The 115343-nt window shown below is 69.0% G+C and carries 102 protein-coding genes and 5 pseudogenes (2 of these 107 running past the window's edge); 66 read left to right on the forward strand and 41 right to left on the reverse strand.

What is annotated here, in order from left to right; translation table 11 throughout:
- The 3 genes from RM423_RS02350 to RM423_RS02360 form a co-directional block, all read left to right on the forward strand.
- Window positions 1-626, forward strand: partial view of a GuaB3 family IMP dehydrogenase-related protein gene (locus RM423_RS02350; RefSeq protein ID WP_311421380.1) — the 3' portion only. The gene continues 511 nt to the left of window position 1, outside the view; 626 of the gene's 1137 nt are visible here — the last part of the coding sequence; its start codon lies off the left edge, out of view; its stop codon occupies window positions 624-626.
- Between the two features lie 104 nt (window positions 627-730).
- Window positions 731-1135 (forward strand): hypothetical protein, encoded by a 405-nt coding sequence (locus RM423_RS02355; RefSeq protein ID WP_311421381.1) that lies wholly within the window; start codon window positions 731-733, stop codon window positions 1133-1135.
- 127 nt (window positions 1136-1262) lie between these two features.
- Window positions 1263-1820 (forward strand): hypothetical protein, encoded by a 558-nt coding sequence (locus tag RM423_RS02360; protein ID WP_311421382.1) that lies wholly within the window; start codon window positions 1263-1265, stop codon window positions 1818-1820.
- Window positions 1821-1828: 8 nt separating this feature from the next.
- Here RM423_RS02360 and RM423_RS02365 read toward each other — a convergent pair whose 3' ends face one another.
- Together RM423_RS02365 and RM423_RS02370 are read right to left on the reverse strand one after the other, a co-directional pair.
- Window positions 1829-2806 (reverse strand): magnesium transporter CorA family protein, encoded by a 978-nt coding sequence (locus RM423_RS02365; RefSeq protein WP_311421383.1) that lies wholly within the window; start codon window positions 2804-2806, stop codon window positions 1829-1831.
- Window positions 2803-3429, reverse strand: a complete 627-nt coding sequence (locus RM423_RS02370; protein WP_396327570.1) for an NADPH-dependent FMN reductase — start codon at window positions 3427-3429, stop codon at window positions 2803-2805. Before RM423_RS02370 ends, RM423_RS02365 begins: the two co-directional genes overlap by 4 nt.
- A 33-nt stretch (window positions 3430-3462) precedes the next feature.
- Here RM423_RS02370 and RM423_RS02375 point away from each other — a divergent pair, with 33 nt between their 5' ends.
- Genes RM423_RS02375 through RM423_RS02390 form a run of 4 tightly spaced genes read left to right on the forward strand, consistent with a single transcriptional unit; the run spans window position 3463 to window position 8170 of the window.
- Window positions 3463-4377, forward strand: coding sequence for an oxidoreductase (locus RM423_RS02375; RefSeq protein WP_311421385.1), 915 nt, complete (start codon window positions 3463-3465; stop codon window positions 4375-4377).
- Between the two features lie 45 nt (window positions 4378-4422).
- Window positions 4423-5991, forward strand: a complete 1569-nt coding sequence (guaA, locus tag RM423_RS02380; RefSeq protein WP_311421386.1) for a glutamine-hydrolyzing GMP synthase — start codon at window positions 4423-4425, stop codon at window positions 5989-5991.
- A gap of 50 nt (window positions 5992-6041) precedes the next feature.
- Entirely contained in the window at window positions 6042-6482 is a 441-nt protein-coding gene (locus tag RM423_RS02385) for a hypothetical protein (protein ID WP_311421387.1), read from the forward strand.
- A gap of 47 nt (window positions 6483-6529) precedes the next feature.
- Entirely contained in the window at window positions 6530-8170 is a 1641-nt protein-coding gene (locus RM423_RS02390) for an HNH endonuclease signature motif containing protein (RefSeq protein WP_311421388.1), read from the forward strand.
- 55 nt (window positions 8171-8225) lie between these two features.
- Here the strand turns inward: RM423_RS02390 and RM423_RS02395 are convergent, their stop codons facing one another.
- Window positions 8226-9581: a PspC domain-containing protein gene (locus RM423_RS02395; RefSeq protein ID WP_311421389.1), complete on the reverse strand. Its 1356-nt coding sequence runs from the start codon at window positions 9579-9581 to the stop codon at window positions 8226-8228.
- A 137-nt stretch (window positions 9582-9718) separates the two neighbouring features.
- Here RM423_RS02395 and RM423_RS02400 point away from each other — a divergent pair, with 137 nt between their 5' ends.
- The 3 genes from RM423_RS02400 to RM423_RS02410 are packed head-to-tail and all read left to right on the forward strand — an operon-like array spanning window position 9719 to window position 11609.
- Window positions 9719-10432: a PspC domain-containing protein gene (locus tag RM423_RS02400; protein ID WP_311421390.1), complete on the forward strand. Its 714-nt coding sequence runs from the start codon at window positions 9719-9721 to the stop codon at window positions 10430-10432.
- Window positions 10411-10914 carry a sensor histidine kinase gene (locus tag RM423_RS02405; RefSeq protein WP_311421391.1) on the forward strand — a complete coding sequence of 168 codons (504 nt, stop codon included), beginning with the start codon at window positions 10411-10413 and terminating at the stop codon, window positions 10912-10914. Before RM423_RS02400 ends, RM423_RS02405 begins: the two co-directional genes overlap by 22 nt.
- Window positions 10914-11609 (forward strand): response regulator transcription factor, encoded by a 696-nt coding sequence (locus RM423_RS02410; protein WP_311421392.1) that lies wholly within the window; start codon window positions 10914-10916, stop codon window positions 11607-11609. The genes RM423_RS02405 and RM423_RS02410 overlap by 1 nt, the downstream gene beginning before the upstream one ends.
- Before the next feature lie 9 nt (window positions 11610-11618).
- Here RM423_RS02410 and RM423_RS02415 read toward each other — a convergent pair whose 3' ends face one another.
- Entirely contained in the window at window positions 11619-11981 is a 363-nt protein-coding gene (locus RM423_RS02415; protein WP_311421393.1) for a chorismate mutase, read from the reverse strand.
- Window positions 11982-12270: 289 nt separating this feature from the next.
- Between RM423_RS02415 and pcrA the strand changes: the two genes are divergently transcribed.
- Window positions 12271-14661 (forward strand): DNA helicase PcrA, encoded by a 2391-nt coding sequence (gene pcrA, locus RM423_RS02420; RefSeq protein ID WP_311421394.1) that lies wholly within the window; start codon window positions 12271-12273, stop codon window positions 14659-14661.
- A gap of 16 nt (window positions 14662-14677) precedes the next feature.
- Here pcrA and RM423_RS02425 read toward each other — a convergent pair whose 3' ends face one another.
- From RM423_RS02425 to RM423_RS02435, 3 genes are all read right to left on the reverse strand, one after another.
- A complete protein-coding gene (locus RM423_RS02425; RefSeq protein ID WP_311421395.1) occupies window positions 14678-16138 on the reverse strand; it encodes a DUF2079 domain-containing protein in 1461 nt (486 codons plus the stop codon).
- A gap of 7 nt (window positions 16139-16145) precedes the next feature.
- Window positions 16146-17411, reverse strand: a complete 1266-nt coding sequence (locus RM423_RS02430) for a glycosyltransferase family 87 protein (protein WP_311421396.1) — start codon at window positions 17409-17411, stop codon at window positions 16146-16148.
- A gap of 81 nt (window positions 17412-17492) precedes the next feature.
- Window positions 17493-18374 (reverse strand): alpha/beta fold hydrolase, encoded by an 882-nt coding sequence (locus RM423_RS02435; RefSeq protein ID WP_311421397.1) that lies wholly within the window; start codon window positions 18372-18374, stop codon window positions 17493-17495.
- A gap of 223 nt (window positions 18375-18597) precedes the next feature.
- Between RM423_RS02435 and sucC the strand changes: the two genes are divergently transcribed.
- The 13 genes and pseudogenes from sucC to RM423_RS02500 all read left to right on the forward strand — a co-directional run bounded on the left by sucC (window position 18598) and on the right by RM423_RS02500 (window position 29275).
- On the forward strand, window positions 18598-19785 hold the full coding sequence (gene sucC, locus RM423_RS02440; protein WP_311421398.1) for an ADP-forming succinate--CoA ligase subunit beta: 1188 nt from the start codon (window positions 18598-18600) through the stop codon (window positions 19783-19785).
- A gap of 3 nt (window positions 19786-19788) precedes the next feature.
- A complete protein-coding gene (gene sucD, locus RM423_RS02445) occupies window positions 19789-20673 on the forward strand; it encodes a succinate--CoA ligase subunit alpha (RefSeq protein WP_311421399.1) in 885 nt (294 codons plus the stop codon).
- 9 nt (window positions 20674-20682) lie between these two features.
- The gene (locus RM423_RS02450) at window positions 20683-21324 is read left to right on the forward strand and encodes a hypothetical protein (RefSeq protein WP_311421400.1); all 642 of its coding nucleotides are present in this window, start codon (window positions 20683-20685) and stop codon (window positions 21322-21324) included.
- Window positions 21325-21382: 58 nt separating this feature from the next.
- Window positions 21383-22615 carry a cell division protein PerM gene (locus tag RM423_RS02455; protein ID WP_311421401.1) on the forward strand — a complete coding sequence of 411 codons (1233 nt, stop codon included), beginning with the start codon at window positions 21383-21385 and terminating at the stop codon, window positions 22613-22615.
- A gap of 32 nt (window positions 22616-22647) precedes the next feature.
- A complete protein-coding gene (gene purN, locus RM423_RS02460) occupies window positions 22648-23214 on the forward strand; it encodes a phosphoribosylglycinamide formyltransferase (RefSeq protein WP_311421402.1) in 567 nt (188 codons plus the stop codon).
- 43 nt (window positions 23215-23257) lie between these two features.
- Window positions 23258-24850, forward strand: a complete 1593-nt coding sequence (gene purH, locus RM423_RS02465; RefSeq protein ID WP_311421403.1) for a bifunctional phosphoribosylaminoimidazolecarboxamide formyltransferase/IMP cyclohydrolase — start codon at window positions 23258-23260, stop codon at window positions 24848-24850.
- 8 nt (window positions 24851-24858) lie between these two features.
- The gene (locus RM423_RS02470) at window positions 24859-25497 is read left to right on the forward strand and encodes a pentapeptide repeat-containing protein (RefSeq protein ID WP_311421404.1); all 639 of its coding nucleotides are present in this window, start codon (window positions 24859-24861) and stop codon (window positions 25495-25497) included.
- Window position 25498: 1 nt separating this feature from the next.
- Complete coding sequence (locus RM423_RS02475; protein WP_311421405.1) at window positions 25499-25870, forward strand: DUF1622 domain-containing protein; 372 nt, start codon at window positions 25499-25501, stop codon at window positions 25868-25870.
- Between the two features lie 28 nt (window positions 25871-25898).
- The gene (locus tag RM423_RS02480) at window positions 25899-26744 is read left to right on the forward strand and encodes a bifunctional methylenetetrahydrofolate dehydrogenase/methenyltetrahydrofolate cyclohydrolase (RefSeq protein WP_311421406.1); all 846 of its coding nucleotides are present in this window, start codon (window positions 25899-25901) and stop codon (window positions 26742-26744) included.
- 10 nt (window positions 26745-26754) lie between these two features.
- Complete coding sequence (locus RM423_RS02485; RefSeq protein WP_311421407.1) at window positions 26755-27039, forward strand: DUF3017 domain-containing protein; 285 nt, start codon at window positions 26755-26757, stop codon at window positions 27037-27039.
- A 29-nt stretch (window positions 27040-27068) separates the two neighbouring features.
- A complete protein-coding gene (locus RM423_RS02490) occupies window positions 27069-28058 on the forward strand; it encodes a malate dehydrogenase (protein ID WP_311421408.1) in 990 nt (329 codons plus the stop codon).
- A 145-nt stretch (window positions 28059-28203) separates the two neighbouring features.
- Window positions 28204-28930, forward strand: a pseudogene (locus tag RM423_RS02495) (Rv2018 family toxin-antitoxin system antitoxin).
- A 108-nt stretch (window positions 28931-29038) separates the two neighbouring features.
- Window positions 29039-29275, forward strand: a complete 237-nt coding sequence (locus RM423_RS02500; RefSeq protein ID WP_396327562.1) for a PIN-like domain-containing protein — start codon at window positions 29039-29041, stop codon at window positions 29273-29275.
- A gap of 209 nt (window positions 29276-29484) precedes the next feature.
- Here RM423_RS02500 and RM423_RS02505 read toward each other — a convergent pair whose 3' ends face one another.
- Window positions 29485-31203 (reverse strand): DUF885 domain-containing protein, encoded by a 1719-nt coding sequence (locus RM423_RS02505; protein WP_311421410.1) that lies wholly within the window; start codon window positions 31201-31203, stop codon window positions 29485-29487.
- 173 nt (window positions 31204-31376) lie between these two features.
- On the opposite strand from RM423_RS02505, the gene RM423_RS02510 reads away from it, so the two are divergent.
- A complete protein-coding gene (locus tag RM423_RS02510; RefSeq protein WP_311421411.1) occupies window positions 31377-32603 on the forward strand; it encodes an NADP-dependent isocitrate dehydrogenase in 1227 nt (408 codons plus the stop codon).
- 154 nt (window positions 32604-32757) lie between these two features.
- Window positions 32758-33570, forward strand: coding sequence for an enoyl-CoA hydratase/isomerase family protein (locus tag RM423_RS02515; protein WP_311421412.1), 813 nt, complete (start codon window positions 32758-32760; stop codon window positions 33568-33570).
- 53 nt (window positions 33571-33623) lie between these two features.
- On the opposite strand, the gene RM423_RS02520 is transcribed toward RM423_RS02515, so the two are convergent.
- The 9 genes and pseudogenes from RM423_RS02520 to galE form a co-directional block, all read right to left on the reverse strand.
- On the reverse strand, window positions 33624-36620 hold the full coding sequence (locus tag RM423_RS02520; RefSeq protein WP_311421413.1) for an SMC family ATPase: 2997 nt from the start codon (window positions 36618-36620) through the stop codon (window positions 33624-33626).
- Window positions 36620-37810 carry an exonuclease SbcCD subunit D gene (locus RM423_RS02525; RefSeq protein WP_311421414.1) on the reverse strand — a complete coding sequence of 397 codons (1191 nt, stop codon included), beginning with the start codon at window positions 37808-37810 and terminating at the stop codon, window positions 36620-36622. The genes RM423_RS02520 and RM423_RS02525 overlap by 1 nt, the downstream gene beginning before the upstream one ends.
- Window positions 37811-37864: 54 nt before the next feature.
- On the reverse strand, window positions 37865-39898 hold the full coding sequence (locus RM423_RS02530) for a beta-galactosidase (RefSeq protein ID WP_311421415.1): 2034 nt from the start codon (window positions 39896-39898) through the stop codon (window positions 37865-37867).
- Between the two features lie 28 nt (window positions 39899-39926).
- A complete protein-coding gene (locus tag RM423_RS02535) occupies window positions 39927-41267 on the reverse strand; it encodes a glycoside hydrolase family 36 protein (protein WP_311421416.1) in 1341 nt (446 codons plus the stop codon).
- Between the two features lie 33 nt (window positions 41268-41300).
- The gene (locus tag RM423_RS02540) at window positions 41301-42245 is read right to left on the reverse strand and encodes a carbohydrate ABC transporter permease (RefSeq protein ID WP_311421417.1); all 945 of its coding nucleotides are present in this window, start codon (window positions 42243-42245) and stop codon (window positions 41301-41303) included.
- A pseudogene (locus tag RM423_RS02545) lies at window positions 42242-43216 on the reverse strand (carbohydrate ABC transporter permease). Before RM423_RS02545 ends, RM423_RS02540 begins: the two are co-directional and overlap by 4 nt.
- 38 nt (window positions 43217-43254) lie before the next feature.
- A complete protein-coding gene (locus RM423_RS02555; RefSeq protein ID WP_311421420.1) occupies window positions 43255-44580 on the reverse strand; it encodes an ABC transporter substrate-binding protein in 1326 nt (441 codons plus the stop codon).
- A gap of 189 nt (window positions 44581-44769) precedes the next feature.
- Window positions 44770-45879 carry a galactokinase gene (gene galK / locus RM423_RS02560; RefSeq protein ID WP_311421421.1) on the reverse strand — a complete coding sequence of 370 codons (1110 nt, stop codon included), beginning with the start codon at window positions 45877-45879 and terminating at the stop codon, window positions 44770-44772.
- Complete coding sequence (gene galE / locus RM423_RS02565) at window positions 45876-46865, reverse strand: UDP-glucose 4-epimerase GalE (RefSeq protein WP_311421422.1); 990 nt, start codon at window positions 46863-46865, stop codon at window positions 45876-45878. The genes galK and galE overlap by 4 nt, the downstream gene beginning before the upstream one ends.
- Before the next feature lie 87 nt (window positions 46866-46952).
- Between galE and RM423_RS02570 the strand changes: the two genes are divergently transcribed.
- From RM423_RS02570 to RM423_RS02595, 6 genes are all read left to right on the forward strand, one after another.
- Window positions 46953-48290, forward strand: a complete 1338-nt coding sequence (locus tag RM423_RS02570) for a hemolysin family protein (protein ID WP_311421423.1) — start codon at window positions 46953-46955, stop codon at window positions 48288-48290.
- A gap of 491 nt (window positions 48291-48781) precedes the next feature.
- Window positions 48782-49108 (forward strand): CopG family transcriptional regulator, encoded by a 327-nt coding sequence (locus RM423_RS02575; RefSeq protein ID WP_311421424.1) that lies wholly within the window; start codon window positions 48782-48784, stop codon window positions 49106-49108.
- 233 nt (window positions 49109-49341) lie between these two features.
- Window positions 49342-50823, forward strand: a complete 1482-nt coding sequence (locus tag RM423_RS02580; RefSeq protein ID WP_311421425.1) for a lytic transglycosylase domain-containing protein — start codon at window positions 49342-49344, stop codon at window positions 50821-50823.
- Between the two features lie 63 nt (window positions 50824-50886).
- Window positions 50887-51918, forward strand: a complete 1032-nt coding sequence (trpS, locus tag RM423_RS02585) for a tryptophan--tRNA ligase (protein ID WP_396327563.1) — start codon at window positions 50887-50889, stop codon at window positions 51916-51918.
- A 5-nt stretch (window positions 51919-51923) separates the two neighbouring features.
- Window positions 51924-52508, forward strand: a complete 585-nt coding sequence (locus RM423_RS02590) for a 2'-5' RNA ligase family protein (RefSeq protein ID WP_311421427.1) — start codon at window positions 51924-51926, stop codon at window positions 52506-52508.
- Window positions 52509-52510: 2 nt separating this feature from the next.
- Window positions 52511-53599 (forward strand): YhjD/YihY/BrkB family envelope integrity protein, encoded by a 1089-nt coding sequence (locus tag RM423_RS02595; protein WP_311421428.1) that lies wholly within the window; start codon window positions 52511-52513, stop codon window positions 53597-53599.
- On the opposite strand, the gene RM423_RS02600 is transcribed toward RM423_RS02595, so the two are convergent.
- Window positions 53514-54881 (reverse strand): D-alanyl-D-alanine carboxypeptidase family protein, encoded by a 1368-nt coding sequence (locus RM423_RS02600; RefSeq protein ID WP_311421429.1) that lies wholly within the window; start codon window positions 54879-54881, stop codon window positions 53514-53516. The two genes, RM423_RS02595 and RM423_RS02600, sit on opposite strands and share 86 nt — an antisense overlap.
- Before the next feature lie 147 nt (window positions 54882-55028).
- Between RM423_RS02600 and RM423_RS02605 the strand changes: the two genes are divergently transcribed.
- Together RM423_RS02605 and RM423_RS02610 are read left to right on the forward strand one after the other, a co-directional pair.
- On the forward strand, window positions 55029-55610 hold the full coding sequence (locus tag RM423_RS02605; protein ID WP_311421430.1) for an FAD-dependent oxidoreductase: 582 nt from the start codon (window positions 55029-55031) through the stop codon (window positions 55608-55610).
- Entirely contained in the window at window positions 55568-56677 is a 1110-nt protein-coding gene (locus RM423_RS02610; RefSeq protein ID WP_311421431.1) for a GMC oxidoreductase, read from the forward strand. The genes RM423_RS02605 and RM423_RS02610 overlap by 43 nt, the downstream gene beginning before the upstream one ends.
- Here RM423_RS02610 and RM423_RS02615 read toward each other — a convergent pair.
- Entirely contained in the window at window positions 56667-57578 is a 912-nt protein-coding gene (locus tag RM423_RS02615; protein WP_311421432.1) for an aldo/keto reductase, read from the reverse strand. The two genes, RM423_RS02610 and RM423_RS02615, sit on opposite strands and share 11 nt — an antisense overlap.
- A gap of 105 nt (window positions 57579-57683) precedes the next feature.
- On the opposite strand from RM423_RS02615, the gene RM423_RS02620 reads away from it, so the two are divergent.
- Window positions 57684-59396, forward strand: coding sequence for a malectin domain-containing carbohydrate-binding protein (locus RM423_RS02620; protein ID WP_311421433.1), 1713 nt, complete (start codon window positions 57684-57686; stop codon window positions 59394-59396).
- Window positions 59397-59459: 63 nt separating this feature from the next.
- On the forward strand, window positions 59460-60482 hold the full coding sequence (locus RM423_RS02625; protein ID WP_311421434.1) for a glycosyltransferase family 2 protein: 1023 nt from the start codon (window positions 59460-59462) through the stop codon (window positions 60480-60482).
- Window positions 60483-60511: 29 nt separating this feature from the next.
- Here RM423_RS02625 and RM423_RS02630 read toward each other — a convergent pair whose 3' ends face one another.
- Genes RM423_RS02630 through RM423_RS02655 form a run of 6 tightly spaced genes read right to left on the reverse strand, consistent with a single transcriptional unit; the run spans window position 60512 to window position 68509 of the window.
- Window positions 60512-61747 carry a glycosyltransferase gene (locus RM423_RS02630; protein WP_311421435.1) on the reverse strand — a complete coding sequence of 412 codons (1236 nt, stop codon included), beginning with the start codon at window positions 61745-61747 and terminating at the stop codon, window positions 60512-60514.
- Window positions 61740-63431 carry a lipopolysaccharide biosynthesis protein gene (locus tag RM423_RS02635; RefSeq protein WP_311421436.1) on the reverse strand — a complete coding sequence of 564 codons (1692 nt, stop codon included), beginning with the start codon at window positions 63429-63431 and terminating at the stop codon, window positions 61740-61742. The genes RM423_RS02630 and RM423_RS02635 overlap by 8 nt, the downstream gene beginning before the upstream one ends.
- Window positions 63428-64579 (reverse strand): glycosyltransferase family 4 protein, encoded by a 1152-nt coding sequence (locus tag RM423_RS02640; protein ID WP_311421437.1) that lies wholly within the window; start codon window positions 64577-64579, stop codon window positions 63428-63430. Before RM423_RS02640 ends, RM423_RS02635 begins: the two co-directional genes overlap by 4 nt.
- The gene (locus tag RM423_RS02645) at window positions 64576-65874 is read right to left on the reverse strand and encodes an O-antigen polymerase (RefSeq protein WP_311421438.1); all 1299 of its coding nucleotides are present in this window, start codon (window positions 65872-65874) and stop codon (window positions 64576-64578) included. The genes RM423_RS02640 and RM423_RS02645 overlap by 4 nt, the downstream gene beginning before the upstream one ends.
- Window positions 65875-65924: 50 nt before the next feature.
- Window positions 65925-66827, reverse strand: coding sequence for a glycosyltransferase family 2 protein (locus RM423_RS02650; RefSeq protein WP_311421439.1), 903 nt, complete (start codon window positions 66825-66827; stop codon window positions 65925-65927).
- Entirely contained in the window at window positions 66824-68509 is a 1686-nt protein-coding gene (locus RM423_RS02655) for a hypothetical protein (RefSeq protein WP_311421440.1), read from the reverse strand. The genes RM423_RS02650 and RM423_RS02655 overlap by 4 nt, the downstream gene beginning before the upstream one ends.
- 314 nt (window positions 68510-68823) lie before the next feature.
- On the opposite strand from RM423_RS02655, the gene RM423_RS02660 reads away from it, so the two are divergent.
- The 6 genes from RM423_RS02660 to RM423_RS02685 all read left to right on the forward strand — a co-directional run bounded on the left by RM423_RS02660 (window position 68824) and on the right by RM423_RS02685 (window position 74738).
- Window positions 68824-70068 carry a glycosyl hydrolase family 28-related protein gene (locus tag RM423_RS02660; RefSeq protein WP_311421441.1) on the forward strand — a complete coding sequence of 415 codons (1245 nt, stop codon included), beginning with the start codon at window positions 68824-68826 and terminating at the stop codon, window positions 70066-70068.
- Window positions 70065-71171, forward strand: coding sequence for a glycosyltransferase (locus RM423_RS02665; RefSeq protein ID WP_311421442.1), 1107 nt, complete (start codon window positions 70065-70067; stop codon window positions 71169-71171). Before RM423_RS02660 ends, RM423_RS02665 begins: the two co-directional genes overlap by 4 nt.
- A gap of 188 nt (window positions 71172-71359) precedes the next feature.
- Complete coding sequence (locus RM423_RS02670; RefSeq protein WP_311421443.1) at window positions 71360-72868, forward strand: sugar transferase; 1509 nt, start codon at window positions 71360-71362, stop codon at window positions 72866-72868.
- A gap of 57 nt (window positions 72869-72925) precedes the next feature.
- Entirely contained in the window at window positions 72926-73972 is a 1047-nt protein-coding gene (locus RM423_RS02675) for a glycosyltransferase family 2 protein (protein WP_311421444.1), read from the forward strand.
- Complete coding sequence (locus RM423_RS02680) at window positions 73939-74268, forward strand: SCO4848 family membrane protein (RefSeq protein WP_311421445.1); 330 nt, start codon at window positions 73939-73941, stop codon at window positions 74266-74268. Before RM423_RS02675 ends, RM423_RS02680 begins: the two co-directional genes overlap by 34 nt.
- Window positions 74265-74738, forward strand: a complete 474-nt coding sequence (locus tag RM423_RS02685; protein WP_311421446.1) for a DUF2510 domain-containing protein — start codon at window positions 74265-74267, stop codon at window positions 74736-74738. The genes RM423_RS02680 and RM423_RS02685 overlap by 4 nt, the downstream gene beginning before the upstream one ends.
- A gap of 52 nt (window positions 74739-74790) precedes the next feature.
- On the opposite strand, the gene glpK (RM423_RS02690) is transcribed toward RM423_RS02685, so the two are convergent.
- Window positions 74791-76353, reverse strand: a complete 1563-nt coding sequence (glpK, locus tag RM423_RS02690; protein ID WP_311421447.1) for a glycerol kinase GlpK — start codon at window positions 76351-76353, stop codon at window positions 74791-74793.
- Complete coding sequence (locus RM423_RS02695) at window positions 76350-77123, reverse strand: IclR family transcriptional regulator (protein WP_311421448.1); 774 nt, start codon at window positions 77121-77123, stop codon at window positions 76350-76352. Before RM423_RS02695 ends, glpK (RM423_RS02690) begins: the two co-directional genes overlap by 4 nt.
- A gap of 142 nt (window positions 77124-77265) precedes the next feature.
- On the opposite strand from RM423_RS02695, the gene RM423_RS02700 reads away from it, so the two are divergent.
- The 4 genes from RM423_RS02700 (at window position 77266) to RM423_RS02715 (ending at window position 82596) form a co-directional block, all read left to right on the forward strand.
- The gene (locus RM423_RS02700) at window positions 77266-78126 is read left to right on the forward strand and encodes an MIP/aquaporin family protein (RefSeq protein WP_311421449.1); all 861 of its coding nucleotides are present in this window, start codon (window positions 77266-77268) and stop codon (window positions 78124-78126) included.
- 77 nt (window positions 78127-78203) lie between these two features.
- Window positions 78204-79718, forward strand: coding sequence for a glycerol kinase GlpK (gene glpK, locus RM423_RS02705; RefSeq protein WP_311421450.1), 1515 nt, complete (start codon window positions 78204-78206; stop codon window positions 79716-79718).
- Window positions 79719-79784: 66 nt separating this feature from the next.
- On the forward strand, window positions 79785-81512 hold the full coding sequence (locus RM423_RS02710; RefSeq protein ID WP_311421451.1) for a glycerol-3-phosphate dehydrogenase/oxidase: 1728 nt from the start codon (window positions 79785-79787) through the stop codon (window positions 81510-81512).
- Window positions 81513-81900: 388 nt separating this feature from the next.
- Entirely contained in the window at window positions 81901-82596 is a 696-nt protein-coding gene (locus RM423_RS02715; RefSeq protein WP_311421452.1) for a hypothetical protein, read from the forward strand.
- 72 nt (window positions 82597-82668) lie between these two features.
- On the opposite strand, the gene RM423_RS02720 is transcribed toward RM423_RS02715, so the two are convergent.
- The 4 genes from RM423_RS02720 to sdhC all read right to left on the reverse strand — a co-directional run bounded on the left by RM423_RS02720 (window position 82669) and on the right by sdhC (window position 86154).
- Window positions 82669-83418: a succinate dehydrogenase iron-sulfur subunit gene (locus RM423_RS02720; protein WP_311421453.1), complete on the reverse strand. Its 750-nt coding sequence runs from the start codon at window positions 83416-83418 to the stop codon at window positions 82669-82671.
- Window positions 83419-83469: 51 nt separating this feature from the next.
- A complete protein-coding gene (gene sdhA, locus RM423_RS02725; protein WP_311421454.1) occupies window positions 83470-85215 on the reverse strand; it encodes a succinate dehydrogenase flavoprotein subunit in 1746 nt (581 codons plus the stop codon).
- Window positions 85216-85309: 94 nt separating this feature from the next.
- Window positions 85310-85729 carry a succinate dehydrogenase hydrophobic membrane anchor subunit gene (locus RM423_RS02730; RefSeq protein ID WP_311421455.1) on the reverse strand — a complete coding sequence of 140 codons (420 nt, stop codon included), beginning with the start codon at window positions 85727-85729 and terminating at the stop codon, window positions 85310-85312.
- On the reverse strand, window positions 85726-86154 hold the full coding sequence (sdhC, locus tag RM423_RS02735; RefSeq protein ID WP_396327564.1) for a succinate dehydrogenase, cytochrome b556 subunit: 429 nt from the start codon (window positions 86152-86154) through the stop codon (window positions 85726-85728). Before sdhC ends, RM423_RS02730 begins: the two co-directional genes overlap by 4 nt.
- Before the next feature lie 304 nt (window positions 86155-86458).
- Between sdhC and RM423_RS02740 the strand changes: the two genes are divergently transcribed.
- The 12 genes and pseudogenes from RM423_RS02740 to RM423_RS02790 all read left to right on the forward strand — a co-directional run bounded on the left by RM423_RS02740 (window position 86459) and on the right by RM423_RS02790 (window position 96225).
- A complete protein-coding gene (locus RM423_RS02740; protein ID WP_311421456.1) occupies window positions 86459-87556 on the forward strand; it encodes a BMP family lipoprotein in 1098 nt (365 codons plus the stop codon).
- Window positions 87557-87679: 123 nt separating this feature from the next.
- Window positions 87680-89302 (forward strand): ABC transporter ATP-binding protein, encoded by a 1623-nt coding sequence (locus RM423_RS02745; protein WP_311421457.1) that lies wholly within the window; start codon window positions 87680-87682, stop codon window positions 89300-89302.
- Complete coding sequence (locus RM423_RS02750) at window positions 89299-91812, forward strand: ABC transporter permease subunit (RefSeq protein ID WP_311421458.1); 2514 nt, start codon at window positions 89299-89301, stop codon at window positions 91810-91812. The genes RM423_RS02745 and RM423_RS02750 overlap by 4 nt, the downstream gene beginning before the upstream one ends.
- A gap of 11 nt (window positions 91813-91823) precedes the next feature.
- Window positions 91824-92240: a cytidine deaminase gene (locus tag RM423_RS02755; protein ID WP_311421459.1), complete on the forward strand. Its 417-nt coding sequence runs from the start codon at window positions 91824-91826 to the stop codon at window positions 92238-92240.
- A 47-nt stretch (window positions 92241-92287) separates the two neighbouring features.
- Window positions 92288-92551, forward strand: a complete 264-nt coding sequence (locus RM423_RS02760) for a hypothetical protein (protein ID WP_311421460.1) — start codon at window positions 92288-92290, stop codon at window positions 92549-92551.
- On the forward strand, window positions 92548-92979 hold the full coding sequence (locus RM423_RS02765; protein WP_311421461.1) for a type II toxin-antitoxin system VapC family toxin: 432 nt from the start codon (window positions 92548-92550) through the stop codon (window positions 92977-92979). The genes RM423_RS02760 and RM423_RS02765 overlap by 4 nt, the downstream gene beginning before the upstream one ends.
- 12 nt (window positions 92980-92991) lie before the next feature.
- Window positions 92992-94317, forward strand: coding sequence for a thymidine phosphorylase (locus tag RM423_RS02770; RefSeq protein ID WP_311421462.1), 1326 nt, complete (start codon window positions 92992-92994; stop codon window positions 94315-94317).
- 1 nt (window position 94318) lies between these two features.
- Window positions 94319-94969 carry an acVLRF1 family peptidyl-tRNA hydrolase gene (locus tag RM423_RS02775; RefSeq protein WP_311421463.1) on the forward strand — a complete coding sequence of 217 codons (651 nt, stop codon included), beginning with the start codon at window positions 94319-94321 and terminating at the stop codon, window positions 94967-94969.
- A gap of 103 nt (window positions 94970-95072) precedes the next feature.
- Window positions 95073-95528 (forward strand): hypothetical protein, encoded by a 456-nt coding sequence (locus tag RM423_RS02780; protein WP_311421464.1) that lies wholly within the window; start codon window positions 95073-95075, stop codon window positions 95526-95528.
- Between the two features lie 99 nt (window positions 95529-95627).
- Window positions 95628-95744: pseudogene (locus tag RM423_RS25370) on the forward strand (type II toxin-antitoxin system VapC family toxin); the annotation flags it as partial.
- 149 nt (window positions 95745-95893) lie between these two features.
- Window positions 95894-96064 (forward strand): hypothetical protein, encoded by a 171-nt coding sequence (locus tag RM423_RS02785; protein ID WP_311421465.1) that lies wholly within the window; start codon window positions 95894-95896, stop codon window positions 96062-96064.
- Entirely contained in the window at window positions 96061-96225 is a 165-nt protein-coding gene (locus RM423_RS02790) for a hypothetical protein (RefSeq protein WP_311421466.1), read from the forward strand. The genes RM423_RS02785 and RM423_RS02790 overlap by 4 nt, the downstream gene beginning before the upstream one ends.
- A gap of 161 nt (window positions 96226-96386) precedes the next feature.
- Here RM423_RS02790 and RM423_RS02795 read toward each other — a convergent pair whose 3' ends face one another.
- Window positions 96387-97145: an SDR family NAD(P)-dependent oxidoreductase gene (locus RM423_RS02795; protein ID WP_311421467.1), complete on the reverse strand. Its 759-nt coding sequence runs from the start codon at window positions 97143-97145 to the stop codon at window positions 96387-96389.
- Between the two features lie 129 nt (window positions 97146-97274).
- Here RM423_RS02795 and RM423_RS02800 point away from each other — a divergent pair, with 129 nt between their 5' ends.
- The gene (locus RM423_RS02800; protein WP_311421468.1) at window positions 97275-98138 is read left to right on the forward strand and encodes a helix-turn-helix transcriptional regulator; all 864 of its coding nucleotides are present in this window, start codon (window positions 97275-97277) and stop codon (window positions 98136-98138) included.
- A 98-nt stretch (window positions 98139-98236) separates the two neighbouring features.
- On the opposite strand, the gene RM423_RS02805 is transcribed toward RM423_RS02800, so the two are convergent.
- Window positions 98237-98716: an MmyB family transcriptional regulator gene (locus RM423_RS02805; RefSeq protein WP_311421469.1), complete on the reverse strand. Its 480-nt coding sequence runs from the start codon at window positions 98714-98716 to the stop codon at window positions 98237-98239.
- A gap of 3 nt (window positions 98717-98719) precedes the next feature.
- Between RM423_RS02805 and RM423_RS02810 the strand changes: the two genes are divergently transcribed.
- The gene (locus RM423_RS02810) at window positions 98720-99064 is read left to right on the forward strand and encodes an SDR family oxidoreductase (RefSeq protein ID WP_311421470.1); all 345 of its coding nucleotides are present in this window, start codon (window positions 98720-98722) and stop codon (window positions 99062-99064) included.
- Window positions 99065-99190: 126 nt separating this feature from the next.
- On the opposite strand, the gene RM423_RS02815 is transcribed toward RM423_RS02810, so the two are convergent.
- Window positions 99191-100033 carry an LLM class flavin-dependent oxidoreductase gene (locus RM423_RS02815; protein ID WP_311421471.1) on the reverse strand — a complete coding sequence of 281 codons (843 nt, stop codon included), beginning with the start codon at window positions 100031-100033 and terminating at the stop codon, window positions 99191-99193.
- 29 nt (window positions 100034-100062) lie between these two features.
- Window positions 100063-101094, reverse strand: a complete 1032-nt coding sequence (locus RM423_RS02820) for an aldo/keto reductase (protein ID WP_311421472.1) — start codon at window positions 101092-101094, stop codon at window positions 100063-100065.
- A gap of 59 nt (window positions 101095-101153) precedes the next feature.
- Between RM423_RS02820 and RM423_RS25375 the strand changes: the two are divergent.
- Together RM423_RS25375 and RM423_RS02825 are read left to right on the forward strand one after the other, a co-directional pair.
- A pseudogene (locus RM423_RS25375) lies at window positions 101154-101333 on the forward strand (TetR/AcrR family transcriptional regulator); the annotation flags it as partial.
- A gap of 181 nt (window positions 101334-101514) precedes the next feature.
- Window positions 101515-102132, forward strand: coding sequence for a TetR/AcrR family transcriptional regulator (locus RM423_RS02825; protein WP_311421473.1), 618 nt, complete (start codon window positions 101515-101517; stop codon window positions 102130-102132).
- Window positions 102133-102205: 73 nt separating this feature from the next.
- Here RM423_RS02825 and RM423_RS02830 read toward each other — a convergent pair.
- Window positions 102206-102343 (reverse strand): annotated as a pseudogene (locus RM423_RS02830) (IS982 family transposase); the annotation flags it as partial.
- 691 nt (window positions 102344-103034) lie between these two features.
- Between RM423_RS02830 and RM423_RS02835 the strand changes: the two are divergent.
- A complete protein-coding gene (locus RM423_RS02835) occupies window positions 103035-104363 on the forward strand; it encodes an alpha-amylase (RefSeq protein ID WP_311421474.1) in 1329 nt (442 codons plus the stop codon).
- Window positions 104364-104674: 311 nt separating this feature from the next.
- Here the strand turns inward: RM423_RS02835 and RM423_RS02840 are convergent, their stop codons facing one another.
- Window positions 104675-107878, reverse strand: a complete 3204-nt coding sequence (locus RM423_RS02840) for a glycoside hydrolase family 3 N-terminal domain-containing protein (protein ID WP_311421475.1) — start codon at window positions 107876-107878, stop codon at window positions 104675-104677.
- 301 nt (window positions 107879-108179) lie between these two features.
- On the opposite strand from RM423_RS02840, the gene RM423_RS02845 reads away from it, so the two are divergent.
- Window positions 108180-109364 carry an ROK family protein gene (locus RM423_RS02845; RefSeq protein ID WP_311421476.1) on the forward strand — a complete coding sequence of 395 codons (1185 nt, stop codon included), beginning with the start codon at window positions 108180-108182 and terminating at the stop codon, window positions 109362-109364.
- Between the two features lie 42 nt (window positions 109365-109406).
- Here RM423_RS02845 and RM423_RS02850 read toward each other — a convergent pair whose 3' ends face one another.
- The 4 genes from RM423_RS02850 to RM423_RS02865 form a co-directional block, all read right to left on the reverse strand.
- Complete coding sequence (locus RM423_RS02850) at window positions 109407-109703, reverse strand: DUF3817 domain-containing protein (RefSeq protein ID WP_311421477.1); 297 nt, start codon at window positions 109701-109703, stop codon at window positions 109407-109409.
- A 29-nt stretch (window positions 109704-109732) separates the two neighbouring features.
- Window positions 109733-111523: a DNA polymerase gene (locus tag RM423_RS02855; protein WP_311421478.1), complete on the reverse strand. Its 1791-nt coding sequence runs from the start codon at window positions 111521-111523 to the stop codon at window positions 109733-109735.
- A complete protein-coding gene (locus RM423_RS02860) occupies window positions 111523-112350 on the reverse strand; it encodes a DUF2510 domain-containing protein (protein ID WP_311421479.1) in 828 nt (275 codons plus the stop codon). The genes RM423_RS02855 and RM423_RS02860 overlap by 1 nt, the downstream gene beginning before the upstream one ends.
- Before the next feature lie 156 nt (window positions 112351-112506).
- Window positions 112507-113736 (reverse strand): ROK family protein, encoded by a 1230-nt coding sequence (locus tag RM423_RS02865; protein ID WP_396327571.1) that lies wholly within the window; start codon window positions 113734-113736, stop codon window positions 112507-112509.
- A gap of 195 nt (window positions 113737-113931) precedes the next feature.
- Here RM423_RS02865 and RM423_RS02870 point away from each other — a divergent pair, with 195 nt between their 5' ends.
- Both RM423_RS02870 and RM423_RS02875 read left to right on the forward strand, forming a co-directional pair.
- Window positions 113932-115020, forward strand: coding sequence for a Gfo/Idh/MocA family protein (locus tag RM423_RS02870; RefSeq protein ID WP_311421481.1), 1089 nt, complete (start codon window positions 113932-113934; stop codon window positions 115018-115020).
- Window positions 115020-115343 carry the start of a sugar phosphate isomerase/epimerase family protein gene (locus RM423_RS02875; protein WP_311421482.1) on the forward strand. Its footprint extends 597 nt past the window's final position, so only the first 324 of its 921 coding nucleotides appear in the window; its start codon is at window positions 115020-115022; its stop codon lies off the right edge, out of view. The genes RM423_RS02870 and RM423_RS02875 overlap by 1 nt, the downstream gene beginning before the upstream one ends.

Consider the following 115343-nt stretch of genomic DNA (forward strand, 5'->3'; position numbering starts at 1 on the left):
CCTCAGAGCACGCCGCCGACGACGCGCTGAACCTCAAGACCTTCATTGCCGACCTGGACATCCCGGTGATCGTCGGTGGCGTGACGAACTACCAGACCGCACTGCACCTGATGCGCACCGGCGCGGCCGGCGTGATCGTGGGCTACGGCGCGCACTCCGGTTCGACGACCCATTCGGCGCTGGGCATCGACGTGCCGATGGCGACCGCCATCGCCGACGCCGCCGCGGCACGGCGCGCCTACCTCGACGAGACCGGCGGCCGGTACGTGCACCTGATCGCCTACGGCGACATCACCACCGGCGGCGACGTGGCCAAGGCGCTGGTCTGCGGCGCGGATGCCGTGATGCTCGGCGAGGCGCTGGCCGGCGCGTCCGGGGCACCCGGTGGCGGACGGTACTGGGACCCGACCGCCTCGCACCCTCGGGTGCCGCGGTCGGCGCTGATCGACCTGGGACTGGAGCCGGAGGACCGGCCGTCCCTGGAAGAGGTGCTGACCGGCCCGACGGCGGACCCGAGCGGTGAGCGCAACCTGTTCGGCTCGTTGCGCCGGGTGATGGCCAAGTGCGGTTACTCGTCGGTGAAGGAATTCCAGAAGGCCGAGCTGATCGTCACCGGCCTGCGCTGACTACCCAGTCTTTACCGACCGTAACTTGTGATCAGGGTGTTCGTGCTGGCCCGGGAAGCCTCGCTCGACTTGATGAGCCCGCGGACGGCGCGCACACTGGTTGCGTGGACAGCGCGCTGCTGGTGGTCGTCGGCGTTCCGGCGGTCCTCTTCGCTGCGCGCCAGGGGACCCGAGCGGTCCGGCACGAGTGGCACCGGATCACCGAGCAGCGCCGTCCCCTCGCTCCCGCCACCGTTCCGATCGAGCGAGTGACCGCGACGCTTCGACGGTTGCGCAGTGAGCTCGAAACCCGTGAGAACCGGCCGGGACTGTCCGGTAAGGGAATGCGGATGGGTGCCGTCCGGCTGGCGTATGTCGACGTGCTCGCGGTGGCCTGCCACCAGCTCGACGTGCCACCGCCGCGGACGTTCCGCGACTGCCAGACACCGCTCGCGGAGATCTACCGCGTGGAGGCACAACTGCGCGAGCGCGGCCTGGACGTGCGCGAGCCCGCGCGCCACGCGGCTTGATTGCTCGGCTCAACTCACCCAACTCGGTTCGCACCGGCGCAAGGACTGCAACGTTCTGGACCGCTGGCCGCATCTGCTTAGGTAGCGGGTGAGTCCATACTTGGTGGTCCGTCCCGAAGGAGTTGATATGCGGTTGTACGCGGCAGGACTCATAGTCGCCCTCGCGGTGACGGGCTGCGCGTCGAGCGGCCAGCGTCACGCGGCCGGCGGGGGGGCGAGCGAGGGCACGACCAGCGGTCCCGTCATGGGTGGCACGGCCAGCCCCAGCGCACCCAGCGGTACGCCCAGCAGCCCGCCGAGCTCATCGGTGAGCTGCCCGACCGACCTGAACTTCGATCAGCCGAACGGTCCCTCGGCGCAGGCGCTGCCGTCCAAGATCACGGTGTCCTGGGTGCTGCGGTGCTCGATCGTCAGCAAGGGCGCCAAGCGGGTACTGAACGTGGAGCGTTCCGACAGCGACGCCACGAACCTGGTGGACGCGCTGCGGGTTCCGTCCGGGCACAAGATCAAGGGGGTCTGCCCGATGTACCGGGCGGCGGTGCCTTACTTCGCGCTGGTGCAGCCCGACGGCAGTGCGCTCGCGCCGAAGGTGCCGGTGACGAACTGCGGGCAGGCGCAGCCCGAGGTCCTGCAGGCGCTCAACGCCCTGACGTTCAAGGTGATCAGCACCAAGCCGCTGCCGTAACCGGTGCCTTACAGCCAGCCTTTACGTTTGAAGATCAGGTAGAGCGTGCCGGCGAGGCCCACGATGACCAGCACGCTGGTGATGAAGCCGCCGTGCTTTCCGAAGCCCGGGTAGGGCACGTTCTGGCCGTAGAACCCAGTGACGGCGGTAGGAATGGCGATCAGCGCGGTGTAGGACGTCAGCTTCTTCATGATCGTGTTGAGCCGGGCGTCCTGCAGCGACAGGTTCGTCTCGAACACCGAGCTGATCATGTCCCGCAGTGACTCGGTCCACTCCGCGGCGCGCAGCACGTGGTCGTAGAGGTCGTCATAGTACGGCCGCAGCTCCTCGGTGATGTCGAAGTCCCGCCGCATCAGGGTGTTCACCACCTCGCGCATCGGCAGTACCGCGCGGCGAACGTGCACCAGTGCCTTGCGCAGCGCGAAGGTCCGGCGCTGGGTCTCGTGGTTGGTGCTGGCCTGGTCGAAGAGCAGGTCCTCCAGGTCCTCGATCTCGTCGTCGAGTTGCTGCACCACGTCGAAGTGCCCGTCGACCAGAACGTCGAGCATCCCCCAGGCAAGCGCCTTCACGCCGTACTTGATCAGGTCGCTGTTCTCGTCCCAGCGCTCGACGATCCGGTCCACGTCGAACTCGTCGGCGTGCACGGTGACGAAGGCGTGCTTGAGGACGAACGCCGAGACCTGGGTGTACGCGAGCTCGCCACTGTCGCTGTCCAGCCGCAGTGAGTAGGCCGTGAGAAAGGTGTGGGTGGAGTACCGCGAGGCCTTGGGACGCTCATGGTGTGCCGTCACGTCCTCGACGGCGAGCGCGTTCAGGGCCAGCTCGGTGCCCAGCTCGGCGAGCCGGTCGGCGTCCGGCGCCTGCAGGTCCGCCCATACCAGGCAGTCCTCTTCGCAGATGTACTGCGACAGGTCCTCGAAGGGGAAGTTCTCCTTCTCCAGGACGCCGTTGCGCCACAGCCTGGTGCGGACGGCAGCTTCGGTCATGGCGACAGTGTGCATTCCGTCGCTGTGGACTCCGCCGGCCGGTGCCCCAGCAGGGCGCGAACGGCGGACGCGAGCTTCTCGCGCAGCCCCTGCTCTGACACCAGACCGTCGGTGCCCACGAGGTCGCGGCTCATCGGCAGCCGCAAGCACGCCGGCTCGATCACATCCGCGCCGACATATCCGAGCACGGTCGCCAGCGACGTGTGGGCGCCGGCGCCACCGGTCGGCGCGGCCACCGACGAGGCGTTGATCCAGGCGACCGGCTTGCGGTAGATCTCACCGCCCCCGACCGTCCAGTCCAGCAGGTTCTTGAAGCTGCCCGGCAGCGCTCCGGCGTACTCGGGCGTGCAGAACAAGATCACGTCCGCCTCGGCGATCTGCCGGCGCAGCTCGTTCACCGGCGCCGGCAGCGGCTCGTGGTCGTCGTCCGGGTTGAACGCCGGCAGCTCGGCCAGCCCGTCGAACAGCTCGGAATGGGTGCCGGGCGGTGCCACGGCCGCGGCCGTCCGGAGCACCGCGGTATTGGTCGAGCCGTGCCGGGTACTGCCCGACACCAGCAGCAAGCGAGTCTTGTTCACGGCACTGGATTGGATCACTTCGTTCACGGCACTGGATTGGATCACTTCGTTCACGGAAGAACCGTATCGTCTCGAGCTATGTCATGGGATGTGTCGCAACTGCCCTCGTACGCCGGAAAGGCAGCCATCGTCACGGGAGGCAATTCGGGCATCGGTTTCTACACCGCGCTGGAGCTCGCCCGGCACGGCGCGCGGGTGTATCTGGCCTGCCGCAATGCCGAGGCTGCTGACCACGCCGTGCAGCGGATCCGGGCCGTCGCGCCGGACAGTGACGTCGACGTGCTGGTGCTGGACCTGGCGTCGCTGGAGTCGGTGGCCGCGCTGGCGGCCGGCTGGGACGGCCCGCTGGACCTGCTGGTGAACAACGCCGGCGTGATGGCACCGCCGTCCTGGCGTGCCACCGCGGACGGCTTCGAGCTGCAGTTCGGCACGAACCACCTCGGCCACTTCGCGCTGACCGGACGGCTGCTGCCCGCGCTGCTCGCCGCCACCGCCCCGCGCGTCGTCACGGTCGCCTCGATCGCACACCGCAACGGCAGTGCCGAGGTGCTGTTCGGCAATCCGGCGCGGGGTTACCGGCCACCGCGGGCATACTCGAACTCGAAGTTGGCGAACCTGCTGTTCGGCCTGCAGTTGCAGCGTCGCGCGAGCGCCGCCGACTCGGCGCTGACCTCCACCGTGGCGCATCCCGGGGTGTCGGCGACGAACCTGTTCCGTAGCACCGACGGGATGGGAGCCAACCCGGTCCTACGTGGGGTCTGCGGCGTGCTCGGGCAGGTGCTGCTGCAATCGGCGGCGGCCGGGGCGGTGCCGACCCTGTACGCGGCGGCGGTCGCGGCACCCGGCTCGTACAGTGGGCCGAGCTGGCCGGGGGAGTTCCGCGGCGGCGTGGGATCGGCGCGGATCAGCCCGGCGGGGCAGGACCCGGGCTTGGCCGCTCAACTGTGGGACCTGAGCGAGGAGCTGACGGGTGTGTCCTATAACTGGGCGTGAGCTGGGCTGGTGCTCTGAGCCGCTGCGCTCTGAGACAATGGCTCGGTGCAGACCGACACCGTTCTCGTCGTTGACTATGGGGCGCAGTACGCGCAGTTGATCGCCCGGCGGGTGCGGGAGGCCAAGGTCTACTCCGAGATCGTGCCGTCCTCGATGCCCGTCGCGGAGATCCTGGCGAAGCGGCCCTGCGCGATCATCCTGTCCGGTGGCCCGGCGTCGGTGTACGCGCCCGGTGCGCCGGCCACCGATCCGGAGCTCTTCACGCAGGGGGTGCCGGTCTTCGGCATCTGTTACGGCTTCCAGGCCATGACCAAGGCGCTCGGCGGCGACGTCGCCAACACCGGTGGCTCGGAGTTCGGCCGGACGCACCTGAACGTGCTGGCGCCGGGCGCACTGTTCGCCGGCGATACCGAGCTGATCGAGTCCCGCCAGGTGTGGATGTCGCACGGCGACGAGGTGACCCGGGCACCGGACGGCTTCGTGGTGACCGCCTCGTCCGCGGGCGCTCCGGTGGCTGCCTTCGAGGACACCGCACGTGGTTTGGCCGGCGTGCAGTTCCACCCAGAGGTGCTGCATACCGAGCAGGGCCAGCAGCTCCTCGAGAATTTCCTGTACGACATCGCCGGCCTGAAACCGGACTGGACCGACGCGAACATCATCGACGAGCAGGTCGCGTTGATTCGCGAACAGGTCGGCGACAACAGGGTGATCTGTGGTCTGTCCGGCGGCGTGGACTCCGCCGTCGCGGCTGCGCTGGTGCAGAAGGCAGTGGGCGACCAGCTCACCTGTGTCTTCGTCGACCACGGTTTGCTGAGGGCCGGCGAGGCGGAGCAGGTCGAGACCGATTTCGTCGCGGCCACCGGGGTATCGCTGAAGATCGTCGATGCCCGGCTGCAGTTTCTCGATGCACTGGCGGGCGTGACCGATCCCGAGCAGAAGCGCAAGATCATCGGACGGGAGTTCATCCGCTCCTTCGAGCAGGCCGAGCGTGAGCTGATCGCCTCGACCGAATCCGGGCCCCCGTTCTCGTTTCTCGTCCAGGGCACGCTCTATCCGGACGTGGTCGAGTCCGGTGGCGGAACCGGGACGGCGAACATCAAGAGCCACCACAACGTGGGTGGCCTGCCGGGCGATCTGCAGTTCTCGCTGGTGGAACCGCTGCGCACGCTGTTCAAGGACGAGGTCCGCCGGGTCGGCCTGGAACTGGGCCTGCCCGAAGAGATCGTGTGGCGGCAGCCTTTCCCCGGTCCCGGGCTGGGCATTCGCATCGTGGGGGCGGTGGACGCGTCCCGGTTGGAGATCCTGCGCCGGGCCGACGCGATCGCGCGCTTCGAGCTGTCCGCGGCGGGGCTGGACCGCGACATCTGGCAGTGTCCGGTGGTGCTACTCGCGGACGTCCGCTCGGTCGGGGTGCAGGGCGACGGGCGCACCTATGGCCACCCGATCGTGCTGCGGCCGGTGTCGTCGGAGGACGCGATGACCGCCGACTGGACGAGGGTTCCGTACGAGGTGCTCGAGAAGATCTCCACCCGCATCACCAATGAGGTCCGCGAGGTGAACCGGGTGGTGCTGGACGTGACCAGCAAGCCGCCGGGCACCATCGAGTGGGAGTAGGACAGCGGACGAGATACCGACCAGTGGTCATCGCCGCCTAGGTTGAGTAGGTGGTCACTGCCGGGCGTGCGCAGGAAGTTGAGGCGGTCCTCGGGCGTCTGGCCAGGTGGGCTGGGCTGCGCGGTGATATCCGCGCCCTTGCACTCGTCGGCTCGTGGGCTTACGGGAGGCCGCGCTGCGACTCGGACGTTGATGTCGTCCTGCTCACCGAGTTCCCGTCGAGCTATATCGACAGCGAGGACTGGCTGGCCGGCGTAGGCGGCGTGCGCCTGGTGAGAACGGCCAAATGGGGCGTCATCACGGAGCGACGGTTCGCTCTGCAGAGTGGCCTCGAGGTCGAACTCGGCGTTGGCGTGCCCACGTGGGCGCGGACCAACCCTGTCGACGAGGGCACCCGGCATGTCGTGTCAGACGGCATGCGGGTTCTCTATGACCCGGACGGGATGTTGGAAGCGCTCGCCGCTTACTGCGGGGGTCCGCCCGTCCGGTAGTGGGCTGGCCCGGCGGAATTGTCAGTACGTTCGATTATCCTGAATCTATGCCGATCAGGGATTTCGACCCGAGTGAGTGGGACCTTCCGCCCCTCGATGTCGCCGCCCTGCTCACTGAGCCGCCGCCGGAGCGCGATGAATTCTGCGGCGTGGTGCTCGGTTCTGAGCTGGGTGAGTTCTCCTCTGTCGGCTCGGGCATTCCGGTCGATCTCGGCGCTCAGGTGCACGACGACCTTGCCGCTGTCCGCCCCGGCCTGGCCGAGCTGGCGCGTGTGGGATCGACCGACTTCGGCGTGCTTGACGAGGTCGAGCGGGTGGACGCGTTGCTGGCCATCGAGAAGCAGCGCGCCTGGCTGGATTCCCTGCAACAGCAACTGCTGGCGCTCATCTCGGTGCGGGATTCCTCCGCCGAGCACTGGTGTGTCGAAGAGATCGGTGCCGCCCTGCGACTGTCCGGGCAGGTGGCCCAAGCGAAGCTGAAGAACGCCGAGCAGTTGTGCGACCGGCTACCTGCCACCTTCGGTGCGCTGGCCGATGGTCAGATCGCGGTGCTGCAGGCCACGGCGATCACCGAAGCCTCCTTCGAGCTGGACGACGCGCTGCTGCCACGCTACGAGGCCCGGGTGCTCACGCGGGCTCCCGAGCAATCGCTGAGTCAACTGAAGCAATCCGCCAAGCGCGCCGTCACCAGCCTCAACCCCACGACGGCCGAGGCCAAGCGTCAGAAGGCCCTGCACGACCGGCATGTTCGCCTCACCCCTGCCGAGAACGGCATGGCCTGGCTGACGTCGCTGCTTCCCGCCGCCGACGCCAAGGCAATCTATGCCCGCATCGACGGCGCTGCTCGGATGGCTCCCGGCACCGATCCGCGCTCGGCCGACGAGCTCCGTGCCGATGCGCTCGTCAACGGAATCCTCAACGGCATTCAGGGTGAACTGCCCACCGCGCACGGACGCCAGCCGCGAGTCAGCGTCATCATCGGCTTGGACAGCCTCGTCGGCAAGGACAACGAGCCTGGTTGGCTGGACGGTTACGGAGCTATCACCGCGGCCTACGCCCGCGAGATCGCGCACGACCCGACCGGGACGTGGCGGCGGCTGGTAACCGATCCGGTGTCCGGCCAACTGCTCGACTATGGGACGACGAGATACCGGCCACCGCAGCATCTGGCCGACCACGTGATCGCGCGCGATGGCGAATGCGCCTTCCCGTTCTGCGCCCACAGTGCCGCGCATGCCGACCTGGACCACATCGACGAGTTCCCGCAAGGCCCTACCTCGGCAGATAACCTGCAACCGCTGCATCGCAGACACCACAACAGCAAGACCCACGGCGGATGGAAAGCTGACCGTGACCCCGCCACCGGAAATACAGTCTGGACGAGCCCACAAGGCAGGACGTATCCGAGCCGGTCACCCGACCGCTGGACGAATCCCGGCTACTGGTCCACACCGGAGTCGCCACCCGCGGCTGAGCCGGATGGCGCTGATCGGCAGTCCCATGATTCTTACGACGCCCTGCCGTACGACGACGCCCTGCCGTACGACGACGCCCTGCCGTACGACGACGTCCTGCCGTACGACGACGCTCTGCCGTACCGCGAGGTGCGGTCTGTCGATAACCCGTATGACGACGTGCCGTTTGTCAATGAGTGGTATGACGATGACGGTCATCCCGATAAGGACTAGGCGTCTAGCGGTCGCCGCCGGATGCCGTGCTTTTCGGCGGGCAGTGGGCGCCGGCTCAGCTGATCCGGTCGACCTGCACGTGGCCGGCAGTGAGGTCGACATAGATGGTGATCGGCTGACCGGTGACCGCCGTGGCGGCCGGCAGTTCGAGGTGCACGTTGGCTCCGCTGACGTAATCGCCGATGGAGTGGGACGTGCCGTTCTGGATCTCGCCCATGTGCACGTCCGCGATCACGGTGGCGTTCAATTTGACAGGCAAGACCACCCGCACCTCGCCGGCAGCCTGGGTCAGGTGCACTGCTACTGGGGCAGCGGTTCTCTCCGAGCCCGTCGAGCCGACGTTCAGCTTCGTCAGATCCAGCGTCGATTGCCCGGCGAACTGCCGATGATCACCTAGTTGGCTCACCGACGTGGGCAGCCAGCCGATCTGCCCGGAGCCGTCACTCAGACTCGCCCGGGTACCACCGAACACCAGTGCCAGCGCAGCCAGCATCGCGATCGGCAGCAGCAGCAGCAGCGTGATCCGCCGTGTGACCAGACTGAGCAGCAGCCCCGCTCCCAGCACAGCCAGCCCGGTCCACAGGTACGCCGGGAACGGCACTCGGGTGAACGCGTCCAGCATGGCAACCAAGGCCCACGCCATGGCGAGCGCCAGGGCGACCCCGACCTTGATCGGCCGGCGGCGCCGGATCCGCTCGGCATGTGCAACCTTGGTCTCGGCCAACCACGCTTGCATCGACTGCCGGGTGTCGCTCAACGGCGGAATCAGCGGCGGACCCACCGGCGGTGCGCTCGTAGCCGGAACGTACTCAGTGGTGTCGGTGGTGGCTTGCGGCGGGGTCCAGGCAGGCGGCGGCTGCACGGCGCCTGTCGGCCCGAGAGGTGCAGCACCCGACTCAGGTACAGCGCCCGACTCAGATGCAGCGCCCGACTCAGGTGCGGCACCCGAATCGACACTGCCCGAACCCATGGGGATTGGCGGCGTGCCGCGGCCCAGTCGGTTCAGCAACACCAGCGTCAGGATCGCGATCAGCATCAGAGCAGGAAATGTCGGACCCGGGGCCCACCATGAGAACCATGCAATCCACAGCACGATGGCGCCCCCGATGATGACGAGCCACGGCGGAACCCGCCGACGACGCAGTTGTGCGATCGTCCGGTCGAGCGCCGAATCGGCTTCCTGCGGTTCGGGGATCAGCAACCACGCCATTCCGTACAGCAGCAACCCGACGCCGCCGAAGAAGGACAGCACCGCGAACAGCACTCGGAAGATGACTGCGTCGACTATGAAGTACTCGCCCAGGCCGCCGGCCACACCGGAGATCATGCGGTCCCCGCGGCTCCGGCGTAGCGGGCGAACGCCCGGCACCCGGCCAGAGCTCGCCGGGTCAGAATCGGTCATCGTCGTCATGCCATCCAGCCTGGGGACTCGCGCTCCGCAACGGTATCGGGGAGCACCCGGAACCGTCCCTGATTCGCCGACGGCATCGAAGGCCAGGGTCTCACCTGATACCGCGATCGCCATGCGCCAGCCATGATAGGTGCGACATGAGCACCCAGACCGCACCGCCACCAACCGAGCTCGCACCACGGCTGTACCGCAATGCCCGCACCCGGGTACTGGGCGGCGTCGCCGGCGCCATCGCCGATCACCTGGGTGTGCAGCGGTCCTACGTGCGCGCCGCCTTCGTCGTGCTGTCCTTCAGCGCGGGCCTGGGCATCCTGCTCTACGGCGCGTTCTGGATCGTGCTGCGCACACCGCCGGAAACCGAGTCCGAGAACCGGTTCCGCTCCGGTGCTGAGTACGTGCTGGCCGCCGTCGCGGGTGCCACGGTGCTGCTGCTCAACCTGCACGCGCTGCCGCTCGGCGGCTGGTTCGTTCCGTCCGTGCTCGCGTGTTTCGGCGGAGCGCTGCTGTGGCGGCAGGCCTCGGAAACGGAGCGTGAGCGCTGGCGGCGGCTGTCCCGGTCCTCCCTCTCGGCCGGTGCCGCGGACCGGATCGGATGGCTTCGGATCATCGCCGGCATCGGCCTGGTGCTGGCCGGCGCGATCTTCATCCTGGCCCGAGCCGGGCTGAGCGCGGCCGGTGTGGGACTGGCGGCGGTGCTCGTGACCGCCATCGGCATCGCGCTGATCACCGGTCCCTGGTGGCTGAAGCTGGCTCGCGAGCTGTCCGAGGAGCGGCGGGAGCGTATCCGCAACGAGGACGGGCCGACCTCGCCGCCCACCTGCACGACTCGGTGCTGCAGACGCTCGCCCTGATCCAGCGCTACGCCGACCAGCCCCGCGAGGTGACCCGGCTGGCCCGCAGCCAGGAGCGGGAACTGCGGACCACCCTGTACGCCAGCGCGGTTCCGGAAGGACAGCTGAGCCAGGCGCTGCGCAATGCGGCGGCCGAAGTCGAGGACACCTACGCCATCACGATCGATGTCGTCGTCGTCGGAGACCGGGCGCTGGACGCCCAACTGGACGCGCTCACCGCGGCGAGCCGGGAAGCCCTGGTCAACGCCGCCAAGCACGCCGGCGTCACCACGGTGTCGATGTATGCGGAGGTGGACGACCGCGGCGCCGAGGTGTTCGTGCGGGACCGGGGCGTCGGCTTCGATCCCGCTGCCAGTTGCGACCCGTCCCGGCAAGGCATTCGAGGATCGATCATCGGACGGCTGGAGCGCCACCGCGGCGTTGCCACCATCCGCTCCACGCCAGGCGGGGGAACCGAAGTGCAGATGCGAGTGGAGTTCTGATGAGCGAGCGCGAATCCGGAGTGCCGCCGAGAGTGGTTCTGGTCGATGACCACGGCATGTTCCGCGCCGGCGTCCGCGCCGAGCTCGGAGGGTCGGTCGACATCGTGGGAGAGGCCGCCACCGTCGCCGAGGCCATCGCCACCATCGTGCACACCCGGCCCGACGTGGTGCTGCTCGACGTGCACCTGCCCGACGGCGGTGGTCCCGCGGTGGTCGCGGCGAGCCTGCCGGTCGCGCCCGGAACCCGGTTCCTGGCGCTGTCGGTATCCGACGCCGCGGAGGACGTCATCTCGGTGATCCGGGCCGGCGCCCGTGGCTACGTCACCAAGACGATCTCGGGCACCGACCTCAGCGATGCGATCCGTCGAGTGGCGGACGGGGACGTGGTCTTCTCACCGCGGCTGGCAGGTTTCGTGCTGGACGCCTTCCGTGACGGCGGAGCCGGTCGGGATGACGCGTCCGGTGTGGCAACCGGATCGGAAGAACTCGACAGCTCCGACCTGGACCAGCTGACGCCGCGTGAGCAGGAGGTGCTGCGGCTGCTCGCCCGGGGCTATTCCTACCGTGAGATCGGCTCGGAGCTGTTCATCTCGGTCAAGACGGTAGAGACGCATGCCTCCAATGTGCTGCGCAAGCTGCAGCTGTCCTCGCGGCATCAGCTCACCCGGTGGGCCGCGGACCGTCGAATCGTCTGAGAGTTCTGCCTAGTGAGCGCCGCGGCAGACCCGCAGGACGGCGTCGGCCAGGGCCGGCCCGCCGGTGCCGAGGCTGGCACGGTAGTGGTCGTGGATGGCGCGCTCGCGGCCGAGTTCGACGCGGGTGCCGCCGGCGTTCATGCGAGCGGCCTGAATGCGGCGGGAGAGAGCCGCCCGCTCGTTGACCAGCCGGCTGATCGCCTCGTCGAGGGCGTCGATCTGACCGCGCAGGGTGTCGACGGCGCCTGGATCGTCCACGATCGTGGTGGTGGGATCGACGCTTGGCGCGCTGGCTGCGCTGGCTGCGCTGGTGGGGGTGAGTGGGTTGCTTGCGGTGACTGGGCTGCTTGCGGTGACTGGGCTGTTCGTCATGAGGGGCTTCCTGTCCGGTCGAGCGTGCTGGTGGCGGGCCGCTCGAGCTCGGGAACGCAAAACGCCCCGGGCTCATGCGGCCCAGGGCGTTATCGGCTGTATTGGCTGTGTCAGCTCAACCGAACGCTATGGGCACCGCATAGCGGTACCCATAGAAAAAGGAACGTCCGGTGATCTGCACCGGCCTACCTTGGCACGACTGTCCCGGATCGGGCAACCGCCGTCCCGGTAGGTGGTACGGCAAGCGGTGCGGCGGAACTGTCGGAGTGTGGTCGTAGGCTGTTCTTCGATGAGTGCCGAACCCGCCCCATGGTCCGCGACCAGCCTTGACGATCGTCGCGCCCCTGCTGTGCCCGCTGAAGATCCCCAATCGCGTACCGAGGCGCTGCTGGCGGGGCTGAACCCCCAGCAGCGTGCCGCTGTCGCGCACCGCGGGTCGCCGCTGCTGATCGTGGCGGGCGCCGGTTCCGGCAAGACCCGGGTGCTCACCCAGCGGATCGGGTACCTGCTGGCGGCCCGGGGTGCCAAGCCGTCCGACATTCTCGCTATCACCTTCACCAACAAGGCCGCCGGTGAGATGAAGCAGCGGGTCGCCGACCTGATCGGCCCGCGCGCGAACGTCATGTGGGTGTCGACGTTCCACTCGATGTGCGTCCGGATCCTACGGGCGCAGGCCAAGCACATCGGCATGCGGCAGTCCTTCACGATCTATGACGCCGACGATGCCCGCCGGCTGGTCACAATGGTGGTGCGTGAGCTCAATCTCGACCCGAAGCGCTATCCACCGCGGTCGCTGTCCGTGCAGATCTCCAACCTGAAGAACGAGCTGGTCGGACCGGCCGAGTTCGCCGAGCGGGCGACCGGCGCGCAAGAGAAGGTGATCAGCGAGGTGTACGAGCGTTACCAGCACCGGCTCACCGAGTCCCAAGCGCTCGACTTCGACGACCTGATCATGACCACGGTGCGGTTGCTGCAGACGCAGCCGGACGTCGCCGAGCACTACCGCCGGCGATTCCGCCACGTGCTGGTCGACGAATACCAGGACACCAACCACGCTCAGTACGTCCTGGTCGCAGAGCTGTCCAAAGGCATCGAGCGGGGAGCTGGCGACACAGCGGGTACCGGCGCTCTGCCGCCCGCTGAACTGTGCGTGGTCGGTGACGCGGACCAGTCGATCTATGCCTTCCGTGGCGCGACCATCCGCAACATCGACGAGTTCGAGCGCGACTATCCCGACGCCACCACGATCCTGCTGGAGCAGAACTACCGGTCCACCCAGACGATCCTGGGCGCCGCCAATGCGGTCATCGCCCGCAACCCGGACCGGCGCCCGAAGAACCTCTGGTCCGAAGCCGGCGACGGTGAGCGGATCGAGGGTTTCGTCGCTGAGAACGAGCACGACGAGGCCCGGTGGGTGGCCGAGCGCATCGACGAACTCACCGACGCGGGCCTGGCCACACCGTCGGACGTCGCCGTGTTCTACCGCACCAACGCGCAATCGCGAGTGTTCGAGGACATCTTCATCCGGCTCGGCCTGCCGTACAAGGTCGTCGGCGGCGTCCGGTTCTACGAGCGCAGAGAGGTTCGGGACCTGCTCGCGTACCTGCGGGTCATCGCCAACCCGTCCGACCTGGTCAGCTTGCGGCGGATCCTCAACACTCCCCGTCGCGGCATCGGGGACCGAGCCGAGATGTTCGTCGAGACCTATGCCGAGCGTGAGCGAATCCCGTTCGCCGAGGCGCTGATCCGAGCCGACAACATCATCGGCCTGGCGCCCCGGTCGGCCAATGCCATCGCCGGATTCGTCAAGCTGCTGGGGGAGTTGCGCGAGATCGCCGCCAGCCCCGAGCACGGGTCGCCGAGCAACATCCTGGACGAAACCCTCAGCCGGACGGGCTACCTCAAGGAGCTCGAGGCGAGCGCCGACCCCCAGGACGAGGGCCGGGTGGACAACCTGCGCGAGCTCGTCAGCGTCGCGGCGGAGTTCGAGGAACAGCGGGCGCAGCTTGACGAGCCGGCCGACCTCAATGCCTTTCTGGAGCACGTGTCCCTGGTCGCCGACGCCGACTCGATTCCGGACCGGAGCGGTGGCGTGGTCACCCTGATGACACTGCACACCGCCAAGGGACTGGAGTTTCCGGTGGTGTTCCTGACCGGCATGGAAGACGGCATCTTTCCGCACCAGCGCACCTTCGGCGAGCCGTCCGAGCTGGCCGAGGAGCGCCGGCTGGCCTACGTCGGCATCACCCGCGCCCGGCAACGGCTGTACCTCAGCCGGGCGGTGGCCCGGTCGGCGTGGGGCCAGCCGGCGTTCAATCCCCCGTCCCGGTTCCTCGACGAGGTGCCCGTCGAGCACACCCACTGGAGCGGCGCGATCAACCGGCAGCCGTTCGTCGGCTATCCCGAGGACGCCTCGTCCGGGCAATACTCCGACCACGGCTACCGGGCGAAGCCGCGGCCGGGCAAGAGCGGCAGCCCCTCGCTGTCCTTCGGATCCGGCAAGAACGTGAAACCGGGGATCAGCCTCGAAGTCGGCGACCGGGTGAACCACGACGGGTTCGGCATGGGGACCGTGGTGGCGACGCGCGGCGCCGCCGAGAAGGCTCAGGCCGAGGTGGACTTCGGAGCACTGGGCAGCAAGTGGCTGGTGCTGCGGTTCGCGCCGCTGGAAAAACTCTGACCCGCGGCCTACCCGGTTACGGATTGCATCCCGGAGTGGGACCCGCGTAGTCGGGAGAGCGCAGCACGATGAGGTCGCCCTGGGTGAAGACCGGCACGTAGCCCTTCGCCCGGACGTCGGCGAGCACCGCCTGCGGAGTCGGCAGCTGGAAGCCCACGTCCGCCTGCGACATGTCCAGCGCCACGAAGTCCGTCCGGGGCGTCGACACATCCGGCAGCGTCACCCGGTCGCGGTTGGTCAGGTGTGCCGCCAACCGGTCGTCCACCGAGACGCACACCCCGCTGGGCAGCTGCGCCACGGCAGCGCGCTGGTCGCGCAGGTGCTGGCTGACGCGCCAGGCCTCGCCGGTGGCCATTCGCCGGAACACCATCGGCGTCGGGTTCGGCACCACGCTGATCAGCACCGCGACGGCGACCAGGTAGCCGATCAGCACCCGTCTCGGCACCGGCCGCGACCAGATCCGGAGCCTGCCGCCGCCGTCGATCATGGCCAGCACCAGGACGACCCAGGGCAGCGCGTTGTAGTGGAAGTGCGTCGTCCACACGTGGTCGCGCGAGTTGAAGAAGCGTTCGGCGAGCAGTGGAAACGCGATCAGGGCATAGCGCGACCGCAGCGGGAGCAGCGCCAGCGGCACGAGGAAGAACCCGAGCGTTTCTGCCTTGATCGACGGCGTGACGAACAGCCGGACGGTGCGGAGTGGGTGCGCCACGATGTTGACCAGCGCGTGCGGCAGGTCCTGGCCCAGGGCGTCGAAGGTCCAGTACGCGAACTGCCCGTTCGGCGCGAAGGCGGGAATGACCAGCGCGGTGACGAGGAAGTAGCCGACCGCCCCAGTGCCGACCAACCAGAGCGCGGTGCGCCGGGGCCGATGCAGCAACCGCAGCAGGCCGATCACCACCACGATCACGCCCATGTCCTCGCGCACCAGCATCAGCAGGCCGGCCGAGATCAGCAGCGCTCGGTCGTCCCGGCGATCCAGTGCGTCGATGGTCGCGGCGAGAATCGGCACGCCCCACGCCACCTCGTGAAAGTCGAAGTCCACCATCGCCTGGAGTGCCCAGCCGGTTCCGTAGACCGCGGCCACCGCCAGGGCAGCGCCCAAACCCATCCGGCGGCGGGCGAAGGCATACACGAACGGCACCGAGGCGGCGATCAGTCCCGACTGCACGACGAGCAACGTCGCCGGGCTGTCGAACACCCAGTACAGCGGCGCGGCGAGGGCGATGATGGGGTGAAAGTGGTCGGCGAAGATGTTGTAGCCCGCGCCCTTGAGCGTCACGATCGGCGCGTGGAAGTGCGCGTACTCCCGCACCGCCTGGTCGAAGATGCCCAGGTCGTAGCCCGCCGTCAGGTACGTGACCTGGCGGGCGAGCGCGTACACCGAGTAGACCGCGAACAGCGCCAGGCTGAGCAGCGTGATCGGCCGGTTCGCCGCAACCCGAGCGGCCCGGAGCGCGGCCCCGAGCTGGGCGATCACAGCACTGTCACGCGCGGGCCGTCTGCTTCCAGACCTGCCGGACGGCGAACCAGGTCAGCCATACCAACAGCGCGTTGCGCGCGGCGAGATCCAGCGTCACCAGCGGCATCAGCGAATGCGTCTTGAGCAGGGCGTTGTAGCCGACCGGAAACACCAGCTGGGTGGCGATGGCGGTGACCAGCAGCACCCGGCCGAAGGTCCGCACCGACCGGTTGGCGGGGGCCCGCACCGCCAGCGCGGCGACCGGGCCGCCGAGCCACAGCAGGTACTGCGGGCTGAGCGTCTTGTTCGTCACCGTGACGACCAGCGCGGTTGCCAGAAACAGCCAACCGAGGGTCTCGGCACTGGGAGACACCTTGAGCGCGCGCCACCAGAGGGTGACCAGCAGCACGCCGCCGAGCACGGTGAGCACGGTCGTCAGCTGGCTCATCAGGTGCACCCCGGCGCCGAAGATCTCGAACGCCTTGAACTGGGAGATGTGGACGTCCCAGGTGCCGACCGGATGCACCATGCGGGCCAGCATCAACGGCGTCGCGGCCACCGACTCGATCTGCAATCCCCGGGCGGACTGCCAGTGCAGCGGCGACAGCGTGCGGCTCACCCCACCGATGATCAGGGCCAGAACGCCGATGACGATGCCGGTACTGAGGAATCCCGTCAGCACCTGCCGCCGTTCACTGCGCCGGATCAGGAACGTCGGCAGCATGACCGCCGGCCACAGCTTCAGCGCCGCGCCGAAGGCGGTCAGCGCGCCGGCCAGGGCCGGTCTGCGTACCGCGACCAGCACGGCGCCACCGGCAAGCACGGCGGGCACCAGGTCGAAGCGGAAGTACGCCAGCGGTCCCATTGCCGGAACGAACCACAGCCACAGGTTGGTGGAGTCACCGCGGTGGCGGCCATCGGCGCGCCAGAGGACGGCGGTGAACGCCGCGTCGACGATCAGCATGGACAGTGCGAACAGGATGGTGAACGCGACCTGGTTCAGAAAACCCAGCAGGAATTGCGGCAGGATCACCAGGAACACGGGCAACGGGTACTCCTGCAGGGTGTTGCGCAGGGTTCCGCCCTGCAGGAGCTGGTGCATGCTGCGCGCGTAGTAGGTGACGTCCCCGGTAACCTCGCTCTCGTGCGCGAACACCATGATCGACAGGGTCAGCGCCCGGGAGAGCAGCCATCGCAGGGCGATCGCGGAACGGCCCTCGGCAATGATCGCGTCCGGCAGGTCGAGGGACACGAGCGCCCGCCGCTGCTTCGGCGCGATCGCGGTCGTCATGGTCCGGTTCCCCCTCCGATCGGCTCATCCGGCGATGACCCGCGCGGTCCAGTATCGCTGATCGGGTTGGCGGGTCGGGTGTTACGGGTTGCACGCGCCGATGTCGGCGTGAAGAGCGGTCGCGTCCCGTACCACCGAGGCGCTCAGGGCACCCGCCACGGTGTGCATGACGGTGCTGTTCACCAGCAGGGCCAGGTGCCCGACGCCGTGCACCCGCAGCCGGGTGACGGTGAGGTCGGGATGATCCAGCCTGGCGCTGCGGTTGGGCACCACCACCTCGTCCCGGTCGGAGTAGATCGCCACGAAGCGGGTGCCGCAGTCGGCCGGTCCCGCCAGCTCGCGCATCAGCTCCGAGCCCGGGCGCAACTGCCGGGCCACCGGCAGCGGTGCTATCCGGGCCAGCTGGGTGCCGGCGTGCGGAGAGCCGAGGGTCACCAGGGTGTTCACCCGGGCGTCGCCGCCCAGGCACTGCACGTAATACCGGGCGATCAAGCCGCCAAGCGAGTGACCGACGAGGAACAGCTGCTCGTACCCGGTCTGCGCGCAGAGCCGCTCCACGTGCCGGGCAAGGTCGGCGGCCGCCTTGCGGACGTCCGAGGTGAGCGGCGAGTAGTTGACGGTGGTGATCCGGCCGTAGCCCCGGCGACGCAGGGTGCGGCGCAGGATCGCGAAGGCCGACCGGTTGTCGCCGATGCCGTGCACCAGCACAACCGGGGTGCCGGCAGCCGCGATGTCGCCCAGGAGAAGGCCGCGGGTCAGCGGTGAGAGCGTGTCGGTGCGGTAGCGCGGGTCCTCCATCTCGCCTTGCTCGGCGAGCAGCCCGACCGGATAGGTGATCGCGTGCGCCGCGAGCCAGGTGAGCTCCTGCCCCGCGGAGAGCGCACCTTCCAGCAACGCCGCGGGGGCCCGCCGGAGCAGCCCGGGAGCGGAGCCGATCCAGGCCCGCGAAGGGGCTGTGCTCACAGCTGCGGGGCCTCCTCGCGGCCGTCCGATGTTGGCCGTTCGATCTTGAGGCGTTCACTGTGTCACAGAGCTTGTCGCCTCGCCTTGGCGGACTTGTCACACATCACGTCTGAGGTGTCTAGGGCGCCGGATGACCACGGGCTAGCCTGGGTCGGGCCGCTGAGAACCGGTGGCCACTGCCGCGAGGCAGGATCACAGGCACGTCAACAGGACGGAAGAACTCGTGGATCTGTTCGAGTACCAGGCGAAGCAACTTTTCGCCGCTCACGGCGTACCGGTCGGTCTGGGCGAGGTAGCGGACACTCCCGAGCAGGCCCGAGAGATCGCCGAGCGCATCGGTGGCGTCGTGGTGGTGAAGGCCCAGGTCAAGACCGGCGGGCGTGGCAAGGCCGGCGGAGTGAAGGTCGCCAAGACGCCCGCCGAGGCCGCCGAGGCCGCCCGCGCGATCCTGGGCATGGACATCAAGGGCCACACCGTGCACCGCGTGCTCGTCGATCCGGGCGCCCAGATCGAAGAGGAGTACTACTTCTCCTTCCTGCTCGACCGGTCCAACCGCACTTTCCTCGCGATGGCCTCCGCCGAGGGCGGCATGGAGATCGAGCAGCTGGCGGTCGAGCGTCCCGACGCTCTCGCCAAGGTGCCGGTCGATGCCACCGAGGGCGTCGATGTCGCCAAGGCCCGCGAGATCCTGACCCAGGCCAACTTCCCCGCCGACGTCCTGGACGAGAGCGCCGAACTGGTCGCCAAGCTCTGGGACGTCTTCGTTCAGCAGGACGCCACCCTGGTCGAGATCAACCCGCTGGCCCGGGTGTCCGGTGGATCGGGCGCCACCGTGCTCGCCCTGGACGGCAAGGTGTCCCTGGACGAGAACGCCGACTTCCGGCAGGCCGGCAACGCCGACCTCGAGGACGTCGCGGCCGCGGACCCGCTCGAGGCCAAGGCCAAGGAGAAGCACCTCAACTACGTCAAGCTCGACGGTGAGGTCGGAATCATCGGCAACGGCGCGGGCCTGGTGATGTCCACCCTGGACGTCGTCGCCTACGCCGGTGAGTCGCGTGGCGGCGTGAAGCCGGCCAACTTCCTCGACATCGGTGGTGGCGCCTCGGCCGAGGTGATGGCCAACGGGCTCGACATCATCCTCGGCGATCCTGCCGTGAAGTCGGTCTTCGTCAACGTCTTCGGCGGCATCACCTCGTGTGACGCCGTCGCCAACGGCATCGTGACCGCCCTCGGCATGCTCGGCGCGGCAGCCACCAAGCCGCTGGTCGTCCGCCTCGACGGCAACAACGTCGAGGAGGGACGCCGGATCCTCACCGAGGCGGCCCACCCGCTGGTCACCCTCGCCGACACCATGGACGACGGCGCCGCGAAGGCCGCCCAGCTCGCATCCGACGCCATCCAGGGAGCCTGACACATGGCAATCTTCCTCACCGCCGACTCCAAGGTCATCGTGCAGGGCATGACCGGGTCCGAGGGCATGAAGCACACCCGGCGAATGCTCGCCTCGGGAACCGCCATCGTCGGCGGCGTGAACCCGCGCAAGGCCGGCGAGTCGGTCGACGTGGACGGCACCGAGGTCCCGGTGTTCGGATCGGTGGCCGAGGCGATGGACAAGACCGGTGCGGACGTGTCGGTGCTGTTCGTCCCGCCGCCGTTCACCAAGGCCGCGATGGTCGAGGCGATCGACGCCGGGATCGGGCTGGCCGTGGTCATCACCGAGGGTGTGCCGGTGCACGACGCCACCGAGGCCTGGGCGTACAACGTCGCCAAGGGCGGGAAGACCCGGATCATCGGCCCGAACTGTCCCGGCCTGATCAGCCCCGGAAAGTCCAACGCGGGCATCATCCCGGCCAACATCACCGGTCCCGGCAAGATCGGGCTGGTGTCGAAGTCGGGCACCCTGACGTATCAGATGATGTTCGAGCTGCGCGATATCGGCTTCTCCACCGCCGTCGGCATCGGCGGTGACCCCGTCATCGGCACCACGCATATCGACTGCCTGCAGGCGTTCGAGGACGACCCCGACACCGCCGCGATCGTGATGATCGGTGAGATCGGCGGCGACGCCGAGGAGCGCGCGGCAGCCTACATCGCCGAGCACATCACCAAGCCGGTCGTCGGCTACGTCGCCGGGTTCACCGCGCCGGAGGGCAAGACGATGGGCCACGCCGGTGCGATCGTGTCCGGCTCGTCCGGCACCGCGGCGGCGAAGCAGGAGGCACTGGAAGCGGCGGGCGTCAAGGTCGGCAAGACTCCGAGCGAGGCGGCCCGGCTGATGCGCGAGGTATTGAGCGCCTAGATTCAGGGCATGAGTCAGCTCGGTCAGCTTCCCGCCGGTGATGTGGTTCGCGCTCGACCGTGGGACGTGGTCGGTGCCGCCCTCGGCGTGCCGATGGTGCTCTGGGGCTTTCTGGCCTGGTTCGGCACCGTGGGGGACTCCGGTGGCGGCACACCCGGCTTCTTCTCGGGAACCGGCGCCACCGGGATCGCCCTGGTGCTCGCCGCGTCGGCGCTCACCCTGCACCAGATCCTCGAGGGACGCCCGCACAGCGCGGCGAGCCCGTCGGTAGCCGCATTCCTGGCCGCCTCCGCCTCGATCCTGATCCTCGGCGGCATGATCGCCAAGCCTGAGAGCTCCACCCTGGCAGCCGGCGCGGTGGCCGGCCTGCTGACCGCGCTCAGCCAGGGCGTGGTGCTGGTGCTCGGCTGGCTGCGAGGTAGCGGAAAGATCGTCAAGGCATCGAACATCCGGGCATTGGAGGCGCAACAGGCCGCCGCCGACCGGGCCGCGGCGCTGGCGGCGAATCGCCAGCAGTACGGGCAGCTGCCGTACGGCCAGCAGATCCCCGGCCAGCAGATCCCCGGCCAGCCGTTCGGGCAGCCGCCTTATGGCCAACCGTCTTATGGCCAACCGCCTTACCAGCAGGGGCAGTGGCCGCCGCCTCGATAACACCGGGTACGCGGCGCGCCTCGGAGCGGATGCGGCGGCGCTTTGCGAGCCTGAGGCGGTGAGCGACTCCGACGACTACCCGGCTGGCTGGCTGACCCAGTTCCGCCGCGGCGTGGGCTGGGGGATCGGCGTGCTCCTCATGGCGGTCGGGCTGTGCGCGCTCCCGTCGTTCGCGGTGTGGTTCACCCCCGGCACCGAAACCGCGCCGGCCCTGTCCGCGGTGCGGGCCGCGGCCCTGATCGCGCTGTCGGGCCTGCACGGTGGGATGGTTCTCAACGGCAGTCACACCACGTTGTCCCCGTTGCTGGTCACCCTGCTGCTCGGCTGGTTGGTCGCCACGTATGGCCGCCGGACGGAAAGCTGGTCCGCCTTCGCCGGGATGGTCACCGGCTTCACCGTCGCGGCCGGCCTGATCGCGCGCTGGTCCGGCATCGGATCGACCCATGCCCCGGCGCTGGCGAGCATGGTCGCCGCCCTGCTGTTCGCGCTCCTGATCGGCGGGGCCGCGCGGACGGCTGGGCAAACCTGGCAGCGGCTGTCCGGACGCTGGCACCGGGTGCTGCGGGCGACGGGTGGGGTGCTGGCGTGCTACGTCCTGGCGGGCGCTCTGCTCGCCGCGGCCGCGGTCGGCTCGCACCTGCCCGACGCGATCGCCCTGCAGCGCCACGCGGCCCCCGGCGCGGCCGGCCTGCCGGTGGCCCTGCTCGGCGTGGGCGCCGCCCCGAACGCGGTGCTCGCCGCCATCGGGTACCTGCTCGGCCCCGGATTCCAGGTCGGGTCCCACACCTCCGTGTCGGTGGTGTCGGTCAGCCACGGCACGCTGCCATTCTTCCCGCTCCTGGCCGGCCTGCCTTCCGGTGCCCCGGCCACAGCGCTCGGCGTGGTCCTCGTCCTGGCGCTCGCGCTGCTCGCGGGATGGGTGACCCTTCGGTTCGTGGGCTCCGGTGGGTCCTTGGTGCGCCGGCTGACGGACTGTGCCGCAGTGGCGGCGCTGAGTGCGGTGGTTCTCGCGGTGCTGTCCGTGCTGGCCGGGGGCGGCCTGGGTGACGGTTCGCTGCGTGCCGTCGGCCCGGTCTGGTGGGCCGTCGGGCTGTCGTGCCTGCTGGCTGTACTGTTCGGCTCCGGCAGCTGGCTGGCGGTCGACGTGGCGCGGGGCGAGTCCGTCCTGACGCCGCTGGCCGCGGTGCACTCCTTCGCCCGTGCCGGCACCCGGCGCGCCCGCGAGGAGTCTGGCGCCAGCTCCGGCAGCGAGAGCGGCAGTGCGTCCGGCAGTGCGCGCAACGTCAGTTAGCCGGCCGCGGCAGCACCAGTAGGGTTAGCGCCGTGACCGCACGGCTACTCGTCCTCGCTTCAGGCTTGGGGAGCACGCTGCAGGCGGTCCTCGACGCGGCTGCCGAACCGGGTTTCGGCGGCAGTGTGGTGGCGGCCGGAACCGACCGTCCGGGCTCGCCGGCGATGCGTCGGGCGGAGTCGGCGGGCGTCCCCACCTTCGCGGTGGCGCTGGCGGACCACCCGGACCGCGCCGCCTGGGATGCCGCCCTCGCCGACGCCCTCGCCGGCTACCGGCCGGATCTGGTCGTCCTGGCGGGATTCATGCGGGTGCTCGCCGCAGGCACGGTCACCCGTTTCGACATGGTCAACACCCATCCCTCGCTGCTGCCATCGTTTCCCGGCGCACACGCCATCGAAGACGCCCTGGCGCACGGCGTGAAGGTCACCGGCGTGACGGTGCACCGGGTCGACGCCGGTCTCGACTCCGGGCCGATCCTCGCCCAGGCCGCGGTGCCCGTCCTCGACGGCGACACCGCCGACACCCTTCGCGAGCGCATCCAGGCCATGGAGAAACCGCTGTTCATCGACACGATCCGCCAGCTGTGCGGCTCGATGTGATTCCGTTCGATGTGATCCCGTTCGATCTCGAGGAGTGCCAGAGATGACCCGTATCCCCGTCCGCCGCGCGCTGGTCAGCGTGTACGACAAGACCGGCCTGGAGGAACTGGCCCGGGGCCTGCACGAGTCCGGCGTCGAGATCGTCTCCACCGGCTCGACGGCCGGCTCCATTGCCGCGCTCGGCGTTCCGGTGACGCCGGTGGCCGAGGTGACGGGCTTTCCGGAGATCCTCGGTGGCCGGGTGAAGACGCTGCACCCGCACGTGCACGCGGGCCTGCTGGCCGACCAGGGCAACCCCGAACACGTCTCGACGGTGGACGAGCTCGGCATCGCGACGTTCCAGCTGGTGGTGGTCAACCTGTACCCGTTCCGTGAGACGGTCGCCTCGGGTGCGACGCCGGCCGAGATCGTGGAGCAGATCGACATCGGCGGCCCGGCCATGGTGCGGTCCTCGGCCAAGAACCACAACTCCGTGGCCATCGTGGTCGATCCGGGCAGCTATATCGAGGTGTTGCAGGCGGTGGCCGCCGGCGGTTTCGACCTGATCACGCGGCAGCGGCTGGCCGGACAGGCCTACGCGCACACCGCCGCCTACGACGCCGCGGTGGCGAACTGGTTCGGCCAGCAGGCCGTGCTCGCCGACGCCCAGGCCGCGGTGGGGATCGAAGGTGGCGAAAACACCACCTCGAACTGGCCGCCGTACGTCGGTGTCGCGCTGGAGCGCGCGGAGGTGCTGCGCTACGGCGAGAACCCGCACCAACGCGCGGCGCTGTACGTCCAGCAGGGCGCCGAGCCCGGTATCGCCCAGGCCGAGCAGGTGCACGGCAAGGCGATGAGCTTCAACAACTACGTGGACGGCGACGCCGCGTACCGGGCCGCGTTCGACTTCGACGAGCCCTGCGTGGCGATCATCAAGCATGCCAACCCGTGCGGGATCGCCACCGGGGCAGACGTCGCGCAGGCGCACGCCAAGGCACACGCCTGCGACCCGATCTCCGCCTTCGGCGGCGTCATCGCGGTGAACCGCCCGGTTACCCCGGCGATGGCCGAGCAGGTCGCCGACGTCTTCACCGAGGTGATCCTGGCCCCGGCCTTCGAACCCGCGGCGCTGGAGCTGCTCAGCACCAAGAAGAACCTGCGGCTGATGGTGGTGCGCGGCCCCCGTCCGCACGGGGCCGAGCAGCGGCCGATCTCGGGCGGGGTGCTGATGCAGGACGCCGACGCCCTGGATGCCCCCGGCGATGACCCGGGAAACTGGACGCTGGCCTGCGGCCAGGCCCTGCACGCCGGCGAGCTGGCCGAGCTGCGGTTCGCGTGGCGGGCGGTGCGGACGGTGAAATCCAACGCCATCCTGCTGGCCAAGGACTGCGCGTCCGTGGGTGTCGGCATGGGGCAGGTCAACCGGGTGGACTCCGCCAAGTTGGCGGTGGCGCGGGCCGGTGAGCGGGCGGCGGGCGCGTTCGCAGCCTCGGACGCGTTCTTCCCGTTCGCCGACGGGTTGCAGGTGCTGCTGGACGCCGGCGTCCGGGCGGTCGCGCAGCCCGGTGGCTCCATCCGCGATGCCGAGGTGGTGGCCGCCGCGGAAGCCGCGGGCGTGACCATGTACTTCACCGGCACCCGGCACTTCGCGCACTGACCGCCGTCGTGGTGATATCGGAACCACCGGAGTGGTTCGCGCGGCTGCTGGCCAGTGCGGACGAGATCGTCGGCGAGGACTTCGTCGACACGGATCTGCGGCAGCTCCGGATCGAACGCGCCTCCTTCACGAGCTGCCGGTTCGACGAGGCCTCGATGGACGAGGTGCAGACCGAGGCCTGCTCGTTCACCGACTGCAGTTTCGACCGCGCTGAGCTCGTCGGGTCAGCGCACCTGCGTACCGCGTTCGTGGCGTGCTCGTTCGACCGGGCGCGGCTGACCGGCGCCAGCCTGGTGGACTGCAAGCTGACCGGCTCGGTCTTCAACGACACGCCCCTGCGCTCGACGGTCATCGACGGCGGCGACTTCACCGCGGTGTCGCTGGGCGGAGCGGACCTGCGGGACCTGGACTTCTCCGACGTCAAGCTGGTGGACGCCAACGTGGTGGGCGCCAAGCTCGATCGCAGCGTGTTCAACCGGGCCGATCTGCGGGGGCTGCGATGCAACTCCGCGTCCTTCCGGGACGCCGACCTGCGCGGTGCCGTGATCGAGGGTCTGGACCCCCGGCAGGTCGACCTGACCGGTGCCCGGGTCGAGGTCGAGCAGGCTCTCGGCTTCGCGCAGTACTTCGGCCTGCGGATCGGCTGACATGACGTTTCTCGAGGTGGTCGAGACCGTCGGCAAGTGCATCGACGGAGCCGGGGTCGGGGTGATGGTCGTCGGCGCGCTCGCGGCGACGGTGGCCGCCGCGAACGGGGCGCGCCAGCACGGTCCGGACGTCTACCGCCGCTACCGCCAGCAACTGGGTCGATCGATCCTGCTGGGGCTGGAGCTGCTGGTGGCGGCCGACATCATCCGGACGGTCGCGGTGACCCCGACGGCCACCAGCGTCGCCGTGCTGGCGGGAATCGTGCTGATCAGGACGTTCCTGAGCTTCTCGCTGGAGCTGGAGATCACCGGACGCTGGCCGTGGCAGAAGCAGAAGCCGGATTCGCCGGGCGGTGCGTCCCCGGCGGATTAGCGCAGGCCCGGCTGGCAAGATGGCAGGGGTGACGGCGACGATTCTCGATGGCAAGGCCACCCTGGCGACGATCAAGGCCGAGTTGAAGCAGCGGGTCGCGGCGCTGGCCGACCGGGGCGTCGTGCCGGGGCTGGGCACCGTCCTGGTCGGGGACGATCCCGGCAGCAAGTGGTACGTCGCGGCCAAGCACAAGGACTGCGCCGAGATCGGTATCGCCAGCATCCAGCGCGAGCTTCCCGCCACCAGCACCCTGGACGAGGTCCAAGCCGTGGTGGCAGAGCTGAACTCCGACCCCGCGTGCACCGCCTTCCTGGTGCAGCAGCCGACCGGGCTGGACGAGTTCGAGATCCTGAGCCGGGTCCGCCCCGACAAGGACGTCGACGGCCTGCACCCGATCAACCTCGGCTCCCTGGTGCTCGGACGGCAGGCGCCGCTGCCCTGCACGCCGCTGGGCATCATCGAACTGCTGCGCCGCTATGACGTGCCGATCGCCGGAGCCCATGCCGTGGTCGTCGGCCGGGGCCTGACGGTGGGACGGCCGCTCGGACTGCTGCTGACCCGCCGCAGCGAGAACGCGACCGTCACCCTGTGCCACACCGGCACCCGCGACCTCGCCGCCCTGGTGCGCCAGGCCGACATCGTCGTTGCGGCGGCCGGCGTGCCGGATCTCATCACCGCCGACATGGTCAAGCCCGGCGCGGCCGTCCTGGATGTGGGTGTCAGCCGGGTCGAGGGCAAGATCGCCGGGGACGTCGCCAAGGACGTGGCCGAGGTGGCGGGGCACGTCGCGCCCAACCCGGGCGGCGTCGGGCCGATGACCCGGGCGATGCTGCTGAGCAATGTGGTCGCCGCCGCCGAGCGCCTGGCCGGTTAGGGCCGGAGGCATGGCGGCGTGGGTGCACAGCCGGGACCTGAAAGAGGCCCCGTTCGGCCTGGTGCTGCTCATCGAGCTCGGTGCGATGTTCTCGGTCATGGTGGCGCCGCAGCACTGGTTGCGCGCGGTGGGCGCGGTCACGGTCGGGATGGCGGCGGCCGGCTGCCTGCGGCTGGTGCTGAGCGACGAGCAGGCCGGCCTGCTGCGGGTCCGCCGCCGGCCCTTCGACGTCGCCTGTTACTGGAGTTTCGGCCTGCTGGCGATGGTGTTCGCGCTCTTACTGCCCCAGCGCTGAGATAACCGCCGCGCTGTAATCTGGCCGTTATGACGACTACCCCAGTTAATGTCACCGTGACCGGTGCTGCCGGTCAGATCGGCTACGGGCTCCTGTTCCGTATCGCGTCAGGCCAGCTGCTCGGCCCGGACGTCCCGCTGCGGCTCCGGCTGCTCGAGATTCCGCCGGCGCTGAAGGCGGCCGAGGGCACCGCGATGGAGCTCGACGACTGCGCGTTTGGCCTGCTGCGCGGCATCGACATCACCGATGACCCGCGCGTCGCCTTCGACGGCACGAACATCGCCCTGCTGGTCGGCGCCCGGCCGCGCACCGCCGGCATGGAGCGGGGCGACCTGCTCTCGGCCAACGGCGGTATCTTCAAGCCCCAGGGCGAGGCCATCAACGCCGTGGCGGCCGACGACGTGCGGGTGCTGGTCGTCGGAAACCCGGCGAACACCAACGCTCTGATCGCGGCCTCGCATGCCCCGGACGTTCCCCGGGACCGGTTCACCGCCATGATGCGGCTGGACCACAACCGGGCGATCAGCCAGCTGGCCAAGAAGACCGGTGCCGCGGTCGGCGACATCCGCCGGATGACGGTGTGGGGCAACCACTCCGCGAGCCAGTACCCCGACCTGGTGCACGCCGAGGTCGGTGGCGAGAACGCCGCTGAGCTGGTCGGCGACCAGGCCTGGATCGAGAACGAGTTCATCCCCACGGTCGCCAAGCGCGGCGCCGCGATCATCGAGGCCCGGGGCGCGAGTTCGGCGGCCTCGGCCGGCAGCGCGGCCATCGACCACGTCCATGACTGGGTGAACGGCACCCCCGAGGGCGACTGGGTTTCCGTCGGCATGGTGTCCGACGGCTCGTACGGCGTCCCCGAGGGCCTGATCGCCGGCTTCCCGGCAATGTCGAAGAACGGTGCCTGGCAGATCGTCCAGGGCCTGGAGATCGACGAGTTCTCCCGCGCCCGGATCGATGCTTCGGTGGCCGAGCTGGTGGGCGAGCGTGACGCGGTCAAGGAACTGGGCCTGATCTAGCGGTCTGTCCCATGGATCTCGCCCAGCTGCGTACGGAACCGCTCGGCACAGCGGTTCCGTACGGGCTCCGACACGGCGAGGCGGGGCGCATGGGCGCTCTGGGCGCACCTTAGTGTCAGACTCAGCTCAGCGAAGGGGGTAGATCATGACTGCGACAACAACGCAAGACAGCCGCTTCACGGTGCCGCTCTACACCCTGGGCGAAGCGTCGACCTACCTCAGAGTGTCGAGGCCGACCCTCACCACCTGGGCCGATGGCTATGAGCATCACCGCCACGATCGCCAGGTGGCTCGGACCGTCAAGGGTGCTCCGATCATTACCTCGATCACCCCGAGCCAGCGCGGCCATGCCCGGCTGCCGTTCGTGGGCATTGCTGAGGCCTACGTCCTCAACGCCTTCCGGAGAGCGGGCGTCCCGATGCAATGCATTCGACCGTCCATCGACTGGCTGTTGAAGGAAGTCGGCCCGCACGCTCTGGCCTCGAAAGACCTATACACCGACGGCGCCGAGGTGCTCTGGAACTTCGCCCAGAGATCGGGGGAGGGGAGCCCGGACGACGAGCTGGTCAAGCGTCTCATCGTGCCTCGATCGGGTCAGTACGTCTTCAAAGAGCTGGTCCAGCACTATCTCAAGCAGGTCAGCTTCGGGAAGGACAACTACGCCTCTCTGATCAGATTGGCCCCAATACCAACACGCCAATGTCGTGTTGGACCCCCGGCGCAGCTACGGTCAACCTGTCTTTGGCAATAGCGGCGTCAAGGTCGCTGATGCGCTGGGGCCGCTGATGGCGGGGGAGAGCTTCGATGCAGTCTCCGAGGACTACGGCGTGCCGGTGAGTGACCTGCGTGACGCACTCGACCTCAGCGCCTAAAGCGTCCGTACTGGCGGCTTTGCCGCACATCTTTGTCGATCGCAGCCTTGGAGCGGGGGTCTGCAGCTCCCTCGGCTACTCAGAGCGGCCGGCGTTGAACTCACGACCATGCGGGAGCACTACGGCGAGAAGCTAGGCCAGGCCGTCGAAGACCCCGACTGGATCAAGCTCACCGCCGAACGTGGTTGGATTGGCTTCCACAAGGATGCCGCGATTCGGCGCAACGACCTCGAAAGACAGTCGGTCAGGACTAACGAGGCTCGACTGTTCTGTATCCCGAGGGCTGACATCACTGCCAACGAGCTGGCCGAGCGGTATCTCGGCAACTTGACTGCGATCGCGTAGGTAGCTCAGGAGCCCGGGCCGTACATCTACGGGGTGTACCCCCACGAGATCAAGCCTCTGCCGCTCGACTAGCCCTCGGCCCAGCAAAATTCGTCTTCCCAGAACTCTCGGGCCGTGACGGTTGGGGCTCACTTTGAATCGTGGTTGAGCTTTTGCTGGTGAACCTGGGTGGGCTCGGCGCGAGGCCTGGGTTCAGAGTCGTGCGCGGTTCACAGTTCGTCCAGCACCGCCTGGCTGAGGACGTCCAGGCCGACGCTGCCGATATCCAGGGCCCGGCGATGGAAGTCTTTGAGGTTGAAGTCGCTGCCGGCGCGCGCCCGGGACTCGTCGCGCAACCGCAGCCAGTGCGCCTCGCCGAGCTTGTAGGACGGGGCCTGGCCCGGCCAGCCGAGGTAGCGCTCCAGCTCGAACCGGACGATCTCCGGCGCCAGCGTGGTGTGCGAGCCGAGGAACGTCAGTGCCTTGTCATAGCTCCAGTCCCCGCCGCCCACCTCGGCGGGAGCGGGCAGCCCGCAGTGCACGCCGATGTCGAGGACCACCCGCGCCGAGCGCAGCGACTGGGCGTCCAGCAGGCCGAGCCGGTTGGCCGGGTCGTCCATGAAGCCGAGATCAGCCATCAGCCACTCCGCGTACAGCGCCCAGCCCTCGCCGTGGCCCGAGACCCAGGTCCCGAGCCGGCGCCAGCTGTTGAGCAGCTCCCGGCGGTACACCGTCTGCGCCATCTGCAGATGGTGACCCGGCGTGCCCTCGTGGTACACGGTCGTCAGCTCGCGCCAGGTGGAGAACTGGGTGACGCCCTCGGGCACCGACCACCACATCCGCCCGGGCCGCGAGAAGTCGTCGGAGGGCCCGGTGTAGTAGATGACGCCGGTGGTGGTCGGCGCGATCCGGCACTCCAGCGCCCGCACCGGCTCGGGAATGTCGAAGTGCGTTCCGTCCAGGGCTGCCAGCGCGCTGTCAGAGGCCTGCTGCATCCAGGTCTGCAGGGCCTGCGTTCCGTCCAGCTTGCGGCTCGGGTCGGCGTCGAGGAATTCGATCGCCTCCGCGATGGACGCGCCAGGCTTGATGTCCTCGGCGGTCTCGCACATCAGTCCGGTGATCCGGGCAAGCTCCTGCTGGCCCCACTCGTACGTCTCGTCCAGGTCGACCGTGGTGCCCAGGAACTGCCGCGACGCGATGGCGTACCGGTCCCGGCCGACCGGGTCGGCCGCCGGAGCCTGCGGCAGCAGCTCGTCGGCGAGGAAGTCGCGCAGCCGACGGTAACCGGCCTGGGCGGCCTGCGAGCCGCGATCGAGGTCGGCGCGCAGCGAATCCGGCAGCGGCTGGTTGCCAGCACCGGCAGCGGCACCCGCGACGAAGGCGGCGAAGAAGCCGTCGGGCCCGAGGTTGCGCTCGCACTGCTCCACGCAGGCCCGCACCTGCCGGCCGGCCGCGACATCGCCCCGGCCGGCCGCGAGCCGCAGCGAGGCCAGATAGCCCTCGACGGCGTCGGGGATCCCACCCAGCCGGGTGGCGATGGTGGACCAGTCCTCGGCGGTGGTGATCGGCATCAGGTCGAACACGTCGCGCAGGCCCTGGACCGGACTGGCGATGTTGTTCAGGTCCCGCAGCCGCTCGCCGTGCTCGTGGGCAGCCAGGGCGACGCCGATCCGCTCACCCATCGCGGCGATCGTCACCTTGTCGACGTCGTCGGTGGCCGTACTGTCCGCCAACTCGGCGCGGGTGGTCCTGAGCAGGTCGGCGTGCGCCACCAGCCCGTCCGGTGACAGGTCGGGCATCTTCTCGTCATAGCCCACGAGGCCGGCACTGGTCGCCATCAGCGGGTCCAGGGCTGCCGAGGCCAGCAGGAACCGGTCGGCGAGAGCGTCCACCGCCGTCGCCGTCCGGAAAGAGGCGGTCGGAGAATTGCTCGCGTCGCTGCGGGTCATGGCAGCGAAGATAACCCGCGGTGACCGCGTCTGTGTCAGCAGCTCCTTTCGCCGACGCCGACCGGTTCGAGGCAGCCGCGCATTAGTAGGCTCGCATCTCAGAGCGCCGCCACAGGTGGACGTGCTGGCAGCAACCGCGCAACCGCGCAATCGAGGCAACCGAGAGGCCGTAGATGTCGAAGATCAAGGTGGTAGGAACCGTCGTAGAGCTCGACGGCGATGAGATGACGCGGATCATCTGGCAGTTCATCAAGGACCGGCTGATCCATCCGTACCTGGACGTGAACCTCGACTACTACGACCTGGGCATCGAGCACCGCGATGCCACCGACGACCAGGTCACCATCGATGCGGCCGAGGCCATCAAACGCCACGGCGTCGGCGTCAAGTGCGCCACCATCACCCCGGACGAGGCGCGGGTGGAGGAGTTCGGCCTGAAGAAGATGTGGAAGTCGCCGAACGGCACCATCCGCAACATCCTCGGCGGCGTCATCTTCCGCGAGCCGATCATCATGCAGAACGTGCCGCGGCTGGTGCCGGGCTGGACCAAGCCGATCGTCGTCGGCAGGCACGCCTTCGGTGACCAGTACCGTGCCACCGACCTGAAGGTGCCGGGCGAGGGCACGTTGACGCTGACCTTCACGCCGAAGGACGGTACTGATCAGGACCAAGCGCCCACGATCCTTAATGTCTTCGAGTTCCCCGGCCCCGGTGTCGCGCTGGCGATGTACAACCTGGACGCCTCGATCCGCGACTTCGCCCGGGCCTCGCTGAACTACGGCCTGCAGCGCAACTACCCGGTGTACCTGTCCACGAAGAACACCATCCTCAAGGGCTATGACGGCCGGTTCAAGGACATCTTCGAAGAGATCTTCGAGGCTGAGTTTGCAGAGGCGTTCAAGTCAGCTGGCCTGACCTACGAGCACCGGCTGATCGACGACATGGTCGCGTCGGCGCTGAAGTGGGAGGGCGGCTACGTGTGGGCGTGCAAGAACTACGACGGTGACGTCCAGTCCGACATCGTCGCGCAGGGCTTCGGCTCGCTGGGCCTGATGACATCCGTGCTCGCGACCCCGGACGGCCAGACCGTCGAGGCCGAGGCGGCGCACGGCACGGTCACCCGGCACTACCGCCAGCACCAGAAGGGCCAGCCGACCTCGACCAACCCGATCGCCTCGATCTTCGCCTGGACCCGTGGCCTGGCCCACCGTGGCAAGCTCGACAACACCCCCGAGGTGACCGAGTTCGCCGAGACCCTGGAGCGGGTCTGCATCGAGACCGTCGAGTCCGGTCAGATGACCAAGGACCTGGCGTTGCTCATCTCGAAGGAGACTCCGTGGCTGACCACCGAGGACTTCCTCGCCGCGATCGACGCCAACCTGCAGAAGGCGATGGCGTAGCCGGCTCGTTCGATCGACTACCAGCTCAGCACGCCCGGCCTGACCCAGCGGTTGGTGAAGGCGGTGGTCGGACGGGCGGCGAGTTATGCCGAGCGGTGGAGCCATCACGCGCCCCCGTGACGGTCTGGTTCGAGTAGCGGGGAGGCAGCTTTCGGTGGCGCGTCCGTACCCGAACTTCCAGCTGACGCATGCCGGTGGCGTGGCCCGGGTGATGATCGACCGGCCCGGCAAGCGCAATGCCCTGACGGTGGAAATGTGGCGTGGGCTGACCGACATCTGCGCGGAGCTGGCCGCCGATCGGGAGCTGCGCGCTGTGGTTCTCAGCGGCGCGGGGCAGTCGTTCTGCGCCGGGGCGGACATCAGCGCGCTGTCCGAGGACGACGACACCATGAAGGCGGTGGTGGGACGGGCCGAGCAGGCGCTGCGGAACCTGGCGGTGCCGACCATCGCCCGGATCAGCGGTCATTGCATGGGTGGCGGCACCCAGCTCGCCGCCGCCTGCGATCTGCGGATCGCCGACGACACCGCCCTCTTCGCCGTGCCACCGGCCAAGCTGGGCGTAATCTACGCGGTGTCCTCGACCCGGGCGCTCGTCGATCTGATCGGCCCGGCCGCTGCCAAGCGGCTGCTGTTCACGGCCGAGGTCCTGGACGGGCCCGCGGCGCTGCGGCTCGGACTGGTTGACGAGACGGTCGCCGCGCGGGACCTGGACGCGGCCGTCGACCGGCTGGTGGCACAGCTGCTGGCACTGGCGCCGATGACCCAGCTCGCCGCCAAGGAGCTGATCAACGCGATAACGGACCGCAGCGGTGGCTCGGACGGCAGCGGTGAGCCGGACGGCAGCGGTGAGCCGGACGCGATTTACGAGCGATGGATGGGGGAATGGCGACGAAGCCCGGACGGGGCTGAGGGGCCGCGCGCATTTCTGGAGCGCCGGCCGCCCCGGTTCGGCTGGCGTGCCGACTGATCGGCCAGCTGCTCACAGTTACGGCTACGGCTGTGCGCGGCTGCGTGATCGGCTCATGCCGTGATGGTGAGGCGCGACGAGCCGTCGGGGTTGCGCCGGACTTCGATCCGGTCTGGCACCCGGGTCTTCAACTCGTCGACGTGGCTGATGATGCCCACCACCCGGCCGCCCTCGCGCAGCCCTTCGAGTACGACGAGTACCTGATCCAGCACCTCGTGGTCGAGCGTGCCGAAACCCTCGTCGATGAACAGCGTGCCCAGGTCGATGCCACCGGACTCGGCGCGCACCACGTCCGCCAGACCGAGCGCCAGCGACAGTGACACGTAGAACGTCTCACCGCCGGACAGCGTGCCGGGATCGCGTGGCCGTCCGGTGTGCAGATCGAGTACCCGCAGGCCCAGACCGGAGCGGGCGTTGCCGCTACGCGCATCGGTGTGTTCGAGCTCGTAGCGGCCGCCGGAGATCCGGCGCAGCTGGGTGTTCGCCGCACTCAGGATCTCGGTGAACCGGCGCACCAGTACGTACGTGGTGAGGTCCATCTTGAGCTGGTTGTCGCCCAATCCGGCAGCGAGGTAGCCGATCCGGATGGCGGGTGCGGTCTGGCTGAGCACCGCGGCGCTTCGCGCCAGGGCAGCATCGAGCCGGTCGGCGTGGGTGGCCGAGGAGGCCCGCCGGTCCTTCGCAGCTCCGTGCAGGGCAGCCGCGGCTTTCTCGTCGGCCTCGGCGGCGCGCAGTGACTCCGCCAGTTCGGCCAGCTCCGGCGCCGGCGCGTCCAGCTCCGGATCGGTCAGGTCGGGGTCCGACAACCGGGTGACCAGGGCGGCCCACTCGTCCTCGTAACCGCGGATGTGGGTACGCAGGCCCGCGAGCTGGGAACTGGTGCGGGTGGCGTGGCGCCAGCTCGGCTCGCCGTCGAACTCCGCGGCGCTCAGCGCCGCGGCGAACCCGGCCCCGGCCTCTTCGGCAGCCCGCACGGTGGCGTCCGCGGCGCATGCGGCTGTCGCGGCGTCATCGATGAGGCGGATCTCGTCCTGGAGCAGCCGCGCTCGGTCGGCAACCGTCGGCTGATCGGCGCGGGCCGCGGCCACCGCCCGCTCGTCCTGGTCGATGCGACTGGAAAGGCTGTCGACTCGCTCGGCCAGCCTGGTCTCGGCAAGGGCCGCCTGACGTGCCTGCTCGGCGAGCTCGGTGGCCAGCCCCGCGCACTCGGCGAGCTCAGCCTCGATTCCCGCCAGCTCGGCCGCGGTCGCCTGCGCCGTGGCGAGCGCGGCGGCGGCGCGGTCGAGCTGCACGGCGGCCACGTCGGTGCTCAGCTGGTCTGCGGCGGTCTGCAACAGTGCCAGCTCGGTCTTCTGCCGGTTGAGCTCTTCACGCCGGGTCTGCACCGTGTCGTGCAGCAGCGCCAGCCGCCGCTCGGCGCGATCGAGATCGTCGCGGGTCACCTGGTCCGGTGCGCGGCGGGCCGGCTGCGGATGCTCAACCGATCCGCACACCACGCACGGGTTCCCGCTCTTCAACGCCAGGCCGAGTTCGCTGGCGATGCTGGCCCGCCAGCTGTTGCGCAGGGACACCAACCGGACCTCGTGTTCTTCGGCAGCCCGCAGTGCCTCCTGGGTCAGCAGCTGGTTCTGCGCGGCGAGTTCGGCGGCCTCGGCCGCGCGTTCGGCTGCGACCAGTCGCTTCGCGGCCCGGTCACGCTCGGAGGTGAGCGAGGGAAGGTGCGCGGTGGCCGTCGCGGCGACGTCCCGGGCCACGCTGAGCGCTCGCTGCCGTTGCGGAAGTTCGGCCAGCGCGCTTGACGCGGTGTTGTGCAGAGCCACGTGCCGCTCACGTTCGGCCAGCGCGTCGTGCCGCTCGGCGCGCAGCGGTGCCAGCTCGCGCTCACGCCGCAGCGGCTCGGCCAGTGCGCCGACAGAGGTGCGCAGCTCGGCGTTGGCCGCCCGAAGTGCCGCTTCGTCGAGCACCCGCAGCGGCGGGCGGAGTCGTTGGCGTGCCGCGCTGTCGGCGTCCTGCGCCTCGTCCGAGCGGCCGATCGCGGTGACGAGCGCGTTGGCGGCGGGAAGCACGGCCAGCGCGCGCTCCGCCGCGGCAAGTTCGGCGCAGGCGGCGGCCTGGGCGTCGGACCCCGCTGCCAACCGCTGCTGTTCGCCTCGCAACTGGTCGCGCAGCGCGCGGCGCCGGAACACCTCCCGCGCGGTCTGCACCGTCGTCTGAGCGGTCAGCCGGCGGCTGGAGGCCGAGGCATAGGCCTCGCCGGTGGCAGCCTCGTCGGCCAGCAGGGCGGCGCGGACGGCAGCCAGTTGCTCCATCAGGCGAGTGCCGTCACCAGCCTCGATCGACTGGATCAGCTCGGCGGCGACGGACGCGTCCACGGCGGCCGCGCCGAGGAACGCGTGCGCGGCCTTGGTGACCGCCGCTGCCCCGGCTGTCCGCAACTGCTCAGCCTTGCGGCGGCCCTCGATCAGCTGGTCCTGGGTCCGGGCGAGCAGTTCGGTGCCGAACAGCTTCTGCAGCAGGGCGCGCTTGGTGGTGGTATCGGCGCGCAGGAAGTTGGCGAACTCGCCCTGCGGCAGCACCACGGTTTGGACGAACTGGGCGTGGGTCAGCCCGACGGCTCGGGTGATCTCGTCCTCGGCGTCGCCGAGATTGGTCGACAGCAGCTCACCGCGGTGCGGCTCGTCCGGTGAGGTCAGCCGCCAGAGCTTGACGGTCATGGAGGCGGTCAGGCTGCCGGTGCCGCGCTTCTTGGGGCGATCGAAGCTGGGGGTGCGGCGGACCCGGTAGACCCCGCTCTGGGTCTCGAACACCAGCTCGACCACCGGCTCGTCGGCCAGCGGGGCATGGTGGGACTTCAACCGCTCGGCGACCGCGGAGGCCTGCGCGACCTTGCCGTAGAGGGCGAAGCTGATGGCGTCCACCACGGTCGACTTACCCGCGCCGGTCGGCCCTTCGAGCAGGAACAGCCCGCTCTGCCCGAGCCGGGTGAAGTCGATCTCGACGGCGCCGAGGAACGGGCCGATCGCCGTCATGCTGAGCCGGTGCAGGCGCATCAGCTGGCCCCCGGCTCGCTCAGCGCGGCCTGGTAGGCCTCGGCGAACAGGTCCAGTTCGACCTCCGCCGCCCCCAGTCCGGTGACGTGCCGCACGAAGTCCGCCCCGAGCTCGCGCGGGCTCTGCTCACGGGCCGCGATGGCCGCACTCTCGCCGGCCGGCCCGGCCCCGGCCGGCAGGTGGAGCACCTGCAGCACGTACGGATAGTGGGACTTGACGCGGTCGAAGAGCCGGTCCGGACGGGTCCGGTCGGTGACCGTGATGCGCACCCAGTTCTGTACGTGAGCCGAATCGGCAAGCACCTCGTCCAGCGTGGCGGTCAGCTCCGCCATGTCGCGAGGCTGGCTCAGCGGAACGGCCGTAATGCCGACCTGCCCGTCGGCGGCCAGATCGACCAAGGTGACGGACTTGGCCTGGGCGAGTTCGGAGAAGGAGTAGCGCAGCGGGGAACCGGAGTAGCGCAGCACGGTGGTCGAGGCACCGGCGCCGGAGGGCTTGGGCTGCTGTGGGCCGTGCAGGTGCCCGAGCGCCACATAGTCGACGCCCTCGAAGGTGTCTGCCGCGACGCTGTGCACGCCGCCGACCACGATGGACCGCTCGCTCTCACTCGGTGCGCCACCCACCACGAACGCGTGCGCGACCACCATGGAGCGGGTGCCGACGGGTCGCCGCGCGAGATCGGCGCGGACCCGGCTCATCGCCGCGGCCATCACCGCCTGGTGCGAGCGTTCGAGCGGTTCGCCGCTGTCGGACAGGGCAGCCCGGGCCGCGTCCGGATCGAGATAGGGCAGCGGGTAGACGGCCACCGGCTCGCCAGCACCGCCCGGGTCCGAGATGAGCACCGGTTCGCCGACGGACGCCAGGTCCGTCCGCACCTGCAGGCGATCGGTGAACAGCCGGGAGCCGAAGCCGAGCCGGATCGCGGAGTCGTGGTTGCCGGCCGTGACAATGACAGTGGTGTGCTCCACCAAGGCGGCCAGGGTGTCCTGCAGCAGCGTCACGGCCTCGATCGGCGGCACCGCGCGGTCATAGACATCGCCGGCGACGATCACCGCGTCGATGGCGATTCCGTCCACCGGATCGCTGACCAACGAGCGGATCTGGGCAAGCACCGCGCGCTGGGCATCCAGCAGGTCGACACCGTGCAGGGTCCGGCCCAGATGCCAGTCGGAGGTGTGCAGAAACCGCATACCCGAAAACCTACAAGCGGCCTCCGACAGAACCCGGGAACGACTCAGCTGTGGTCAGCTCTGAACCACCCGAACCGCTCCAGCCGGAACGCTCAGACTGTCGACCACGGCCGTGCCGGTGAGCAGCTCGGCACCTGGCATAGGTAGCTCCACCGGGTCGGCGGTGTGGTTGATCACGAAGGTGAACGTCCGGCCATCCCCCGTCCGGCGGACCACCTCGACCCCAGCCGGTACGTGCGGGGTGTCCGGCAGCCCGAGCCCCTGCACGCCAGCTTCGGCCAGTACCCGAGCCAGCAGCGCAGCCAGGGCGTCGTCGCCGAGCTGGGTGCCCAGGTACCAGGCGGCACCCATTCCGATCGCGTTACGGGTGATGGCGGGCGAACCGGCGACCGGGCCGCCGGCGTAGGACGCGACCAACTCGGCCCCCGCCGTCCGGCCGAGTTCGGACCAGACCGTCCCCTCGCCGTAGGACGGGGCGCCTTCGGCTGGCCGGAGAGCGACTCTCTGGCCCGGCAGCAGCGGGAAGAACTCCTCGATCCGGACGCCGAGCAGCTCCCGCAGCGCTCCGGGATAGCCGCCGAGGTAAATGCGGTCGTTCGGGTCGGAGATGCCGGAGAAGTAGCTCACCAGCACCGTGCCGCCGGCCTCGGCGAAGCGGCTGAGGGCGGCCGCGTTCTCGGCGCTCAGCAGGTACAGCTGCGGCACCAGCACCACCCGGTACTTCTCCAGGGGCCCGCTCGGGTGGACGAAGTCGCAGCCCACGCCCGAGCGCCAGAGGGCGGAGTACAGCTGCCGGGCGCCGGCCAGCGGAGAGACGTCCACCGACGGGTGCGAGTCCAGCTCGGCCGCCCACCAGGAGTTCCAGTCGTAGGCGATCGCCACCTGTGGCGGCTCGACCACGGTGCCGGCGACCTCACCCAGCTTGCTCAGCGCGGTGCCCAGCTCGACCACCTCGCGCCAGACCTTGGTGTCCGTGCCGGCATGCGGCAGCAGGGTGGAGTGGAACTTCTCCGCCCCGGCGGCAGAGGCGCGCCACTGGAAGAACAGCGTGCCGTCGGCCCCCCGTGCCAGGTGCTGCAGGGAGTTGCGCAGCAGCTCACCGGGTGCCTTCGCGACATTGCGCGGCTGCCAGTTCACCGCCGAGGTCGAATGCTCCATCAGCAGCCATCCCTTGCCGCCCGCCAGCCCGCGCATCAGGTCCGCCGACATAGCCAGGTGCTCGGCCGGGTTTGGATCGTCGGCGATCAGGTAATGGTCGTTGGACACCACGTCCAGCTCCGGCGCCCAGGCGAAGTAGTCGACCGGCTTGAAGAACGACATGAAGTTCGTGGTGACCGGCTGCGAGGAGTTGGCGCGAAGGATCGCGGCCTCGGACCGGTAGCACTCCAGCAGCTCGTCGGAGGAGAAGCGCCAGTAGTCCAGCTGCTGCGTGGGGTTGACCCAGGTGGGCGACACCCGGGGCGGGATCACCTCGTCCCAGTCGTAGTAGCGCTGGGACCAGAATGCCGTTGCCCACGCGGAGTTCAGCTCGTCCAGGCTGCCGTACCGGTTCTGCAGCCAGCGCCGGAAGGCGGCCGCGGACACGTCACAGAAGCAGTGCGCGTTGTGGCAGCCGTACTCGTTGTGGACGTGCCAGAGCACCACCGCCGGATGTTGCCGGTAGCGCTCGACGATGGCCTGGGTCAGCGCGGCGGCGGCGCGACGGTAGTCCGGGCTGGACGGGCAGAACGCCTGGCGGGAGCCGTAGGACAGCCGGACGCCCTCGGCCGTCACCGGCAGCGACTCGGGATAGCGGGACGAGAACCAGGGCGGCGGCGAGGCGGTGGCGTTGGCCAGGTCGACCCGGATGCCGTTACGGTGCAACAGCTCCAGCACCCGGTCGAGCCAGCCGAACTCGTACACCCCCTCGGCCGGCTCGAGCAGCGCCCAGCTGAAGATGCCGACGCTGACGAGGTTCACGCCGGCCTCGCGCATCAGCCGCACGTCCTCGTCCCACACCTGCTCCGGCCACTGCTCGGGGTTGTAGTCGCCGCCGAAGGCGAGGGTCGGACGGCCGTCGTCGGACAGCCGGGAAGTGACGCGGTGCATGAAGGGCTCCTGCTCAGGCGAATCGGACTCAAGCAAACGGAGTGGCCGGCGGAACGGTCGACAGCAGCTCGTGCGTGGTTCGCAGGCCCCAGTCGTCCAGGGCGGCGATCCGATCCGACGAGCCGCGCAGGCCACCGACGCGCGAGATGTAGTTCGCCAACGCCTGGCGGTTCTCGACCTCGGGCCGGACGATCAGGCAGTCCGGGTCGTTCACCCAGAACCTGCCGTGCTGCCAGGCCCGTCCGGTGCTGGTGAGGATCGCGGCCCGGCCGCTCGGCTTGCCGAGGTCACCGTTCTCCGGCTCGAAACGAGGGCCGGTGTCCGGGCTGATCCGCATCGCGTCGACCTTGCCGACACTGGGCAGCAGCGGAGCGCCGCAGCCGAGCAGGTAGGAGTCGCCGATGCCCTGGCGGATCAGGTCCAGCCCGAGCCGGTACGCGGCGACCGGGGTCAGGCCGCCGTGCCGGTCGCCGTCCAGGGCCGCGGCGTAGACGAAGTCGGTCTTGAAGAAGTCGAAGCCGGCGTCGAGCAGGTAGCCGAACACCTCGGCAAGATAAGCCTGAACTCCGGGATGAGTGGTGTCCAGGCCGTACGTCACCTGGCCCCAGTTGTGGTGTGCCTCGACCAGCTCACCCTCGTCGCGGATCAGCCAGTCCGGGTGCTCGGCGAACAGCCGGGACTTGCTGCCGGCGAGAAACGGCGCGATCCACACGCCCGCTCGCCGTCCGGAGTCCTTGATCTGCGACACCATGCCGGCCAGCGAGCTGAACCGGTCCGACAGGGTCAGCCAGTCGCCGATCTCGCTCTGGTAGCCGTCGTCGAGCTGGACGACGTCGACGGGCAGCCCGTGCTCGGCGATGGCCGCCAGGTTCTCTTCGATGTCGGTCTGCCGGACGCCGGTGAAGTAGTGGTACCAGGAGCACCAGATGGTCGGAGCCGGTCGCAGCTCACCAACGCCGGCCTGCGCGGCGAAGTCGTCGGCGAACTGCCCGAGCGCGGCCTGCAGCCCGGCCTCGGCGGAATGCTCGGTCACCGTCACCGCAGCAGAGGCGGTCACCGTGAGTTCAGCTCCGCGCAGCTGAGCGGTGATCCGGGGGACGGACTCCGCGGCGGACTCGGTGCCCACCACCACGATCGGATCGCCGTTGCCCGGGTCGACGGCCAGCACCCCCTCGCCGCGGAAGGTGCCCGGTGCCGGCTGCGGCCGGGTACCGCCGTAGTTGCCGCGGTAGGACACCGCGCTGGGTGCCCGGTGCGGCAACCCGGTCACCGGGTAGTCCGTGGCGGGTGACCAGGACTGCCAGCCCTCCTCATGCACCCTGGCGATCGCAGGATCGAGCTTCAGAGTGACGACGTGCTGCTCTGCCAAGGCGGTACTGCCTTTCCGGATCGTGGGTTCCGCTCAGCCCTTGCTTGCTCCAAGGGTCAAGCCAGAGATGAATTGGCGCTGCAGTGCCAGGTACACGAGCAGGGTGGGGATCACCGTGATGGTGGCTCCGGCGGCGATCAGGTTGTAATTGCTGAGGAAATCCCCCTGCAGGTTCTTCACACCTGTCGTGATGGGCAGCCGGTCGCCGCTCTGGATGAACAGCAGGGGCCAGAAGAAGTCGTTGTAGATCCAGATGACTTCGAGCGTACCGAGCGCGGCGAGCGCCGGTCGGCACAGCGGCAGCACGATCGCCGCGTACTGGCGCCAGACGCCGGCTCCGTCGACCAGGGCCGCCTCGGTGAGGTCCTCGGGCAGCGCCTTCATGTAGTTGGACAGCACGAAGGTGCAGAACCCGACCTGGAAGGCGACGTCGACCGCGATCACCGAGTAGTAGGTGTTGAGCAGGTTGCCGGAGTCGCTGACCGAGTACGGAAGCGGTGTGTGCTTGAACATCGCGAACAGCGGCGCCGCGAGTACCTGCGGCGGCAGCAGGTTGCCGGCGGTGAACATGATCAGCAGCGTGACGTTGAACCTCCACCGGAACCGGCTCACGGCGAAGGCCATCATCGAGGCCAGGGCGATGGTCAGCAGCACCGACGGCACCGTGATGATCAGCGAGTTCACGAAGTACGTCTGCAGGCCGGCCTGCTTCCAGGCGGTGCTGAAGTTGCCGAAGCCGAAGCTGCCCTTGAGGCTCCAGTAGCCATGCGCGTCGACTGCTGACTTGGGCCGCAGCGCGGTGAACACCGTCCACAGCAGGGGGATCAGCCACAGCACCGCCATTGTGATGAGGAACAGGTGCGTTCCGTAGTGACGAGCACCGGGTGCCCCGCTGGGCTGGCGGCCGGACCCACTGAACCGGCGCCGTGCTGCCGGAGCGTCCTGGACCGGCGTGCTGAGGGTTGCCGACGAGCTCATCGGTCCGCCTTTCGGAACGTCCGGGCGAGGTAGAAGGTGATCGGCACCAGCGAGATGACCAGCAGCAGCACCGCCAGCGCCGATCCGACGCCGATGATCTGCCCCTCGCCGACGAGGTTCTGCACGACCAGCGCGCTGATCAGTTCGAGGCCGTTGGTGCCGCGGTTGATGACGTAGACGATGTCGAAGGCCCGCAGCGCCTCGATGATGGTGATGACGACTACCACGATGTTGATCGGGCGCATCGCGGGAAACACCACCCGGAAGAACGTCTGCCGGGCGGTCGCGCCGTCGATCGCCGCAGCCTCTTTCAGGGACGGGTCGACGCCCTTGAGGCCGGCCAGGTACAGCACCATGATGTAGCCGGTATGCCGCCAGGTCGCGGCCACCAGCGCGGCCCACAGGTTGACGCTGGAGTTTCCGAACCAGTCGATCGCGTGCGGCGTGTCCGCGGTGCCCAGGACGTGGTTGACCAGGCCGTCGTTGCGCTCGTACATCAACTGCCAGATGATGCCGACCAGCACCAGCGACAGCATCACCGGCGTGAAGAAGATGCTCTGGTAGATGCGGCTGCCCCGGATGTTCTGATCCAGCAGCACCGCTACCAGCAGCCCGAGCGGGGTCGCGACCAGCGCCAGGAACAGCAGCCAGATCACGTTGTGCTGCACGGCGGGCCAGAACGGCGGGTAGTCCTTGGTCACGTAGCTGTAGTTGCTCACCCCGGCGGAGCGGATGTCGGACAGCGCCAGCCCGTCCCACCGGGTGAAGGACAGCGCCACCGACAGCAGCATCGGAATCCAGATCAGCAGGGCCTACAACAGGGTCGGCACCCCGACCATCACCCCTAGCACCACCTTGTCCCGGCGGGACAGCCGCTGCACCCCACGGCCCCGGCCGGCCACCGGAACACCGCGCGGCGCGGTGGGTGCCAGCTCCTGTGGGGGGACGGCCGCCAGCGGCAGATCGGTCATCGCGCTACACCCGTCATTCGCACTACCCCTGCCGTCCGTTACGCCTGGTAGAGGGTCTTCGCCTGGGCCTCGAGCTGTTTGGTATCGATGCTGCCGTCCTTGAGGAAGCCCTGTAGCGCGGGCAGCATCACGTTGTTCGCCATGGTGGGCAAGGCATCCCGGTCGAAGAACTGGCTGATGTACTTGGCATGTGCGATCGCGTCGGCGCACTTCTTGTTCAGCGGCGTGAACTTCGAGGTGTCGGCGTCCTTGGCGGTCTGCAGGTTCGAGGTGTCGATCGAGGCGTAGACGTCCTGACCGGCACCGGTACCCAGGTAGGCCAGCAGATCCTTCGCGGCCTGGTTGCTACCGCCCTTCTTGGACAGCATCAGCCCGTCAATGGGCGCTTCGATGGCGTCGGTGCCCTCGACGGCCATGCTGGGGAACGGAAAGAAGTCGATGTCGTCCAGCACGGTTTTATCCGTGAACTGCTGGGTGACGAACGAGCCGAGCAGATACATGCCGGACTTCTTTCGAGCCAGCGTGGTAGCCGCCTCCTGCCAGGTTGCGCCGAGGGCGGCCTTGTCCTGATACGGCAGCAGCGCCTTCCAGTTGTCGAAGACGTCCTTGACCTTCTGCTGGTCCCAGGACTCCTTGTGCGCGCAGAGGTCGACGTGGAACTGGTAGCCGTTGGTGCGCATGTTGATGTAGTCGAAGGTGCCCATCGCGGGCCAGCCGTCCTTGTCGGCAAAGGCTATCGGCGTCAGGCCGTCCTTCTGCATCTGGGCGCACAGCGACTTCAGCGCGTCGAAGGTGGCCGGCACCTGGTAGCCCTTCGAGTTCCACAGACTCTTGCGATAGAAGAATCCCCACGGATAGTTGTAGTTGGGGACGAAGTACTTCTTGCCGTCGTCGCCGGTCGAGGCCTTCGCGAGAGCGTCGGAGAAGTTGCCACCGATCTTCTCCCAGACATCGTCGATCGGGGCGACCAGGCCCTTGGTGGCGTAGTAGCGCGCCCGGTAACCGGCGAACCAGGTGAAGGCGTCGTCCGGGCTGCCGTTGAGGTAGGAGTTGATGTTGTTCTGAAAGTCGTTGTGCGGCACGGTGTTGACCTTGACGGTGTCGCCGGACTTGGCCTTGAACGCGTCCAACACCGCCTGGTACGCACGCTTGGGGACGGCGTCGGAGCTGCCCGAGCCCACGGTGACCGACTTCGACGCGCTGCCGCTGTTGCCGCTGGAGGGCTTGCTGCCACCGGTGCACGCCGCCAGCAGGGGAGCAGCGGCAATGCCGGCCGCGCCCGCCCCGAAGCCTTTCAGGACGGCACGCCGGCTCGGCCCGGAATCGCCCACGCCGACGATGGGACCGGTGGCTTTCGATGACATGGCGCCTCCTAGAGTGGCTTTGCGAGGTAGCTCACCTCACAGAAGTAACCATCATTCAGCGGAACCGAACGCGCCTTGTCAAGAGAGAACCGGTAACTGAAGCGAAATCTGCTTGAAAAGGATGCCAGAAGCGGTCATCGCGGCGCATCGAGCAGAACGCCGGTGTTGCCTTATGTTCGGTCTGGTGGGCTAGTGCAGCTTGTGCGTACCCTGCGCCGCGGTCACCGAAAAGCTGACCGGCAGCGTGTAGTCGCGCCCGGCGAACGCCGCCTCGACGGCAATCGCACCGGCGCGGGCCCGGGCCGGCTCCATCAGCGCGATCACGCAGCCACCGAAGCCGCCACCGGTCATCCGGGCACCGAACGCACCGAACGCGAGCAGCACCTCGACGGCCAGGTCGACCTCGGGCACCGTGATCTCGAAGTCGTCGCGCATGCTCGCGTGCGAGGCGGTCAACAGCGGTCCCGTCTGGCGGAGCTGGCCGGTGCGCAGCAGGTCCGCGCACGCCAGGGTGCGGTCGTTCTCGGTGATCACGTGCCGGGCCCGCTTGCGCAGCGTTTCGTCGTCGAGGCGGCCCATCGCCTCGGCCAGGTCCTCCAGCGTCACATCGCGCAGGGCGTTCACGCCGAGCTGCCGGGCCGCCTGCTCGCACGCCGACCGGCGCTCGCCGTACAGGCCGTCGGTCAGCTGGTGGGGTGCCTTGGTGTCGATGACCAGCAGGGTCAGGCCGGCTGCCTCCAGATCGAAGCTCACCGGCTCGACCGACAGCGAGCGCATGTCGCAGAGCAGCACCCGGTCCTGCTCGCCGAGCACCGACGCCAGCTGGTCCATGCCGCCGGTCGGCGCCCCGACGAAGCCGTTCTCGGCCTCGCGGGCGACCGCGACCAGCTCGGACCGGGTGAGCCCCAGGTCCCACAGGTCGTTCAGGGCCGCGGCGACGGAGCATTCCAGCGCCGCGGACGAGGACAGCCCCGCCCCGCCGGGGACGTCTCCGTCGATGCTGATGGACAGCCCGCGGAGCTGGTGACCCCGCTCGGCCAGCGCCCACACCACGCCCGCGGCGTAACCGGCCCACGCGCCGTCCTCGCCGAGCAGGCCCGGACGAAGGTCGGCGAGCGCGATCTCGACGGGCTTGCCCCGCTGCGCCGAGGCCACCTCGAGCACCGGCTCGTCCAGCGCCGACAGCGTCGCGGTGCAGCCCTGCGGAATGGCCAGCGGCAGGCAGAATCCGTCGTTGTAGTCGGTGTGTTCACCGATCAGGTTGACCCGGCCGGGCGCGCGCCAGCTGGTACCGCTCATCCGGCGCTCTCCGACGGTTGCCGGGTCTGCAGAAAGGTCCAGGCGTCGGCGACCATCTCGTCCAAGCCCCTGGTGGGGCGCCACCCGAGTTCGGCGGCCGCCTTGGCGTTCGAGGCGATCAGGACGGCCGGGTCACCGGGGCGGTTGGGAGCGTCCACCGCGGGTGTCGGCTTGCCGGTGACCCGCCGCACCGAATCGATGACCTCACGGACGGACGATCCGCCGCCGGAGCCGAGGTTGCAGATCAGGTGCCCCTCGGAATGCTCGCGGGTCCACTCGATGGCGCGCAGGTGGGCGTCGGCCAGGTCCAGCACGTGGATGTAGTCGCGGACGCAGGAGCCGTCCGGCGTCGGGTAGTGCACGCCGTTGACCTGGAGCTGCGGCCGCAGGCCGGCCGCCACTTGAAGGGCGATGGGAATGAGGTGTGTCTCGGTGGCGTGCCGCTCGCCGAGCATTCCGTCCGGCGTGATCCGGGCACCGGCCACATTGAAGTAGCGCAGGCTGACCGCGGCCAGGCCGTGTGCCACGGCGTAGCTGGTGAGCATCTCGTCGATCGCCAGCTTTCCGGCGCCGTACGGGTTGGTCGGCCGGGTCGGGGACGACTCCGGAATCGGGGTGGTTTCGGGCTCGCCGTAGGTCGCGGCGGTCGAGGAGAACACCATCTTGCGGACGCCATGGCGGCGCATCGACTCCAGCAGCGCGAAACTGCCGACCACGTTGTTCTGCCAGTACAGCTCCGGCTTGACAACGGATTCGGCCACCAGCGACTTGGCGGCGAAGTGCAGCACGGCGTCGAACCGACCGGCGGCGAGGACATCATGCGCTTCGGTGATCGAGGTTCGCACGAATTCGGCGCCCTCGGGCACGGCGTCGGCGTGACCGGTGGACAGGTCGTCCAGCACGGTGACCTGGTGACCGGCGCCGAGCAGCTCGGCGGTCACGACACTTCCGATGTAGCCGGCGCCGCCGGTCACGAGCACTCGCATGGCAGTCGAGTTTCCGTTCTCGTTGGATCGCGAGAATCCGACCCTACACTTGGAGCCAGGCATTCGACTCGAGGAGCAAACCGCTACATGAACGGCACAGCCCTCAACGTCCTGATCGTCCTTGCCCTGATCCTGGTCGAGGGACTGTTCGTGGCTGCCGAGATCGCGCTGGTGTCGCTTCGTGAGGGCCAGGCCAAGACCATGGCGGAGTCGGGCCGGCGCGGCCAGGCGGTGGCCCGGCTGCTGGACGATCCGAACCGGTTCCTGGCCTCCGTGCAGATCGGCGTCACCTCCACGGCGCTGCTGTCCTCGGCGTTCGGCGCGGTGACGCTGTCCGAGGCGGCCAAGAACTCGCTGATCCAGCACGGCGTCGGCGAGACGCTGTCGGGTGTCGTGGGTATCGTCGGGGTCACCCTGTTGATCTCGTTCGTGACACTCGTCGTAGGCGAGCTCGCTCCCAAGCGGCTGGCGTTGCAGCGGCCCGAGGGGGCCGCGATGCTCTTCGGCCCGACCCTGGACCGGATGGCGACCGTGTTCCGGCCGCTCATCTGGTTGCTGTCCGCATGCACCGACCTGGTGGTCCGGGTGCTCGGCGGCGACCCGAACGCCGGCCGGGAGTCCATCAGTGAAGAGGAGCTCCGCGGGCTGGTGGCCGCCCACGAGTCCCTGACCAGCGACGAGCGACGGCTCATCGACGAGGTGTTCGCCGCAGGCGAGCGCTCGGTCAGCGAGGTGATGATCTCGCGGACGGACGTGACGTTCCTCGATGCCACCATGACGGTCAGCCGGGCCATCAAGCTGGCCGGCGACGCGCCGCACTCGCGGTATCCGGTGATCGGTCGCAGCAGCGACGACGTCCTCGGGTTCGTGCACATCCGCGATCTCTTCCTGGGCGCCCCGGGCACCGAGCCGTCGCTGGACCGGTCCCTGGTGATCGGTGACCTGGTGCGCGAGATCAAGGTGCTGCCCGGCTCCAAGAAGGTGCTGTCCGCGCTGAGCGAGATGCGCCGTGAGGGCCACCACGTCGCGCTGGTGGTCGATGAGTACGGCGGCACCGACGGCATCGTCAGCCTGGAAGACCTGATCGAAGAGGTCATCGGAGATATCCGGGACGAGTACGACGAGGACGAGGAGGCCAACCGGCGTCTCACCGGCGGGGTGGTCGAGATCGACGGCCGCTGCAACTTGGGGGAATTCGCCGAGTTCACCGGCTTCTCGTTGCCCGACGGGCCGTACGAGACGGCCGGTGGTTTCCTGATGGCCCGGCTCGGCAAGCTGCCCCAGGTCGGCGATCGGGTCGAGATCGAGGGACATGTCGTCCAGGTTCTCGAGATCGAAGGCCGTCGAGCCGCCAGGCTGCGGGTGGAGCCGCTGCCTGGGTCGCGACCGGAAGCGGAGCCCGTCAGCGAGCCCGTCCTGCGCTGAGCGGCGCACCTGGGGATCGTTCGGGTAAGTGATGGCACGAATCTGCCACGGACGGGACACGATGTCGCTCACCGCCTTGTGACCGGAATTTTCCGTTCCCGTGGGCCGAAGGGCATCGCATGCACAACCCGACCCTTCTCGGACTCGGATCTCCAGAACACCCTTTGTACCGTTGCAGTTGTGCACTACATAACGGGTTAGTTTTGCAGTACAGTCGGTCTATGGCGGTGACGTGGGCGGCGAGTGCTGACAAGCACGGTGTCGAGCACGCGGACGCGTTGCACGCGATCGCTAATGCTTACTTCGTGAAGGTGGAGTTCGATGAACCGCGGATCGCGGGTGGGTTGCGTCCGACGCTGTACATCGGGCCGCCTCGTCAGCTGGGCGGTCCGTTGCTGGAGGTGATCGTGGTGCTGACGCCTCCCCCGAGATCTGCACATTTTTCACGTCATGATCGCCCGTCAGAAGCACCTGGACCTCATGGAGGAGCAGTGATTAACGAGAAGGACAGCGACGCGCTCGCTGAGTGGGCCGAGCATGAGATAAGCGTGACGGCGCCCTCGCGGGCGGTGTTGCGGGGCACGGATGCCGCGGCGCACGGCAGGGAGGCGTTGGAGCGGGCTCTGGGCGGCCGCCCTTCGCTCGATCCGAATGCCCGACCCGGGCAGCATTCGCGGACCCGGCAGGTCCGGTTGCCGAGCGAGGCGAACGCCAAACTCGATGCCGTCGCGGCGGCTCAGCACCGCAAACCGAGCGAAGTCATGCGCGATGCGTTAGACGAGTACTTCCGCAACCACCCCGATCAAGCCGCCTCCTGACGAGTCAACCCCCTGCGCTGTTTGGGCTTCGGCGGTCTCGACCATGCCAACGACTGCTGCAAGTCACACGCCTGGGGATCGTTTCGGTAAGAGTTCTTGCCGTCTACGGCCAAGTCGTCATTTCCGCTAGCGAATCGGTGCCGCGCTGCCGATGATGGGAATGGACGCCGGTATCCGAGACGGCGATGTCTGAGACGGCGATACCGAAGAGAAAGTGGCACGAGGACTTAGTTGTGGCACACCCGCGTTACGCGCCATCAGGCGCTGTGAACTTCTCGCTCACCCGGATCATCACCAGCGCGGCCGTCCTGGCAGCCGCGGCGCTGGTGTGCGCGCCGGCTCTGGAGAGCGCCGGGCGCACCGCCGCCGCCGCGAGTGTGTCCGAATCGGGGCTGTCAGGCGTCGAGGCGGGAGCGGCCGGTGCCGAATCAAGTGCTGGGACGGCCGGAGCTGGGCTTGGTTCTGGGCCGCCTGGTTCTGGGCAGCCTGGTTCTGGACAGCCTGGTTCTGGGTCGCCCGCTCCGTCGTCCTCGAGTTGGCCCGGTGCCATTCCGATCCGGCCGTCGACGTTCGCGACCGTGCCGCCTGCCCCGAGCGGAACCGGCGTGTCACCGGGCCCGAGTGGAACCGGCGTGTCGGTCGTATCGGCGGTGTTCGGCCCGGCCGGTGAGGTCGGCGCGCTGGGCATTCCGGCAATGGTGCTGCGGGCCTATCACCAGGCCGCGGCCAAGCTGGCCGTCGAGGAACCGTCCTGCAAGCTGCCGTGGTGGTTGCTGGCCGGTATCGGGCACACCGAGTCGGGCCACGCCGAGGACGGCCGCCTCTCTGCCGACGGCACTACCCGCGGCAAGATTCTGGGGCCGCGGCTCAACGGCGGCATCGCCGGTGACGCGATCATCAGCGACACCGACCACGGCGCGTACGACGGCGACACCGGCTATGACCGCGCCGTCGGGCCGATGCAGTTCATCCCCTCGACCTGGCTCCGCTGGGGCGCGGACGGCAACGCCGACGGCAAGCGCGACCCGAGCAACATCTTCGACGCCACGCTGGCCGCCGGGCACTACCTGTGCGCGGACGGCCGCGACCTGTCCACCACCGCCGGTCTGCAGGCGGCCGTCCTCAGCTACAACCACTCGGCGCCGTACCTGAAGACCGTGCTCGCGTGGGGAACCGCGTACCGCAGCGGCGCCTCCTCGGTGGACGACAGCCTGCTGCCGGTGGTCGCTGACGTGACCAAGGTCCGCCCGCCGGTGTCGAGCCGGCCGCCGAAGCGGAAGCCGGCCGTGACCCGATCCAGCAAAACTCCGAGCGGCTCACACGGCCGTTCTTCGCCGAGTGGAGCTTCAGCCGGGTCCGGCTCAGGTGGTTCGGCGGCCGGCGGCAGGGGCGGTACCCGCTCCGGTTCCAGCTCTGGTGCGCCGAGTGCCAGCCCCACACCGACGGGATCGGGTTCGGGACCGGGTTCTAGTTCGGCCCAGCCCACGCCGACCGGCTCGACCAGCGGCTCACCGACGGCAAAGCCGTGCGGATCGCCCACCAGCACCACGTCGGCTCGCGCGACCGATGCCACCTCATCGGCAGCGCCGAGCCCCCGCTTGGCGAGTTCGGCGACTGTCTCGGCTTCGGCTGCTCCTGCTTCGGCTGCTTCTACTTCGGCGGTGAAGACTTCGGCGGCGAGCCCGACAGCAACGCCGACGACCTGCGCGCCCTGAATCATCCCGCTCGGTTGAGCGAACCCCGCTGACCGCAGCCGGGGGAGCGGCCGGCCTGGCGGGATGGAAGGATATTCCTCCGTGACCAATCAACCGCGGGTTCTCTCCGGCATCCAGCCGACCGGCGAGTCCATGCAGCTGGGCAACTACCTCGGCGCGGTACGCAACTGGGTCGCGATGCAGGACGGCTACGACGCCTATTACTGCGTGGTCGACCTGCATGCCATCACCCTGGAGCCGCCGGAGCCCGAAGCGCTGCGCCAGCGCACCCGGATCGTCACCGCCCAGCTGCTCGCCGCCGGCCTGGACCCGGACCGGTGCGCGCTGTTCGTCCAGTCGCACCTGCCCGAGCATCCGCAGCTGTCCTGGGTGCTCGAATGCCTCACCGGCTTCGGCGAGGCCAGCCGGATGACGCAGTTCAAGGACAAGTCCGCCAAGTCCGGGGCCGACCGGCAGGGCGTCGGGCTGTTCACGTACCCGATCCTGCAGGCGGCCGACATCCTGCTGTACCAGGCGGACCAGGTGCCGATCGGCGAGGACCAGCGCCAGCACCTGGAGCTCACCCGCAACCTCGCGCAGCGGTTCAACGCCAAGTACGGCGACACGTTCGTGGTGCCCGAGGCCTTCATCGGCAAGGCCGCGGCCAAGATCCTCGACCTGCAGGACCCGTCCGCGAAGATGTCGAAGTCCCGGGCCGAGAACGGCACCATCTTCCTCTCCGACGATCCGGGCGTGATCACCAAGAAGGTCAAGCGCGCAGTGACCGACACCGAGTCCGAGATCCGGTTCGACCCCGAGGCCAAGCCGGGGCTGTCCAACCTGCTCGCCATCCACGCCGCGTTCACCGACACCAGTGTCGAGGCGGTCGAGAAGGAGTTCGCCGGGCAGGGGTACGGCGCGCTGAAGAACGCCGTCGCCGAGGCCGTGGTGGCCTTCGCGCAGCCGTTCGCCGCCCGCACCCGTGAGCTGCTCGACGATCCGGCCGAGCTGGACCGGATCCTGGCCAGGGGTGCGGAGCGAGCCCGGGCGGTTGCCGGGCGCACGGTGGCCGACGCCTACGCCAAGGTCGGGTTCCTGCCGCCGGTGCAAGGCTGATCCCGGTGGGTGACGGCGCAGCGGACCTCGGCGGGTCCTCGGCTCAGGCGACCCAGGCCGCAAACGGCTGCGGCAAGATGACGGTGGGGGTCGCGCTGGCGATCCCCGAGCCGCACGCCTCGGTGCTGTCCGGCTGGCGTCGCCGGATCGGTGACCCCGAGGCCGACAAGATCCCGGTGCACGTCACCCTGCTGCCGCCGACCGAGTTCGACGCCGGCGAGCTGCAGCTGGTCGAGAAACACCTCGCGGACGCCGCTACCACTGTCCTGCCGTTCACCATGCGGCTGTCCGGAACCGGCACGTTCCGGCCGGTGTCGCAGGTGGTGTTCGTCCAGGTGTCGGCCGGCATCGCCGAGTGCGAGCTGCTCGAGCGGGCCGTCCGGCGGCATCCGATCGATCGCGACGTGGCCTACCCGTACCACCCGCACGTCACGGTGGGCCATGACATCGACGACGACAGACTGGACGAGGCCTTCGACGAACTGCGCGACTTCGTCGCCCAGTTCGGCATCGACCGCTTCACTCTGTACTCCCAGGACGAGAACGGCGCCTGGCATACCCACCGCGAGTTCTTGTTGACGGGGCCGTAGCGGTGCCGGCGAATCCGCTGGGGCCGGTCAAGGCCGTTCGCGCCAGCCTCAGCCGGCGGTGGCAGGCCCTGAAGAGGGATCGTCCGGGCGTCGAGCACGTGGTGGCGGCGTACCAGCACTACAAGGACCACCACGGCGATCACCTGGCCGCGGCGATCACCTACTTCAGCTTTCTGGCGCTCTTCCCGCTGGTGCTGCTGGGCGTCTCGATCACCGCGTTCGTGCTCGCCTCGGACCGGCACCTGCAGAACGAGCTGCTGACGAAGGTCGGCTCCAGCATGCCCGGCGGTTTCGGTGACACGGTGCAGAAGGCGATCGAGACCGCCATCAACCAGCGAGCCGGTGTGGGAGTGATCGGACTGGCCGGTGTCGCGCTGACCGGCCTCGGCTGGATCGACAACCTGCGCACCGCCATCGACACCGTCTGGGGCCTGTCCGAGTCGAAGCGGTCCTTCCTCGCCAAGAAGCTCTCGGACGCGCTGGTGCTGCTCGGCCTGGGTGCCGGAGTGGTGCTCTCGCTCGCCGTGACGGTCGGCGGGACGGCCGCCAGCGGGCTGTTGCTGCGCGCGTTGGGGCTGCCCGACGTGACGGGCGCCGGCACGGTCACCCGGATCGTGGGAATCGCCCTCGGCATCCTCGGCAACATGATCATCTTCGGCTGGTTGATGATCAGGCTGCCCGACCTCCGGGTCACTCGGCGCACGGCGGTGCGGGCCACCCTGCTTGCCGCGGTGGGGTTCGAGGTGCTCAAGATCGTCGGCACGTATTACATCGCCCGGGTCACCCACTCCTCGACCGGAGCCGTGATCGGTCCGGTGGTCGGCGTGCTGGTGTGGATCGATCTGGTGTCGCGCTACCAGCTCTTCTGCGTGGCGTGGGCGGCAACGTCCGAACCCGAGCGCTCGCGGCTGGCGCCGGTCGACGCGCCGGTGGCCGGTCCGCCGGTGCCGTCCACGACGGGTGCTCCCGCTCCGGTGTCACCGGTCGGGATCGCCGCCGGCATCTTCAGCGCCGGTGCCGCGGTCGGCGCCGGTTCGCTAGCCATCCTGCGGCGGCAGCGAGAGCGACCCCGGCGAACAACGCCGGAATGAGTTGCCCCGGCGCGGGCATCGCCGACGCGTTGCTGCTGGCTGCCGCTCCCAGGCCCCGCCCGGCGGCAGGATTTCCGTCGGCGGCCGGAGCTGGCGCGCGCTGGGCGTGGGTGGCTGGTTTGCCGGTCGCGGGAGCCGTCTCGACCGGGGCATCGGCAGCGATCGGTCCGGCCAGCTTTCCCACCGGGCTGACGAAGCGGTTCAGCGAGAAGCCCCAGTCGAACAGCTCCGCCGCCTGCTGGAACTGGTCCAGCGGCACCCGCTCGCCGCGCAGCATGATCAGCCCCAGCGTGCGGCCCTTGCGCCGGACGGCGGACAGGTAGGTGTGCCGGGCGGCGTCGGTGTAACCTGTCTTGGCGACGAGCGCGCCGGGCACCGCCCCGAAGAAGTTCAGGCTCTGGTTGTCGAACTCGTACGGCCCGACCTTGCCGTACCTGCTCGACCTGGCCGGGTAGCTGGCACTGGGCAGCTTGTCGTAGGCCACCAGCCGGGGTTGCCCGACGAACGCCCGCAGGACCAGTGACATGTCGTAGGCGGAGGTGAGCTGGGTCCAGCCGTCGAGGCCGGACGGGGTCTGGACCACCGTGTCGTAGGCGCCGAGTTGCCGGACCTTGGCGTTCAGCTGCCCGACCGTCTTGGCGACGCCCCCGTTCGCCTGTGCCAGTGCGGCCGCCGCGTCGTTGGCCGACACCAGCAGCAGGGCCTGGAACAGCTGGTCGACGCTGTAGCGGCCGCCGGCCAGCAGACCCACCGCCGAGCCTTCGGCATGCGCGGCGCCCGGTGACACCACGACCACCCGCTTCGACGGCAGGTTCGGCGCCACCGTCACGGCGGTCAGGGTCTTGAGGATGCTGGCGGGCTGATAGCGGCCGTGCGGGTCACGCGCCGCCAGGATCTCGCCGGTGCCCAGGTCGGCCAGTACCCAACTGCGCGCGGTGAGGCCCCGGGGCAGCGGCGGCGCGCCCGTGGGCAGCACCAGCCCGCGGCTCGCGAGCTGCGGGCCGCCGGGGACCGCGCCGTTGGGTGCCTTGGCGCCCGCCGGCGGATGCGGGCTGGGAGCTTGCGGGGACGCCGCGGTGGACGTCGGCTCGGGCGCCGTCAGGGTCGCCGCGGGCCGCGAACCGGTCGCGGCCGCCTGGAAGCTCAGTGGTTGCGCCGCGATCGCGATCGCGGTCGCTGCCGGCCCGAGGCTCGTGCCCGCGATCAGCACGGCCACGGCCGGCCCGAGCACCGAGCGCACGCACCGCACCGGCCGGCTGGTCGGATGCTGCCTGGCCGTCACCGGGTAAGGCTAGCCGGTATGGAGTGGCCGCTCGGGGACGCGGCTGCTGGGTGGGGATGCCCGCCTGCGTGCGGTTGCGCAGCCAGCGACCGTCAACTCGATACAGTCTTGGTGTGGGTTCGACGGCCGATCCGACGCTGTCAACAGATGGGCTCTGGTTCTGTGATCCAGGATTTGCGCACGACCCGGGATCTCCGGACGGCCGCTGATGCGGTGCTGGTGGTGGGTTCGGGTGCCGCCGGTCTGGCCCTGGCGCAGCGGGTCTCCGAATCTGGTCGGTCGGTGGTGGTGCTGGAATCCGGCGGTGACCTCACGGCGACGTCGGACCCAGGGACGGACACCGCAGATCTGAACGAGGGTCTGAATCTGGGCCTTGCTTACACCGGCCTGCGGGATGGCCGCTCGCGCAATCTCGGTGGCACGACCCAGCTCTGGCACGGCCAGTGCATGCGGTTGCATCCCATCGACGTGCGACCCCGGCCGTGGGTGCCGCACAGCGGCTGGCCGATAGCGCTGACCGACCTCGATGAGCACTACGCCGCGGCTGAGCGGTGGCTCGGGGTGACCGGACGTGGCTATGGCCCCGAGCGGTGGCAAGAGCATCCCGAGCTGGCCCCATTGCCTGGGATTCCACCCGGCTGCTGCACGACTTCACCGAGTACGCCCCGAAACCCATGCTCGGACGCGTGCACCGGTCGGCCCTCGTCCACAACCCGCTGGTCCAGGTGATCCTCAACGCGACGGTCGGTGCGGTGCTGACCGAGGACGGCCGCACGACCGGTGTGGTGGTGTACGGCCCGGACCGGCGACGGGTCGAGATCCGCGCCGGGAACGTGGTGCTCGCGGCCGGGGCCATCGAGAATGCCAGGCTGCTGCAGCTGAGCGACCCAGCAGCCATCGGCCTGGGGGACGGTCGCCAGCACACCGGCCGATTCCTCCAGGACCACCCGATAATCCGGACCGCCGAGGTCATCGCGGAGGACTTCCGCCTGCTGCAGGATCGCTACGTCGCCCTGCACCGGGGTAAGCGGCGGCTCTTTCCGAAGGTCCGGCTGGCTCCAGGGGTCCAGCAGGAGCGGGGGCTGCTGGATGCCACCGCTGTCTTCGTCCACGACCACAGTGAGCCCGGACTGGCCGCAGCCAGGCGCGTACTCACCGCGGCGCGAGCACGGCGGATGACCGAACGGCCGGTCGCGGACGTGCTGACCGCGCTGCATACGCCGGTTCCGGTACTTCGTGACGGCTACCGGCGCTTCGTGTTCGGGCGCTCCACCGCAGCGCGCCCGTCGGCGGTCTGGCTCCAGGTCTGGCTGGAGCAGACGCCTGATCCGGACAGCCGAATCTCGCTGAGCGCACAGACGGACAGCCTCGGCATGGCCCGTGCCCAGGTCGACTGGCGCGTCGGGGACCGCGAGATCGAGACCAGCCGCCAGCTGACCCGCTGGATCGCCGCGGACCTGCGGCGGCTCGGCCTAGCGCGGGTGCGAGAACTGCCGGCCATGCAGGACGACGATGCCTGGCGTGCCGGGGTCACCGATGCCTTTCATCCCTCGGGCACCACCCGGATGTCAGACTCCCCGGACACGGGGGTCGTCGATCCTGCCCTGCAGGTCCACGGGGTGCGCGGCTTGCACGTCGTCGGCGGCAGCGTGTTTCCGACCAGCGGCTACGCCAATCCGACGCTCACGATCGTGGCGTTGGCACTGCGGCTGGCCGACCGGCTCGCTGTCACGGCACCGCCTGGGCGCGATCCGGGGGCGACGGTGCGACCCGGGGGCGATGGTCTCAGCCGCTGATCAGGCGGTTCAGGACAGCGTGGACGGGCTCGGGCAGCGGTTCATCACCCAGCACGAGCCGCCGGAGCGGGGCGAGCCGTTCGGGTCGGCTGGTGGCCACGATGACGTCAGTCAGGCCCAGCGTCGCCGAGCGGGCAATCAGGGCGTCGGCAAGACCGGAGGGTCCTGCCCAGGCGGTGCCGGCGGTGACCTCCCGCCACTCGGCGCCCAGTTCGGAACCGGAGTCCAGCCGTGCCCGGAGCTGTGTCAGCTGCGAGGCCGACGGTCCCAGCACACCGTGCCCCACCCTGACGGTCACGGTGTCGGGCAGGAGCACCGGCGGCGACAGCGGGCCGGCCGAGAAGTGCGCGACCTGGAACATCTCGGGTGCTCGGTCCAGGCAGTCCCGGGTCAGGCCGTTCGCGGTGGCCACGCCCAGCTGACCGACGTCGCCGCGCGCGAGGAACCCGCGCAGGCAGGACAGCAACTCCTCGGTGATGTCGTCCGGCCTGACCTCGTGCAGCACGAGGCGGTCGAGTCTGCCCAGCCTGGACAGGGAGGTCTCGATCGAGGCCAGCACATCCGCGGTCTGGAACTGACCGTGCCCCGCTGGGCGAGCATCGCCGCGCAACCGCTGCTGGAGCGTTGCCGTTAGCCGCCGGGCGACCGCTTTGGCAAGGCGTACCGAGCGGGATGGCGGCGAGGCGGGCTCGATGCCCACCTTGGTAGTGATCGTCGGTGGGGGATCGAGGTCGGCGGCGTACCGGCCCAGCTCCGCCTCGCTGCGTCCATATCCGTAGGACGGCGCCGTGTCGAAATGCCGGAAGCCTTCCTGGTGCGCCCGTGCCAGCAGGGATCTCGACTCGGTGGGGGCCACCACCCCGAAGAGATGAGCCGTTCCGAATACCGGATTCGCAGCCATGAGAACACCTAATCTGAGACTACTTAACGCGGATTTGATGTAACCTTGTCACAAAACAATCACCCAGAGTATTCAAGCTGCTCTATCAGCCCCAGGGACACGCCCGTGTACGCCTTCCGCCTCACCAGCCGTTCAAACTTCATCGCCGTCACCGGATGCTTGCTGGCCACGACCGCGATACTCACTCACGCCGGCACGTCCGTCGCCGCTGTCACCGCCGTGCGGCCGACCTCGGCCCACCTCGTGGCCGCCGGTCGCGCGGTCACCGACCGCTCCGGCCAAGTGTGGTCGACCGATTCCGGGTTCGCCGTCGGTGGCACGTTGAGCACCACGTCGCAGTCGATCCTGGGCACTACGGAGCCGAAGCTGTTCCAGACTCAACGCTACGGCATGAGCGGCTTCAAGATCCCGCTCGCGGCAGGCACCTACCAGGTCACCGTGAACCTAGCTGAGCACTACTGGCCCAAGGCTCGGCAGCGCATCTTCAGCATTAGCGCCGAGGGCCACACCGTCGCGAGCGGCGTTGACGCGGTGGCCGAGGTGGGGGAGTTTCACGCCTACCAGCTGCGCTTCTCCGTTCCGGTCAGCGATGGCACTCTCGACCTGCGCTTCACCGCCCAAATCGATCACTCGATGCTGTCCAGCGTCAGTGCGGTGCTGTCGAACTCGGCTCCGGTGACCAGTGCCCCGGTGTCGCTGGCCGCCCCGGTGACCAGTGCCGCCCCCGTGAGGACTGTCCCGGTGTCGCTGCCCGCCGACGCAATGCGGCCGGAGAGCTTCGGCGCTCGCGGCGACGGCTCCACCGACGACACCGCCGCGCTGCAGAAGGCCTTCGACAGTGCGCCCGCGGGAGTGCCGGTCTATCTCACGCCGGGTCGGAGCTACCCCCATGCCACTGTGCTGCACCTGCGGGTCCCCGGCTTGCACGTCACCGGTGCCGGGGTGCTGCTGGCCACCTCCGAGTCGCGGTCCTCGGTGTGGATCGAGTCCGACAACGTGCTGCTCGACGGCGGGGTGGTGATCCGGACCGCCAGGACGACGCAGCGCTGGTCGGCATGGGAACAGATGGGTGTGCGCGTGGTCGGTCACCGAGGAGTGGTTCTGCGTGGCATCGTCGTCGATGGCTCGGCCGCGGCCGGTATCTACATCGGCAATCAGGCCAGCCAGTTCGTGCTCGATCAGGTAACCGTGCGGAACACCCGCGCCGACGGCATCCACATGACGATGGGTGCCCATGACGGCCAGGTGATCTCGCCGACGGTGGCCAACACCGGTGACGACGGAGTTGCCGTCGTGTCGTACGCCTCGGACGGCCCGGCCTGCCACGACATCACCGTCAAGGCTCCCCGAGTGCTGGGCACGACGTGGGGACGTGGACTGTCTGTTGTGGGCGGCACGCGGATCACCGAGACAGACATCGACGTCGAGCGGACGTCGGCCGCGGGCGTGTACGTAGCTTCGGAGGGCAGTCCCTGGTACACCGCCGCGCCGCAGAGCGTAAGTATCGCGGGAGGTTCGATCAGTGACGCCAACACCGATGCCGGCGTCGATCACGGCGCTGTCCTGGTCATGAGTGGCGCGGTGGGGCACGCCCCCGACGCCGTCACGATCCGGGGTCTGGCGATCTCGTCGACGCGGGCCTCTGCCAGCCGGGACATCGGTGTCGTCACCTACGGAACCGCACCGAAGTCCATTCTGTTCGCCGACCTCGCGATCACGGGAGGCCCGAAGTCGGCGTACCAGGGCAACACGCCGCAGACCAGCTACCAGGTGCGCAACCTGACACAGAACGGCATCCGGCTCGCCGACCGGGGCTGATTCAGTTCGATATCACAGCCAATCCAGATAAAATTCATGTGAGATTTTGATACGGTGCGCGGTGTGCCTGACCTGACTCGGCCCACGGTGGGCGTGGTGATCGCCGCGTACAACGCCGAGCGGTGGTTGCCCGCCACGCTGGCCAGTCTGCGAGCGCAGACCTGGGGCCGCTGGCAGTGCGTCGTCGTCGACGACGGCTCTACCGACGGCACGCCGGAGGCAGTCCGGCAGGTGATGGCGTGCGATGACCGGGTCCGACTACTCAGCCAACCGAACAGCGGCCTTTGCGCGGCTCGCAATGCCGGCATCGGCGCTCTCGACGTCGAGTGCAGATACGTCGGCTTTCTCGACAGTGACGACCTGTACGAGCCGCAGACCTTGGAGTCCCTGGTCACGGCGCTGGAGCGGCGCCCGGACGCGGTGGGAGCGTACGGCCTCGCGGACTACGTTGACGAGCACGGCGTACCGCTGCTACCAGGTCTGCACCCGAGCCGGCAGCGGCGGCGACACATCATCCGCGGCTGGCGGCTGGTCGCGGTGCCTGCCGAGGAGGACGCGACGTTCGGCCTTGTGGTGGTCTATGGCCCGATCTGGCCGCCGGCGGTCGCCCTGCAGCGGCTCGGTGACGTGATAGCGGTCGGAGGCTTCGACGAGTCCTTTCCCAGTCAGGAAGATTGGGACTTCTACCTCCGGCTCACCCGGCGCGGCCCGTACGTCGCGCTGGACCGGCGACTGGCCTGGTATCGCCGGCACGGCACCAACCTCACCTCCGACCACGCCACGAGCGTGTTCCATCAGGAGCGGGTTCGACGCAACGCCTTCGTATATCCCGACAACACCGCGGCCGAGATCCAGCTCGTCCGCCGCGCCTGGCGGCTGCTCGAAGCCAGGCAGGCCGCGGTGCTGCTACGCCACGCCGTGCGCTGCCTGGCGCAGCGGAGCTGGCACCGAGCGGCCGAGGCGGCGTTCGGCGCGCTCATCTGCCTGGCTCAGCAGCTACGCCCGGGGCCACCACCGGCCAGCACCTGGCGGGTGCGCTACACCCGTCCGGCCGAACTGCCGGGCGCGGTGCTCATCCCGCACTGAGCCGGGGCTGGGGCACCGCCGGCCGGGGCTCAGCGGCCGGCCGTGGGCCGCAGGACTTGTCCGAGCAACGCCCCGACCGCGTCCATCGTCGCCTGCGGACGGTAGCTGCGCTCGTAGAGAGCGCGCCCGGCTCCGGACAGCCGCTGCGCAAGCCCCGGCTCGTCCAGCACCCGGCACACCGAGGCGACGATCTGCTGCGGGGTGTCGCCGATCAGTAGCTGCTCGCCGTCGGTGGCATCGATTCCCTCGGCGCCGGCCACCGTGGACACCACTGGCACCCCGTAGGCCAATGCCTCCACGATCTTGAGCCGGGTGCCACCGCCGAAGCGGATCGGCACCAGCACCGCGTGGGCGCGGGACAGCTCCTCGGCGACCGAGTCGACAGGGCCCACCAGGTCGAGCCCCTCGATGTCGCCGAACTCCGCCAACCGGTCGGCCCGGCGGCCGACGAGCCGGATGCGGGCGCCCGGAACAGCCTGTCGCAGCGGACCGAGCAGCTGAGTAGCGACGAAGCGCACGGCGTCGAGATTCTGATCCGTTCCGTAGTTGGCGATGACGGCCAGGGTGCACCGACCCTGCGGCGCGTGCACGCGCACGTCGGCCGGTTCCGGATAGGTATTGGCAATGCTGTGCACCCGCGCGGCGGCGGCCGCGTCCTTCGGTGCCGCCTGAGCGATCAGGCGGCTGCGGTCCAACTCGCTGCACACCAGCACGGCATCCGCGGCGTGCACTGCCCGGCGCTGGATGTGGCCCCACATCGGGCGCTCGATCCGGCGCTGTACCCGGTCGGCCCACGGCAGCGCCGCGCTCCGCGGCAACGCCAGGAACCGGCTCAGCTTCTCGGTTTCTACATCGTCGCAGTCCACCACCACGCGCGGCGCCCGCAGCGTCGAGCGCAGCCGCGCGAAGTGATCCAGGGCCCCGAACCAGATGAGGTCGTACCCACCGTCGCGTGCGGCCAGCCGGCGTTGCACCCCCGGCCAGTCGTGAACGGCGATCTGCCACGGCGCCAGGTGGCGGATCAGATCCAGGCCCGCTCGAGCCGCAGGGCGCGGCGAGGCGGCGATCAACTGCCATCGGCCATCGACATCGGGTGGGATGGGCCGGGCTGCCGGATCGGCGTCGGCGAAGAGCACCACGACATCGACGTCACAGTGTTCGGCGACCGCTCGCACCATGGACGCGGCGCGCAGTCGCTTGCCGGCGTCCACCGGCCAGGCCACGTCCGCCAGGGTCATCAGCACGCGTGCGCGGTGTTCAGGCATGCTCTCGCTCGTCTCGCCGGTAGTCGGGCCCGCGTTTCGTCAGAGTTGCGAGTCGGGCCGCGGCGACGCGCCACGCCGCGGCGGGGCCGAGCAGTACCACGGCGAACACGACCAATCCGGGTACTGCCACCACGCCGGCTTCCAACAGGCCGAGCGGCCCCTGCGTGAACAGCGGCCACGCCGCCAGCTCCAGCAGTACGGTGACGGCCGCGGCGAGTACCGAGGCCGGCCATGGCACGTCGGCCAGGAAGCTCGGCACGGTTGCGGACAAACGGGACCGGACGATGTGCAACAGGTACAGGCTGCCGACCAGCTGGCCGGCGGCCGTGGCGCCCACCACGCCGAGCACTCCGAAGGGAACCACCAGTGCCAGCGTTAGTACCAGGTTCACCAGCACGGACACCAGTCCGTAGTGAGCCTCGAGTTCGGGATGTCCGACGGTCTGGCAGTACACGGTCATCATGCCCGCCCACAGCCGGAAGAGGTACCCCACCAGCAGGACGACGGCGACCACCCCGGCGAGCCGGAAGCCCGGCCCGAGCCACTGGGTCACCCCGAAGTAGGCCGCGCCGGCGGCCACGGCGATCCAGCCGGAGCAGGCCTGCACCCACCAGCGCTGCAGCTGCCGGAACTGCTCCAGTACGGCCTCGGAGCCGCGCTCGCCGTAGGTGCGGCCGAGCATGGACGCCGCGGGCGAGATCGCATTCCACGGCAGGGACCGCAGCTGCGAGGCGAAATTGCGCCCGGAACTGTAGAACGTCACACTCTGGACGTTGAGGAAGCCACCGATGATCATGGAGTCCGACTGGAGATTGATCAGATCGCTGAGACCCGCCACCTGGGCTCGGCTGGCATACCGCAGAAAGTCCGCCATGTCGCGCCGTGACAGGAACCGCATGAGCGAGAGCGAGAGGTAGCGGCGGGCGGCCACCGCCAGTACCAGGGTGGACAGGCCGGTCTGCACCAGCAGGGTCGCCGCGATGCCGCGCAATCCCCATCCGTTGTGCACGGCGAGGACCACCCCGACGGCGTATACGCCGTACTGCCCGACGGTGGTCAGGCTGGACACGGCGAAGCGCTGCCGGGCGTTGAGGATCGCGGCGAACACACCGCGCAGCAGCTCCAGGGCGATGACGATGCCCAGCGCGCGCAGCAGGAACTGCCCCTCGGAGCGCAGCGGGTCCGAGATCCGGAACAGCGACAGCAGCACCGGAGCCAGCACCGCCAGCACGCCGGCCATCACCGTGCCGAGCACCAGCACCGCTGCGGTGAGGCTCAGACACAGCCGACTCGTCGAACGGCGGTCCTCGGCACCGGCGTACACGGCGAAGTAACGCTGCGAGGAGGAGTACAGGCCGCCGTCGAACGTACCCAGGAAGTCGGCGATGCTGGTGGCCAGGATGTACAGCCCGAACCTGCCGATGCCGAGCCCGTGGATCACGAACGGCGTCAGGACCAGGTTGACCGCCAGCGGCGCCAGCTGCGCCCCGGTATTCCAGCCACCGCCTCTGAGCAAGGCGGCCGCCGATCTGCGCGGCGCCTCCGGCGTGGCTGAGGCGAGCGGGTCGGCCACCGGCTGAGCGTCGCCGGGTCCATCCTCCGTGACCGGTTCGCCGATGCTCTCGCTCGATTCGGTCGGATCGCCGATCGATCCGGCCGTGCCGGGGCGTTGCGCGCCGGTCACGAGCCGCTCCCCGACATCCGCCTGCTCCGAACGGCCTGGTTCACCGCGCTGACGCTGTCCTCGGCGACGTTGTGCCACGTGCGGGCGTTCCAGGTGCGGGCCTCCCAGGTCCGGCTGGTATGCGGGCGCTGAACGCGTCGGACGGCGCCGAAGGCGGCAACCGTCGACGCCACCCATCGGTCCACCGCCAGGGGCGGCAGCACTGCCAGCGCGCGGCCCGCGGCCACCTCCTGCAGCGCGGCGTCGTCGGAGACGATCACCGGTGCGCCGAAGTCCAGCGCCTCGGCCGCCGGTAGACCGAAGCCCTCGGCCAGGCTCGGGCACAGCACCACGTCGGCGTACTCGTAGGCCCACCGCAGCTCGGCATCCGCGACGTGGCCCAACGGCACCACAGCGCCGGCCGTGACCAGCTGCTCGTAGGCCTCGCCGACGTCGGTGGCGCCCCAGTTCGGCGGGCCGGCGATCGCCAGGGCCACCTCGGGCAACTGCTCGTGGATCTTGCACCACGCCGCGATGACGGTGCGCAGGTTCTTGCGTGGAGAGGAGTCTCCGACCACGAGGGCGAACCGCCGGCCGGCCAGGGCCGCTATCGGCCGGGCGGTCGCCGCCCGCAGCGACTCCGACGTCGCCAGGTGCACGACGGCCGCCCGCTGCTCCGCCCCGGGGACCTGTGCCTTCAACCGCTGCCGGGTGGCCTCGCTGACGCAGAGCAACAGGTCGGCGTCACGAATGGAGGCTCGGTATGACGGGGGCAGCAGCAGCCGCTTGGCACGTCCGAAGTCAGCGCCGCGGTCTAACAGCAGCATGTCGTGGACGGTCAGCACCCGCAACGCCGTGGAGCGAGCGGGCACCAGATGCTTGATTCCGTGCACCACGTCGGGGTCGCGGCGCAGGCCGGTCAGCGGCGCATGGCGTTCGACGACGGACAGCAGTGGCACCGGAGCGTTCGGCACCGTGCTGACCCGGGCCGAGCTACCGACCAGGTCGGCGACGGTATCGGCAGCGGCGCGCGTGGTCAGCGCGGACACGATCACGTCCTCGCGTTGGGCCAGCGCCCGGATGAGCTCCGTCGTGTACCGGACAACGCCGCCCAGACTGCCTCCGGGTGGTACCTGGGTGGCGATGACCGTCCATCTGAGTGGGGTCATGAGCCGGCCGTCCGAGCCGGCAGGGACCGCGCGCCGGCTTTTCCGGCCTGCAGCATCGCCGCCGCGGTGACCAGCAGGAAGACGTAAGCCGGAAACACCCGGCCCTGCGTCCAGTACAGGTAGCGGGGCAGCTCCAGCAGGCCGGTGAACAGTACTGGATAGACCAGCAGGCCGACCGGGCCGGCCGCCTGCCAGCTGCGGTAGGCCAGCCCGATGAGCACGCCCGCGACAAGGAAGAACACGATGCCGCCGATCGTGCCGAGGTCCACGGTCGGCACGGCCAGGCCACCGGGATTGTTGAACTCCGGATTGCCGCGCTGAGCCAGCACCCTGTTCAACAGCGCCGTTCCGTTCTGGCCACTGAGCCGGAAATAGAGCTTGAGTTGGGCCACCCCGGGAGCGGTCCAGACAGCCTCGAAGGTGTTGTAGGGCAGCCGGTTGGGATCTCTGGGCTCGGCGAGCTGCAGGGCGCCGTTGTTGTAGGACGTCGCGTAGTAGCCGGCCAGCCGGTTCACCACGAACTGCGGAAAGGACAGCGTCGTGCGTGAACGGTAGAACACCCAGCTTCGCGAGTACTCGAACGCTCCGAAGACGACCAGCAGCACGGGCAGCGCGAAGACCGGCAGCAGTGGCAGCCAGCCGCCACGGCGCGGGCGCTGGCGTAGCCGGGCCGCGCCGATCGCGATCAACGGCACCACGAGTTCGAGCAATGCCAGCCGCTCGGTGAGCAGGTACGCCCGCAGCAGCCCCAGCACGAGCACGATGGTGAGCCGCCGGACGAGGTGGGAAGACCTGCCGTGACACAGCAGCAATCCGGCCACCACGACGTAGGCGATGCCGATCTGGGTCAAGCTGGTGACCCCGGCCACCGGTGCGAAGACCGACTTGAGCGTGCCGGTGTAGTTGTTCTGGGAGGTGATCGCGTGCAGCAGCAATGCCGGCCGGGCGCCGCGAGCGACCCCGAGAGCTCCCAGCAGCAGGTAACCCAGCACGGTGAGCCGGTAGGCGATGATCTCGGCGCCCCGCAGCACCCGCAGCTGGGGGGATGGCAGCGTGGGCCAATCGCGCCGGCCACGCCGCGCATCCAGGGCCGACACCACAAGCGTTCCGATCACCAGCGCCGCGGCAGAGACCAGGAACAGCTCGGCCTGGCCCACCCCGATCACCCTGGGGACCTTGTAGAAGAGCCGGTAGTCGCTGTCGGGTATCTGCACGGCGGTCAGCAGTGACAGCGGGACGACCAGCAGCAGGCTGCCGGCCGGCGAGAGCCACCACAGCGCGCTAGGACGCGGCACCACGCGAACCGGCTGTGCCGAGGCTTCTCGTGACGGCTCGGCACTGCGCGTCAGGAGGGGGGCCATGCGGAGTCGGCAGCTCGGTGCAGCGACTTCGGTTCCACGTCGCGGAAACCGGCGATGTTGCCGCGCAGCCAGGCGAGGTCGGCTGCCGCCAAGGTCCGGTCGCCACGTGCCGCGCGTACCGAAGCGGCGGCCAGCTTGCGGGCGCAGTAGTAGGCCAGCTGCGGGCGAGACAGCCGGCGCTTGCGCCACAGGTGGCCCTGGCCGCACCCGTATTTGAGCATCTTCGTGACGAACGCCTGGTCCGGCTGGTCGCGTGGCTCGTCCTGTCGGACGAGCAGGGCGGGGTCGTAGGGAACCGAACCGCCGGCTTCGATGACCCGTAGCAGCAGGTCCGACTCCTCGCACGCGCCGTACCAGGACGGCGACCCGACGCCCATGTCCTCGTCGAACGGACCGACCTTGTCGAGCCAGGACCGGTCGAAGAACATCGTGCTCATGATGCTCGTCCGCAGGAAGTTCCGGGCGGTCACCAGACCGGGCCGATGCTGCCAGCGCAGCATCGACGGCCGGCCGTCGGCCGTGACCTGCCTGCCACAGAGGCCGGCGAATGCGTCGCCGGTGCGAAATGCCTTGATCACCCGGCCCAGGGTGTCCTCGGGATACCAGGCGTCGTCGTCGGGAAAGGCCACCAGTGGGGCCGTGGTCAGGGCAAGGCCGGTGTTGCGCCCGAGCGAGGCACCGGGTGCCGAGGTGGCGGACCGGACGGTCATCGACCAGTTCCGCTCGTCCAGTACGGCGGCGCAGCGGCCGTCATCGCTCTGGTCGACCACGACGAGCTCGACCGACCGGGCGACTGTGCTTTTCTCGACGGACTCCATCAGCCGGCGAAAGGGGTCACGGCGGCCGATCGTGCTGACGACTACCGCCAGTTCCGGAGCCACCGTCATACCCCGCCGTCCTCAGGTCGAACGCCACCGATCGAACTGGACTCGCCCGCTCGAATCGCGTGCGATCTGGTCGAGGCCGATGCATGCACGCGAGGCTCGTCCGAGTCCGACAGAAGCTGTGCGATGGAGCTCTCCGGTGCGTCCCGGTGGCGGCGCCACAGGGCCATCCCGCGCGGGGCGTCGTTGAGGACCGCACCAGCGAACCGGGTGCCCCGTGCCCGGAACAACTCGGCGGCGCTGAGCACCTCGGCCGGTCGCGAACTGCCTCTGCCCACCACCAGCGCGGTGACCGCGCCGCCGGCCGCGCAGTCGAGGGCAAGGTCGGAGTCGCTCAGCGCCGGAGCGTCGATGACCACCTGCCAACCGGCCGCGGTCGCCCGGCGCGAGACGTCGGAGAGCAGGCCCGACCGCGTCGATGGCAGCACCCCCCGCAGTCCCTCGGATTCCTGACGGCCGGGCAGCAACCACACACCGGGGACGGTGCTCGGCATCGGCTCGCCGAGCAGTCGCACCGTCTCACCCAGCAGCTCCGGGGGCCGGACGGTACCCGCGGCCGTGCCGGTTGCCGCATCGAGTCGGCGCCGCCGCGAGCCGTTGGCGATCTCGGCGGCGAGTACCAGCAACACCGGACCGCGTTCGGTCAGCCCGCCGGCGATCGTTGCCGCGACAAAACTCGCTCCGACGCCCGGGGTCGCCGCGACCACGATGATCGGCTCGGCACCTTCGGTGGAATTGCCGCTGAGCCGGGCGGCGAGCAACCTGCCCGGGCCGCCTCGCCAGGCTGCGGGGTTCCGCCGGCCGCGCGCAGACCGGCGCTCCACCACCGGCAGTAGGACCGGCACGCCGAGGCTCGCGAGATCGCCTACCGTCCGGATCCGCGACGTCGCGCGCCGCAGCCCGATCATCAGCGCAAGGCCGAGCAGCGCCCCGAGGATGGCGCCGCCGACGAGGTCCTTGACCGTCGGTGACAGCGAACTGCGCGAGAGGGACGCCGGGGACAGTACCGTCACCAGCCGGTTCACCTGCGGCAGCGCCAGCTTCAACGAGCTGTCCACCCCGAGGAGTCGTTCGTACTCGGTTTCCTGCGCGGTCTCGGAGGGGGTCAGCCCGGGCGCCAGCTGCGCGGCCGCGAGGCTGGAACGAACGTCCGAGATCTGGGTCTCCAGTGACTTCACCGAGCTGTTGAGCTCCGCGGTGAGCTGCTGGCTGCGCAGCTTGGCATACGCGGAGGCCGTTGCGGAAGCCACGGACAGGGCCTGCTGTGCACTGCCCGCCGTTGCCGTCACCTGCACGACATAGCTCTGGCCGATCTGGACCGAGGACACGTCGGGGCTCGAGGACAGCTTCAGTTGCCGCTGGACCTGGGCCGCCAGCCTGCTTCCGTTGAGGACCACCAACTGGCTCTGGATGTAGGAGGTCGCGTCCAACGTGGGGGAGTTCTGGCCCTGAGCGGAGTTCACGATGGTGTCGGGCAGCACCGAGAGCGCCGTCGTCGCCCGGTAGGACGCGGGCCTGTGGGCTCCGTAGAGACCGCCGACCAGCGCACCGAGCACCAGCCCCAGGACGAGGCCGGCGGCCAACGGGCACCAGCGCCGCCGGCCGCCGTCGATGCGGTCGCTGTCGAGCTGCAACGGCTCATATGTGTGGTTCTCGTATGTGTGATTGATGCGTGCCTCGTCCATACGAAGAAGTACCTCCTGAATTCCACGGGGCAGGCGCCGCAGCTGAACGTCCACTCTCAGGTCGAATGTAGGGTCACGCAAATCTGAACTTGGCTCGCAACCGAACTTCTTCCGGCGGGACGACGGTAGTTCTCAGCACCGGCCAGCTGCGACTTTACCAGCGGGAGCCGCGACTTCTTAACGCAAACAAAGCAAGCCTCTCCGTACCAGTCAATACTGGCTGTCCATCACCGGACCGGGACGAAACCTGGCGGACCCAGTAAATTCATCCGGACGCTCCGTCCCGACTCGGTTCGGTGCCGTACCTTCGATCCATGGTTGCCAATCCGACGCTCCAGCCTCGTTCGCGTCGGCAATTCCTCGGCGCGCTCGGCGCAGTCGCCCTCGGTGGGCTCGCGGCCTGTTCGAAATCCGGTTCCGCCGACCGCTCGCGCGCCCGGTCGTCGGCGTCCGACGAGGTGATTCCCACCGCCCGGCCGCAGGTGTCGATGCGACCGCCGACATCGGTGCGGGACGTCACCTCCTTCGGTGCTGTCGGTGACGGCAGCACCGATGACACCGCCGCGATCCAGCGAGCCATCGACTCCATGGACGCCGGCTCGGCGGTGCGCTTTCCGGCCGGGATGACGTTCTGCCACGACGATGTGCTGGTGGTTCGCACCGCCGGCACGCAACTGCTGGGCCCCGGCACCCTTCGAGCCACCAGGGAACATCGCTCGGCGCTGCAGATCCGGGCGGCCGACGTCACGGTCGACGGGTTGGTGCTGTCGATCGAGAAGACCTCCCAGCGATGGTCCACGCCCGCCCAGCACAAGCTGATGCTGGCCGCCTACGACGGCATCGTCGTCAAAAATGTTCGGGTCGAGGGCTCCGCCGCCGCCGGGGTGTTCTGCCTCGGCACGTCGAACTTCGTCCTGCAGGGACTACAGGTCAGCGACACCCGAGCTGACGGCATCCACATGACCGACGGGTGCCACGACGGCTTGGTCGAGGCCCCGATGGTCACCCGCAGCGGTGATGACGCGGTGGCGGTGGTGTCCTACCTGGACGACGCGAAGCGCTGCGAAAAGATCACCATCCTCAGCCCTCGGGTTCGCACCACCACGGGCGGCCGGGGGCTGAGCGTGGTGGGCGGGCACAACGTCATCTATCGCGACATCGACGTGGCGGACAGCTTCGCCGCCGCGGTCTACGTCGCGTGTGAGGGTGGTCCGTCGGTCACCTACCCGTCGGAGGGCGTTCGAGTGATCGGAGGAACGATCACCGGCGCGAACACCGACTCCGCAATCGATCACGGCGCCGTGCTGGTGTACTCGGGTCGCTCGGGTGGTGCCGTACGCGATGTGATCGTGTCCGGACTCACCATCAGCGGCACCCGTGCCACCGCGAGCCGGCAGGTCGGCGCCGTGGCCGACAATCACGACGCGCTGTCGGAGATCACCTTCGAGCAGTTGCGGCTGGATCGTCATCCTCAGGCATACCAAGGAAATGCCCCGCTGTCGGCGTTGTCGGTCGTCGGCGTGGTCGCAGGCGGCGATCCGGTGCAGGCGCCCCGGTGACGCCGCGGGTGACGATCGTGCACGAGCGCTTCACCGAGTTCGCCGGTTCGGAACAGGTGGTGGCACAGCTGGCTCAGCTCTGGCCGGACGCGCCGGTACGCGCGCCGATCGCGCTGCCCGATGGCCTGCCGCCCGTCCTGCGCGAGCGCGTCCGTGGCACCGGCCTCAGCCGGTTGGTCCGCCGCGGCGGTGGTTACGCACACTTGCTACCGGCACTGCCGCTTGCCATGCGCCGGCTGTCACTGGGCGATCCGGACGTGGTGGTCGCAAGTCATCACGCCTTTGCCAACCAGGTGGTTCACGCCACCACCGCTCCGGTGATCTCATATGTGCACAGCCCGGCGCGATGGGTGTGGGATCCCGCCATGCGGGCGGGCGAGGCCGGGGGTGCCGCGGGAGCGGCGATGCTCGGGGCGTTCGCCGCCGCCTACCGGCCCGCGGACCGAAAGGCGGCCGTGCGGCTGGCGGGTATCGTCGCCAACTCCCGGGCGGTCGCCGAGCGAATCGCGCAGTGGTGGGATCAGCCCTCGACGGTGGTACACCCACCGGTGGACACCGAGTACTACACGCCTGATGAAGATGTTCCGCGCGAGGAATTCCTGTTGCTGGCAGGCCGTCTGGTTCCGTACAAGCGTCCCGCTCTGGCCATCGAGGCTGCACGACGTGCGGGAATGCGGCTGGTGGTCGCCGGGGACGGTCGGATGCGTGCCGAGTGCGAGCGGGTTGCCGGACCGCACACCGAGTTCGTGGGGCGGGTGCCCGATGACCAGTTGCGATCGTTGTTCCGGCGCTGTGCCGCGCTGTTGATGCCCGGGGTCGAGGATTTCGGCATCGTTCCCGTCGAGGCGCAGGCATGTGGGGCTCCGGTGATCGCGACCGGTGCGGGTGGTGCGCTGGACACGGTGGTTCCTGGGCGCACGGGTGAACTGGTCCATTTCGGCAGCGGTGACGGCGCGGGCCTGACCCAGCGCTGGGCACTGGCGTTGCGGGAGTTGGACCCCGGTCATTACCGCGTCGGGGCGGTTCGCGAGCACGCCGAGGGATTCTCCTCTCAGCGATTCCGTTCCAGCATGAACGCTCTGATCGGGACAATCATGGACTGATTATCACACAGCGTATTCGTTCAATTACATACGGTTGCTTTCCCGTATCGAGCGCGCACCTCGCTGGGGGGTCGGTAGCAATCGGCTGGACGTCACATTATGTGTTCGTTACCGGATGCGGTCTCGTTCGATTTGATCTCGACACGACGACGAACGATATTTGGTGGGCCTGACCAGGTGCCCGTCAGGTGAATCAGTGCTTGCTCGGGGGATTGATGTATCTGCTCTCGCAGGGCGTGGCGACGGACCGTCGAAAGATGGTGCACACCGCCATGCTCGTGGCCTTCGACTCCGTCGCCATGGTGCTCTCGTTCGAGGTGGCGAGGTGGCTTCGCGGTCAGTCGGGCCGCTCATTCGCCCACAGCGTCGATTTCGTACGCTTCACTGCCCTGATGTTCGGTACGATTCCCCTGTGGATACTGGTATTCGGTGTATGCGGTTTGTACTCCACCAGAGCTGACACCGGGCAGGCCAACGAAGCGGGCCGCGTGACGGCGGCCGTTTTCGGTGGCGTGATGGTCCTGATGTCTTTGGACTACCTCAGCCTCGATGTACGCATCTTCCCCAGCCGTTCCGTGCCGCTGATCGCACTGCTGGTGGGGGTTCCGCTGGTGGTGGCGGGGCGACAGTGCGTGCGCCGGGCGATGCGCAACCTGTACGTCCGAGGACGCGGTCTGCACAACGTGATACTCATCGGCACCGGCGAGGTCGCCGGGCGCATCGCGAACCGGCTGACCGATCCGGCTCATGGTTACCGGCTGGTCGCTGCGGTCGACGCGAAGCGCGCGGGTGAGCAGTTGCTCGGTCGCATTCCCGTCTACAGGAGCGTGCAAGAGGCGATCGAGGCATATCCCGAGCATCCGATCGCCGAGGTGGTGCAAGCCGATCTGGACATCCCGCGCGAGGAAGCGGTGCGCCAGATGAGCTATGCCAACTCCCGCGGGATGAGCTACCGCTTCGTTCCGGACATGTACGGCGTGTACGCGGCGGCCTCGACCATGGCCACGATCGACGGCGTGCCGGTGATGGAGGTGCGGCTCACCTCGCTGGGGGGCTGGGGCGCGGTCGGCAAGCGGATCTTCGACGCCGTCGGCGCATTCCTGCTACTGATCGCCTTGGGGCCGGTCATGGCGGTCCTCGCTGTCGCGGTGAAGTTGAGCGAGCCGGCCGGGCCGATCCTCTACACCCAGCAGCGGTTGGGTCTGCGCGGCAAGACGATCGCCGTGAAGAAGTTCCGCAGCATGAGCTGGCGATACTCCACGGGACCTGACCGGGAGTTCAAGACCGCGGAGGCCGCGTTCCACGCGATGGGACGCTCAGACCTCATCCCGGAGTTCCGGCTCACGCACAAGGTTGCCGACGATCCTCGCGTGTCGCGACTCGGCAAGTTCATGCGCAAGACGAGTCTGGACGAGCTGCCCCAGCTCTATGACGCGTTGCGGGGCGAGTTGAGTCTGGTGGGACCGAGGCCGATCACCCAGGCCGAGCTCGACCGCTACGGCGATCAGGCCACGAGCTTTCTGGCCCTGAAGCCGGGCATAACCGGACTGTGGCAGGTCAACGGTCGAAGCTCCACGACGTATGAGGAGAGGGTGAAGTTGGATATCTTCTATGTCGAGCACTGGAGTCTTGGCATGGACCTTTCGATTCTGGCGAGAACCCTGGTGTCGGTCACGGCACGCAAGGGCGCGGTGTGAGTCAGCGCCAGTGCATCGGCTGAAGCCCCAGCCCGGAACCTGCAGGTGAAGGCTGAGATGACGAATACCTCGCTCGTCGGAGTGGTGATGACGGCTTACGACAGTGGGTCCTTCATCGCCGAGGCGCTCGCCTCCCTGGTGGCCCAATCGAACACCGACTGGCAGTGCGTGGTGGTGGACGACGGTTCGACCGATTCCACGGTTGACATCGTGCGGGGCATGGCCGCCCAGGACGACCGCATCACCCTGGTGCGGCAGGACCATGGTGGCGTCTCGCGCGCTCGCAATGCCGGCCTGGCGGCGCTGTCGCCGCAGGCGTGCTACGTGGCGTTCTTCGACAGTGACGATCGGTACCTGGGTGATGCGCTCGAGTCGCTCGTCGCAGTGCTCGACCGGCGCCCGGACGCCGTAGGAGCCTTCGGCTGGGCCGAGTACATGGACGAGCACGGCGAGCCCCTGCAGCTCGGGGCGCATCCCGCGCTGCAGCGGGCGCGGCGGGTGACGCGCGGCTGGCGACTCGGTGATGTCGATCCCGGTGCGGACAGCACCTTCGATGACGTGGCCGTGGCCGGGGCAATCTGGCCGTCCGCGGTGGCGTTGCATCGGCGGAGTGCTATCACCGCGGCCGGGGGCCTGGACGAGAGCTTCACCAGGCAGGGTGATTGGGAGCTCTACGTCCGGATGGCTCGCCTGGGCCCGTTCGCGGTGCTGGAGAAGCAGGTCGTGTGGTACCGCCGGCACGGTTCCAACCTGACCGGAGACGTCCTCGAGAGCTGCTACCAGCAGGAGCGCGTCCGGTACAAGGCGTGGCTGTCGGCCAGCAACAGCCCCACCCAACGCCGGGTGGTCGCACGGGGTGCGCGCCGGATCCAGTTGGCCGGCATCCGGCGGATGCTGCGTCGGCTGCGGGCGGACGCGTCCTCGCGCCAGCCGTGGTGCGCCCTGATCGACGCGGTCGGGCTCGCGATGATGGGCGCTGCGCTGCTGCGCCGTGGACCTGCCCGGCCGAGCCGGCGCAGGGTGTCCTGGACGGCGGCAGAAGTTCACCGCGGCAGGCGGATACTGAGGGCGTGCGACTGTCGAAGCGGGTGTCCGGGTTCCTGATCGCGTTCGGTGGATGGTCCTGGATCATCTGGCCCACCTTTCTGAAGAACATCTGGAAGGACCCGCGGTCCTGGGACAACGGCGCGACCGCGTTCTTCCTGGTGCATCTGGCGTTGACCGCGGCGTCGTTGGCCCTAGGCACGGCGATCGGGGTGCTGGGCGTGCTCGGCTGGCTGCGTGCCGGGTCCGGCCGTCCGGCACAGGTATCGGTGGTACCTGCCGATCGGATTGACGGTGCGGCCGTCAGCTGTGAGGATCGCCCGGTTCGCTCGTCCCCATCAGGAGGTTCTTCGTGACGCAACCCGCAGCCGGCTGGTATGCCGACCCCGCCGGGGGGCAGAGTGAGCGGTGGTGGGACGGCGCGCGGTGGTCGGAGTCCACCCGGCCGCTGCCACCGGTGGCAGGCGGTGCGGCAGCCTATCCGGCCGAGCCCGCGTACTCCGCGCCTCAGCCGTACGGCCAACCGTATGCCCAGCAACAGCCGAACGGCGCGCAACAGCCGTACGGCCAGCCGTTCTACCCGCAGGGGGGAGGCGCGGGGCAGCAGCCGAACGCCACGCTGTTCCGGCGCAATCGCTACACCGCCTACACCGTCCTGGTCGGCGTGGCGTACGTGCTGCTCGCCTCGGTGGCCCACTTCGTACTCATCGGCGTGCTGCCGATCCTCTTCACCGTCCGGGCCTTCCGCGGCAAGGAACCGCTGGCCCCGGTCGCGGCCGTGGTGGCCGCCCTCGCGGTGGTCTTCTCCTTCCTCCTGCTGGCATAGCGATCTGCCGGCCGGCCGCCTCAGCCCGGTCGCCTCAGCCCGGTCGGCCGCCTCAGCCCGGCCGGGTGCCGGAACCGTCGCGGACCCAGCCGAACGTGCGGGTCACGGCGAACTTCCAGTTCTCGTACTCGCGCTCGCGCAGCGCGGCGTCCATGCTCGGCGTCCACTGCGCGGCGCGGTGCCAGTTGCGCCGCAGTGACGCCAGGTCCGGCCAGAACCCGACCGACAGCCCCGCCGCGTACGCCGCTCCCAGCGAGACGGTCTCGGCCATCATCGGCCGCACCACCGGGGTGTCCAGGATGTCGGCCACGAACTGCATCAGCAGGTTGTTCGCGGTCATGCCACCGTCGACCCGGAGCGCGCGGATGGGCAGGCCGGAGTCGGCGTTCATCGCGTCGATCACCTCGCGGGTCTGCCAGCCGGTGGCCTCCAGCACCGCCCGGGCCAGATGCCCCTTGTTCACATACGAGGTCAGCCCCGCGATGACCCCGCGCGCCTCGCCGCGCCAGTGCGGCGCGAACAGTCCCGCGAACGCGGGAACCACGTAACAGCCGCCGTTGTCGGTCACCGTCCGCGCCAGCGTCTCGATCTCCGGGGCGCTGGAGATCAGGCCCAGGCCGTCGCGGAGCCACTGCACCAGCGACCCGGTCACCGCGATCGAGCCCTCCAGCGCGTACGTCGGCGGCTCGCCGGCCAGCTGGTAGGCCACCGTCGGGATCAGGCCGTGGCTGGAGTTGACCAGTTCGCTTCCGGTGTTGAGCAGCAGGAAGCTGCCGGTGCCGTACGTGCACTTGGCGTCCCCGGCGTCGAAGCAGGTCTGCCCGAACAGCGCTGCCTGCTGGTCGCCGAGGGCGGCGGCGATCGGGGCGCCGGGCACCAGTTCCCGGCAGAGTCCATATACCTCCAGGGACGGCCGGATCTCGGGCAGTACCGCCGCCGGGATGTCGAAGAAGTCCAGCAGCTGCGGATCCCATTGCAGCGTGCGGATGTTCATCAGCATGTCGCGGCTGGCATTGGTGACATCGGTGACGTGGACGCCGCCGTCCGGCCCGCCGGTGAGGTTCCAGATCAGCCAGGTCTCCATCGTTCCGAACAGCAGCTCCCCGTCCTCGGCGCGGCGGCGGGCGCCGGGGACGTTCTCCAGCAGCCAGCGCAGCCGGGAGGCGCTGAAGTACGCGGCCATCGGCAGCCCGCAGCGGCGAACCACCTCCACCGCCCGGGGGTCGGCGCCCAGGGAGTCCATCAGCGCGGCCGTCCGGGTGTCCTGCCAGACGATGGCGCGGTGGATCGGCTCGCCGGTGCGCCGGTTCCACACCACCGTGGTCTCGCGCTGGTTGGCGATGCCGACGGCGGCGACCTGCTCGGCGACGATGCCGGCATCGGCCAGCGTGGCGGGCACCAGCCGCCGCAGGTTGCGCCAGATCTCTGCCGCGTCGTGCTCGACCCAGCCCGGTTGGGGAAAGAACTGGTGGTGCTCGTGCTGCCGGACGGCGACGAGCCGGCCGGCCTGGTCGAACACGATGGACCGGGTGGAGGTGGTGCCCTGGTCGATCGCCAGCACGTAGCGCGCGCTCGGGCCGCCGCCGGTGGGGCGCGTCGTAGCGGAAGTGGTCATCGGCGTGCCGTCAGCAGGTCGCGCCACACCGACCGGGCCGCCTCGACCACCAGGGCGACGAGCTGCTCGCGCGGCCGGTCCCGGGAGTCACACACCCGCTCCAACGGGCCGGAGATGCCGATCGCGCCCACCACCCGGCCGCCCAGGCCGCGGATCGGCGCGGCGATCGAGGCCTCACCGACCGAGAACTCCTCGATCTCGGCTGCCCAGCCCTGAGTGCGGACGGCGACCAGGGCACGGGCCAGCGCCTTCGACGAGGTGATCGTCCGGGCCGTGTAGGACTCCAGCGCCGGGTCGGCCCGCAGTCGCAGGGTCGGCGTCCAGGCTGTCAGCACCTTGCCGAGCGCGGTGGCATGCGGCGGTACCTGCGCGCCCACCTCGAGCTCCTGCGCCGAGTCGTCCGGCCGGAAGACGTGGTGGATTATGAACGCCGAGCCGTCCGAGCCCTGCCGCACCGCCGCGACCCGTACCGACTCGCCGCTGCGGCTGGCCAGCGAGTCGGCCCAGTTCACCGCGTGTGAGCGCAGCTCGTTCGGGTCCAGCCCGATGTGCCCGAGCTCGGTCAGCCCCGTGCCGAGCTGGTATTTGCCGGTTCCGTCGACCTGTTCCAGAAAGCCGACGGAGTTCAGCGTCCGCAGCAGGCCGTGTGCCGTGGCCTTCGCGAGATCCAGGGCCTCGGCGATATCGCTCAGTCCCAGGTTGGCGGGGCTGTCGGCGACGAGCTGCAGGATCGCGGCGGCCCGCTCCACGGACTGGATGGAACCAGGCATTGTCAGACGCTAACCCACTTCGCCGCAGCGGTCGACATTGTCGTCCCGAAGGTCTATCGCGTCGCTCCGTGCGCTCCTAGATTTCGCACGTGTAACGCTGCCCAGCCCCGGCAGCTCCCCACATCGGAATGGACGTCGTCAGATGGTCAGAGCCAAGGACACCGCGGACCCCCCAGGCGCCATCCGGACGGATGACGCCCGCGGCGCCATCAAGCCCCGGGTCCCAGGCCTGCGGGGAGAGCTGCTCGCCGAATTCTTCGGCACCTTCGTGCTCATCCTGTTCGGCACCGGCGTGGTGGCCCAGGTGGTCGGCGGCGGCATCGGTGACCACGACAGCATCGCGTGGGCCTGGGGACTGGGCGTGACCCTCGGGATCTATGTCGCGGGCAAGATCAGCGGCGCGCACCTCAATCCGGCGGTGTCGGTCGCGCTGGCGGTGTTCCAGGGCTTCTCCTGGCGCAAGGTGCTGCCGTACTCGCTGGCCCAGACGGCCGGTGCGTTCGTCGCCGCGCTGCTCGTGCGCTGGAACTACACCGAGGTGCTGGCCAAGGTCGACCCGATGCACACCGTCAAGACTCAGGGCGTCTTCTCGACCCTGCCGGGCAACGGAACGCTGCCGGTCAGCGAACTCGGTGCGCTGCGGGACCAGATCATCGGCACCGCCATCCTGGTGTTCGTGATCTTCGCGCTCACCGACGCCCGCAACCAGTCGCCGCTGGCCAACCTCGCGCCGTTCGTGATCGGTCTGCTGGTCGTCGGCCTGGGCATGGCCTGGGGCACCGACGCCGGTTACGCCATCAACCCGGCCCGTGACTTCGGCCCGCGGCTGGCCTCGTTCGTCACCGGCTACCACAGCGCCTGGCGCGACCAGTACGGCAACCTCTTCTTCTGGGTGCCCATCCTCGGCCCGCTGATCGGCGCGGTGGTCGGCGGCGGGCTGTACCAGGCCCTGGTCACCAGGTACCTGCCCACCGCCGAGCAGGTCGCCGCCACCGAGACCTGAGCCGCGCGCTCATCTCGTACCCAGCCAGCCAGCCGAACGCCCAGCCAGCCGCACGCGCCCAGCAGAGGAGAAGTCAGATGGCCGATTTCGTCGGAGCAATCGATCAGGGAACCACTAGCAGCCGCTTCATGATCTTCGATCACGACGGCAACGAGCGCGGTAAGCACCAGCTCGAACACGAGCAGATCCTGCCGAGGGCCGGCTGGGTCGAGCACAACCCGGTGGAGATCTGGGAGCGCAGCAGCGCCGTCCTGCAGACCGCCGTGAACAGCGCGGGCCTGGCCACGTCCGACTTCGCCGCCCTCGGCATCACCAACCAGCGCGAGACGGCGGTGGTGTGGAACCGCAAGACCGGGCGGCCGTACTACAACGCCATCGTCTGGCAGGACACCCGCACCGACCGGATCGCCTCGGCGCTGGAGCGTGACGGCCGAGGCGATGTCATCCGCGCCAAGGCCGGTCTGCCGCCGGCTACCTACTTCTCCGCCGGCAAGGTGCAGTGGATCCTCGAGAACGTCGACGGCGTCCGCGCCGCGGCCGAGGCGGGCGACGCGGTGTTCGGCAACACCGACAGCTGGCTGCTCTGGAACCTGACCGGCGGGACCCGTGGCGGCGTCCACGTCACCGACGTGACCAACGCCAGCCGGACCATGCTGATGAACCTCGAGACGCTGGACTGGGACGACGAGCTGATCTCGTTCTTCGACATCCCACGCTCGATGCTGCCCGAGATCAGGCCGTCCTCTGACCCGGCCGGCTACGGCGAGGTGACGCTGCCCGGCGCGGCCGCCGGCATCCCGCTGACCGGTGACCTCGGCGACCAGCAGGCCGCCACCGTGGGCCAGGTGTGCTTCGCGCCCGGCGAGGCCAAGAACACCTACGGCACCGGCAACTTCATGCTGCTCAACACCGGTGAGGAACTCGTCCGCAGCGAGCACGGCCTGCTGTCCACGGTGTGCTACCAGTTCGGCAACGACAAGCCGATCTACGCCCTGGAAGGCTCCATCGCCGTCACCGGCTCGGCCGTGCAGTGGCTGCGCGACCAGCTCGGCATCATCTCCGGTGCCTCGGAGGTCGAGACGCTGGCCCGGCAGGTTTCCGACAACGGCGGCGTGTACTTCGTCCCCGCGTTCTCCGGCCTGTTCGCGCCGTACTGGCGCTCGGACGCGCGCGGGGCGATCGTCGGGCTGTCGCGTTACAACACCAATGCCCACCTGGCCAGAGCTACCCTGGAATCGATCTGCTACCAGAGCCGGGACGTGACCGAAGCCATGGCGCAAGACTCCGGCGTCACCCTGGAGGTCCTCAAGGTGGACGGTGGAGTCACGGCGAACAACCTCTGCATGCAGCTGCAGGCCGACATTCTCGGCGTGCCGGTCAGCCGTCCGGTGGTGGCCGAGACCACGGCGCTGGGAGCGGCGTACGCGGCCGGCCTGGCGGTGGGCTTCTGGAAGGACACCGACGAGCTGCGGGCGAACTGGAACGAGGACATCCGCTGGTCGCCGGAGTGGGACGAGCAGCAGCGGTCGGAGGGCTACGCCGACTGGAAGAAGGCGGTCACCCGCACCCTGGACTGGGTGGACGTCGACTGAGCAGGTTCGCCCGTTTGCCGCAGGTACTGAGCTGAACACCCGCACGTACAACGTGAAAGGCAGCAGATGAACAACACCGCGATGTCGCCGCAGTCCCGCAGCGAGGCGCTCGCCGCGATGGGCACCGCGCCGGAACTGGACGTGCTGATCGTCGGCGGCGGCGTGGTGGGCGCCGGGGCCGCGCTGGACGCCGTCACCCGCGGCATGTCCACGGCCATCGTCGAGGCGCGGGACTGGGCCAGCGGCACGTCCAGCCGCTCCAGCAAGCTGATCCACGGCGGCCTGCGCTACCTGGAGATGCTGGACTTCGGCCTGGTGCGCGAGGCGCTGCACGAGCGGGGCCTGCTCACCCAGCACATCGCCCCGCACCTGATCCGTCCGGTGCAGTTCCTGTACCCGCTGACGCACCGGGGCTGGGAACGTCCCTATGTCGGTGCCGGCGTGCTGCTGTACGACACCATGGGCACGGCCGGCGGCAGCTCGCGCGGGCTGCCGCACCACCGGCACCTGTCCAAGCGGCGGGCGCTGCGCGAGGCGCCGTGCATGCGGCCCGACTCGCTGACCGGGGCGGTCCAGTACTGGGACGCCCAGGTCGACGACGCGCGGCACACCATGATGGTCGTCCGCACGGCGGTGGCCTTCGGTGCGCTGGCGGCCAACCGCACCCGGGTACAGGCCTTCCTGCGCGAGGGGGAGCGGGTCACCGGCGCCCGGGTGGTGGATCTGGAGACCGGGACGGAGTTCGACGTGCGGGCAAAGCAGGTCATCAACGCCACCGGGGTGTGGACGGATGAGACCCAGCAGCTCGCTGACACCCGTGGGCAGTTCCACGTGCGGGCGTCCAAGGGCGTGCACCTGGTCGTGCCGCGGGACCGGCTGCAGTCCAACACCGGGCTGATCCTGCGCACCGCCACCAGCGTGCTGTTCGTCATTCCCTGGGGCCGGCACTGGATCATCGGCACCACCGATACCGACTGGAACCTCGACCTGGCACACCCGGCGGCCAGCGCGCGCGACATCGACTACCTGCTCGATCAGGTGAACTCGGTGCTCTCGTCGCCGCTGTCCCGTGCCGATGTCGAGGGCGTGTACGCAGGCCTGCGGCCACTGCTCTCCGGCGAGTCCGAGGTCACGTCCAAGCTGTCCCGCGAGCACATCGTCGGGCACCCGGTGCCGGGGCTGGTCGTGGTGGCCGGCGGCAAGTACACGACGTACCGGGTGATGGGCAAGGACGCCGTGGACGAGGCGGTGCGCGGGATGGACGAGCGGGTTCCGGAGTCGGTCACGGAGAAGATCCCGCTGGTCGGCGCGGAGGGCTGGGACGGCACCCGCAACCAGCGCCACCAGCTCGCCGCCCGGTCCGGGCTGCACGTCGCCCGCATCGACCACCTGCTGGGCCGGTACGGCAGCCTGATCCATGAGGTGCTGGAGCTCATCGCGAAAGACCCGTCGCTGGCCGAGCCGCTGCCCGGGGTGGACGACTACCTGCGCGTAGAGGCGGTGTACGCGGTGACCCACGAGGGTGCCCGGCACCTCGACGACGTGCTGGCCCGGCGGACCCGCGCCTCCATCGAGGCCTGGGACCGCGGTGTGTCGGCGGCTCCGGTGGTGGCCGAGCTGATGGCCGCCGAGTTGGGCTGGGACGAGGCGCACACCGCGACCGAGGTGGAGCACTACCTCGCCCGGGTCGCCGCCGAGCGCGAGTCCCAGGAGCAGCCCGACGACGCCACCGCGGACGCGGCCCGGCTCGGCGCGGCGGACATCGTCCCCATCGCCCCCCTGTCCACGAGGTAACCGCCCCGTTCCCGTCTCGTCCTGTCTCTGTTCCACCTGACTGACCTGCTGAGCGGGCGCCCGGGCGCGCTGTCGGCAGGTCGAAGGGGGTGTGGGCAAGGCCGCCGCTGTCCACAACTTCATCGTGCCGCTGCCCCGAACACCACCTGGCACCGAGGATCGCGGACATGCTTACTGGTTCAGCGGCGCGGTCGATGACGGTAATCGAGCCGGGGATGGTGCTGTCGCGCGCGGCACTGGCCGCTCGCGGACTGACCCGGAGCCAGCTTCGCGCGCAGTTGGACGCGCGGCGCTGGCGGGAGTGCGGCGGCGCGATCGTGCTGCACAACGGGGCGCTCACCGGCGGCAGTCGTGGCGCGCAGCGCTGGTCAATGCCGGCCCGAGGTCCATGCTCACCGCCTTCACCGCAGCGGAATATCACGGGATGTGTGGCTGGGAACGCGACACCATCCACGTGTTGGCCCCGCTGTCGGTGTCCGGCCGCGAGGTCGCTGAATTCACTGTGCGGCTGCACCGGACGCGGCGGTGGCAGTGGCCCAGCGACCCGTTGGTCTTCCGGTGTCAGGGGCTCGCGCCGGCAGTGGTGATCGCCGCGAGCACCTTCACGTCCCCGCGCCCGGGTTGTGGCCTGCTCGCGGCGGCGGTACAGCAACGGCTTCTCGATGTCAGCAGCCTCGAACACGCTCTGCAGCGAGCGACCCGGACTCGTCACCGGGCCGCACTGCTGGCCGCCGTACAGGACATTTCCGGTGGTTCGCAGGCGCTGAGCGAGATCGACTTCACCCGCCTCTGCCGCCGCGCCGGCCTACCCGCGCCCGTTCAGCAGCGCGTCAGGCGTGAGCCCTCAGGCCGTCGGCGCTACCTCGACGCAAGCTGGCGACGCTCTGACGGCCGGCTGGTAATCGCGGAGGTCGACGGTGCGGTGCACCTGAACCCGCGCCGCTGGTGGGAGGACCAGAGCCGGCAGAACGAACTGACCATCGCCGACGCGCTCGTGCTGCGGTTTCCCAGCGTCGTCGTGCGGCACGACGAGGCGACCGTCATCGCGCAACTCCGGCGTGCGCTCCTCGTCCGTAGCGATTGACCTGCTCACCGAGCGCCCGGGCGCGCCGTCAGCAGGTCAATCGGAACAGCAGCAGGACGGAACAGCAGCGGCTCAGACCCGGCGGAACAGCAGCGCCTGCTTGACCTCTTTGATCGCCTTGGTGATCTCGATGCCACGGGGGCAGGCCTCGGTGCAGTTGAAGGTGGTACGGCAGCGCCACACACCCTCGCGGTCGTTGAGGATCTCGAGCCGCTCCTCCGAGCCCTGGTCGCGGGAGTCGAAGATGAACCGGTGCGCGTTGACGATCGCGGCCGGCCCGAAGTACGAACCGTCCGTCCAGAACACCGGGCAGGACGTGGTGCACGCCGCGCACAGGATGCACTTGGTGGTGTCGTCGTAGCGATCGCGATCGGCCTGGGACTGCAGCCATTCCTTGGTCGGCTCGTTGCCACCGGTGATCAGGAACGGCTTCACCGCGCGGTAGGCCTCGAAGAACGGCTCCATGTCGACGACGAGATCCTTCTCCACCGGCAGCCCCTTGATGGGCTCGATGGTGAGCTTGTCGGGCATGTCCTTCATCAGCACCTTGCAGGCGAGCCGGTTCACGCCGTTGATGCGCATGGCATCCGAGCCGCACACCCCGTGCGCGCACGAGCGCCGGAAGGTGAGCGTGCCGTCCTGCTCGCCCTTGATCTTCATCAGCAGGTTCAGCACCCGGTCGGTGGGGAACGCGTCCACCGTGTACGTCACCCAGGTGACCTCTTCGGACACCTCGGGGTTGTACCGGCGGATCTTGACCTCGACGGGACGCGACTTGGGCGCCTCGATAACGGGGGCGGGACGTTCGGCGACTGCGGTCATATCAAAGCCAACTCTCTGTACAGCGCGAGATGAAAAGCAGGAAAAGCAGGATCAGTACTTGCGGGCCATCGGCTGGTAGCGGGTGACGACAACAGGCTTCCAGTCGAGTGCGATCGAGCCGTCGGCCTGCCGGTACGCCATGGTGTGCTTCATGTAGTTCTTGTCGTCCCGTTCGAGGTAATCCTCGCGCGCGTGGCCGCCGCGGGACTCCTTGCGGTTACGCGCGCTCACGACCAGCACCTGGGCCAGGTCCAGCAGAAACCCGAGCTCCACCGCTTCGAGCAGGTCGGAGTTGTAGCGCTTTCCCTTGTCAGAGATGGCGATGTTGTCGTAGCGGTCCTTGAGCTTGACGATGTCGGCCTCGACCTCGGACAGTGACTCCTCGGTGCGGAAAACCTGGGCGTTGCGGTCCATGGTGTTCTGCAGCTCGGTCCGGATGGTGTTGACCTTCTCGGTGCCGGTCGAGGTCAGCAGCCGCTCGACAAGAGCGATCACCTGCGCCTCAGCGTTGACCGGCAGGTCCGCCAGCTCGGCGGAATGGGCGTACTCGGCGGCGGCGATGCCGGCGCGGCGGCCGAACACGTTGATGTCCAGCAGCGAGTTGGTGCCCAGCCGGTTCGAGCCGTGCACCGAGACGCAGGCGACCTCACCGGCCGCGTACAGGCCCGGGACGACGTCGGTGTTGTTGCGCAGCACCTCGGCCTCGACGTTCGTGGGAACGCCGCCCATCGCGTAGTGCGCCGTCGGATAGACCGGCACCGGCTCGGTGTAGGGCTCGACACCCAGGTAGGTGCGGGCGAACTCGGTGATGTCGGGCAGCTTGGCGTCGATCTGCTCCCGCGGCAGGTGGGTCAGGTCGAGCAGTACGTAGTCCTTGTGCGGGCCGGCGCCGCGTCCCTCGCGTACCTCGTTGGCCATCGAGCGGGCCACGATGTCGCGCGGGGCGAGGTCCTTGATGGTCGGGGCATAGCGCTCCATGAACCGCTCGCCCTCGGAGTTACGCAGGATCGCGCCCTCACCGCGGGCCGCCTCGGAGAGCAGGATGCCCAGCCCGGCCAGGCCGGTCGGGTGGAACTGGAAGAACTCCATGTCCTCCAGCGGCAGGCCCTTGCGCCACACCACGCCCATGCCGTCGCCGGTGAGGGTGTGGGCATTGGATGTGGTCTTGAAGACCTTGCCGAAACCGCCGGTGGCCAGTACGACGGCCTTGGCGTTGAACACGTGGATCTCACCGGTCGCCAGCTCGTAGGCCACCACGCCGGACGCCACCTCGACGCCGTCGGCGCGGGGCGTCATCAGCAGGTCCAGGACGTAGAACTCGTTGAAGAACTCGACGCCCTGCTTCACACAGTTCTGGTAGAGCGTCTGCAGGATCATGTGGCCGGTACGGTCGGCGGCGTAGCAGGAGCGGCGGACCGGCGCCTCGCCGTGGTTGCGGGTGTGCCCGCCGAACCGGCGCTGGTCGATCCGGCCGGCCGGCGTCCGGTTGAACGGCAACCCCATCTTCTCGAGGTCCAGCACCGCGTCGATGGCCTCTTTGCACATCACCTCGGCGGCGTCCTGGTCGACGAGGTAGTCACCGCCCTTGACGGTGTCGAAGGTGTGCCACTCCCAGTTGTCGTCCTCGACGTTGGCCAGCGCGGCGCACATTCCGCCCTGTGCGGCACCGGTGTGCGAACGCGTCGGGTAGAGCTTGGTCAGCACCGCGGTGCGAGCCCGGCCCGAGGACTCCAGCGCCGCCCGCATACCAGCGCCACCAGCGCCCACGATGATCACGTCGTACTTGTGCGTCTGCATGTCTCTACTGACTCAGCTCTCTGTTCGCCAACTGCGGTGGGCAGCTGCCCGCTACCCGGAATGCCCAGCCGCCGGGGAGGACCCGGCGGCGGACCTACTTGATGTTCGGGTCGAAGGTGAAGATGACCAGCGTGCCGAGGGCGATCACCAGCGTGGTGGCGGTGTACAGGACCATCTTCAGCGTGAAGCGGGTTGCGTCGCGGCGGGTGTAGTCGTTGATCACGGTGCGCAGGCCGTTGGTGCCGTGCAGCATCGCCAGCCACAGCATCAGCAGGTCCCAGACCTGCCAGAACGGCGAGGCGTAGCGCCCGGCGACGAAACCGAAGTTGATGCGCTGAACGCCGCCGTCGAGGATGTTCATGATGAACAGGTGCCCGAGTACCAGAATGACCAGCAGGACGCCGGACACCCGCATGAACAGCCACGCGTACAACTCGGTATTGGTGTGCGCCCGGTTGCGCCGCGGGGGCGCCGAGCGCGGGGAATCGATGTGCAGCGGCTGGGCGGTGGTCACGAGTTGCCTCCGAACATCGCCTCGAACGAGTGCTTGAACATGAAGAACGCCCCGGGAATCATCACCACGACCCAGACCGCGACGATGATCCACAGCATCTGGCGCTGCAGGCGCGGGCCGCGGCTCCAGAAGTCCACCGCGATGATCCGCAGCCCGTTCAGCGCGTGGAACAGCACCGCGCCGACGAGGCCGATCTCCATCAGGTTGACGAAGGGATTCTTGTACGTGTCGATGACCGTGTCGTAGGACTCGGGGGAAACCCGCACCAGCGCCGTGTCCAGCACGTGCGCGAAGAGAAAGAAGAACGTGAGGACGCCGGTGATCCGGTGGGCGACCCATGACCACATTCCCTCGCGGCCGCGGTAGAGCGTTCCGGCCAACCGGGTCTTGGTGGTGGCGCGCGACGCTGCTGTGCCAGTCGACACCCGAACTCCTCATCTCGCTTTGTCGTACACCTGAGTCGTGCACCTGAGCAACCCGCGGCGCAGTTCGCCGCAGCGATGAAAGGCCGATGACACGGTTGAAACACGTCGAGCTTAGTCGCGCGGCAGCGGAGCTTCGACTCGGTGAGAGGTATGCGACACGCGTACAACTCGGTGGACGACTCGACCTGACAACGATGTGGTGACGAACGGCAAGCGAGTTTCTTTTCGTCATCCGCTCGGACTACGGTGACCGGCGATCAGGGGTGAGTCATCCCCGCCTATTTCCACACTTGAGGAGACAGTCTTGCGTCACCTGAACGGGACGGCCGCTATCGCCACGGCGGCGGCCGCGGCCATGCTTCTCGCCGGCTGCGGCTCGAAGAAGAGCGACACGAACACCGGCTCCGGGACCTCCGGCTCCGCCTCGGGCAGCGGGGCGGCCGCGTCCAGCTTCAAGGCGTGCATGGTGACCGACACCGGCGGTATCGATGACAAGTCGTTCAACGCCGCGGCGTGGCAGGGCATGCAGAAGGCCCAGTCGGACGGCAAGGCGACCGTCTCCTACGTTCAGTCCAAGCAGGAGACGGACTACGCCACCAACATCGCCTCGCTGGTGTCGCAGAACTGCAAGCTGATCGTCACCGTCGGTGGCCTGATGGGCGACGCCACCAACGCGGCGGCCAAGAAGAACCCGAGCCAGCACTTCGTCGAGGTCGACTCGGCGGGTAACGGCAGCAACCTGCAGGGCCTGCAGTTCAACACCGCCCAGGCCGGCTTCCTCGCCGGGTACCTGGCCGCCGGCTACTCCAAGACCGGCAAGGTTGCCACCTACGGCGGTCTGAAGATCGCTCCGGTGACCGTCTACATGGACGGCTTCCAGGAGGGCGTGGAGTACTACAACAAGCAGAAGAGCAAGAGCGTGCAGGTGCTCGGCTGGGACGAGAAGAAGCAGAACGGCAGCTTCGCGGCGTCCTTCACCGACCAGAACAAGGGCCAGCAGTTGACCACCAACTTCATCGCCCAGGGCGCGGACGTGATCTTCCCGGTGGCCGGTGGCACCGGTCTGGGGAGCGCGGCGTACGCCAAGTCCTCCGGCAAGGCGACGGTCGTCTGGGTCGACACCGACGGCTTCGTCGCCGCCCCGCAGTACGGTCCGGTATTCCTCTCCACCGCCGAGAAGAACATCGCCGATGCGGTCACCAAGTCCGTCGAGGACGCCTCGACCGGAACGTTCGTGACCAAGGACTACATCGGCACGCTGGCCAACAACGGTGTCGCCCTGGCCCCCTTCCACGACCTGGACTCGAAGGTCGATCCGGGGCTTAAGTCGGAGCTTGACCAGGTCAAGTCGGACATCACCTCGGGCAAGATCACGATCACCTCGCCGTCCCAGCCCAAGTAGGGGGCGACCCACGTACGACTGCCGACGCTGCGCTGCTTGGATGACCAGCGCAGCGTCGGTGTGGTGTCCGGAGCGTGGTGTCCGGAGCTTTGACCGTGCGGCGTTGAGAAGGGGGGAGCCGGAGTGCGGCTCGAACTGAACGGGATCACCAAGCGGTTCGGATCCCTGGTCGCCAACGACTCGATCGACCTAGTCGTCGAGTCGGGTGAGATCCACGCCCTGCTCGGCGAGAACGGCGCGGGCAAGTCCACGCTGATGAACGTCCTGTACGGGCTGTACCAGCCCGACGGCGGCGAGATCCTGCTCGACGGCCGACCCCGATCCTTCTCCGGTCCGGGTGAGGCGCTCGCCGCCGGAATCGGCATGGTGCATCAGCACTTCATGCTCGTCCCGGTGTTCACGGTCGCCGAGAACGTCATGCTCGGGCACGAGTGGACGTCCGGCCCGCTGGGCAGCCTGGACCGCAGGACGGCTCGCCGCAAGGTCACCGAGCTGAGCGAGCGCTACGGCCTGGCGGTCGATCCGGAGGCGGTCGTCGCGGATCTGCCGGTCGGTGTGCAGCAGCGGGTCGAGATCCTGAAGGCGCTACTCGGCAATGCCAAGGTGCTGATCCTGGACGAGCCGACGGCGGTGCTCACTCCGCAGGAGATCGACGACCTCATCCGGGTGATGACCGAGCTACGCGACGCCGGGACGTCCATCGTCTTCATCACCCACAAGCTTCGCGAGGTCAGGGCTATCGCGGACCGCATCACGGTCATCCGCCGCGGCAAGGTGGTGGGCAGCGCGCTGCCCAGTGCCTCCGAGGCCGAGCTCGCCACCATGATGGTCGGCCGCAGCGTCAACCTGGTCGTGGACAAGCCCGAGGCCAAGGTCGCCGAGACGGTGCTGAGCGTCCGCGACCTCACGGTGGCCGATGACCGCGGCCAGACGACTGTCGACGGCGTCAGCTTCGACGTGGCCGCCGGCGAGATCGTGGCGCTCGCCGGGGTGCAGGGCAACGGTCAGGAAGAGCTCGTGGAGTCCCTGCTCGGCCTGCGCCACCCCGTCTCCGGATCGGTGTGGATGAAGGGCACCGACACGGCCGGCGAGTCGGTGGACGACATCCTCGGTCGCGGGGTCGGTTTCATTCCCGAGGACCGCCAGCACGACGGCATCGTCAGTGGCTTCTCGGTCGCCGAGAACCTGGTGCTGGACCTGTACCACCGCGACGAGTTCTCCCGCGGCCTGTCGCTTCGGCTCGACCGAATCGCGGCCAATGCCACCAGCCGGGTCGAGGAGTTCGACATCCGGACGTCCTCGCCGGACGCGATGGCGTCCACGCTGTCCGGCGGCAACCAGCAGAAGGTCGTGGTCGCCCGTGAGATGTCGCGGCCGCTGACCCTGCTCGTCGCCTCGCAACCCACCCGCGGCGTGGACGTCGGCGCCCAGGAGTTCATTCACAGACGCATCGTGGACGAGCGTGACCGGGGCACCGCCGTCGTCATCGTCTCCACCGAACTGGACGAGGTGCTGGGCCTGGCCGATCGAATCCTGGTGATGTACCGGGGCGCCATCATCGGCGAGCTGCCCGGCGGCGCGTCCAGGGACGAGGTGGGCCTGATGATGGCCGGCGTGCCGGCCGGCCAGGCTGTCGCCGAAGCGGCCGAGCACCACAGCGTGCTGGCGGCCGCTGATAACTCGGACAGCTCAGCTAGCTCAGTCAGCTCTGGCAACCCGCGTGGCGCAGAAGCAGGGTCCGCATGAGCACCGAGCTGGCCACCGCGCAGGCTGCCTCGGGCGGAACCGGTCCCGCGGGGATGCTCGCGGCGCAGCCGGCGCGTCGGCGCAACCGGTCGTGGGTGGTCACCGTGCTCGCCGTGCTGCTGGCGCTGCTGATCGGCGGCCTGATGGTCGTCTTCTCCGACGAGCGGGTGCGTACTGACCTCGGGTACCTCTTCAGCTCACCGACGGACTTCTTCAACGACGCCTGGTACACCCTGCGCGACACCTACATCGCGCTGTTCGAGGGTGCGATCTTCGACCCGCAGCACGCCAGCACGCTCAGCCAGGCGTTCGGGCCGATCACGACGTCCATCTACACCGCAACGCCCCTGATCTGCGCCGGCCTCGCGGTGGCGCTGGCGTTCCGGGCCGGTCTGTTCAACATCGGTGGCAACGGCCAGGTCATCGCCGGCGCGTTCGCCTCGGGTTACCTCGGCCTGATCGTGGAGTTGCCGCCGGTGATCCACCTCGTCCTGGCGGTGGCCGGGGGCATCGCCGCCGGCGCGTTCTGGGGCTTCATCGCGGGCTTCCTGAAGGCTCGTACCGGGGCCCATGAGGTCATCACGACCATCATGCTGAACTACGTCGCCACGTTCGGACTGCTCTACCTGCTCGCCAAGAAGTCGATCGTCGCGCCGAACAACCCGCAGGCCAGCAAGCCCATTCACGGCACCGCGCGGCTGCCACACCTGTTCGGCAATGGCGAGCGCATCGACCTCGGCATCATCCTCGCCCTGGTCGCGGCCGCCGGCGTGGCCTGGCTGCTCACCAAGAGCACGGTCGGCTTCCGGCTGCGGGCTGTCGGGGCGAACCCGGCCGCCGCGCGCACGGCCGGCATGAGCGTGGGCTCGGTGACGATGCTGGCGATGTCGCTGTCCGGTGGCCTGGCCGGGCTGGGCGGCGCGACGCTGGCCCTGGGTGGCGGAACGTCGTACGTGGTGACGCCGAACATCGCCTCCAACGTCGGCTTCGACGCCATCACGGTGGCGCTGCTCGGGCGCAGCCGGCCCTGGGGCGTCGTCGGTGCCGGTTTGCTGTTCGGCGCCCTGCGCACCGGTGGCACGCAGATGCAGGCCGCGCAGAGCGTCCAGGCACCGGTCGACATCATCACCGTCATCCAGGCCCTGATCGTCATCTTCATCGCCGCGCCGAAGCTGATCGAGGGCTTCTTCCGGCTCAAGCGCCTCGGCCTCGCGCCGGTGGCGACCGCGACCACCAACCTCGCGGTGAGCATCACCAGCGTGCGGGCGCCCCGGGTGCCGCGCCACATCATGGCCGGTTCGGTCACCATCGTGCTGGGACTGCTGGCGACGTGGGGGTTCGGACTGGGTTCGCGGGCGGGGCAGAAGGCGGTTTTCCAGTTCGCGCTGCCGGGCGCCAAGGTGCACCTGGGCTCGGCGACGTTCGTGGCCCGGCCGCTGATCCTGCTGATGTGCCTGCTGATCCTGCTGGCGGGCGTGGCACGGCTGGCGCGGCGGGTTCCCGCGCGGTGGTGCTCGGCGGTGGCCATCCTGGCGCTGCTGGTGGCGTTCATGATCTGGTCCGTCGCGGGCACCTTCTCCGGACTCAACGTCGTGTCGCTGCTGCAGGGCGCGCTGTTCCCCGCCGCCATCCCGCTGATCCTCGGGTCCCTGGCGGGCGTCATCGGCGAGCGCTCCGGCGTCGTGAACGTGGCGATCGAGGGTCAGTTGCTGCTCGGCGCGTTCGCTACCGCCGTCATCGGCACGGTCACCGGCAGCATCTGGGCAGGCGCGCTCGGCGGCATGATCGCCGGCCTGCTGGTCGCCGCGGTGCTGGCCGCGCTCGCGATCCGGTACCTCGTGGATCAGGTGATCATCGGCGTGGTGCTCAACGTGTTCGCACTCGGCCTGACGAGCTTTCTGTTCAACAAGCTGCTCTCGCCGCACGCCACCGAGTTCAACGAACCGGGGTATTTCAGCACCCTGAAGATCCCGGTGCTGGGTGACATTCCGATTCTCGGCCCGGTGTTCTTCGACGGCACCATCTTCCTGTACCTGACCTACGTTTTGGTCGCGGCGGTGCACTTCGGCCTCTTCCACACTCGGTGGGGGCTGCGGCTCCGCTCGGTCGGCGAGCACCCCAAGGCCGCCGACACGGTGGGCATCAACGTCAACCAGACGCGGATGCGAGCCGTGCTGCTGGCCGGCCTGATCGCCGGGCTCGGCGGCGCTTTCCTGGTGATCGGGGCCGGCGCGGCGGGAACGTTCGGGCTCAACATGTCGGCCGGTCGCGGCTTCATTGCCCTGGCCGCGGTCATCTTCGGCCGCTGGCGCCCGGTCGGGGCGGTGCTGGCCGCCCTGCTGTTCGGCTTCGCCGACCAGTTGCAGTCGCTGCTGTCCCAGGCAGGCGCGCCGGTGGATTCCAACCTGCTGCTGACCCTGCCCTACGTGGTCACGCTGCTGGCGGTCGCCGGCTTCATCGGCCGGGTACAGCCGCCGGCGGCTGACGGCCAGCCATATTCAGTCGGTTGAGGAGTGGGTTCATGGACATCGAGTGGGATGTGCTGCGTCGCGAGGCGGTCACGGCGATGGGCAAGGCCTACGCGCCCTACTCGAACTATCCGGTCGGCGTGGCGGCCGTCGTGGACGACGGCCGGCTGATCACGGCCTGCAACGTCGAGAACGCCTCGTACGGGCTGGGCCTGTGCGCCGAGTGCGGGCTCGTCTCGGCCCTGGCCGCCGGCGGTGGCGGGCGGTTGGTCGCCATGGTGTGCGTCGATGGCGAGGGCGCGTACCTGATGCCCTGCGGCCGGTGTCGCCAGCTGCTGTTCGAGCACGGTGGCCCGTCGATGCGGGTCGCCACCGCCGACGATTCCTCGGTGACCGTGGCCGAGCTGCTACCCCGGGCATTCGGACCGCACGATCTGGACGAGATGGCGCAGAAGACCGCTCGGTGCTGATCGGGACGGCTGTACCGTTACCGGTATTCAGTGATACCGTAGGCGGTATGAAAACCAGCATGGACATAGCCGAGCCGCTCTGGAGCGAGGTCAAGCAGCTTGCGAGGCAACGCGGTACGACGACCAAGAGCCTGGTTGAGCAGGCGCTTTCCCGACTGCTGGCAGAGGCGGCCGGCGAAGGGTCGACCACCTTCCGCCTACGAGACGTGAGTTTCGGGACGGGCGGCGTGACGGCGGAATTCGCCGGCGCCGGCTGGGAGCAGCTCCGCGACGCGATCTACCCTTCGCCGGTTGAGCCGCAGCCCCGATGATCGCGGTTGACACGAACGTGCTGGTGTATGCCCACCGCCCGGACAGCCCCTTTCACCAGCGCGCGAAGCTCGCTCTCACGGAGCTTGCCGAGGGTGGTGCCACCTGGGCATTGCCCTGGCCGTGTATTCACGAGTTCTACGCCGTGGTCAGCAATCCGCGGGTATTCACCGTCCCCACGCCCGCAGCGACCGCTCTCGATCAGGTGCTTGCCTGGACGGAGTCCCCGTCGCTGCGACTGCTGACCGAGTCGGCCGCCCATCTGGCCACCCTGACCCGGCTGGTCGCGGCTGCCGGACTGGTCGGCGCGGCGGTGCACGACGCGAGGATCGCCGCGATCTGCCTCGACCACGGAATACGCACACTGCTCACGATGGATCGGGACTTCAGCCGCTTTCCGGGGCTGCCGACTCGCAGCCTGCTTGCATGAGAGGCTGTCGCAATGCCTGCTAGCGCCGCCGAGTCTTCACGCATCGCCGAGCCGTTCGATGCTGTCGGGGTCATCCGCGCCAAGCGGGATCGGGGCCGGATTCCGGACGCCGAGATCGACTGGGTGATCGACGCCTACACCAGGGGCGTGGTGGCCGACGAGCAGATGGCGGCGCTGGCGATGGCGATCCTGCTCAACGGCATGGAACCGGACGAGTTGGCGCGCTGGACGAACGCAATGATCGCCTCCGGTGAGCGACTCGACCTCTCGGCGGTGCGCAAGCCGACCACCGACAAGCACTCGACGGGCGGCGTGGGCGACAAGATCACCTTGCCGCTGGCTCCGCTGGTCGCCGCGCTGGGCGCCGCCGTCCCGCAGTTGTCGGGCCGCGGGCTCGGCCACACCGGCGGCACCCTGGACAAGCTGGAGTCCATCCCGGGCTGGCGGGCGTCGGTGTCCAACGCCGACTTCGTCAGCCAGCTCAACGACGTCGGAGCGGTGGTGTGCGCGGCCGGCGACGGCCTGGCGCCCGCGGACAAGAAGCTGTACGCGCTGCGCGACGTCACCGGCACCGTCGAGGCGATCCCGCTGATCGCCAGTTCGATCATGAGCAAGAAGATCGCCGAGGGGTCGTCCGCCCTGGTGCTGGACGTCAAGGTCGGCACCGGCGCCTTCATGAAGAACGTCGTGGACGCCCGGCTGCTCGCGCAGACCATGGTTGCGCTCGGCAACGCGGCCGGCACGCATACCGTCGCGCTGCTCACCGACATGAACACCCCCCTCGGACGCACCGCCGGCAACGCCCTCGAGGTGGCCGAGTCGGTCGAGGTGCTGGCCGGCGGTGGCCCAGTGGACATCATCGAGCTGACGGTGGCGTTGGCGGTCGAGATGCTCGCCGGAGTCGGCATCACCGGCGTCGACCCGGCCGTGGCCCTCGCGGACGGCCGCGCGATGGACGTCTGGCGACGGATGATCACCGCCCAGGGCGGCGACCCCGACGCAGCCCTGCCGGTCGCCGCCGAGATCCATGTCGTGAACGCACCGGCCTCGGGCGTGCTCAGCCGGCTGGACGCGTACGCGGTCGGAGTGGCGGCCTGGCGGCTGGGGGCCGGACGCGCCCGCAAAGAGGACCCGGTCTCGGCCGGGGCCGGAGTGGTCATGCTGGCCAAGCAGGGGGACCGGGTCATCGCCGGTCAGCCGCTGCTCGAACTGCGCACCGACGAGCCGGCCCGCTTCGAACGTGCCCTGCAGGCCCTGGACGGCGGGTACGACATCACTTCCGAGGCGGCAGCCGGTGTCCAGCGGAGCCCGCTCATACTCGAGCGAATCACGGGCTGAGATGCAGCCGCCGCCGGTTCCGGAGGACGCCCGCCGGGTGAGTGTCGCGTCCCGGCGGGTGTCCAGGTGGCTGGACGGTTTCGCCGACCGGCACGGGGGACTGAGCACCGCGGCCTTCGCCGACCAGGTCGTCGTGACCGCCGCCGACGGCTCAGTGGCCTGGATCAAGGTGCCCTTCCTTCCCTGGGAGTCCGACTCACCCCGCTCGCTGACATCGTTACAGCTACACCTCAACCGGCCCCGGCGCGTCGGCGTGCTGCTGGTGCGCCGCGGCGGTTACGCGGCCGGGGTGTTCGACGGGACGGAGCTGGTGTCGTCCAAGGTCGGATCGGCCTACGTCCAGGGCACCACCAAGGCCGGTGGCTGGTCGCAGCAGCGCTACGCCCGGCGGCGCTCGAACCAGGCGCGGGCGGCGTTCGACGAGGCCGCGGACGTCGCCGTGCACATCCTGGTGCCTGAGACGGCGGCCCTGGACGCCCTGATCTGCGGCGGTGACAAGGCGGCCGTCGAGGCGGCGCTGTCCGATCCGCGGCTTGCCGTGCTGCTGCCGCTGCGGACGCCGCCGTTCCTGCCGGTGCCCGATCCCCGGTTGCGGGTGCTCAAGGCCACGCCCGAGCAGTTCCTGGTGGTTGACCTGGCCATTCATCCGTGACGGCGCACCGACGATGGGACTAGCGGACATGTGGAATCTTGACCGGGTGAAGTCAGCGGCGCGACGGTCCTTCTGGCTCGCTCTGCTGATTCCGATCGGGGTCATGATCTCGCTCGCCGTCACCGTGGCGGCGATCTTCCCCGGTAGCGGATCAGGTGCCGTCGGCGGGCTTATCGGGGGCCTCGCGCCAATGTTTTACCGAGTTCGACGGGCGCTGAGACTCCGAAAAAGGGAGCGTGTTCTTTATTACGACGTACTGTGCTCCGGACTGGCCTGTGCCGAACCCCGGGTCAATGAAGCGGTCCACGAACAACTCGCCGAAGCCGTGACCCTGCGATCAGGGCGAGGCTCGAGTCAACGCGCGAATCGCATCGTCCTTGCGGTTATTGCAACGGTGCCCGTGCTTGCAGCGCTGGTGGCGGCCGTCCTGCGCTCGCCCTGGTGGTTACTCGAGGTGCTTGCCGCGCCGCTGCTGCTTCTCGTGTGGAGCAGCGTGCCCAGCGACGATCCGCTGGTGCGGCTGGAGCGGCTACTGGCCACCATGGGCCCGGCTGACTGAAACGGCGCTCGGGCGGCCCGCCGTACGGCTGATTTGCAGTCCTGACCAGGCGGCGTCACTGCCAGGGGGATCTACGTGGCCGCTCAGCACTCCCTGTGAGGCGCCGACGCGGTGCACTTGGCCAGCTTGCTCGCAGTCGGCGTTGCGGAAACGCTCTGGGCCGTTTGGGACCAGCGGCTGCGAGCGGCAGGCGTACAGCTGGCTCCAGTGCTGTAGTTCCTCGAGTTGACGTTCACGGCAGGCCCCGTCCCCCTTCGACGGTCGTCAATCGGCGTCCGGTCCGGCGTGTACGTCTGGTACCGCGGCGCGAACGGTCATCTTGGGCCCGGTGACGATTCGTCTGGGCGTCGAACAGGACATCGACCGTGGTCGGCTCTGCGCGTTGCCGGTGGGCCGGCCGCGGGATCGAGATGGACGAGGCGGCCGTCGAGCGGGCGGCCGAGATCGGCCACGACTGGCACAACCCACTGTTCAGCCGCAACGACGGCTCCTGCACCGGGTGGTGGTCGAGCCGGCTGGGTACTCTGCGGCCATGAGCAAACCCATCGACCTCGGCGAGACGGCACGGACCGACGCCACGGAGTCTGTCGAGCAGGAGTGCGACGCCGTAGGCGACCAGCCTGACACCGGCGGCCTGGTGCCGCCCGACCACGCCCAGACGGCACCGCTCCCTGACGAGGGCTCGGCGAGCGGGTAGCCGATCTCCGTCAGCTCTGTCCACCTCGTCCCGCAGGGGTGGGTCTGCGGTACGGCTCGGTCGGTGCAGGGCCCGCTCGGAGGGGGAGCCGGCTGCGGCAGTTCGCGCTGACGGCGGCCGCACTGAGTCAGGACGTACGGCAACGGCCTCGATTACGTAGGTCAGAGGCTTTGGCCGCCGGACAGTTCGATGCGGGTGCCGGTTGCCCAGTGCAGGGCGTCGGAGAGGATGGCCGGGACGGCCGCGCCGATGTCGTCTGGTTCGCCGACGCGCCCGAGTGCGATGGTGCTGGCCAGCATCTGGTTGACCTGTTCGTTGTCGCGCACCAGTCCGCCGCCGAAGTCGGTGGCGATGGCACCGGGCACGAGTGCGTTGACGCGGATGCCTCGCGCACCGAGTTCTTGTGCCTGGTAGCGGGTGAGCACCTCGACCGCGCCCTTCGCGGTGGCGTAGACGGCGTAGCCCGGTGCGGTGAAGCGGGCTAGTCCGGAGGAGACGTTGAGGATTCGGCCGCCGTCGGCGATCAAGGGAAGCAGCGTCTGTGTGAGGAAGAACGGCGCTTTGAGGTGCACCCGCACGATGTCGTCGAATTGCTCTTCGGTGGTGTCGGCGAAGGGCGCGTAGACGCCGATCCCGGCGTTGTTGATGAGGTAGTCGATGCTGTTTCTGCCGAAGCTGCGTAGCGTGTCGATGAGCGCGGCGCTGAATTGGGCGAAGCCGTCGCTGTCGCCCACGTCGAGCTGCAGCACGGCCGCCGGTACGCCGGCCTGCTCGGCTTCGGCGACCATCTGGTCGGCTTCGTCCTTGCGGCTTTTGTATGTGCCGATGATGCCGATACCGGCTGCGGCGAGGTGGTGGGCCATGCTGCGGCCCAGGCCGCGACTGGCGCCGGTGACGAGGGCGATTTTCGGTTCGGACACAAATTTCTCCAAGGGTCGAGGCTGCTGATGGGTCGACCCTGGCAGCGCGGCGCCGGTCGGTGGGCGCCCGGCTGATCCCCGCTTCGGCGGTCCGGGGTTAGCGGGCGTGAGCGGGGCGATGATAGGTGCATGCATACCGCTCACGGCTCGGGGGACCGGCACGAGCTGGGCAGCTTTCTGCGGCACCGGCGCGAGCAGTTGCAGCCGGGCGACGTGGGGATGGTCGCCGGTGGGCGCCGGCGTGCGGTTGGGTTGCGCCGCGATGAAGTCGCCGTGCTCGCCGACATGTCGAGTGATTACTACGAGCGCATCGAGCAGGGTCGCGGGCCGCGGCCGTCAGTCGCGATGCTGGGCTCGATTGCCCGCGCCTTGCGCTTGACCCTCGACGAACGCGACCATTTGTACCGGCTGGCCGGTCAGCCTCCGCCGGCGCGGCACGAGTCGCTCGGTTACGCCGACGCAGGGCTGATGTGCGTGCTCGACGCGGTGGCGCCGACGGTACCGGCGCTGATCTCCGACGATCTGCACGAGGTGGTCGCCCAGAATCCGCTGAACGTCGCGCTGCTCGGCCCGATGTCCACCGAGACGGGCCGGCGGCGGAACTTCCTGTGGCGGTGGTTCACTGATCCGGAATTGCGCTCGCGATACCGCGCAGACCAGCACGAGACCCTCGGCCGCGAATACGTCGCCGACCTGCGGGTCGTCACCGGCACGCGGCCCGCCGACCCGACGCTTTCTGACCTGGTCGCCGCGCTGAGCGAAGCAAGTGCAGAGTTCCGCGAGATTTGGTCGCGGCAGGAAGTCGCGGTACGCCGCAGCACCCGCAAGGTCCTCGACCATCCTGCCGTCGGGGTGCTGGACCTCCAGTGCGACGTCGTACTCAGCCCTCCCTCCGGGCAGCGGCTGGTGTTGTTCCGCCCGCAACCGGGCACTGGCACCGCCGAGCGGCTCGAGATGCTGCGTGTCCTCGGCACCCAGACCTTCACCGGATAAAGATGTGCGCGCCGACACCGCCCGGGGTGACGTGCGACGCCGACGGCAGCGGCCCGCGCGGCAAGTTCGACGCGGCGGCCGAGTGCGGGAGCAACTGCTCACCCGCGGCGTGCCGATCGACGCAGCCGACCAGCTACTGGGCATCTGGTCGCGCACTTCATGATCGTCCACCAGGAATCCACCAACGGATCGGCGCGTAGCTCGTCGATGAGCGCGACGAGCTGGTGATCGTGCGGGCGTCGGCCGACTTCGTGTCGGGCCGCAGCGACGGCGGCGCAGGCGAATTGGGCCCAGTTGGCGATGCGTTCTCGCGCGAGATCGTCGTGGAACATGTATCGCAGGAACGACGTCCCCACCTCCAGGCCGCGTCCCAGCACAGCGCGCAGCAACGCGTTACGCGCCAAGCCTTCGGCGCGGTGGGCCAGCAGCAGCACGGGAAGGTGGCCGAGCGCGGTCATCAGCCGCAGCAGACCGGGATCCAGAATCTGGTGGGGGTCGATGGAGCCGATCCGGCGGGGCGCTGCCGGGGGCGGCCAGATCGCGCAGGTGCGCGCGGTTTCGACGTCGTCCAGTCGCACGTCGTGATCACCATCGGCTCCTGGATGGCTTCCATCGGCAGCCCGTACGCCGCCATGTACGCAGCCACCAAAGCCGCCGACGAGCAACTGACCCGCGGATGGGCCGCGGAGTTCGGCCCACGCGGCGTGCGTGTCAACGCGGTCGCTCCCGGAGTCACCCTCACGCCGGGCAACGAGAAAGATCGCCCGATCGTCGACGCCATCACCGCAGGTAGCTCCGCCGGCGTCCCGGTCCAACCCCTCGACATCGCCTACGGCGTCGCGTTCCTCGCCTTCGACCAAGCCCGGATGAGCCACGCAACCACCCTCTACATCGACGGCGGGATCAGCGGAACGCGGCTTCGATGAATCCGCGGCCGAGTGGCTCCGCGCCTCGAGTGGCCGTCGGGTCCGCGGCCGGGGCGCGTGGGTCTGCCTCCGGTTCAGTTACCCGTTTGGGGTAGAGATTCCGCGCGCCCAGGGACGTTAAGCGAGCTAGGCCGACGGCGTGATGAGTTCGTCGGCGACCCAGCGTGCGACGTGGTCGGGATATGGCGCCGGCAGTATCAGCACGACATGCGTAAAGCCGGCGTCGATGGCTTCTGCGATCGCGCGCCGCACGTCGTCGGGCTGGTCGTAGGTGACGGGCAGGGCGATCGAGCGGGTGATCGCGGCGGGGTCGCGTCCGATCTCGGCGCAGAAGCGATCCAGCAGTGCGCTGCGGCTGATCACGTCGTCGATGTCTCCGCCCGGGATGTTCCAGACGTCGGCGTGCTCGGCGACCACGCGCAGCGTCGCGGTGGACCGGCCACCGATCACGATCGGCGGATGTGGTTGCTGGACGGGTTTCGGGTTGCAGAACGCGCCGGTGAGCTGGTGATACGTGCCGTTGAAGTCGAACGGCTCGGTGTCGGTCCACAGCCGCGTGATGATCGTGCATGCCTCGGCGAGGCTGCCCACCGCGTGTGCGGCGTCGTGGAAGGGCAGGCCATGCGCCTCGTACTCGCGCCGGGCTAATGGCACGCTGGGTCGTGAGCCTGCGCCGATGCCGAACTCGAGCCGACCGCCGGAGACGATGTCGACGGTCGCGGCGATCTTGGCGAGCATCGCCGGCGGCCGGAAGCGATTGCTGGTCACGAGCAGGCCGATGCGCAGCCGGTCGGTCTGCGCGGCCAGGGCCGACAGCAGCGTCCACCCCTCGAAGGTCGGGCCGTTCGGATCGCCGAATATCGGCATCAGGTGGTCGAACAGCCATGCGTGTTCGATCTCCTCAATGGCGTCGGCCTGCTGCCAGACCCGCAGGATGTCGCGGTAGTCGACCTGCGAGGGCGCTGTCATGATCCCGAAACTGATCCCGGTCGCCCCAGTCATGAACGTCGCCGCAGCGACGGGTCGAGCAGGGAGGGGGGTGTGTCGATCTTCTCCTCTGGAGCGAAGTCGAGGCCGGGGGCGACGATCTCGTCGATCGCATCGAGGACGTCGGGCGTGAGCACGATGTCGGCGGCGGCGAGCTGCGAGTGCAGGTGGTCGATCGTTCGCGGGCCGATGATTGCGCTGGTGACGGCCGGGTGCGCGGTCACGAAGCCGAGCGCGAGCTGGATCATCGTCAGCCCTGCCTCCGCGGCGACATTGGCAAGCTGCTCGACGGCCTCGAGCTTCGCCCGGTTGACCGGGGCGGTGGTGTCGAAGCGGTGCGGCATGAGCGTCGAGCGGCTGGTCGTGATCTCACGGCCCTCGCGGATCGCCCCTGACAGCCAGCCGGAGGCCAGCGGACTCCACACCAGCACGCCGAGCCCGTACTCCTGCGTGACGGGCAGGACGTGCGTTTCGATGCCTCGCTGCAGGATCGAGTAGCCGGGCTGCTCGGTGACGTAGCGACTCAGCTGGTGTTTGCGCGCGGCCCACTGCGCCTGCACGATGCGGTAGGCCGGGAACGTCGAGGTGCCGAAGTAGCGGATCTTGCCAGCGCGCTGCAGATCGGTCAGCGCCGACAGCGTCTCCTCGTCGCTGGTCGTCGGGTCCCACCGGTGGACCTGGTACAGGTCGACGTGGTCGACGCCCAGGCGGCGCAGGCTGTTGTCGAGCTCGGTGGCCAGCCAGCGGCGCGAGCTGCCCTTGTGGTTGCGCTCCTCGCCCATCGGCAGGCTCGCCTTGGTGGCGAGCACGAGGTCGTCGCGCCGGCCGGCGATGGCGCTGATGGCTTGGCCGACCAGCTGCTCGGATTCGCCGCGGCTGTAGAAGTCGGCGGTGTCGATCAGGTTGATGCCGCCGTCGAGCGCGGCGTCAATGATCGCGGTCGCCTCATCCTGGGTGGTGTGCCCGATGGCGCCGAAGTTCATCGCGCCGAGCACGAGTGAACTGACCTGCACACCGGTGCGGCCCAAGGTGTGGTATTGCATGGGTATTCCTCCATCGCTAGGGGCAGGGGATGTCGCATACGGCTTCATCGACTAGCATCATCGGTCAAGCGGAGCAGTGCTCCGCCTCCACTATATGGAGCATTGCTCCGTTTCGCAACGAGCAGACGCTGCTCGAGGCGCCCGCCGACGTCTTCGTCACCTCAGGCGTCGACGCGCCGGTGCGCGACATTGCGGCCAAGGCCGGCGTGGGGATGGGCACGATCTACCGCCACTTCCCCTGCACACCTACTTCCTCGACCGCCTCGTGCCCGTGTGCGCACAACTGCTCAAGGCCGCTGCGCGAGCCGACGACTGACATCCGACATGATGACCTCCATTTGTTTGACACTGTCAAGCGAGACGGGTCAAGCATGTAGCTGGTTGTTTGACACTGTCAATTGGATGGCGGAGGATTACCTTGTGACCGAACAGAATTCCTCTGCCAGCGACGTCCGAGCGGGTCTACTGGCTGCGGCTCGCGCCGAACTGATCGACCGTGGACATGCGGCGATCAGTCTGCGGGCCGTGGCCCGCCGTGCAGGGGTGTCCCACGCCGCGCCGAAGTACTACTTCGCAGACCGGGCCGCTCTGCTCACCGCGGTCGCGATCCAAGGTTTCACTGAACTCACCGCCGCCCTGGCACGGGTTTCGTCGTCGCTTGCCGCGGTCGGTCATACCTACATCGACTTCGGACTCAACAACCCCGCGCTGTTCGACCTGATGTTTCGCCCCAGCGAGCTACACCCCACCGACCCGGACTTGGAAAAAGCTCAGCATGCAGCTATCGGCATGCTCAACGCCGCGGTCGCCGTCGCCGAGTCGTCGCAGGGTGACCCCTCGGAGCCCGGCTCGCAGGCCCTCACCCTCATCAGCTGGGCACTGGCCCACGGACTGACCGTCCTGGCCCGCGACGGAGCACTCCAATCAGCCACCAATAGCGCCCCGGGCACAGGCGCTGACCTCGCGCGCGGACTAGCCGACGCCTTCACCGAACGCATCACCACCCAACCAACCAACCAGGCCACCCCGACATCATGAGCTGACGCGTGGCGCGATCAGCGGTCCGGCCGATGAAATGACGGCTCCCGACTAGATGAACGATTCCAAGGGTTCAGTGGTCGTAGGCGGTCAGGGATCGCTTGATCGGTGCGCCGATGTTGTCGTTGTGCCAGATGGCGGCGGTGAGGGCGAGGATGTGTTGCCAGACGCCGACGATGACTCCTGCGGGGGTGTGGCCGCCGTGGCGTTCGGTGACCAGGCTGGTGTCGCGGACCAGCACACCGATCAGCCAGCTGATCGTCGCGGTGAGTTTGCGCAGCCGCTTGTTGTAGCCCGGCTGCTACGGCAGATACGGCAACAGCGCCTGCAGGTGCGCGTGGGCATGGCGCAGCCAGCTTGGACACTCTCGTCGTCAAATCACCTCAGCCACACAGTCACATCGCTTGGAATTGGTCATCCAGGGCAGGATCACCTTTGACTTGCCATCACCAGCGTCGACCCCGGTACAAAATCAGTCGAAGAAGGGAGAACTGAACTCGTCATCGTTCTGATTGCCGGGCTGCGGCAGGGCTATGCGTGGAGGCGCGCTGAGGCTAACGTGTGTCGGGCATCTTTCCATTGCGCGTCGGAGCTGGCGTGCGATGGGTCCCTTCAGCCTGACGGAGGCCGTCATGACCGGAGCTAGTCCAACCCCGAGTTCGCAGCCTGGGCGGCGCCGGGCGGGGTGGCGTGCCGTCGCGGCAGCCGCTGCGCTGGTTACCGCTGGTGTGACGGGATCAGTGCTCGGGTCAGCCGAAGCGTCGCCTTCGATCCCGGCAGCCGCCGCTGACTCCCGTGGCCAGACTCGCGACGTGATAGCGAACCTGTTCGAGTGGAACTGGCCGTCTATAGCGAACGAATGTAGGACCGTTCTTGGTCCGGCTGGCTACGGCGGTGTGCAGGTGGCGCCACCGCAGGATTCCCTCAAACGGACAGCGACCGGCAATGGCAGCACTGTCTTGCACCCGTGGTGGGAGGTGTACCAGCCCGTCGACTACCACCTGACCAGCCGGATGGGCACAGAGGCCCAGTTCAAGTCGATGGTCGCCACCTGCCGGCGGGCGGGGGTGAAGGTCTACGCCGACGCCGTGATCAACCATATGACCGGCCAAGGCAATCTCTCCTACGGCGGCGCCGGCTACACCAAGTACCACTACACCGGGCTATACACCCCGGCCGACTTCCACAGTTACCCTGCCGACTGCCCGGTCCCACCGACGACGGGCAGCGCGGACCGGGAAGGCAGCATCCAGGACTTCAACGACTACACCCAGGTGTTCAACTGTGAACTGGTGGGCCTGTCCGACCTGCGCACCCAGTCCAACTACGTACGCAACACCCTGGCGGCCTACCTGAATAAGCTGCTCAGCTACGGGGTGTCCGGGTTCCGGGTCGACGCCGCCAAGCACATCGGACAGACCGACCTGGCCGCCATCGAGGCCCGGCTGCACAACACCGTCGACGGCGCCCGCCCCTATCTGGCGCTGGAGGTCGGCACCGGAAGCCCGGGTCGGATCTCGCCGTGGGCGTTCCAGGGCGTCGGCGACCTGCTCGGCTTCGACTACGCCTCGCAGATCCACGACGCGTTCAAGAGCTACAACAGCCCGCCGAATGACGGCAACATCGGCGACCTGAAAATCTTCGGCGCGCGGTCCGGTCTGCTGCCCAGCAACAAAGAGCTTGTGTTCGTCGAAAACCACGACAGCGAACGCAACGGCTCCACGCTGAACTACAAGGACCCGAACAACACCATCGCCACCGAATTCATGCTCGCCTGGCCACACGGCACCCCGCAGGTGTATGCCAGCTTCGCCTGGGCCACCCCGGACGACTCCCCACCGGCGAACGCTGACGGACTCGTCACCAACACCGTCTGCGACAACACCACGTGGGTATGCGTGGACCGCTACACCGGCGTGGCTCACATGGTCCGATGGCACAACTACGTCGCCAAGGCCCAAGTCGCGAACTGGTACGACGACGGTGCCAACCTGGTCGCGTTCAGCCGCGGCGACCGCGGCTTCTTCAGCACCAACAACGAAACCGCAGCCAAGACAGTCACCGTGCGGACCGGTCTTCACCCTGGCAGCTACTGCGACATCATCCACGGCGCCAAAGTGAACCGGTCATGCTCCGGCCCGACGGTCACCGTCCACCAGCACGGCGTCGCCACCATCACCATCGGCAGCTACGACTCAGTCGCCTTCACCCGACAGGACCGCGTCCACTGACCGCGCGCCACGCCGGCAGCACTTGATCAGACGAGATCCGTCCGCGGAGGTGAACAGGAGACTGGCAGGTGGCGCGCACGAGCTTCGCCGGGCGATGGAGCACGGAAGGGGCGACCTGCTGGCGGAGTTGGTTCGTCCTAGCCGCCTACGAGGCCGCGACCGGCAAGCACACCTGGCGGACCAACGATGCCGACATGGCGCAATCGGTAATGCACCACCCCGGCCTTCTCCCATCACCTCAGACTGAAACGGCACTCGGGCGGCCCGCTGGATGCGGACCGCCCGAGTGCCGTTGGGGCGCGTGACGACGATCAGACCGCCGGGTGCGCGGTCGCCCTCGCCGTCTTCGGTGCCTTGACGGAGTGGGCCACGGTGTAGGCCTTCGCCAGTGCCGCGATCGCCCGCGCCGGCTGACCGATCAGCAGGCTGTGCTCGGCGCCCGCGGTGAGTGCCGCGGTCGCCGTCATCGCCGCCGAGCCGTGCTTGACGATCTCGGCCTGGGCCAGGTCGCGAGCCACCGACACCAGCAGGTTCTGCTGCGCGAAGGTGTACTTGGAACCGGTCATCGCGGTGCCGACCTTCTTGAGCGAGGCAAGCATCGCCGTGGTGTTGCGCGGCGAGCCGTCGGTCTTCCAGTTCTTCGCCGAGAGCACCGAGTTCAGTGCCTTGACCGCTGCCGAGGTGCCCTTGCTGGTCTCGAGCTGGTCGCGGACGGTCTGCAACCGAGTCCGGGCGCTGTCCGTGCGCAGGCCCCAGCCGTACGGGTACAGCGGGTCGTAGTTCTTGTCGCCGACGTTGATCGGCAGCTGGCTCTCGGCCTTGGCCCAGGTCAGCGGCAACCGGCCGGTGAACGGCTTGAGGCCGAACAGCACGTCAGCGACACCCTCACCCTCCGAGCCCGGCAGGAAGGACGCGACGACACCCTTGGCCTCCGGCACGATGCCGGTGATGTCCAGCGGGCGCCCGGACACGTCGAGCACCACGCACTTCATCGCCGCGCAGACGTTGTCGACGGCGTCGCGGTCGGCCACCGACAGCTGCATCGTGTGGCCGTTGTTGCCGACGTCGCCCATGCCCTCGGCGTACGGGGTCTCACCCACGACGACCACGCCGACGTCGTAACCGGCGGTCGGTGCCGAGGCGGTCGCGGAATAGGTGATGCCGGCCCGCGGGGCGTCCTGCTTCATGCCCGCCAGGATCGAGGTGCCACCGGGGATAGGTCCGGACTGGCCCTGCCAGGTCAGCGTCCAGCCACCGGCCTGGTTGCCCACGTTGTCGGCGTTGGAGCCGGCGACGTAGACCTTGGCGTTCTTCTTCAGCGGCAGCACGCTGCCGGAGTTCTTCAGCAGCACCTGCGACTCGGCAGCCGCCTTGCGGGCCACGGCCCGGTGTGCGGCGTCGCCGATGGTGCCGATGTTGGTGCGGTCGGCGAACGGGTGGTCGAACAGCCCGAGCGCGAACTTCTGCTTCAGGATCCGGCTGACGGCGTCGTTGATCCGGGCCGTCGTCACGTCGCCACTGGCGTTCAGGGCGGTCAGGTCGGCGGTGAATCCCTGGTAGTTGTAGGGAACCATCACCATGTCGATGCCGGCGTTGACGCCGACCTTGACGTCGTTGCGGTAGTCAGGGCCGATCTGGTCGATGCCCTGCCAGTCGCTGATCACGAAGCCCTTGAAGCCCAACTGGTTCTTCAGGACCCCGGTGATCTGGTCACCGCGGGCGTGCATCTTGATCGGCGCCGCGTCCTTGCCGAGGATCTGCAGGCTGGAGTAGGACGGCATCACCGTGCCGACACCCTTGTGGACCGCTGTCTTGAACGGCGCCAGGAACAGCGCGTCGACCTGTTGCTGGGTCGCGTAGGTGACGCCCTGGTCGATCGTGTACGTCCCGCTGGTGGACGAGCCGAACTTGGTGCCGCCATCGCCGAGGAAGTGCTTGGCGGTGGCCAGCACGCTGGTGTTCTTGGCGAGCTTTCCGTGTCCCTGCAGGCCGTCGATGATCGTTTCCATCCGCTGCACCAGCGCCGGGTCCTCACCGAAGGATTCGTAGGACCGGCCCCAGCGCTCGTCGCGGCTCACGCACACGCACGGCGAGAACGCCCACGGCACGCCGGTCGCCCGGGTCTCGGTCGCGGTGATCGCGCCGTCCTTCTCGGTCAGCGCCGGGTCGCGGGTGGCACCCATGCCGATGTTCTGCGGAAACACCGTGGCGCCGGCCAGGTTGTTGTCACCGTGTACCGAATCGATGCCGTAGATCAGCGGAATCTGCAACGGCGTGGCGAGCGCCTGCGTCTGGAAGGCGTCGACCATGTCGGCCCAGGCCTGCGGCGTGTTCGGTGTCGGCACCGAGCCGCCGCCGGAGAGCAGCGAGCCGAGCCGGTACTTCGCGATGTCGGTGCCGTTCCCCACGGCGCCTCGCTCGGCCTGCGTCATCTGGCCGACCTTGTCAGCCAGGGTCATCCGCGACATCAGGTCGGCAACCCGCTGAGCGGCAGGCAGTGACTTGTCGAGGTACGGCAGGCCGTGGGCGTTGATGACCACGACCGGAGACGCGCCGCTGAGTGTCGCCCCGTCCACCGTCAGGGTCACCGGAATCGTCTTCGCGGTCGAAGCCGAGGTACCGCCGAGGGTCGCGACCTGGATGGTCTTGACCGTGCCGGAAGCGGTGCCGGCGGCGAAGGTGACGGTGCCAGCACCGGCCCGGTAGTCAGTGCCGGCGACCGCGGTCCCGCCCCCGAGCGTGTAATGCACGGTGACGTCGGAGGCCAGCGGTGAGCCGTCCGGCGTGCTGACCGCGACTCCGACGGCCGCCGTCTTTCCCGCGTCGACCAGGTACGTACCGGTCGCGACGCTCACCTTCGGTGTCGCCTTGCCGTACAGGGCGACGTCGTCGAGCACCAGGTGCCCGCTCGAGGCGCCGGGCAGGTTGATCGCGAAGCCCCACATCGAGGTCAGGTTGAGAACGCCGTCGGACGGGGCGCCGGACGGCTGGTAGTCACCGCGCTTGACGAAGCTGGAGAACGGTTCCTGGACATGCTGCCAGCCGGCGGTGGTGTCGTTGAAGAATCCCTGCCACAGCTCGGCGTGCTCACCGTCCGAGCCACCGTCCTTGATCTCGTACTCGACCTTCTGGCCGCTACCGGTGCCCTTCACCCAGAAGCTGAAACCGGCGTACGCACTCCAGTCGGCAGCGGTCGGATGGTTGTCGCTGAAGCCGCCGTAGCCGGTCACGGCGTACGGGACGTCGAGGGCATGGTTGCCGGCTGCCGCGCCGGGCCGGTCGGCCGCCCCGGTGACGCTCAGCGTAGGTGTGCTGGCCGCGTTGTTGCCGAACGGGAAGATGCCGGGGCTGGTGGCGCTGATCGGAACGCTGCCCTCGAAGTCGTCGATCAGGGGAAGCGGGCCGGACGCGGCGACGGCGTTGCCGGCACCGAGCACGGCGACCAGCGACGCGGTGAGCGCCGTGGTGGTGACGGCGGCGGCGACTGTGCGCCGCCTTCGGGTGGGTCTGCGCATCGGGGATGCACCTTTCGGAGGTGGATGGAGCGGGTGGGGATCAGAGGCAGCGGGCACGGCTCAGCGAGAAGCCAGCGGTGGCGATCTGCCTTGCCGGAGGACGGCATCGGGGCCGTTCCGGCTGCTGCCGGACGGGGTGGGGAGCTGGACAGGGGGCAGCGTATCGACGCGCTATTTTGACCGTCAATAGTCCGAAGTCTCTGCCTTACGCGGTATTGACACCGATGTTCGGCTTGAGATCAGTCTTAATTCGATGGGCGATTCGGCGCCGCGGCCGGAAGTCCACGTTTATGGTGGGCCGATGCTCGACGGCACGCCGCGCACTCCGGACGCGCTCCGCGACTACAACCGCGCTCGCGTGCTGACGGCGTTGCGCTCCGAGCTGGCCGGCAACCGGGCGGAGTTGTGTGCGGTGACCGGTCTTGCCCGCAGCACCGTCACCGGCCTGGTGGCCGAGTTGCTGGCCGACGGCGTGGTGATGGAAGGCGAGGACCCGGGCTCGGGGACTCCAGCCGGCAACCTGTCCCGGCGGGCCGGCCGTCCAGCCCGCCGCCTGATGCCGGTGCCTCGTTCGGACCTCGTGGTGGCGATCGACTTCGGCCACAGCCACTGCCAGATCGGAATCGTGGACGCGCAGTCCCGGGTGCTCGTCGCCGAGTGGGAGTCACTGGATGTCGACTCCTCCGCCGACCTCGCCCTCGAACACGCCCGCAGGCGGATCGGCGCACTGCTCGACCAGCTGGGCGCGGACCGGAGCCGGGTGGTGGCCGCCGGCATCGGGCTGCCCGCGCCCGTGAACGGCATCACCGGCATGGTCGGGCCCGGCAACATCCTGCCGGGTTGGGTGGACCGCCACCCGGCCGAGGAGCTGCGGTCGGCTCTCGGCTTCCCGGTCGTCATCGACAACGACGCCAACCTGGGCGCCCTCGGTGAGATCGCGTGTGGCGCGGCCCGAGGCTTCGCCGATGTCATCTACGTCAAGGTATCCACCGGGATCGGCGCCGGGATGGTGCTCGGCGGCCGGCTGTACCGGGGTTCGACCGGGCGTGCGGGCGAGATCGGGCACGTGCCGGTGGACGCCGCGGGAGCGTTGTGCCGGTGTGGCAATCGCGGCTGCCTCGAGACGGTGGTATCGGTCAGTCAGGTGCTGGCCCTGATGCAGCCGGCGCACGACCGGGTCCTCAGCATGGCCGGGGTCGTCGAGCTGGTCCGAGCCGGTGACGCCGGGGCCAGCCGGGTGCTCGCGGACACCGGCCGGATCCTCGGCCGGGTGCTGGCCGACCTGGTCAACAACCTGAACCCGGAGGTGCTGGTGCTCGGCGGTGAGCTCTCACTGGCGGGGGAGCCGTTGCTCGCCGGAGTGCGGGAGTCGCTGGACCGGTTCGCCCAGCCGGGCATCGTCCGGGATCTGCGGCTGCGGGTCAGCGAGCTCGCCGAGACCGCGCAGCTGCACGGGGCGGCCGTCCTGGCGCTGGCCAGCCAGTAGCGCATCCCCAGTCAGGCATCGTCAGTCAGCTGGCAAGCGTGATCAGCCGGCGAGCTGGCGGTCCTGCAGCTCGCGACGCCGGGCGACGAAGAAGCCGCCGCCCGGCAGGACGGAGTCGACCAGGACGATCAGCAGTGCCCGGACGTTCCACCCGAAGCGGTTCCGCAGAGCCAGCGCCATCAGCACATAGACGATGAACAGCGCGCCATGGATCGGTCCCATCACATGCACCGCGAGCTGGGATTTCGTCGTGTACTTGACGATCGTCGCGACGATCAACACCAGCCAGGACGTGGCCTCAGCCATCGCCACCCGGCGGAACGCGCCTCTGCTTGACATGACCAAAGGCTAGGGGCAGGCCAGCAGCGTCAGGCCTTCGCCTCGGACCAACGCTGAATCACACTGACATCGGCGACGAACCTGACGGTGCGATCAGGTGCCCAGGCCCGAGCCGCCTCCTGCAGGCAGTCCTCCAGCAGCTGCCGGACCGCGTCGCCCTTCTCGACGGGCACGTGCACCAGCAGTTCGTCATGCAGGCACAGCACGACCTGTGCGGCGAGCGGGCCGCCGCGTCCGCGCACCGTCACGGCCCACGCCTTGAACAGCTCCGCCGCGGCGCCCTGCACCACAGCGTTCCGGGCGTACCGGCCGCGGGCCGCGATGTGTGACCGTTCGACCTCCACATCCAGCCCCACGGGCGTCGGCCACATCCGCACCAGCCGGCCGCCGTAGGTCCGGACGTCCCGGCCGGCCCGTCCGGCGTCGTTCGCGTCGCGCAGATAGCGCATCGCCACCGGGTAGGCACTCTCCATGCCCTTCAAGGCCTGCCCCGCCGCACCCGAGGTCTGGCCGTACATGGCCGCGAGCACGGCGACCTTGGCGATCGGCCGGTCCACTCCCAGCCTGCTGGCGACGGGGGCGTAGAGGTCGTCGTCCTGGGTGGCACGAGCCAGCGCCGGGTCACCGGACACCGCGGCCAGCACCCGCGGCTCGATCTGGCCGAGGTCGGCCCGGACGAGCACGTACCCGGAGTCCGCCGCCACGGCCGGACGCAGCTCGGCGGGCAGGTTGTGCAGCCCGGCCTGGGCGGTCATCCGCCCCGCTGCACCATCAGAGCCGCTCCAGGCGCCGCGCAACCGCCCGTCCGCTCCGACGTTGCGCGCGAGCCAGTCGTAGCCGTACGTCGTGGCGATCCGCTCGGCCTTACGCCAGGTGAGCAGCGCCTCGACGACCGGGTGCGCGCCACGGAAGTGCTTCAGCCGCCACGACCGGGTGTCGGCCACGTCGATGCCGACCTTGGCGAGCATCACCTTGACCTGAGCGGGATTGCGCAGGTCGATCCCGTCGGCTTGCGGCACCAACTCGAGCACCTCGGCATCCCGTCGCTCCCGCTGACGGGCCGCTTCGGTCGCGTTGCCGGGCGCCGGTCCGATGAACGAGGCGATGAGCTGCTCCGCCCGCGGGACGTCGATCGGCAACCCGTCGGCTGACAGCTCCGCGCACAGCAGCTCCGCGGCGGACTCCGACCGGGCGGTCGCCTCCGCGTCACCGGCGGCCGGCTGCTCGGACAGCTGCCGGCGCTGCAGCACGGCCGCGCTCGCGGCGGTGGCCGCCCACTCCGCCAACCGCACGGTGCCGCGATGCCAGCCACCGCTGACCCATTCCGGGCGCAGGTGCCCGTCAGGACGGACCGCGCTCTCGGGATTCGAGCCCTCGTCGCCGTGGTTGCCGAGCAGGTCCAACTGCCCGGTGCCCGGGAGCGACCGCTCGTCCAGGCCGTGCAGCCGCCCCCAGATCATGGCGGGGTCCACCAGCCAGCCGCCGTACAGCAGCCGGTGCACCGCGACCAGATCCCAGCAGGTCGCGACCCGGACCCCGGCCCGGGCCAGCGCGGCAGCGGTGTCGTTGGACCACCACACCCAGCGCGGCCGGAGCTCTGCCTCGATGGCTCGAACCAGCTCTTCGGGCTCGGGTGAGTCCAGTGCCCACCGCAGCGCCTGGGTCTGCGTCTGCGTCTGCGTCTGCGTCTGCGTCTGCGGTGAGAGTGCCGGTTCGAGGGCGAGTCCCAGGCCCCGCCCGGGCGCGATGCTGATCGCCAGGTAGCCACCGCGGGTCATCCCGGCGGCGCGCAGCTCGTCCAGCAGCCCGTGGCTCGTCATCACACCCAGCGGTTGCCGTCCCAGTACCGGGACTGGGACGGGACCTGCGGATCGGCATACCAACCGGCCGGCGGCAGATTCTGCTGCGGTGCGCCGTACTGGCCGGCGCCGTACTGGCCGGCGCTGTGGCCACCCCCGTACTGGTAAGGCTGCTGCGCACCGTAAGGCTGCTGGCCGTACTGCTGGTTCCCGTACGGATTCGCGCCGTGCTGGCCCGCGCCGCCGGCCAGCATCGGCACGCCGGGAACGCGGGCGCGCTGGCGAGCGGCGCCGACGATCATCAGGATCACGCCCAGCACCAGCAGCGCGAGCGCGCCGAAACCCAACGCGGCCCAGCCACCCACCGATTGCAACGACGAGCCGATGTCCTCGGCAACGATGAACCGGGTTCCGGCCGCCCGCGGAATGGTGATCCGGTACTGCCCGGCGTCCTTGGCGTCGAACGAGACGGCGCCGGTGAAGACGGCATTGCCTCGGGCCACGGTCTGGTGGGTGTTCGGATAGCCGGTGAGCACCGGAGCGCCGGTCGGACCCGCGACGTTGACCTCGTCCGGCTTGATGGTCACCGAGCCGGTGTGCGTGACGGTGAAGCCGCCGCCACCGCTCCGGCTGCCGGTCTCTTCGAGGATGACGTAGGTGTGCGGCTTGAGGGTCATGGTGGCGCTCGCCGGCGCGGTGTAGACCGGGCCGTCGAGGGTCTGCAGCAGCGACGATCCGGCTCCGGCGATGATCCCGATGGTGGCCACGACGCCCATCAGCGCCGCGACGATCATGAGTGTCGCGCCGATCCGCTTCGCGATTCGTCCCGGGGGGTGGTTCTCGGCCATCGTGGAGTTCCTCTTCGGTCGCTGGCTGCCTGTCGGCAGCTACCAGACGGTAGCGCCCGGCCACGCTGGGGCCGACCGTGAGGGTCGCGTCGGCCGGCGCCGACGGATGTCACGAGGCAGCGACAGCCGGCGAACCCCTGCGCTCATAGACCCGTCCTAAGACGCGACTCCGTAGTCAGAACTGGCATCGGCCAATTCGGGCATGCCTGAGGGCGTTCCCCGCTTGATCCAGAGCGGCAAGGTCGACAGTCCGAACAGCTCGTCTGTGACCATGTGCGCGGCGCCGGTCATGCCGGCCCGGCGATCCAAGGGTGACCTCGTCAGTCGTAGTTCCCGGGTAGCCAGCGGAAGGGAGCGCCGGTAGACGTGCTCCCGCACTGAGGCAAGCAGCAGATCGCCGGATGCGGTAACCCCACCGCCCAGAAGCACCAGTGAGGGATTGAAGAAGTTCACCAGGGTGGCCAGGACCTCACCCACCAGGCGGCCCGCTCGCGCCAAGAGCTCGAAGCTGACCGGATCACCTCGGCGGGCAGCGTCGGAGACGTCAGCGGAGACTATCTTGCCGTTACGCTGCAGGATCTCGGCGAGCTGCGAGCTTCTGCCGTCGCGTGCTGCGGCCTCGCCGTCACGGCTGATCGCGCCGCCGCCGGCCAACGCCTCGAGGCATCCCGTGTTGCCGCAACGGCACACGATGGATTCTCCTTCGGTGATCTCGACATGGCCGATATCCCCGGCGCATCCCTGCGCACCTCGATGGAGCTTGCCGCCGGACACGATGCCGGCCCCGATGCCGGTTCCGATCTTGACGTAGATGACGTTGGCCACCCCACGCGCCAAACCAGCTCGCAGCTCTCCGAGCGCCATCAGGTTCACCTCGTTGTCTACCCAGGTCGGCACCTGGAATCGTGCTGACAACCGTTCGCGAACGGGATAGCTGTCCCAGCCCGGCATGATCGGTGGCGCAATGGGGTGACCGGTTGCGAACTCGACCGGCCCGGGGATTCCGATCCCGATACCCCAGACCGGCACGTTCGGTGGTGCGGTGCGCAGCAGCTCGTCGAACAGCGATTCGACCAGCGCCAGACATTCTTCCGGTCCGTCCGCAATGTCCAATGGTTGCTCCTGGCACCGCAGCAGTTCGCCGGAGAGATCAGCCAGGCCGGCGGAGAGCCCTGTCGCACCGAGTTCGGCGACCAGCAGAAGCCCGGCGTCGGCGCGGAAGTCCAACGTTCTGGGTGCGCGGCCGCCTGTTGATCGTCCGAGAGACCCTTCGCCGATGAGCCCCAGCGCTGTCAGCTGGTCGACTCGCTGCGAGACGACCGCCCGCCCCAGGCCGGTGGCCTGGATCAACTCCGGACGGGTACGGGCCTCTCCGCGACGGATCATCTCCAGCACCCGAGCGAGGGCGTCGAGGCTGTCGGCGGAGGGCACGTCCGCGACGTCGACAACTACAGGGGACACCATGGGCTCCATTCTTTTGGCTTGAACCTGTTGACTTCCGCATTCGACCAACATAAGTTCGACCGGCACGTGCAGAATACCGCCGCCGAATCGTCAATGACACGCAGGAAGCGAGGAACCGTGGCAGACCGCATCCAATCGGGCATCATCGGCGCCGGGTTCATGGGTCGCGTCCACGCGCATGCGGTGCGTGCCGGTGGCGGCGTCATCAGCCGGGTAGCGGGCTCGACTCCGGAAGGCGCCGAACGAGCAGCGGCCGATCTGTTTGCCGAAGCAGCGACCGCGTCGGCAGAAGAACTGATCGACGCGGACGACGTCGATCTCGTCCATATCTGTACGCCGAACGTCTCGCACTTCCCGCTGGCGCTGCGGGCACTGCGCTCGGGCAAGCACGTGATCTGCGAGAAGCCGCTGGCGACCACGCTGGCTGATGCCAGGACTCTGGCTACCGCGGCCGCCGAAGCCGGCGTCGTGGCTGCCGTTCCGTTCGCGTACCGGTACTACCCGACAGTGCGCGAGGCTCGGCGCCGGGTCTCGCGCACTGTCGGCAAGGTGCATCTGGTGCACGGCTCCTACTTGCAGGACTGGTTGTCCAGCAGCACGGACATGAATTGGCGGGTGGACACGATCTCCGGTGGTGCGTCCCGCGCGTTCGCCGACATCGGCGTGCACTGGTGCGATCTCGTCGAGTTCACCACCGGGCACCGGATCACCCGGTTGACTGCGCAGCTGCACACGGCGCACCCGGTGCGAGACACGCCGAGCGGGAGCGCCCAGGTACGTACCGAAGATCTGGCAACAGTGATGTTCACGACCGATCAGGGGGCGGCCGGCTCGGTCGTGATCAGCCAGCTTTCTCTGGGACGCAAGAATCGGTTGGCCTTCTCCATCGAGGGAGAGGGGGCTTCGTTGGCCTTCGACCAGGAAATGCCTGAGCAGCTGTGGATCGGCGGGCGCGCGAGCAACGTCATCGTGCTCCGTGGACCGGACACCCTCGGACCCCCGGCCAACCGATATGCCGTCCTTCCGGCCGGACATCCGCAGGGTTACCAGGACTGCTTCAACGCCTTCATCAGCGACGTGCATGCCGCGATCAAAGGCGACACCCCGGAGGGCTTACCGACCTTTGCCGACGGTTTACGAGCCGCCCGCTTGACCTCGAGCGTCCTCGCTTCATCAGCTGATCAATCATGGGTGGAGGTTGCGTAGTGAAACTCGGGATGCTCACCGCTTGCCTGCCGCAGGCCACGCTGCCTGAGATCGCACAGTGGGCAGCCGAGAACGGATACTCGGCGCTGGAAGTTGCCGCTTGGCCCGCGCTCGGAGATCGGCCTTTCACGGCAACCCATATCCGCGCCGAGGACTTCTCCGAACGCGACGCCGACCAGACCCGGGAACTCTTCGCGCGAACTGGTCTCACCCTGTCATCCATCGCCTTCTACGACAACAACCTGCATCCCGACGACCAGGAGCGCCGCTCCATCAACACCCACCTGCTGTCGTGCATCGACGCGGCAGCGATGGTGGGATGC

Source organism: Jatrophihabitans lederbergiae, assembly GCF_031845305.1.
GTDB lineage: Bacteria > Actinomycetota > Actinomycetes > Mycobacteriales > Jatrophihabitantaceae > Jatrophihabitans_A > Jatrophihabitans_A lederbergiae.

Excerpts from the sequence above, each read along its gene's own strand:
- RM423_RS02360 (WP_311421382.1), top strand. The coding sequence starts at position 1,263 with ATGCGGTTGTACGCGGCAGGACTCATAGTCGCCCTCGCGGTGACGGGC.
- RM423_RS02365 (WP_311421383.1), bottom strand. The coding sequence starts at position 2,806 with ATGACCGAAGCTGCCGTCCGCACCAGGCTGTGGCGCAACGGCGTCCTG.
- RM423_RS02375 (WP_311421385.1), top strand. The coding sequence starts at position 3,463 with ATGTCATGGGATGTGTCGCAACTGCCCTCGTACGCCGGAAAGGCAGCC.
- RM423_RS02390 (WP_311421388.1), top strand. The coding sequence starts at position 6,530 with ATGCCGATCAGGGATTTCGACCCGAGTGAGTGGGACCTTCCGCCCCTC.
- RM423_RS02395 (WP_311421389.1), bottom strand. The coding sequence starts at position 9,581 with ATGACGACGATGACCGATTCTGACCCGGCGAGCTCTGGCCGGGTGCCG.
- RM423_RS02400 (WP_311421390.1), top strand. The coding sequence starts at position 9,719 with ATGAGCACCCAGACCGCACCGCCACCAACCGAGCTCGCACCACGGCTG.
- RM423_RS02410 (WP_311421392.1), top strand. The coding sequence starts at position 10,914 with ATGAGCGAGCGCGAATCCGGAGTGCCGCCGAGAGTGGTTCTGGTCGAT.
- RM423_RS02415 (WP_311421393.1), bottom strand. The coding sequence starts at position 11,981 with ATGACGAACAGCCCAGTCACCGCAAGCAGCCCAGTCACCGCAAGCAAC.
- pcrA (WP_311421394.1), top strand. The coding sequence starts at position 12,271 with ATGAGTGCCGAACCCGCCCCATGGTCCGCGACCAGCCTTGACGATCGT.
- RM423_RS02430 (WP_311421396.1), bottom strand. The coding sequence starts at position 17,411 with ATGACGACCGCGATCGCGCCGAAGCAGCGGCGGGCGCTCGTGTCCCTC.
- sucD (WP_311421399.1), top strand. The coding sequence starts at position 19,789 with ATGGCAATCTTCCTCACCGCCGACTCCAAGGTCATCGTGCAGGGCATG.
- RM423_RS02450 (WP_311421400.1), top strand. The coding sequence starts at position 20,683 with ATGAGTCAGCTCGGTCAGCTTCCCGCCGGTGATGTGGTTCGCGCTCGA.
- purH (WP_311421403.1), top strand. The coding sequence starts at position 23,258 with ATGACCCGTATCCCCGTCCGCCGCGCGCTGGTCAGCGTGTACGACAAG.
- RM423_RS02475 (WP_311421405.1), top strand. The coding sequence starts at position 25,499 with ATGACGTTTCTCGAGGTGGTCGAGACCGTCGGCAAGTGCATCGACGGA.
- RM423_RS02485 (WP_311421407.1), top strand. The coding sequence starts at position 26,755 with ATGGCGGCGTGGGTGCACAGCCGGGACCTGAAAGAGGCCCCGTTCGGC.
- RM423_RS02490 (WP_311421408.1), top strand. The coding sequence starts at position 27,069 with ATGACGACTACCCCAGTTAATGTCACCGTGACCGGTGCTGCCGGTCAG.
- RM423_RS02500 (WP_396327562.1), top strand. The coding sequence starts at position 29,039 with ATGCGGGAGCACTACGGCGAGAAGCTAGGCCAGGCCGTCGAAGACCCC.
- RM423_RS02505 (WP_311421410.1), bottom strand. The coding sequence starts at position 31,203 with ATGACCCGCAGCGACGCGAGCAATTCTCCGACCGCCTCTTTCCGGACG.
- RM423_RS02510 (WP_311421411.1), top strand. The coding sequence starts at position 31,377 with ATGTCGAAGATCAAGGTGGTAGGAACCGTCGTAGAGCTCGACGGCGAT.
- RM423_RS02520 (WP_311421413.1), bottom strand. The coding sequence starts at position 36,620 with ATGCGCCTGCACCGGCTCAGCATGACGGCGATCGGCCCGTTCCTCGGC.
- RM423_RS02525 (WP_311421414.1), bottom strand. The coding sequence starts at position 37,810 with ATGCGGTTTCTGCACACCTCCGACTGGCATCTGGGCCGGACCCTGCAC.
- RM423_RS02530 (WP_311421415.1), bottom strand. The coding sequence starts at position 39,898 with ATGCACCGCGTCACTTCCCGGCTGTCCGACGACGGCCGTCCGACCCTC.
- RM423_RS02540 (WP_311421417.1), bottom strand. The coding sequence starts at position 42,245 with ATGAGCTCGTCGGCAACCCTCAGCACGCCGGTCCAGGACGCTCCGGCA.
- RM423_RS02555 (WP_311421420.1), bottom strand. The coding sequence starts at position 44,580 with ATGTCATCGAAAGCCACCGGTCCCATCGTCGGCGTGGGCGATTCCGGG.
- galK (WP_311421421.1), bottom strand. The coding sequence starts at position 45,879 with ATGAGCGGTACCAGCTGGCGCGCGCCCGGCCGGGTCAACCTGATCGGT.
- galE (WP_311421422.1), bottom strand. The coding sequence starts at position 46,865 with ATGCGAGTGCTCGTGACCGGCGGCGCCGGCTACATCGGAAGTGTCGTG.
- RM423_RS02570 (WP_311421423.1), top strand. The coding sequence starts at position 46,953 with ATGAACGGCACAGCCCTCAACGTCCTGATCGTCCTTGCCCTGATCCTG.
- trpS (WP_396327563.1), top strand. The coding sequence starts at position 50,887 with ATGGAAGGATATTCCTCCGTGACCAATCAACCGCGGGTTCTCTCCGGC.
- RM423_RS02605 (WP_311421430.1), top strand. The coding sequence starts at position 55,029 with ATGGGCTCTGGTTCTGTGATCCAGGATTTGCGCACGACCCGGGATCTC.
- RM423_RS02615 (WP_311421432.1), bottom strand. The coding sequence starts at position 57,578 with ATGGCTGCGAATCCGGTATTCGGAACGGCTCATCTCTTCGGGGTGGTG.
- RM423_RS02630 (WP_311421435.1), bottom strand. The coding sequence starts at position 61,747 with ATGCCTGAACACCGCGCACGCGTGCTGATGACCCTGGCGGACGTGGCC.
- RM423_RS02640 (WP_311421437.1), bottom strand. The coding sequence starts at position 64,579 with ATGACCCCACTCAGATGGACGGTCATCGCCACCCAGGTACCACCCGGA.
- RM423_RS02650 (WP_311421439.1), bottom strand. The coding sequence starts at position 66,827 with ATGACGGTGGCTCCGGAACTGGCGGTAGTCGTCAGCACGATCGGCCGC.
- RM423_RS02655 (WP_311421440.1), bottom strand. The coding sequence starts at position 68,509 with ATGGACGAGGCACGCATCAATCACACATACGAGAACCACACATATGAG.
- RM423_RS02660 (WP_311421441.1), top strand. The coding sequence starts at position 68,824 with ATGGTTGCCAATCCGACGCTCCAGCCTCGTTCGCGTCGGCAATTCCTC.
- RM423_RS02675 (WP_311421444.1), top strand. The coding sequence starts at position 72,926 with ATGACGAATACCTCGCTCGTCGGAGTGGTGATGACGGCTTACGACAGT.
- glpK (WP_311421447.1), bottom strand. The coding sequence starts at position 76,353 with ATGACCACTTCCGCTACGACGCGCCCCACCGGCGGCGGCCCGAGCGCG.
- RM423_RS02695 (WP_311421448.1), bottom strand. The coding sequence starts at position 77,123 with ATGCCTGGTTCCATCCAGTCCGTGGAGCGGGCCGCCGCGATCCTGCAG.
- RM423_RS02700 (WP_311421449.1), top strand. The coding sequence starts at position 77,266 with ATGGTCAGAGCCAAGGACACCGCGGACCCCCCAGGCGCCATCCGGACG.
- glpK (WP_311421450.1), top strand. The coding sequence starts at position 78,204 with ATGGCCGATTTCGTCGGAGCAATCGATCAGGGAACCACTAGCAGCCGC.
- RM423_RS02710 (WP_311421451.1), top strand. The coding sequence starts at position 79,785 with ATGAACAACACCGCGATGTCGCCGCAGTCCCGCAGCGAGGCGCTCGCC.
- RM423_RS02715 (WP_311421452.1), top strand. The coding sequence starts at position 81,901 with ATGCTCACCGCCTTCACCGCAGCGGAATATCACGGGATGTGTGGCTGG.
- RM423_RS02720 (WP_311421453.1), bottom strand. The coding sequence starts at position 83,418 with ATGACCGCAGTCGCCGAACGTCCCGCCCCCGTTATCGAGGCGCCCAAG.
- sdhA (WP_311421454.1), bottom strand. The coding sequence starts at position 85,215 with ATGCAGACGCACAAGTACGACGTGATCATCGTGGGCGCTGGTGGCGCT.
- RM423_RS02750 (WP_311421458.1), top strand. The coding sequence starts at position 89,299 with ATGAGCACCGAGCTGGCCACCGCGCAGGCTGCCTCGGGCGGAACCGGT.
- RM423_RS02755 (WP_311421459.1), top strand. The coding sequence starts at position 91,824 with ATGGACATCGAGTGGGATGTGCTGCGTCGCGAGGCGGTCACGGCGATG.
- RM423_RS02760 (WP_311421460.1), top strand. The coding sequence starts at position 92,288 with ATGAAAACCAGCATGGACATAGCCGAGCCGCTCTGGAGCGAGGTCAAG.
- RM423_RS02765 (WP_311421461.1), top strand. The coding sequence starts at position 92,548 with ATGATCGCGGTTGACACGAACGTGCTGGTGTATGCCCACCGCCCGGAC.
- RM423_RS02770 (WP_311421462.1), top strand. The coding sequence starts at position 92,992 with ATGCCTGCTAGCGCCGCCGAGTCTTCACGCATCGCCGAGCCGTTCGAT.
- RM423_RS02775 (WP_311421463.1), top strand. The coding sequence starts at position 94,319 with ATGCAGCCGCCGCCGGTTCCGGAGGACGCCCGCCGGGTGAGTGTCGCG.
- RM423_RS02780 (WP_311421464.1), top strand. The coding sequence starts at position 95,073 with ATGATCTCGCTCGCCGTCACCGTGGCGGCGATCTTCCCCGGTAGCGGA.
- RM423_RS02790 (WP_311421466.1), top strand. The coding sequence starts at position 96,061 with ATGAGCAAACCCATCGACCTCGGCGAGACGGCACGGACCGACGCCACG.
- RM423_RS02800 (WP_311421468.1), top strand. The coding sequence starts at position 97,275 with ATGCATACCGCTCACGGCTCGGGGGACCGGCACGAGCTGGGCAGCTTT.
- RM423_RS02815 (WP_311421471.1), bottom strand. The coding sequence starts at position 100,033 with ATGACAGCGCCCTCGCAGGTCGACTACCGCGACATCCTGCGGGTCTGG.
- RM423_RS02820 (WP_311421472.1), bottom strand. The coding sequence starts at position 101,094 with ATGCAATACCACACCTTGGGCCGCACCGGTGTGCAGGTCAGTTCACTC.
- RM423_RS02840 (WP_311421475.1), bottom strand. The coding sequence starts at position 107,878 with ATGCGCAGACCCACCCGAAGGCGGCGCACAGTCGCCGCCGCCGTCACC.
- RM423_RS02845 (WP_311421476.1), top strand. The coding sequence starts at position 108,180 with ATGCTCGACGGCACGCCGCGCACTCCGGACGCGCTCCGCGACTACAAC.
- RM423_RS02850 (WP_311421477.1), bottom strand. The coding sequence starts at position 109,703 with ATGTCAAGCAGAGGCGCGTTCCGCCGGGTGGCGATGGCTGAGGCCACG.
- RM423_RS02855 (WP_311421478.1), bottom strand. The coding sequence starts at position 111,523 with ATGACGAGCCACGGGCTGCTGGACGAGCTGCGCGCCGCCGGGATGACC.
- RM423_RS02860 (WP_311421479.1), bottom strand. The coding sequence starts at position 112,350 with ATGGCCGAGAACCACCCCCCGGGACGAATCGCGAAGCGGATCGGCGCG.
- RM423_RS02865 (WP_396327571.1), bottom strand. The coding sequence starts at position 113,736 with ATGATCCGTCGCGGAGAGGCCCGTACCCGTCCGGAGTTGATCCAGGCC.